The sequence below is a fragment of the Virgibacillus sp. NKC19-16 genome, assembly GCF_021560035.1.
Classification (GTDB): Bacteria; Bacillota; Bacilli; order Bacillales; family Amphibacillaceae; genus Virgibacillus_L; species Virgibacillus_L salidurans.
The window spans coordinates 2,363,787-2,479,129 of sequence record NZ_CP074373.1 but is presented as its reverse complement, the minus strand read 5'-3'; the positions used below and the strand labels follow the sequence as shown (position 1 = coordinate 2,479,129).

Annotated in this window: 129 protein-coding genes, 1 other RNA gene, 2 pseudogenes and 2 riboswitches (2 of these 134 cut by a window edge); of the genes and pseudogenes, 100 read left to right on the top strand and 32 right to left on the bottom strand. The window is 39.2% G+C overall.

Annotated elements, in window-relative coordinates; all coding sequences use genetic code 11:
* The 4 genes in view from KFZ58_RS12780 to eno are tightly spaced (at most 30 nt apart) and all read left to right on the top strand, a layout consistent with a single transcriptional unit that may run on beyond the window.
* A protein-coding gene (locus KFZ58_RS12780; RefSeq protein ID WP_235791686.1) for a phosphoglycerate kinase crosses the window boundary here: on the top strand, window positions 1–1,084 show its 3' portion. Its footprint begins 98 nt before the window's first position; the window shows 1,084 of its 1,182 coding nt (coding positions 99–1,182); the start codon falls outside the window, past its left edge; its stop codon occupies window positions 1,082–1,084.
* Window positions 1,085–1,114: 30 nt separating this feature from the next.
* Window positions 1,115–1,873, top strand: a complete 759-nt coding sequence (tpiA, locus tag KFZ58_RS12775) for a triose-phosphate isomerase (protein WP_235791685.1) — start codon at window positions 1,115–1,117, stop codon at window positions 1,871–1,873.
* Entirely contained in the window at window positions 1,870–3,408 is a 1,539-nt protein-coding gene (gpmI, locus tag KFZ58_RS12770; protein ID WP_235791684.1) for a 2,3-bisphosphoglycerate-independent phosphoglycerate mutase, read from the top strand. Before tpiA ends, gpmI begins: the two co-directional genes overlap by 4 nt.
* 24 nt (window positions 3,409–3,432) lie before the next feature.
* A complete protein-coding gene (eno, locus tag KFZ58_RS12765; RefSeq protein ID WP_235791683.1) occupies window positions 3,433–4,719 on the top strand; it encodes a phosphopyruvate hydratase in 1,287 nt (428 codons plus the stop codon).
* On the opposite strand, the gene KFZ58_RS12760 is transcribed toward eno, so the two are convergent.
* Complete coding sequence (locus KFZ58_RS12760) at window positions 4,663–5,103, bottom strand: hypothetical protein (protein WP_235791682.1); 441 nt, start codon at window positions 5,101–5,103, stop codon at window positions 4,663–4,665. The two genes, eno and KFZ58_RS12760, sit on opposite strands and share 57 nt — an antisense overlap.
* Before the next feature lie 46 nt (window positions 5,104–5,149).
* On the opposite strand from KFZ58_RS12760, the gene KFZ58_RS12755 reads away from it, so the two are divergent.
* Window positions 5,150–5,734 (top strand): nitroreductase family protein, encoded by a 585-nt coding sequence (locus KFZ58_RS12755; protein ID WP_235791681.1) that lies wholly within the window; start codon window positions 5,150–5,152, stop codon window positions 5,732–5,734.
* 232 nt (window positions 5,735–5,966) lie between these two features.
* Here KFZ58_RS12755 and KFZ58_RS12750 read toward each other — a convergent pair whose 3' ends face one another.
* Window positions 5,967–6,353: a YbaN family protein gene (locus KFZ58_RS12750; protein ID WP_235791680.1), complete on the bottom strand. Its 387-nt coding sequence runs from the start codon at window positions 6,351–6,353 to the stop codon at window positions 5,967–5,969.
* Between the two features lie 259 nt (window positions 6,354–6,612).
* On the opposite strand from KFZ58_RS12750, the gene ant(9) reads away from it, so the two are divergent.
* From ant(9) to KFZ58_RS12705, 9 genes are all read left to right on the top strand, one after another.
* Window positions 6,613–7,398 carry an aminoglycoside nucleotidyltransferase ANT(9) gene (gene ant(9), locus KFZ58_RS12745; protein WP_235791679.1) on the top strand — a complete coding sequence of 262 codons (786 nt, stop codon included), beginning with the start codon at window positions 6,613–6,615 and terminating at the stop codon, window positions 7,396–7,398.
* Window positions 7,399–7,583: 185 nt separating this feature from the next.
* Window positions 7,584–7,910 carry a four-helix bundle copper-binding protein gene (locus KFZ58_RS12740; protein ID WP_235791678.1) on the top strand — a complete coding sequence of 109 codons (327 nt, stop codon included), beginning with the start codon at window positions 7,584–7,586 and terminating at the stop codon, window positions 7,908–7,910.
* A gap of 149 nt (window positions 7,911–8,059) precedes the next feature.
* Entirely contained in the window at window positions 8,060–8,302 is a 243-nt protein-coding gene (locus tag KFZ58_RS12735; protein WP_235791677.1) for a hypothetical protein, read from the top strand.
* Between the two features lie 283 nt (window positions 8,303–8,585).
* The gene (locus KFZ58_RS12730) at window positions 8,586–9,719 is read left to right on the top strand and encodes an ArsR/SmtB family transcription factor (protein WP_235791676.1); all 1,134 of its coding nucleotides are present in this window, start codon (window positions 8,586–8,588) and stop codon (window positions 9,717–9,719) included.
* Between the two features lie 14 nt (window positions 9,720–9,733).
* The gene (locus KFZ58_RS12725; RefSeq protein ID WP_235791675.1) at window positions 9,734–10,108 is read left to right on the top strand and encodes a VOC family protein; all 375 of its coding nucleotides are present in this window, start codon (window positions 9,734–9,736) and stop codon (window positions 10,106–10,108) included.
* A gap of 47 nt (window positions 10,109–10,155) precedes the next feature.
* A complete protein-coding gene (locus KFZ58_RS12720; protein ID WP_235791674.1) occupies window positions 10,156–10,662 on the top strand; it encodes a GNAT family N-acetyltransferase in 507 nt (168 codons plus the stop codon).
* A 294-nt stretch (window positions 10,663–10,956) separates the two neighbouring features.
* Entirely contained in the window at window positions 10,957–11,334 is a 378-nt protein-coding gene (locus KFZ58_RS12715; RefSeq protein WP_235791673.1) for a GntR family transcriptional regulator, read from the top strand.
* Window positions 11,324–12,178 (top strand): ABC transporter ATP-binding protein, encoded by an 855-nt coding sequence (locus KFZ58_RS12710; protein WP_235791672.1) that lies wholly within the window; start codon window positions 11,324–11,326, stop codon window positions 12,176–12,178. Before KFZ58_RS12715 ends, KFZ58_RS12710 begins: the two co-directional genes overlap by 11 nt.
* A 3-nt stretch (window positions 12,179–12,181) precedes the next feature.
* Entirely contained in the window at window positions 12,182–12,883 is a 702-nt protein-coding gene (locus KFZ58_RS12705; RefSeq protein WP_235791671.1) for a hypothetical protein, read from the top strand.
* Window positions 12,884–13,025: 142 nt separating this feature from the next.
* Here KFZ58_RS12705 and ptsP read toward each other — a convergent pair whose 3' ends face one another.
* Both ptsP and KFZ58_RS12695 read right to left on the bottom strand, forming a co-directional pair.
* Window positions 13,026–14,741 carry a phosphoenolpyruvate--protein phosphotransferase gene (ptsP, locus tag KFZ58_RS12700; RefSeq protein WP_235791670.1) on the bottom strand — a complete coding sequence of 572 codons (1,716 nt, stop codon included), beginning with the start codon at window positions 14,739–14,741 and terminating at the stop codon, window positions 13,026–13,028.
* Window positions 14,742–14,824: 83 nt separating this feature from the next.
* Window positions 14,825–15,736, bottom strand: coding sequence for an alpha/beta hydrolase (locus KFZ58_RS12695; RefSeq protein WP_235791669.1), 912 nt, complete (start codon window positions 15,734–15,736; stop codon window positions 14,825–14,827).
* Window positions 15,737–15,887: 151 nt separating this feature from the next.
* Between KFZ58_RS12695 and secG the strand changes: the two genes are divergently transcribed.
* The 12 genes from secG (at window position 15,888) to phnE (KFZ58_RS12640) (ending at window position 26,895) form a co-directional block, all read left to right on the top strand.
* Window positions 15,888–16,121 (top strand): preprotein translocase subunit SecG, encoded by a 234-nt coding sequence (gene secG / locus KFZ58_RS12690; protein WP_235791668.1) that lies wholly within the window; start codon window positions 15,888–15,890, stop codon window positions 16,119–16,121.
* Window positions 16,122–16,238: 117 nt separating this feature from the next.
* The gene (locus KFZ58_RS12685) at window positions 16,239–16,985 is read left to right on the top strand and encodes an alpha/beta hydrolase (RefSeq protein ID WP_235791667.1); all 747 of its coding nucleotides are present in this window, start codon (window positions 16,239–16,241) and stop codon (window positions 16,983–16,985) included.
* 38 nt (window positions 16,986–17,023) lie between these two features.
* Entirely contained in the window at window positions 17,024–19,213 is a 2,190-nt protein-coding gene (rnr, locus tag KFZ58_RS12680; protein WP_235791666.1) for a ribonuclease R, read from the top strand.
* 263 nt (window positions 19,214–19,476) lie between these two features.
* Complete coding sequence (gene zupT / locus KFZ58_RS12675) at window positions 19,477–20,280, top strand: zinc transporter ZupT (protein ID WP_370642275.1); 804 nt, start codon at window positions 19,477–19,479, stop codon at window positions 20,278–20,280.
* A gap of 85 nt (window positions 20,281–20,365) precedes the next feature.
* Window positions 20,366–20,833, top strand: coding sequence for an SsrA-binding protein SmpB (gene smpB, locus KFZ58_RS12670; RefSeq protein WP_235791665.1), 468 nt, complete (start codon window positions 20,366–20,368; stop codon window positions 20,831–20,833).
* Between the two features lie 70 nt (window positions 20,834–20,903).
* Complete coding sequence (locus tag KFZ58_RS19195) at window positions 20,904–21,029, top strand: hypothetical protein (RefSeq protein ID WP_255694837.1); 126 nt, start codon at window positions 20,904–20,906, stop codon at window positions 21,027–21,029.
* 163 nt (window positions 21,030–21,192) lie between these two features.
* Window positions 21,193–21,537: a transfer-messenger RNA gene (gene ssrA / locus KFZ58_RS12665) on the top strand.
* 1,087 nt (window positions 21,538–22,624) lie between these two features.
* The gene (locus tag KFZ58_RS12660) at window positions 22,625–22,858 is read left to right on the top strand and encodes a hypothetical protein (protein WP_235791664.1); all 234 of its coding nucleotides are present in this window, start codon (window positions 22,625–22,627) and stop codon (window positions 22,856–22,858) included.
* Window positions 22,859–23,325: 467 nt separating this feature from the next.
* Window positions 23,326–24,393: a phosphate/phosphite/phosphonate ABC transporter substrate-binding protein gene (locus KFZ58_RS12655; protein WP_235791663.1), complete on the top strand. Its 1,068-nt coding sequence runs from the start codon at window positions 23,326–23,328 to the stop codon at window positions 24,391–24,393.
* A 92-nt stretch (window positions 24,394–24,485) separates the two neighbouring features.
* Window positions 24,486–25,268, top strand: coding sequence for a phosphonate ABC transporter ATP-binding protein (gene phnC / locus KFZ58_RS12650; protein WP_235791662.1), 783 nt, complete (start codon window positions 24,486–24,488; stop codon window positions 25,266–25,268).
* Window positions 25,261–26,073: a phosphonate ABC transporter, permease protein PhnE gene (gene phnE, locus KFZ58_RS12645; protein ID WP_235791661.1), complete on the top strand. Its 813-nt coding sequence runs from the start codon at window positions 25,261–25,263 to the stop codon at window positions 26,071–26,073. Before phnC ends, phnE (KFZ58_RS12645) begins: the two co-directional genes overlap by 8 nt.
* A gap of 15 nt (window positions 26,074–26,088) precedes the next feature.
* Complete coding sequence (gene phnE, locus KFZ58_RS12640) at window positions 26,089–26,895, top strand: phosphonate ABC transporter, permease protein PhnE (protein WP_235791660.1); 807 nt, start codon at window positions 26,089–26,091, stop codon at window positions 26,893–26,895.
* 144 nt (window positions 26,896–27,039) lie between these two features.
* Here the strand turns inward: phnE (KFZ58_RS12640) and KFZ58_RS12635 are convergent, their stop codons facing one another.
* The 5 genes from KFZ58_RS12635 to KFZ58_RS12615 all read right to left on the bottom strand — a co-directional run bounded on the left by KFZ58_RS12635 (window position 27,040) and on the right by KFZ58_RS12615 (window position 31,429).
* A complete protein-coding gene (locus tag KFZ58_RS12635; protein ID WP_235791659.1) occupies window positions 27,040–28,614 on the bottom strand; it encodes a bifunctional metallophosphatase/5'-nucleotidase in 1,575 nt (524 codons plus the stop codon).
* Between the two features lie 114 nt (window positions 28,615–28,728).
* Window positions 28,729–29,466 (bottom strand): cobalt ECF transporter T component CbiQ, encoded by a 738-nt coding sequence (gene cbiQ, locus KFZ58_RS12630; RefSeq protein WP_235791658.1) that lies wholly within the window; start codon window positions 29,464–29,466, stop codon window positions 28,729–28,731.
* A 21-nt stretch (window positions 29,467–29,487) separates the two neighbouring features.
* Entirely contained in the window at window positions 29,488–30,321 is an 834-nt protein-coding gene (locus tag KFZ58_RS12625; RefSeq protein WP_235791657.1) for a DUF4198 domain-containing protein, read from the bottom strand.
* Between the two features lie 8 nt (window positions 30,322–30,329).
* The gene (locus KFZ58_RS12620; RefSeq protein WP_235791656.1) at window positions 30,330–30,755 is read right to left on the bottom strand and encodes a hypothetical protein; all 426 of its coding nucleotides are present in this window, start codon (window positions 30,753–30,755) and stop codon (window positions 30,330–30,332) included.
* Window positions 30,752–31,429 carry a CbiM family transporter gene (locus tag KFZ58_RS12615; RefSeq protein ID WP_255694832.1) on the bottom strand — a complete coding sequence of 226 codons (678 nt, stop codon included), beginning with the start codon at window positions 31,427–31,429 and terminating at the stop codon, window positions 30,752–30,754. Before KFZ58_RS12615 ends, KFZ58_RS12620 begins: the two co-directional genes overlap by 4 nt.
* Before the next feature lie 387 nt (window positions 31,430–31,816).
* Between KFZ58_RS12615 and KFZ58_RS12610 the strand changes: the two genes are divergently transcribed.
* Complete coding sequence (locus KFZ58_RS12610) at window positions 31,817–31,996, top strand: hypothetical protein (RefSeq protein ID WP_235791654.1); 180 nt, start codon at window positions 31,817–31,819, stop codon at window positions 31,994–31,996.
* 49 nt (window positions 31,997–32,045) lie between these two features.
* Here KFZ58_RS12610 and KFZ58_RS12605 read toward each other — a convergent pair whose 3' ends face one another.
* Window positions 32,046–32,885, bottom strand: a complete 840-nt coding sequence (locus KFZ58_RS12605; protein ID WP_235791653.1) for an ATP-binding cassette domain-containing protein — start codon at window positions 32,883–32,885, stop codon at window positions 32,046–32,048.
* Window positions 32,886–32,959: 74 nt separating this feature from the next.
* Entirely contained in the window at window positions 32,960–34,114 is a 1,155-nt protein-coding gene (locus tag KFZ58_RS12600; protein WP_235791652.1) for an agmatinase family protein, read from the bottom strand.
* 729 nt (window positions 34,115–34,843) lie between these two features.
* On the opposite strand from KFZ58_RS12600, the gene KFZ58_RS12595 reads away from it, so the two are divergent.
* The gene (locus KFZ58_RS12595) at window positions 34,844–34,993 is read left to right on the top strand and encodes a sporulation histidine kinase inhibitor Sda (protein ID WP_235791651.1); all 150 of its coding nucleotides are present in this window, start codon (window positions 34,844–34,846) and stop codon (window positions 34,991–34,993) included.
* A 145-nt stretch (window positions 34,994–35,138) separates the two neighbouring features.
* Here the strand turns inward: KFZ58_RS12595 and KFZ58_RS12590 are convergent, their stop codons facing one another.
* Window positions 35,139–35,447, bottom strand: a complete 309-nt coding sequence (locus KFZ58_RS12590) for a hypothetical protein (RefSeq protein WP_235791650.1) — start codon at window positions 35,445–35,447, stop codon at window positions 35,139–35,141.
* A 217-nt stretch (window positions 35,448–35,664) separates the two neighbouring features.
* Here KFZ58_RS12590 and pgsB point away from each other — a divergent pair, with 217 nt between their 5' ends.
* From pgsB to KFZ58_RS12560, 6 genes are all read left to right on the top strand, one after another.
* Window positions 35,665–36,930, top strand: a complete 1,266-nt coding sequence (pgsB, locus tag KFZ58_RS12585) for a poly-gamma-glutamate synthase PgsB (RefSeq protein WP_235791649.1) — start codon at window positions 35,665–35,667, stop codon at window positions 36,928–36,930.
* A 49-nt stretch (window positions 36,931–36,979) separates the two neighbouring features.
* Window positions 36,980–37,429, top strand: a complete 450-nt coding sequence (gene pgsC, locus KFZ58_RS12580; RefSeq protein ID WP_235791648.1) for a poly-gamma-glutamate biosynthesis protein PgsC — start codon at window positions 36,980–36,982, stop codon at window positions 37,427–37,429.
* A 17-nt stretch (window positions 37,430–37,446) separates the two neighbouring features.
* Window positions 37,447–38,721 (top strand): CapA family protein, encoded by a 1,275-nt coding sequence (locus tag KFZ58_RS12575; protein ID WP_235791647.1) that lies wholly within the window; start codon window positions 37,447–37,449, stop codon window positions 38,719–38,721.
* Window positions 38,718–40,529, top strand: a complete 1,812-nt coding sequence (locus tag KFZ58_RS12570; RefSeq protein ID WP_235791646.1) for a gamma-glutamyltransferase family protein — start codon at window positions 38,718–38,720, stop codon at window positions 40,527–40,529. Before KFZ58_RS12575 ends, KFZ58_RS12570 begins: the two co-directional genes overlap by 4 nt.
* Window positions 40,530–40,618: 89 nt before the next feature.
* On the top strand, window positions 40,619–41,335 hold the full coding sequence (locus tag KFZ58_RS12565) for an ABC transporter ATP-binding protein (protein ID WP_235791645.1): 717 nt from the start codon (window positions 40,619–40,621) through the stop codon (window positions 41,333–41,335).
* Window positions 41,322–42,464, top strand: a complete 1,143-nt coding sequence (locus tag KFZ58_RS12560) for an ABC transporter permease (protein ID WP_235791644.1) — start codon at window positions 41,322–41,324, stop codon at window positions 42,462–42,464. The genes KFZ58_RS12565 and KFZ58_RS12560 overlap by 14 nt, the downstream gene beginning before the upstream one ends.
* A 242-nt stretch (window positions 42,465–42,706) precedes the next feature.
* On the opposite strand, the gene KFZ58_RS12555 is transcribed toward KFZ58_RS12560, so the two are convergent.
* Window positions 42,707–43,990 (bottom strand): glycosyltransferase family 2 protein, encoded by a 1,284-nt coding sequence (locus tag KFZ58_RS12555; protein ID WP_235791643.1) that lies wholly within the window; start codon window positions 43,988–43,990, stop codon window positions 42,707–42,709.
* Between the two features lie 424 nt (window positions 43,991–44,414).
* On the opposite strand from KFZ58_RS12555, the gene KFZ58_RS12550 reads away from it, so the two are divergent.
* Entirely contained in the window at window positions 44,415–45,077 is a 663-nt protein-coding gene (locus KFZ58_RS12550; RefSeq protein WP_235791642.1) for a hypothetical protein, read from the top strand.
* Window positions 45,078–45,162: 85 nt separating this feature from the next.
* Window positions 45,163–45,555: a nucleotidyltransferase substrate binding protein gene (locus KFZ58_RS12545; RefSeq protein ID WP_235791641.1), complete on the top strand. Its 393-nt coding sequence runs from the start codon at window positions 45,163–45,165 to the stop codon at window positions 45,553–45,555.
* A gap of 125 nt (window positions 45,556–45,680) precedes the next feature.
* Here the strand turns inward: KFZ58_RS12545 and trhA are convergent, their stop codons facing one another.
* Complete coding sequence (gene trhA / locus KFZ58_RS12540; RefSeq protein WP_235791640.1) at window positions 45,681–46,328, bottom strand: PAQR family membrane homeostasis protein TrhA; 648 nt, start codon at window positions 46,326–46,328, stop codon at window positions 45,681–45,683.
* A 137-nt stretch (window positions 46,329–46,465) separates the two neighbouring features.
* Here trhA and KFZ58_RS12535 point away from each other — a divergent pair, with 137 nt between their 5' ends.
* The 7 genes from KFZ58_RS12535 (at window position 46,466) to KFZ58_RS12505 (ending at window position 52,005) form a co-directional block, all read left to right on the top strand.
* A complete protein-coding gene (locus KFZ58_RS12535; RefSeq protein WP_235791639.1) occupies window positions 46,466–47,044 on the top strand; it encodes a DUF1836 domain-containing protein in 579 nt (192 codons plus the stop codon).
* Window positions 47,045–47,070: 26 nt separating this feature from the next.
* Window positions 47,071–48,069, top strand: a complete 999-nt coding sequence (locus KFZ58_RS12530) for an LLM class flavin-dependent oxidoreductase (protein ID WP_235791638.1) — start codon at window positions 47,071–47,073, stop codon at window positions 48,067–48,069.
* Between the two features lie 246 nt (window positions 48,070–48,315).
* Window positions 48,316–48,669: a lmo0954 family membrane protein gene (locus tag KFZ58_RS12525; RefSeq protein ID WP_235791637.1), complete on the top strand. Its 354-nt coding sequence runs from the start codon at window positions 48,316–48,318 to the stop codon at window positions 48,667–48,669.
* A gap of 15 nt (window positions 48,670–48,684) precedes the next feature.
* Window positions 48,685–49,317 carry a PspA/IM30 family protein gene (locus tag KFZ58_RS12520; protein ID WP_235791636.1) on the top strand — a complete coding sequence of 211 codons (633 nt, stop codon included), beginning with the start codon at window positions 48,685–48,687 and terminating at the stop codon, window positions 49,315–49,317.
* Window positions 49,318–49,608: 291 nt separating this feature from the next.
* Window positions 49,609–50,340 carry a cell wall-active antibiotics response protein LiaF gene (gene liaF, locus KFZ58_RS12515; RefSeq protein ID WP_235791635.1) on the top strand — a complete coding sequence of 244 codons (732 nt, stop codon included), beginning with the start codon at window positions 49,609–49,611 and terminating at the stop codon, window positions 50,338–50,340.
* Window positions 50,337–51,380, top strand: a complete 1,044-nt coding sequence (locus KFZ58_RS12510; RefSeq protein WP_235791634.1) for a sensor histidine kinase — start codon at window positions 50,337–50,339, stop codon at window positions 51,378–51,380. The genes liaF and KFZ58_RS12510 overlap by 4 nt, the downstream gene beginning before the upstream one ends.
* Window positions 51,373–52,005: a response regulator gene (locus KFZ58_RS12505; protein WP_235791633.1), complete on the top strand. Its 633-nt coding sequence runs from the start codon at window positions 51,373–51,375 to the stop codon at window positions 52,003–52,005. The genes KFZ58_RS12510 and KFZ58_RS12505 overlap by 8 nt, the downstream gene beginning before the upstream one ends.
* A gap of 128 nt (window positions 52,006–52,133) precedes the next feature.
* Here KFZ58_RS12505 and KFZ58_RS12500 read toward each other — a convergent pair whose 3' ends face one another.
* Window positions 52,134–53,156 (bottom strand): aromatic acid exporter family protein, encoded by a 1,023-nt coding sequence (locus KFZ58_RS12500; RefSeq protein WP_235791632.1) that lies wholly within the window; start codon window positions 53,154–53,156, stop codon window positions 52,134–52,136.
* Window positions 53,157–53,316: 160 nt separating this feature from the next.
* Between KFZ58_RS12500 and KFZ58_RS12495 the strand changes: the two genes are divergently transcribed.
* The 4 genes from KFZ58_RS12495 to KFZ58_RS12485 all read left to right on the top strand — a co-directional run bounded on the left by KFZ58_RS12495 (window position 53,317) and on the right by KFZ58_RS12485 (window position 56,541).
* On the top strand, window positions 53,317–53,427 hold the full coding sequence (locus KFZ58_RS12495) for a YhfH family protein (RefSeq protein WP_235791631.1): 111 nt from the start codon (window positions 53,317–53,319) through the stop codon (window positions 53,425–53,427).
* A 61-nt stretch (window positions 53,428–53,488) separates the two neighbouring features.
* Entirely contained in the window at window positions 53,489–53,620 is a 132-nt protein-coding gene (locus KFZ58_RS19190; RefSeq protein WP_255694825.1) for a hypothetical protein, read from the top strand.
* Complete coding sequence (gene aceA / locus KFZ58_RS12490) at window positions 53,617–54,891, top strand: isocitrate lyase (protein WP_235791630.1); 1,275 nt, start codon at window positions 53,617–53,619, stop codon at window positions 54,889–54,891. The genes KFZ58_RS19190 and aceA overlap by 4 nt, the downstream gene beginning before the upstream one ends.
* A gap of 321 nt (window positions 54,892–55,212) precedes the next feature.
* Window positions 55,213–56,541 (top strand): C40 family peptidase, encoded by a 1,329-nt coding sequence (locus tag KFZ58_RS12485; RefSeq protein WP_235791629.1) that lies wholly within the window; start codon window positions 55,213–55,215, stop codon window positions 56,539–56,541.
* 184 nt (window positions 56,542–56,725) lie between these two features.
* On the opposite strand, the gene KFZ58_RS12480 is transcribed toward KFZ58_RS12485, so the two are convergent.
* A complete protein-coding gene (locus KFZ58_RS12480) occupies window positions 56,726–57,295 on the bottom strand; it encodes a YitT family protein (RefSeq protein ID WP_235791628.1) in 570 nt (189 codons plus the stop codon).
* A 223-nt stretch (window positions 57,296–57,518) separates the two neighbouring features.
* Here KFZ58_RS12480 and KFZ58_RS12475 point away from each other — a divergent pair, with 223 nt between their 5' ends.
* Complete coding sequence (locus tag KFZ58_RS12475) at window positions 57,519–58,307, top strand: VLRF1 family aeRF1-type release factor (RefSeq protein WP_235791627.1); 789 nt, start codon at window positions 57,519–57,521, stop codon at window positions 58,305–58,307.
* A 40-nt stretch (window positions 58,308–58,347) separates the two neighbouring features.
* Here KFZ58_RS12475 and KFZ58_RS12470 read toward each other — a convergent pair whose 3' ends face one another.
* The 4 genes from KFZ58_RS12470 to KFZ58_RS12455 are packed head-to-tail and all read right to left on the bottom strand — an operon-like array spanning window position 58,348 to window position 61,352.
* On the bottom strand, window positions 58,348–58,761 hold the full coding sequence (locus KFZ58_RS12470; RefSeq protein WP_235791626.1) for a Fur family transcriptional regulator: 414 nt from the start codon (window positions 58,759–58,761) through the stop codon (window positions 58,348–58,350).
* Entirely contained in the window at window positions 58,758–59,603 is an 846-nt protein-coding gene (locus tag KFZ58_RS12465; RefSeq protein WP_235791625.1) for a metal ABC transporter permease, read from the bottom strand. Before KFZ58_RS12465 ends, KFZ58_RS12470 begins: the two co-directional genes overlap by 4 nt.
* A 14-nt stretch (window positions 59,604–59,617) precedes the next feature.
* Entirely contained in the window at window positions 59,618–60,373 is a 756-nt protein-coding gene (locus tag KFZ58_RS12460) for a metal ABC transporter ATP-binding protein (RefSeq protein ID WP_235791624.1), read from the bottom strand.
* A gap of 13 nt (window positions 60,374–60,386) precedes the next feature.
* Window positions 60,387–61,352: a metal ABC transporter solute-binding protein, Zn/Mn family gene (locus KFZ58_RS12455; protein WP_370642273.1), complete on the bottom strand. Its 966-nt coding sequence runs from the start codon at window positions 61,350–61,352 to the stop codon at window positions 60,387–60,389.
* Between the two features lie 489 nt (window positions 61,353–61,841).
* Between KFZ58_RS12455 and copZ the strand changes: the two genes are divergently transcribed.
* The 27 genes from copZ to KFZ58_RS12320 all read left to right on the top strand — a co-directional run bounded on the left by copZ (window position 61,842) and on the right by KFZ58_RS12320 (window position 89,712).
* Window positions 61,842–62,048, top strand: a complete 207-nt coding sequence (gene copZ, locus KFZ58_RS12450; RefSeq protein WP_235791623.1) for a copper chaperone CopZ — start codon at window positions 61,842–61,844, stop codon at window positions 62,046–62,048.
* A gap of 302 nt (window positions 62,049–62,350) precedes the next feature.
* The gene (locus tag KFZ58_RS12445) at window positions 62,351–64,750 is read left to right on the top strand and encodes a 3-hydroxyacyl-CoA dehydrogenase/enoyl-CoA hydratase family protein (protein ID WP_235791622.1); all 2,400 of its coding nucleotides are present in this window, start codon (window positions 62,351–62,353) and stop codon (window positions 64,748–64,750) included.
* An 18-nt stretch (window positions 64,751–64,768) separates the two neighbouring features.
* Entirely contained in the window at window positions 64,769–65,944 is a 1,176-nt protein-coding gene (locus KFZ58_RS12440) for an acetyl-CoA C-acetyltransferase (protein WP_235791621.1), read from the top strand.
* Window positions 65,945–65,992: 48 nt separating this feature from the next.
* Window positions 65,993–67,777, top strand: coding sequence for an acyl-CoA dehydrogenase FadE (locus KFZ58_RS12435; protein WP_235791620.1), 1,785 nt, complete (start codon window positions 65,993–65,995; stop codon window positions 67,775–67,777).
* Between the two features lie 161 nt (window positions 67,778–67,938).
* The gene (locus KFZ58_RS12430; RefSeq protein WP_235791619.1) at window positions 67,939–68,295 is read left to right on the top strand and encodes an arsenate reductase family protein; all 357 of its coding nucleotides are present in this window, start codon (window positions 67,939–67,941) and stop codon (window positions 68,293–68,295) included.
* A 72-nt stretch (window positions 68,296–68,367) separates the two neighbouring features.
* Window positions 68,368–68,751 (top strand): glycine cleavage system protein GcvH, encoded by a 384-nt coding sequence (gene gcvH / locus KFZ58_RS12425; RefSeq protein WP_235791618.1) that lies wholly within the window; start codon window positions 68,368–68,370, stop codon window positions 68,749–68,751.
* Between the two features lie 123 nt (window positions 68,752–68,874).
* Window positions 68,875–69,228 (top strand): toprim domain-containing protein, encoded by a 354-nt coding sequence (locus tag KFZ58_RS12420; RefSeq protein ID WP_235791617.1) that lies wholly within the window; start codon window positions 68,875–68,877, stop codon window positions 69,226–69,228.
* 10 nt (window positions 69,229–69,238) lie between these two features.
* On the top strand, window positions 69,239–69,553 hold the full coding sequence (locus tag KFZ58_RS12415) for a thioredoxin family protein (protein ID WP_235791616.1): 315 nt from the start codon (window positions 69,239–69,241) through the stop codon (window positions 69,551–69,553).
* 74 nt (window positions 69,554–69,627) lie between these two features.
* A riboswitch (SAM riboswitch) is annotated at window positions 69,628–69,739 on the top strand.
* A gap of 107 nt (window positions 69,740–69,846) precedes the next feature.
* The gene (locus KFZ58_RS12410; protein WP_235791615.1) at window positions 69,847–70,875 is read left to right on the top strand and encodes a methionine ABC transporter ATP-binding protein; all 1,029 of its coding nucleotides are present in this window, start codon (window positions 69,847–69,849) and stop codon (window positions 70,873–70,875) included.
* Entirely contained in the window at window positions 70,865–71,533 is a 669-nt protein-coding gene (locus KFZ58_RS12405; protein WP_235791614.1) for a methionine ABC transporter permease, read from the top strand. Before KFZ58_RS12410 ends, KFZ58_RS12405 begins: the two co-directional genes overlap by 11 nt.
* Before the next feature lie 496 nt (window positions 71,534–72,029).
* Window positions 72,030–72,857, top strand: a complete 828-nt coding sequence (locus KFZ58_RS12400) for a MetQ/NlpA family ABC transporter substrate-binding protein (RefSeq protein WP_235791613.1) — start codon at window positions 72,030–72,032, stop codon at window positions 72,855–72,857.
* Between the two features lie 219 nt (window positions 72,858–73,076).
* Window positions 73,077–73,241, top strand: coding sequence for a YuzK family famiily protein (locus KFZ58_RS12395; protein WP_235791612.1), 165 nt, complete (start codon window positions 73,077–73,079; stop codon window positions 73,239–73,241).
* A gap of 237 nt (window positions 73,242–73,478) precedes the next feature.
* The gene (sufC, locus tag KFZ58_RS12390) at window positions 73,479–74,270 is read left to right on the top strand and encodes a Fe-S cluster assembly ATPase SufC (protein WP_235791611.1); all 792 of its coding nucleotides are present in this window, start codon (window positions 73,479–73,481) and stop codon (window positions 74,268–74,270) included.
* Window positions 74,271–74,287: 17 nt separating this feature from the next.
* The gene (gene sufD / locus KFZ58_RS12385; protein WP_235791610.1) at window positions 74,288–75,595 is read left to right on the top strand and encodes a Fe-S cluster assembly protein SufD; all 1,308 of its coding nucleotides are present in this window, start codon (window positions 74,288–74,290) and stop codon (window positions 75,593–75,595) included.
* Window positions 75,595–76,815, top strand: a complete 1,221-nt coding sequence (locus KFZ58_RS12380; protein ID WP_235791609.1) for a cysteine desulfurase — start codon at window positions 75,595–75,597, stop codon at window positions 76,813–76,815. The genes sufD and KFZ58_RS12380 overlap by 1 nt, the downstream gene beginning before the upstream one ends.
* Window positions 76,812–77,234 carry a Fe-S cluster assembly sulfur transfer protein SufU gene (gene sufU / locus KFZ58_RS12375; protein WP_235791608.1) on the top strand — a complete coding sequence of 141 codons (423 nt, stop codon included), beginning with the start codon at window positions 76,812–76,814 and terminating at the stop codon, window positions 77,232–77,234. The genes KFZ58_RS12380 and sufU overlap by 4 nt, the downstream gene beginning before the upstream one ends.
* A gap of 64 nt (window positions 77,235–77,298) precedes the next feature.
* Complete coding sequence (gene sufB / locus KFZ58_RS12370) at window positions 77,299–78,696, top strand: Fe-S cluster assembly protein SufB (protein ID WP_235791607.1); 1,398 nt, start codon at window positions 77,299–77,301, stop codon at window positions 78,694–78,696.
* Between the two features lie 560 nt (window positions 78,697–79,256).
* Window positions 79,257–80,048, top strand: coding sequence for a helix-turn-helix domain-containing protein (locus KFZ58_RS12365; protein ID WP_235791606.1), 792 nt, complete (start codon window positions 79,257–79,259; stop codon window positions 80,046–80,048).
* A 147-nt stretch (window positions 80,049–80,195) separates the two neighbouring features.
* Complete coding sequence (locus KFZ58_RS12360; protein WP_235791605.1) at window positions 80,196–81,434, top strand: LL-diaminopimelate aminotransferase; 1,239 nt, start codon at window positions 80,196–80,198, stop codon at window positions 81,432–81,434.
* Between the two features lie 13 nt (window positions 81,435–81,447).
* A complete protein-coding gene (gene dapF / locus KFZ58_RS12355; protein WP_235791604.1) occupies window positions 81,448–82,332 on the top strand; it encodes a diaminopimelate epimerase in 885 nt (294 codons plus the stop codon).
* 137 nt (window positions 82,333–82,469) lie between these two features.
* A complete protein-coding gene (locus KFZ58_RS12350; RefSeq protein ID WP_235791603.1) occupies window positions 82,470–83,291 on the top strand; it encodes a sulfite exporter TauE/SafE family protein in 822 nt (273 codons plus the stop codon).
* A 12-nt stretch (window positions 83,292–83,303) separates the two neighbouring features.
* Complete coding sequence (locus KFZ58_RS12345; RefSeq protein ID WP_235791602.1) at window positions 83,304–84,707, top strand: bifunctional metallophosphatase/5'-nucleotidase; 1,404 nt, start codon at window positions 83,304–83,306, stop codon at window positions 84,705–84,707.
* 60 nt (window positions 84,708–84,767) lie between these two features.
* Complete coding sequence (locus tag KFZ58_RS12340) at window positions 84,768–85,079, top strand: YunC family protein (protein WP_235791601.1); 312 nt, start codon at window positions 84,768–84,770, stop codon at window positions 85,077–85,079.
* Between the two features lie 114 nt (window positions 85,080–85,193).
* Entirely contained in the window at window positions 85,194–85,955 is a 762-nt protein-coding gene (yunB, locus tag KFZ58_RS12335) for a sporulation protein YunB (RefSeq protein ID WP_235791600.1), read from the top strand.
* 45 nt (window positions 85,956–86,000) lie between these two features.
* Window positions 86,001–86,182: riboswitch (Lysine riboswitch) on the top strand.
* 136 nt (window positions 86,183–86,318) lie between these two features.
* Window positions 86,319–87,878 carry a Na+/H+ antiporter NhaC family protein gene (locus tag KFZ58_RS12330; protein WP_235791599.1) on the top strand — a complete coding sequence of 520 codons (1,560 nt, stop codon included), beginning with the start codon at window positions 86,319–86,321 and terminating at the stop codon, window positions 87,876–87,878.
* Between the two features lie 200 nt (window positions 87,879–88,078).
* Window positions 88,079–89,617: a sodium-dependent transporter gene (locus KFZ58_RS12325; protein ID WP_235791598.1), complete on the top strand. Its 1,539-nt coding sequence runs from the start codon at window positions 88,079–88,081 to the stop codon at window positions 89,615–89,617.
* Window positions 89,614–89,712, top strand: coding sequence for a methionine/alanine import family NSS transporter small subunit (locus KFZ58_RS12320; RefSeq protein WP_235791597.1), 99 nt, complete (start codon window positions 89,614–89,616; stop codon window positions 89,710–89,712). The genes KFZ58_RS12325 and KFZ58_RS12320 overlap by 4 nt, the downstream gene beginning before the upstream one ends.
* 39 nt (window positions 89,713–89,751) lie before the next feature.
* Here the strand turns inward: KFZ58_RS12320 and KFZ58_RS12315 are convergent, their stop codons facing one another.
* Entirely contained in the window at window positions 89,752–90,720 is a 969-nt protein-coding gene (locus KFZ58_RS12315) for a M23 family metallopeptidase (RefSeq protein WP_235791596.1), read from the bottom strand.
* A gap of 40 nt (window positions 90,721–90,760) precedes the next feature.
* A complete protein-coding gene (locus tag KFZ58_RS12310) occupies window positions 90,761–91,315 on the bottom strand; it encodes a YhcN/YlaJ family sporulation lipoprotein (protein ID WP_235791595.1) in 555 nt (184 codons plus the stop codon).
* Window positions 91,316–91,448: 133 nt separating this feature from the next.
* Between KFZ58_RS12310 and KFZ58_RS12305 the strand changes: the two genes are divergently transcribed.
* Window positions 91,449–91,724, top strand: a complete 276-nt coding sequence (locus tag KFZ58_RS12305) for a YutD family protein (protein ID WP_235791594.1) — start codon at window positions 91,449–91,451, stop codon at window positions 91,722–91,724.
* 29 nt (window positions 91,725–91,753) lie between these two features.
* Here the strand turns inward: KFZ58_RS12305 and KFZ58_RS12300 are convergent, their stop codons facing one another.
* A complete protein-coding gene (locus KFZ58_RS12300; protein ID WP_235791593.1) occupies window positions 91,754–92,029 on the bottom strand; it encodes a hypothetical protein in 276 nt (91 codons plus the stop codon).
* Window positions 92,030–92,290: 261 nt separating this feature from the next.
* Between KFZ58_RS12300 and KFZ58_RS12295 the strand changes: the two genes are divergently transcribed.
* Together KFZ58_RS12295 and nucF are read left to right on the top strand one after the other, a co-directional pair.
* Entirely contained in the window at window positions 92,291–92,734 is a 444-nt protein-coding gene (locus tag KFZ58_RS12295) for a DUF86 domain-containing protein (protein ID WP_235791592.1), read from the top strand.
* Between the two features lie 14 nt (window positions 92,735–92,748).
* Window positions 92,749–93,519 (top strand): 5' nucleotidase NucF, encoded by a 771-nt coding sequence (gene nucF / locus KFZ58_RS12290; protein WP_235791591.1) that lies wholly within the window; start codon window positions 92,749–92,751, stop codon window positions 93,517–93,519.
* Between the two features lie 30 nt (window positions 93,520–93,549).
* On the opposite strand, the gene KFZ58_RS12285 is transcribed toward nucF, so the two are convergent.
* Complete coding sequence (locus KFZ58_RS12285; RefSeq protein ID WP_235791590.1) at window positions 93,550–94,062, bottom strand: phosphatidylglycerophosphatase A family protein; 513 nt, start codon at window positions 94,060–94,062, stop codon at window positions 93,550–93,552.
* 84 nt (window positions 94,063–94,146) lie between these two features.
* Here KFZ58_RS12285 and KFZ58_RS12280 point away from each other — a divergent pair, with 84 nt between their 5' ends.
* Both KFZ58_RS12280 and KFZ58_RS12275 read left to right on the top strand, forming a co-directional pair.
* The gene (locus KFZ58_RS12280) at window positions 94,147–95,127 is read left to right on the top strand and encodes a YutH/CotS family kinase-like spore coat protein (protein WP_235791589.1); all 981 of its coding nucleotides are present in this window, start codon (window positions 94,147–94,149) and stop codon (window positions 95,125–95,127) included.
* Window positions 95,128–95,148: 21 nt separating this feature from the next.
* Entirely contained in the window at window positions 95,149–96,111 is a 963-nt protein-coding gene (locus KFZ58_RS12275; RefSeq protein ID WP_235791588.1) for a 2-hydroxyacid dehydrogenase, read from the top strand.
* 59 nt (window positions 96,112–96,170) lie between these two features.
* Here the strand turns inward: KFZ58_RS12275 and KFZ58_RS12270 are convergent, their stop codons facing one another.
* Window positions 96,171–96,395, bottom strand: a complete 225-nt coding sequence (locus KFZ58_RS12270) for a NifU family protein (protein WP_222642378.1) — start codon at window positions 96,393–96,395, stop codon at window positions 96,171–96,173.
* Between the two features lie 152 nt (window positions 96,396–96,547).
* Here KFZ58_RS12270 and KFZ58_RS12265 point away from each other — a divergent pair, with 152 nt between their 5' ends.
* From KFZ58_RS12265 to KFZ58_RS19380, 3 genes are all read left to right on the top strand, one after another.
* Complete coding sequence (locus KFZ58_RS12265; protein ID WP_235791587.1) at window positions 96,548–96,877, top strand: YuzD family protein; 330 nt, start codon at window positions 96,548–96,550, stop codon at window positions 96,875–96,877.
* 113 nt (window positions 96,878–96,990) lie between these two features.
* A complete protein-coding gene (locus tag KFZ58_RS19185; RefSeq protein ID WP_255694822.1) occupies window positions 96,991–97,122 on the top strand; it encodes a hypothetical protein in 132 nt (43 codons plus the stop codon).
* A 172-nt stretch (window positions 97,123–97,294) separates the two neighbouring features.
* Window positions 97,295–97,441 carry a PrpF domain-containing protein gene (locus KFZ58_RS19380; RefSeq protein ID WP_370642272.1) on the top strand — a complete coding sequence of 49 codons (147 nt, stop codon included), beginning with the start codon at window positions 97,295–97,297 and terminating at the stop codon, window positions 97,439–97,441.
* Window positions 97,442–97,515: 74 nt separating this feature from the next.
* Here the strand turns inward: KFZ58_RS19380 and KFZ58_RS19180 are convergent, their stop codons facing one another.
* Both KFZ58_RS19180 and KFZ58_RS12260 read right to left on the bottom strand, forming a co-directional pair.
* Window positions 97,516–97,722 (bottom strand): oxidoreductase, encoded by a 207-nt coding sequence (locus tag KFZ58_RS19180; protein ID WP_255695118.1) that lies wholly within the window; start codon window positions 97,720–97,722, stop codon window positions 97,516–97,518.
* A gap of 7 nt (window positions 97,723–97,729) precedes the next feature.
* Window positions 97,730–98,644, bottom strand: coding sequence for an oxidoreductase (locus KFZ58_RS12260; protein WP_255694821.1), 915 nt, complete (start codon window positions 98,642–98,644; stop codon window positions 97,730–97,732).
* A 365-nt stretch (window positions 98,645–99,009) separates the two neighbouring features.
* Between KFZ58_RS12260 and KFZ58_RS12255 the strand changes: the two genes are divergently transcribed.
* From KFZ58_RS12255 to KFZ58_RS12230, 6 genes and pseudogenes are all read left to right on the top strand, one after another.
* Entirely contained in the window at window positions 99,010–99,327 is a 318-nt protein-coding gene (locus KFZ58_RS12255; RefSeq protein WP_235791586.1) for a GNAT family N-acetyltransferase, read from the top strand.
* 16 nt (window positions 99,328–99,343) lie between these two features.
* Window positions 99,344–99,489 (top strand): annotated as a pseudogene (locus KFZ58_RS12250) (DUF6366 family protein); the annotation flags it as partial.
* Between the two features lie 252 nt (window positions 99,490–99,741).
* Window positions 99,742–101,142, top strand: a complete 1,401-nt coding sequence (locus KFZ58_RS12245) for a YfcC family protein (RefSeq protein ID WP_235791585.1) — start codon at window positions 99,742–99,744, stop codon at window positions 101,140–101,142.
* Window positions 101,143–101,499: 357 nt separating this feature from the next.
* Window positions 101,500–101,769 carry a YesK family protein gene (locus KFZ58_RS12240; protein WP_235791584.1) on the top strand — a complete coding sequence of 90 codons (270 nt, stop codon included), beginning with the start codon at window positions 101,500–101,502 and terminating at the stop codon, window positions 101,767–101,769.
* Between the two features lie 124 nt (window positions 101,770–101,893).
* Window positions 101,894–102,097, top strand: coding sequence for a hypothetical protein (locus KFZ58_RS12235; RefSeq protein ID WP_235791583.1), 204 nt, complete (start codon window positions 101,894–101,896; stop codon window positions 102,095–102,097).
* A 1,083-nt stretch (window positions 102,098–103,180) separates the two neighbouring features.
* Window positions 103,181–103,489, top strand: coding sequence for a C45 family peptidase (locus KFZ58_RS12230; protein ID WP_235791582.1), 309 nt, complete (start codon window positions 103,181–103,183; stop codon window positions 103,487–103,489).
* A gap of 122 nt (window positions 103,490–103,611) precedes the next feature.
* On the opposite strand, the gene KFZ58_RS12225 is transcribed toward KFZ58_RS12230, so the two are convergent.
* Window positions 103,612–103,764 carry a hypothetical protein gene (locus KFZ58_RS12225; protein ID WP_235791581.1) on the bottom strand — a complete coding sequence of 51 codons (153 nt, stop codon included), beginning with the start codon at window positions 103,762–103,764 and terminating at the stop codon, window positions 103,612–103,614.
* 190 nt (window positions 103,765–103,954) lie between these two features.
* On the opposite strand from KFZ58_RS12225, the gene KFZ58_RS12220 reads away from it, so the two are divergent.
* Window positions 103,955–104,140, top strand: a complete 186-nt coding sequence (locus KFZ58_RS12220; RefSeq protein ID WP_235791580.1) for a hypothetical protein — start codon at window positions 103,955–103,957, stop codon at window positions 104,138–104,140.
* Between the two features lie 253 nt (window positions 104,141–104,393).
* Here KFZ58_RS12220 and KFZ58_RS12215 read toward each other — a convergent pair whose 3' ends face one another.
* The 3 genes from KFZ58_RS12215 to KFZ58_RS12205 are packed head-to-tail and all read right to left on the bottom strand — an operon-like array spanning window position 104,394 to window position 106,820.
* Entirely contained in the window at window positions 104,394–105,152 is a 759-nt protein-coding gene (locus KFZ58_RS12215) for a hypothetical protein (protein ID WP_235791579.1), read from the bottom strand.
* Window positions 105,149–106,057 carry an ABC transporter ATP-binding protein gene (locus KFZ58_RS12210; RefSeq protein WP_235791578.1) on the bottom strand — a complete coding sequence of 303 codons (909 nt, stop codon included), beginning with the start codon at window positions 106,055–106,057 and terminating at the stop codon, window positions 105,149–105,151. Before KFZ58_RS12210 ends, KFZ58_RS12215 begins: the two co-directional genes overlap by 4 nt.
* Window positions 106,050–106,820, bottom strand: a complete 771-nt coding sequence (locus KFZ58_RS12205; RefSeq protein ID WP_235791577.1) for a MerR family transcriptional regulator — start codon at window positions 106,818–106,820, stop codon at window positions 106,050–106,052. Before KFZ58_RS12205 ends, KFZ58_RS12210 begins: the two co-directional genes overlap by 8 nt.
* Before the next feature lie 290 nt (window positions 106,821–107,110).
* Here KFZ58_RS12205 and KFZ58_RS12200 point away from each other — a divergent pair, with 290 nt between their 5' ends.
* From KFZ58_RS12200 to KFZ58_RS19375, 7 genes and pseudogenes are all read left to right on the top strand, one after another.
* Window positions 107,111–108,088 (top strand): M23 family metallopeptidase, encoded by a 978-nt coding sequence (locus KFZ58_RS12200; protein ID WP_235791576.1) that lies wholly within the window; start codon window positions 107,111–107,113, stop codon window positions 108,086–108,088.
* A 7-nt stretch (window positions 108,089–108,095) separates the two neighbouring features.
* The gene (locus tag KFZ58_RS12195; RefSeq protein WP_235791575.1) at window positions 108,096–108,269 is read left to right on the top strand and encodes a hypothetical protein; all 174 of its coding nucleotides are present in this window, start codon (window positions 108,096–108,098) and stop codon (window positions 108,267–108,269) included.
* A gap of 425 nt (window positions 108,270–108,694) precedes the next feature.
* Window positions 108,695–109,429, top strand: a complete 735-nt coding sequence (locus KFZ58_RS12190) for an SDR family NAD(P)-dependent oxidoreductase (RefSeq protein ID WP_235791574.1) — start codon at window positions 108,695–108,697, stop codon at window positions 109,427–109,429.
* Between the two features lie 21 nt (window positions 109,430–109,450).
* Window positions 109,451–109,660 (top strand): hypothetical protein, encoded by a 210-nt coding sequence (locus KFZ58_RS12185; protein ID WP_235791573.1) that lies wholly within the window; start codon window positions 109,451–109,453, stop codon window positions 109,658–109,660.
* A gap of 343 nt (window positions 109,661–110,003) precedes the next feature.
* Window positions 110,004–110,360 (top strand): HesB/IscA family protein, encoded by a 357-nt coding sequence (locus KFZ58_RS12180; RefSeq protein ID WP_235791572.1) that lies wholly within the window; start codon window positions 110,004–110,006, stop codon window positions 110,358–110,360.
* 167 nt (window positions 110,361–110,527) lie between these two features.
* The gene (locus tag KFZ58_RS12175) at window positions 110,528–111,532 is read left to right on the top strand and encodes a DUF3231 family protein (RefSeq protein ID WP_235791571.1); all 1,005 of its coding nucleotides are present in this window, start codon (window positions 110,528–110,530) and stop codon (window positions 111,530–111,532) included.
* A 231-nt stretch (window positions 111,533–111,763) separates the two neighbouring features.
* Window positions 111,764–111,922, top strand: a pseudogene (locus KFZ58_RS19375) (hypothetical protein); the annotation flags it as partial.
* Window positions 111,923–112,158: 236 nt separating this feature from the next.
* On the opposite strand, the gene KFZ58_RS12170 reads toward KFZ58_RS19375, so the two are convergent.
* Window positions 112,159–113,145 carry an NAD(P)/FAD-dependent oxidoreductase gene (locus KFZ58_RS12170; RefSeq protein WP_235791570.1) on the bottom strand — a complete coding sequence of 329 codons (987 nt, stop codon included), beginning with the start codon at window positions 113,143–113,145 and terminating at the stop codon, window positions 112,159–112,161.
* 315 nt (window positions 113,146–113,460) lie between these two features.
* Between KFZ58_RS12170 and KFZ58_RS12165 the strand changes: the two genes are divergently transcribed.
* From KFZ58_RS12165 to spsC, 3 genes are all read left to right on the top strand, one after another.
* On the top strand, window positions 113,461–114,678 hold the full coding sequence (locus KFZ58_RS12165) for an NAD(P)/FAD-dependent oxidoreductase (RefSeq protein WP_235791569.1): 1,218 nt from the start codon (window positions 113,461–113,463) through the stop codon (window positions 114,676–114,678).
* A gap of 100 nt (window positions 114,679–114,778) precedes the next feature.
* Entirely contained in the window at window positions 114,779–115,090 is a 312-nt protein-coding gene (locus tag KFZ58_RS12160; protein ID WP_235791568.1) for a YuiB family protein, read from the top strand.
* Window positions 115,091–115,148: 58 nt separating this feature from the next.
* On the top strand, window positions 115,149–115,343 hold the 5' end (the start) of the coding sequence (gene spsC, locus KFZ58_RS12155) for a stationary phase survival protein SpsC (protein ID WP_235791567.1). Its footprint extends 489 nt past the window's final position; the window shows 195 of its 684 coding nt (coding positions 1–195); the start codon lies at window positions 115,149–115,151; the stop codon falls past the right edge of the window.

Below are 115,343 nucleotides of genomic sequence, written 5' to 3'. Positions count from 1 at the left end.
TGAAACACGTATTAGAGCAGCACGTCCTACGATTGAGTATTTAGCTGAAAAGGGCGCAAAAGTGATCCTGGCAAGTCATCTTGGCCGGCCAAAGGGTGAAGCGGCAGATGAATTGCGTCTAGATCCCGTCGCTAAAAGTTTAAGTAACCTTATCGGAAAAGATATTGTGAAGACCGATTCTGTTTATGGTCCGGAAGTTGATGAAGCTATTTCCGGGTTAAATGATGGCGACATTTTATTACTTGAAAATGTACGCTTTGAAGCTGGCGAGGAAAAAAATGATCCAGAATTAATACAAGCCTTTGCAGATATGGCTGATATCTATGTAAATGATGCGTTTGGCGCAGCACATCGCGCCCATGCTTCAACAACCGGTGTAGCCGAAAAATTACCTGCAGCTGCAGGGTATCTCATGGAAAAAGAAATAGAAGTATTAGGGAAAGCATTAGAAAATCCAGAGCGTCCATTTACTGCAATTATCGGTGGTGCGAAGGTTAAAGATAAAATAAATGTGATAGATCATTTATTGGACAAAGTGGACAACTTAATCATCGGTGGTGGACTGGCCTATACATTCGTCAAAGCACAAGGACATGAAGTCGGAAAATCATTACTGGAAGAGGACAAAATTGATTTAGCCAAAGATTTCATGAAAAAAGCAGAAGAAAAAGGTGTTCAATTCCTTTTACCTACCGATGTAGTCGTAGCTGATGACTTTTCGGAAACGGCAAACACGAAGATTACTGACATTGATCAAATTCCTGCTGACTGGGAAGCTCTGGATATTGGTCCTAAAACGCGCGAGACATATAGTCAGGTTGTAGCGGATTCCAAGCTTGTTATCTGGAACGGGCCTATGGGCGTCTTTGAAATGAATGCTTTTGCCGGGGGAACGAGATCAGTTGCTGAAAGTCTGGCCAATACAGAAGGTTATACGATTATTGGCGGAGGAGATTCTGCTGCTGCGGTTGAAAAATTCGGTTTTGCTGAAGATATGGATCACGTTTCTACAGGTGGCGGAGCTTCCTTAGAATTTATGGAAGGAAAAGTTCTTCCAGGTGTCGAAGCTTTAAATGATAAATAAGCAACGAATAAAAATGGAGAGGTGAGATAAATGCGTAAAAAAGTAATTGCAGGAAATTGGAAAATGAATAAAACGTTGGCAGAAGCAAATGAATTCATTGAGGAAGTTGTAAAAAAGGCACCTACAAGTGATGATGTAGAAACAATTGTATGTGCACCATTTCCTTTTCTAGCTTCACTTACAGAAAAAACAAAAGGCACGACCGTTCATATTGGTGCCCAAAATATGTATTTTGAAGATAGTGGTGCTTTTACCGGTGAAGTTAGCCCGGTCATGTTAAGCGACCTTGGCGTAACACATGTTGTTCTTGGACATTCAGAGCGTCGTGAACATTTTGCTGAAACGGATGAATCTGTCAACAAGAAAACACATGCAGCATTTAACCATAAATTAACCCCAATTGTCTGTGTTGGAGAAACACTCGGGCAACGGGAAGCAAATGAAACGATGAACCATGTGGAAGGCCAAGTGAAAAAGGCATTAGATGGACTATCGAATGAACAAGTGGCTGATACGATTGTTGCTTATGAACCAATCTGGGCAATCGGCACAGGTAAAACAGCATCAAGTGATCAAGCGAATGAAGTTTGCACCCATATTCGAAATGTCATTAGAGACATTACTTCTGAAGAAATTGCTGAACAAGTCGTGATTCAGTATGGCGGTAGTGTGAAACCGGCAAACATTGATGAATTACTCGCAAAATCGGATATTGATGGAGCGTTAGTTGGCGGAGCCAGTTTAGAAGCAGAATCTTACCTGCAGCTTGTGGAGGCAGGTACGAAATGAATGAAAATAAATTAGGTGCATTAATTATTTTAGACGGATTTGGCATCCGCAATGAGGAAGAAGGCAATGCGGTTAAACAAGCACATACACCAAACTTTGACCGTTATTGGAGTAAATTCCCTCATAATCAATTGACAGCCAGTGGTGAATCAGTTGGACTTCCAAGCGGACAAATGGGTAACTCCGAGGTGGGGCATTTAAATATCGGTGCAGGCCGCATTGTTTATCAAAGCCTAACACGGGTGAACTTATCGATTAAGGAAGGCGATTTTTTCGAAATCGAAGCATTTTTAAAATCGATGGCGCATGCGAAAGAGAATGATAAGGCGTTGCATATATTCGGTCTACTATCAGATGGCGGTGTCCACAGCCATATTAGACATTTGTTTGCCCTGTTGAAATTAGCAAAAGACCAAGGCTTGGAAAAAGTGTATGTACATGCATTCCTAGACGGCCGTGATGTTGGTCCGCAAACCGCAAAAATGTACATTGAACAAACAGAAGAAAAAATGAAGGAATATGGTATTGGTCAGTTTGCGACAATTTCCGGCCGTTATTATTCGATGGATCGCGATAAGCGCTGGGAACGTGTGAAGAAAGCTTATGACGCTATGGTTTACGGCGTGGGGCCAACCTACGCGGATCCATATGAAGTAATTGATGATTCGTACGAAAATGGGATTCATGATGAATTCGTTATTCCTTCCGTGATCACAGATGACAACGGTGATCCGGTCGGTAAAGTTCGGGATAAGGATTCCATCATTTTCTATAATTTCCGTCCTGATCGTGCCATCCAAATATCTAGAACGTTTGCGAATGCAGATTTTCAAGACTTCGACCGTGGAGAAAATGTTCCTAAGGATTTAGATTTCGTGATGCTGACGAATTTTAGTGAATCGGTTGATGGATATGTCGCCTATGCACCGGTTAACCTTGATAACACCGTGGGTGAAGTTCTCGCTCAGAACGATATGAATCAACTTCGCATTGCAGAAACAGAAAAATATCCCCATGTGACATTTTTTATGAGTGGGGGACGGGAGAATCAATTTCCGGGTGAAAAACGTGTGCTGATTGATTCACCAAAAGTGGCTACTTACGATTTGCAGCCAGAAATGAGTGCCTATAAAGTAACGGACGCCGTATTGGAAGAATTGGAATCTGGTGAGCAAAACGCGATGATTTTAAACTTTGCCAATCCGGATATGGTTGGACACTCTGGAAAACTAGAACCGACGGTCAAAGCAATTGAAGCCGTTGATGAATGTTTGGGTAAAATCGTTGATAAAATCCTTGAATTAGGTGGAAATGCGATTATCACTGCAGACCATGGAAATTCGGATGAGGTTATTACGCTGGAAGGTGATCCAATGACAGCACACACAACAAACCCAGTACCTGTCATTGTTACAAAAGAAGATGTAAACTTGCGTGATGGAGGAATTTTAGCAGATTTATCCCCGACATTACTTGACCTATTAGATGTAGCAAAACCAGAGGAAATGACTGGCGAATCATTAATTCGTAAATAATTTATAATAAAAGGAGAGAGTATCATGCCATATATTACAGATGTTTATGCACGCGAGGTATTAGATTCCCGCGGCAACCCAACCGTAGAGGTAGAAATTTTCACAGAATCAGGAGCATTCGGAGCAGCATTGGTTCCAAGTGGAGCGTCCACTGGCGAATATGAAGCAGTAGAATTACGTGATGGTGATGAACAGCGCTATTTAGGTAAAGGTGTATTAAATGCGGTGGCTAATGTCAATGAAATTATTGCACCTGAATTAGTCGGACTGGATGTTACGAGGCAAAATGTCATTGATAGCCTTTTGCTGGAGCTTGATGGTACAGAAAATAAAGGAAATCTAGGTGCAAATGCTATTTTAGGTGTCTCTATGGCAGTAGCACATGCGGCTTCAAGCTTCCTTGAGTTGCCATTATATAACTATTTAGGCGGATTTAATGCAAAAACACTGCCAACACCAATGATGAACATCTTAAATGGTGGGGAGCATGCTGATAATAATGTGGATATCCAGGAATTCATGATCATGCCTGTAGCAGCTTCTACATTCCAAGAAGCACTCCGTACAGGTGCGGAAATTTTCCATTCCTTGAAAAAAGTCTTGAAATCAAAAGGCTACAATACAGGTGTTGGTGACGAAGGTGGATTCGCACCAAGCTTAGGCTCTAACGAAGAAGCGTTGCAAACTATCGTGGAAGCGATCGAAGCGGCCGGCTACAAACCTGGAGTAGAAGTTAAGCTGGCAATGGATGTCGCTGCATCTGAAATATATGAAGATGGCAAATACAATCTAAAAGGGGAAGGTGTTGTTCGTACATCAGCTGAAATGGTTGACTGGTACGAAGATATGGTTAACAAGTACCCAATTATTTCCATGGAAGACGGATTGGATGAAAATGACTGGGAAGGCTTTAAATTGTTAACAGACCGCCTTGGTGACCGCGTGCAACTTGTCGGTGACGACTTATTTGTTACAAACACAGTAAAACTCGCACAAGGTATCGAGCAAGGTGTCGGTAATTCGATCCTCGTTAAAGTGAACCAAATCGGTACGCTTACCGAAACATTCGAGGCAATTGAAATGGCAAAACGCGCAGGCTACACAGCAGTCATCTCCCACCGCTCCGGTGAAACAGAAGATGCAACCATCGCTGACATTGCAGTAGCAACAAACGCAGGCCAAATCAAAACAGGCGCACCATCACGCACAGACCGTGTTGCGAAATACAACCAGCTGTTGCGCATTGAAGATGAATTAGCTGGTATGGGTGAATACGCTGGAATGGATGCATTTTATAATTTGAAGAAGTAAATTTATAGTGAGTGACATTAGAGAGGCAGAGTGATCTGTCTCTTTTTTTGTGGTTTTGGTGGGTGGTGCTGGTGAATGCAACTGCAAACCGGTAGAGGAAGGAGCAAAATCGGGAGAGAAGGAATTCAAAACGGGAGAAAGCGCATCGAAATCGGGAGAGCGCGGTTTTGAAACGGGAGGCAATGCACCGAAACCGGGAGAGAAGGGGGTCAAACCGGGAGAGAGTGCACCAGAGTCAGGAAACAGCAGCAACCCTCGAGCCTGCTCACGTGAGACCCGAACAATAGGCGATGATAAATTGTGCAGAGCGCTGATAAAGGCATCGGGAGCGCCGATAAACAAGGCATAAACGCTGATAAATAGTAACAACTCTACACCAACCAACGATAACCTTTTTCCCGGGCCACAAATATGCTAATCTAGGAAAGAGGTGATTATCATCGATATATTAAAAACAATTAAAGCGCGCAGATCCATTCATACATTTAAAGAACAAGAAGTGGACGCAACTATTTTAAAAGAAATTTTTACATATGGTTCCTATGCACCAACCCATTATATGAAAGAACCTTGGAATATAAAACTGTATCAGGAAAAGGGGAGGTACGCGTTTGTTAATGCGATTATATCAAGCTATCAACGTATTGGCATGATAAAAACGGATGAGTCCGTGAAAACATTAAAAATGATAGATTCCATGAAAAACTTTCTACTTCAAATACCACACCATGCAGTCATTTACTTTGAAAAAGATGATAATCCTGTGCGTTATGAAGAGGATTACGCTTCGATAAGTGCATTTATCCAAAATGCGCAGTTAGCTGCATGGGAATATGGTGTCGGTATGCTGTGGACAATCACGCCATATATGCATGATCCTGAATTTGCAAGTGAGATTGGGTTGAATGAAACGATGAAAATTGCAGCGGTTATGCAAATTGGTTATCCGAAAAAAGTGTCCCATGACAAAGGGCGGACAGCGATAGAGGAAAAGCTCGAAATAATAATAGAATAGCATGCAATTTCTGAATGTTACATCCCACACGATGAATCTGAGCGGATAATAGGCATCGATCGAGAGGTAGAACCGTGTTAAATGTTGTAAAATCTAGCCTGAAATCCTTCTAGTAAATATTATTTAGCTATAGGAATCATGCCGGACTAAAAGTGGCTTGGAAGTATACAACCTGACCGGAATTTTCACGAACAATGGCCGGAGGAGAATGAATAATCCCTTCCTTCTTAGATTATTCATTCTCTTCCAGCTTAATTGTTTTGATTTTCTTAATGAAATAATAATGCTTATAAAGACCAAGCAATACAAGAACTATTTGCACAAAAAGAATATCAACAATAAATATCGAAAACACAATAAAGAAATCAGCAATCAGATTAATGCGTATTTTCTCTTTGCGTCTCATGCCTCTTTTCTGGCGGAATCCTTCCACATATTTGTCATATACTTCGGTGCTTTTGAACCAATTATCAAGCCGCTCAGAACTTTTCGTAAAACAAAAAGCTGCAACTAAGTAAAATGGTCCCCCGGGCAGAACAGGGAGTATCGTTCCCGCAACGCCGATACCAAAAGATATAAGCCCAATAAGAATCAAAAGAATTCTTTTGATATTTTTCATTGTGATCACCTTCGTTTATAGCGATACCCCTAGTAATTGATATCTTCTACAATCCCTATCCCCTCTGCTGGAAGCTGGCTTTTATCACTTACTGCCCTATGTCTTATATTACTGAAAAATTCTATTTTGCGCCATTAAAACCTGTTATCTACCAAAAAGCTTCTGGGATAAGAATTGCATCTTTCTAGCTTATAGCGCTGTATAGCGATAATATATGTTAAAATTCAAGGAAGATATTGATTTGAGGAGTTCGTAGTTGATGAGCGATCTGAATAACGAAAAAATACCGAAGCAAGCGATTCAATCATTAAAAATTGTAAACGAGTTGCTGGGCGAAACAGTATTAGGGGTATATCTATTTGGTTCTGCAGTAAAAGGTGGCTTGCGCATTAATAGTGATGTAGATGTCCTAGTAATTGTAGACCGTGGTTTATCTGAAATCACTCGAAGGGCGCTAACAGATAGGCTGATGCTTATATCCGGAAAGATTGGAAATACAGATTCTATACGACCACTTGAAATGACGATTGTAAACTATGAAGATGTTGTACCCTGGAGATATCCGCCGAAAAATGAATTTATCTACGGGGAATGGCTCAGGGATGTCTTTAAGGAAGGAAAAACCCCAGAGCCAACTTATGACCCTGATTTAGCTATCGTAATGGTACAAGTAAGAAAGGATAGTGTTTCTCTTTTTGGCCCCCATGCTTCAGATCTACTTGACCCTGTGCCGGTGACAGATATTCGAACAGCGATTGTGGAGTCTTTACCAGAATTAATTGAGGATATGAAGGGTGACGAACGTAACGTAATTTTAACACTAGCTCGAATGTGGCAGACAGTAGCTGTTGGTGAAATATCTCCAAAAAATGTGGCTGCAGAATGGGCTATACCTCGATTATCTAAAGAACATGCAACTTTGCTCGACTTAGCCAGAAAAGCTTACCTGGGAGAGTATGTTGATAAGTGGGAAGGACTCGACGTAGAGGTGACAGCACTCGTTAGTCAAATGAAAAACGCAATAGAGTCTTATTTTAGTGTTTAAGCTTAACCTTGAAATCTTTAAAAACATGTAAAAGAAGAAGTTGTAAACAATGCACTTTAACAAATAGGCACCCCGTCCATTTTGTACATTTTTTTATAGGAATTTATTTTTTCCGTTTATATTTTTATATAGTAGGAAACTATACATATGTAGTTAACATATCAACTAAAATGGAGGTTTTATGAATGGCGCATGAGCAACATCAACAACTATTACAAACGTTACATGAATGTATGACAGCATGTAATCACTGTTATGATGCATGTTTAAAAGAGGACGATGTTAAAATGATGGCCGACTGCATTCGGTTAGATAGAGAATGCGCTGATATTTGTGCTTATTTAGAACAAGCAATTTCAAGAGGAACATCCTTTGTTTCTGAATTAGCTTCTGTATGTGCTACTATTTGTGAAGCTTGTGGGAATGAATGTAAAAAACATCCTCATGATCACTGTCAGAAATGTGCTGATGCCTGCTTTAAATGTGCAGAAGCATGTAGAAGTGTTGCTTAATAACATCCACTCTGTAAAAAATTGCTCAAAGTAGGTTAGGTACCTATTTGAGCAATTTTTTAATCCGAACATTGGTAGATTAACGGTTTTATCCACTAATAGAATGCAAACGTCTTTCACTGGAGTGTAGTAACTTATAAATATTACGAATGAAGAAGATGTTAAGTTTGGAAAAATTGGCGGGTAAAACGGTTGGTCTAATTGCCTGTTCGGATGGTCGTAACCACGATAATAAAGTAGTCCAGAGGGTTATAGAAGTTTTATCAGAGATGGAGATAAAATCCGTTTTAGCGAGTACCATTTACTGCCGTGGCAATACACCGTTCAGCGGGTCACCTAAAGAACGGGCGGAGCAATCAGGAGCAGGGACTAAAATATCTCCAGAACAATAATATTTGAAGTTAATGAACAAGAATCTGTTGTTAAGATCGATGGTATTAAAGATAAGAGAAAAATGTTTATCGGAAAAGAAAAAAATATGGCAATAGAAATCGAATCTCCATAGTTTGAAGGGAACCCATTTTGATTAATTTCAAAATGGGTTCCTTTGTATTTACAGCAAAGTAAGCGTTACAAGTTCAGTACTAAAAAAATTCACTTGAAAATTACGATGGATTTTAGTAAAATAATTAACATGCAAATATTGAATATATGCATATAAGGAGGTGTACTATCATGAAAAGGGATTTTTTCATACCTACCTATCCATCGCCAAAAATAAATATAGAGCAATCATTGGGCGCGAATCTTCTTTCCAATATTCAGCTGACTGATTACTTTTTGAATAGCTCTGCCCATTCGTCGGAGTGGTTAAGGGATTTTTCCAACCTACTGCCAAAAAATATTAAAGAGGATTTGCAGGTACTAAGAACAGTTTTTGCTCACGGTGTTATTCTTCGGGAATATTACATTAAAAATCATGATAATTTGGATGAGGGTTGGGAGCAGTTTATCAGCTGGTGGAAAGAAATGTCTGAGGCGCAAGTGTTGGATCTTCTCATTTATGGAATCAGGGAGACCATGGACTATTATTATCAGTTTCTGCCTCGTAATCCTTTGGTCGAAAAAACGATGGAGCATGTCAATTTGGAAGAGGAAGAATTAAAAGAGCCTGTAAATCGAAGTAGAGCCATAAAAGCTGTTTTGGAAAGCTGGTCCGTTGGAAATGTAGAGGAAATCCAGACTTCATATGGTGATTTAGCATCGATTAAGGAAAGAATGATCCGATTAATAGAAGGCTTTTGGAATTACGGTTTTAAAGAGCTTTGGGAAAAGGAAAATAAATGGTTGGCTGAATGGCAACAAAAAAATAATCAACATCTATCCAAGCTGTACCGGACAAACGAAGAGGCACTTCTGGAGGTGACCGGCTTATTCCCTGATACGAATGAATTGGATAATTTAAGGCGGGCAGAAACCATGACGTTTTTACCTGTCATTAATTTAGACCGACTGCTGATTTTTTTCAATGTTGATCAACATATATACGTTATGTTTGACCCTTTAGGAGATACTGCGGAAAAACAAACAAACGCTCCGGATTTCACGGCCATTTCACCAGCATTCGAGGGGATGGGAGACCAAACACGACTGCAAATCATTGGCCTATTGGCTGAAAACAGAGAAATGTTTGCACAGCAAATTGTAACGAAATTGGACATGAAGCAAAGTACGATATCACGTCATCTGAACCAATTAAACAAATCAGGACTCGTATCCATTCGAAGAGTAGGAAACACAAAGTATTTTTCGATCAACAATGAAGAAATTAAAAAGATGATGGATGTATTGGAGACATTTTTAAAATAAGGGGAGAAGTAATGATGGCTAATTTTAAAATTGAAAAAATCAATACGATTATCATTCCGGTAAAAGATTTGAACAGGTCAATCGATTTTTATAAAAATGTATTACATTTGACTGAGGATTTCGTGGAAAACGGGATGGCTTATTTTTCCGTTGGACAGGGTGAAGATGAAATCAGCATTATGCTACATATTATTGATGAACCTGAACCGGTGGAGAAAGGGATTGTTTTTGAGTTAATGACGGAAGATGTTGTTGCGGCCGTTGAGTCCATCAAAAATGTCGGCGAAGAAATTGTCCAGGAACCTGTTGATCGCGAGTGGGGAGTTACAGAAGCTGTCATAGCTGATCCGGACGGTTATCGAATTTGGGTAGTTCAGCCATTGTCATAGAAAAGATAGAAATTTTTTTCGCTGAAAAGACAAATGGAGGGAGCAGCATGATAGAAGTTAGAAGAGGATTGCCAAAACATGTGGAAGGCATTTCCAGAGTATGCATAGAGGGAAGACGGGACACAATTGGAGGGATCATCAAAAGTACAGAAAGTATGAAAAGGAATGATAAAATATTCTATAATCATGATCGTATTAGGCGTGAATTGGAGGAAGCGGAGGGTTGGGATGGTTATTTCGTAGCACTTGATGATGGGATCGTTGTGGGTGCGATTGGCGGAGGTATGATAGATGAGACTAAAAGTGAAGTCTATGTTCTATACTTAGACCCCGAACGACGTAGGGAAGGGATAGGTACCGAACTTTTAAATCACTTAACAGATGTCCAACGTAATAAAGGGGCGAGCGAGCAATGGGTGTCCGTTCTAAAAGGCAATGTTAAAGGTATTCCTTTTTATGAAGTAAAAGGATTCCGTTTTATGGGTGAAAAAGAGGCCTATGGTAACGTTGAAGGAGAAGACTATATTTCTTTGAGATATAGAAGGGAAATATAAAATTGAAAATTATTTAAGAATCGGACACTGTAAAATAATTTTAGGAAATGGCCACTTTAAAAATTAAATCCTGTGATGAGGAATCCATTTTGATCTATTTCAAAATGGATTTTTAATTGATTTCAAACTTCATTCACAATTAAGGGATGCCTCAGTATATTAACGCGTTAACGTACTGAGGGACAGACCCCGCTAATTGTTATCTTCCAATTTAAAAAAATTAGTTTGACTTTTACATATCAATGCTATATAGTTAGTTAAATAAGTAATTAACCAATTAGGGAATGAACTAAAATGAAAAAAATACTAGATGAAAGCAAACCGATCTTTATACAGATTAAAGATCAAATAGAAGACTCGATCATGGATCAGTCATATAAGGTTGGTGATCGGGTACCTTCCACAAATGAATTTGCTGCCTTTTATCAAATTAATCCTGCTACTGCTGGTAAAGGAATTAATGAATTGGTGGCAGAGGGGATATTGGTGAAAAGGAGAGGAGTAGGCATGTTTGTAACCGAAGCGGCTAAGGAGATTGTTATTGAGAAGCGCAAGCAGACATTTTATGACAATTACATGCATCCACTAAAGGAGGAAGCAAAAAAGCTTCGAATGAATGAAGATGAACTTATGGAAATGTTGCAAAGGGAGGACAAACAAAATGAAGATTGAAGTGAATAATTTAAGTAAGACGTACGGAGAAAAGTATGCATTGAATCATGTTTCGTTTACGCTTGAAGAGAATAAAATTTATGGTCTGCTTGGAAGAAATGGTGCTGGCAAAACAACGTTCATGGATATACTCAGTGGGCAAATTTTAGCATCAAGTGGAAATATAAAAATTAATGGGGAAAATCCATTCGACAACCAAGAATTAACGGAATCCATTTGTTTAATTAAGGAAGCGAATAATTTTCCTAAAGAGTTAAAGATCAAAGACGTGTTAACGATTTTTTCCTACTTTTACCCGAATTGGGAGCAAACACTCGCAGAAGACTTATTAAAAGAGTTTAACTTAACGAGGCAATTGAAGATAAAAATGTTATCAAAAGGGATGGAATCCGCTTTAGGTATTACGGTTGGCTTAGCGAGTAGAGCACCAATTACGGTCTTTGACGAGCCGTATATCGGGATGGATGCACCATCACGAAAACGATTTTATGAATTGTTACTAGAAGATTATCAGGAGTATCCACGAACAATTATCTTCTCGACACATTTAATTGATGAGGTTAGCTTAATGTTTGAGGGCGTAATCATCTTACAAGAAGGTTCTGTTGTTTTACAAGAATCCTCAGAAGTATTAAGAGAACAAACAGTAGCCGTATCTGGGCCAACGGAAAAGGTTGATGCATTTCTACAGGACAAAGAAGTGATTGAAAGAAAGGATCTGGCTGGAAATTCTTTTGTCTATGCCTATGGTACAAAAGGAGAAGCGAATGCAGCTGGATTGCAAGTAGAAGGCGTGCCAATTCAAGAATTGATGATCCATTTAACGGAAAAGAAGGGAGCATAACGTATGAATAATCAAGTTAAAGGGCTATTATTTTATTACACACTAGAACAAAAGCATTATTCAAAAATCTTTTGGACGATTCTTATTGCAATAACATTGGCAACGAGTATAATAGCGTATTTTCTTATGGATGTAGAAGGTACTCAATTTTATTGGGCTTTTCCTTTTGCAACGTATACGAATGTCTGTATTATAGCTTTCCAAACTGTTAAAAAGGATGTTCCATTTGGATTAAAAATGGGATCTATTCGGAAAAATATCTTTCTTAGCTATATATATTTCTTCTTAGGTTATTCTTTATTTATGGCAGTAGCAGGTAATACTTTACAATTGATTTTCGAAGGATTGCATCATGTATTCGGTGTTACAAACTATATCTTTTCACATCCGGCAATGATTTTGACCGATACTTGGTTAACACGAACGATTATTGATACATTCTTCATGTTTTTCCTGATGGCTTTATTATTCTTAGTTGGATTAATTTTTTATCAATCCGGGTTACTGGGTGGATTAATTTTCTTAAGCGTATTTGTTGTCGTATCTTTATATGGCCTTTTTGACGGTTGGTTGATTGACGCATTTGCAAGCATCTTACCTGATGCATCCATGTTAACTTTTGCTACCCTCTTTCTTATTGGTATCGTATTGTACCTTGTTAGTTATCTGTTAATTCGTAAAATAACCGTTGTACAAAAGGTATAAAATAAACGCTCAAGATGGGTGAACACCGTATCTTGAGCGTTGTTGTTATTTATTCTAATTATTTTTAAAATTGAATTGCAGAAAATAGTAATAATAATCTACCACCGCGCCCAGACCAAAAGGCCCGAGCGCTCCTCCAACTTTATTTCGTTTTCTCTTTAACAAATTCCATGACTTCTTCTGCGGTTCCCATCGATAATAGCTTCTCTTTATATGAAACCAATTTCTCTTTTGATAGTCCACTTATCTGTGTACGTGCTGGTAAAATGGAGGTTGCGCTCATACTGAACTCATCCAATCCTAGCCCGAGTAAAATTGGGATTGCGATTGGGTCTCCTGCCATTTCTCCACACATACCAACCCATTTATTTTCACTATGTGCTGCTTCGATCACATTGTTTACAAGGTTCAATATTGCTGGATGATATGGCTGGTATAAATAGGAAACCTTTTCATTCATACGGTCTGCTGCCATGGTATATTGAATTAAATCATTTGTTCCGATGCTGAAGAAATCGACCTCTTTAGCAAATTGCTTGGCAATTACTGCGGTTGATGGGATTTCAACCATGATGCCAACTTCAATATTATCGGAGACTTCGACACCTTCACGCTTCAGATTTTCTTTTTCATCCATTAGAATGGCTTTAGCTTGGCGAAATTCTTCCAATGTTGCGATCATCGGGAACATAATTTTTAAGTTTCCATGTGCACTCCCGCGCAGTAATGCTCGTAATTGAGGTCTGAACACATTTTCATTTTCCAGGCAGAAGCGAATGGCGCGGAAGCCTAAGAATGGGTTCAGCTCTTTTGGTAAATCTAAATAACTCAGTTCTTTATCTCCACCAATATCCAATGTACGAACAACTACAGGTTTCCCATCCATTTGTTCGAGTACAGATTTATAAGCATCATATTGTTCATCTTCTGTAGGAAGCTGTGATTTACCCATGTATAAAAACTCTGTACGGTACAGTCCGATTCCTTCGCCACCGTTACCTAGAACGCTCGCGACGTCTTCTGGTGTACCAATATTAGCTGCTAGTTCAACCTGTTCCCCGTCCTCGGAGAAAGTAGGTTCATCCTTTAACTTCGCCCACTCTTCTTTTTGTCTTTCGAATGTTTCCTGTTTCTTGCGGTATGTTTCAAGTTCCTTATCTGTTGGGTTAACAAGTACAAACCCGTCGTTTCCATCAACAATGATCATGTCGTTTTGGGAAACAGAATCGGTAATCTCCTTTGAGCCTACGATTGCCGGGATTTCAAGTGAACGGGCCATGATAGCTGAGTGGGATGTACGCCCGCCAATATCTGTTGCAAACCCTTTTACGAATTGACGATTTAATTGTGCAGTATCGGAAGGGGTTAAGTCATTAGCAATAACGATAACTTCTTCATCAATTAACGCCGGATCCGGAAAAGTTGCTCCTATTAAATGTGCCAAAACACGTTTGGTAACATCCTGAATGTCTGCGGCGCGCTCACGCATATATTCATTCTCCATGTTTTTAAACATATCGATAAACATATTCGCTGTTTCTTCTAACGCGACCTCCGCCATGACGTTATCTGCATCTATTTTATCTTTCATCGGATTGATAAGTTCCGGGTCACCTAGTACAAGCAAATGTGCAGAGAAAATTTCTGCATGCTCGTCGCCCATTTCCTTTTTCGTATGTGCTTTAATTTTTTCAAGATCTTGCTTGGAAATTTCCAATGCTTTATCTAATCGTTCTTTTTCTTCATTTGGATTCTTGATCGTTCTTTTTTCAAACGTTAAATCCGGTGCTGTTAGGTGATAGGCTTTTGCGATGGCAATGCCTGGCGATGCTGCGATTCCTTGGATTGTTTTTGTCATGATAGTAGCCCGACCTTTCTATGCTAAAAATGTTCTCCACTTTATTTTATAGTGTTACATCAATGTAAGCAAGCAATCCTTCTTTACATGTGATTTTGAATCCAATCGTAAATGGTTGTATACACTTCCTCTTTATTCGGTTCATGCAAAATTTCATGTCGACCGTCTGTAAATAGCATGACCATTATGGCTTCAAGACCTGCTTTTTCATAAAGACGTGCCGTTTTCCAAATGCCCTTCGTATAGTCTCCAATTGGATCTGCGTCCCCGCTGATTAGCAACATGGGGATGTCTTTTTTAATTGCTTGATTCCGTTTCCGGTTATGAATTCCAAGCAAACCTGTCGTTAGATCGTAGAAAAACCTCCCTGTTGGAATAAAGCCGCTGTAAGGGTCATTCATATAATCTTCCACAACTTCTTCGTCCGTGCTCAACCAGTCGATGCTTGTCCTTTTGTCAGGAATCTTTTTATTGTTGAAGCCAAAGACGAGTGAATTCATGAATCTGGATTCTTCTTTTGGTGGCATCATTGCTGCTATTTGCTGTCCTGTTTTGGAGATTAATGTTGGATAATAGCCTGTTCCGGAAAGAATGACGCCGTTAATAATATGGCTACTTTGCTGGATGTAATCCCTTGCTAAAAAAGATCCCATACTGTGTCCAAATAGAAACACGGGTGTGTTCGGATGATCCTGTTTAATCTGATCGGTTATGATACGTAAATCTGCCGCTGTTTTTGCAAAACCATCTTCTGCTGCAAAATACCCGAATAATCCCTGTCCATCTCCCGTCTTACCATGCCCGCGGTGATCGTTTCCATAAACGAAAATGTTACGTGCAACAAGGTATTCGGCAAATGCATTATAGCGGTTGATATGTTCTACCATTCCATGGGAAAGCTGCACAATTGCCTTTGGTTTTTCAATTGATGAATACCACTTTTTCACATAAACTTCAACATTATCTTCCATCGTTAGCCAAAACTCTTTTTCCATGCTGACCATCCAATCTAGTGTTATCTTCTAGTAATATGATAAAATGAAAAAGACGAAACGTCCAATTTGAAAAAAATTATCTTGCTATATAATTGGGTATTATGCTAAAGTAAAAACAGGTATTTGTCCGTATAGGAGGTGTCCGTGTAAAATGGCTACTGTCATAAATGTGCTACTCGTAATTGATGCAATAATTATGGTTATATTGGTTTTATTACAATCAGGTCAAAGTTCAGGGCTTTCTGGAGCAATATCCGGAGGGGCAGAACAGTTATTTGGGAAACAAAAAGCACGGGGAATGGATTACTTCCTCCACCGTGGAACGATTGTTACAGGTGTACTGTTTTTCGTATTGGCATTTCTAAGTGCATATATCATACAGTAGGTGTTTTCCAGCCCTTATCACAAAACGTGGTAAGGGTTTTTACTTTAGGGATATGTTGTATAATCATGGAAAAAGGGTATAGTAACTAATAGGTTAATGTTAAGGAGTGTCGTTATCGTGAAGGTAAAACAACCAGAACCTTTTACATTTGAAGCAGGACCGCGTGCAGTATTGCTTCTGCATGGATTTACAGGTCATTCTGCGGATGTTCGAATGCTTGGAAGGTTTCTTGAAAAGAAAGGCTATACAAGTCATGCGCCAATTTATCGTGGCCATGGGCTCCCACCGGAGGAATTAATCCAAACAAATCCGGATGAATGGTGGGAAGATGTCAGAGATGCTTATAAACATTTGCAGGATCTGGGTTACAAAGAAATAGCGGTGGCAGGTCTCTCACTTGGAGGGGTCTTAGGATTGAAAATTGCTTATTCCGAGAAGACAAAAGCAATCATTCCAATGTGTACCCCGATGTTTTTTGATAATGAAACGCAGTTAACAAAAGGGTTTAAAAGCTTTTCCAAAGAATATAAGCAGCTGGAAGGAAAAGACGAAGAAGAAATAGAGCAGGAAGTATCGGATGTAATGGAAAATTCAACAGCTGTTTTTGAAGGGCTCGCAGCATTTATTGATGAAGTGCGAGCGAATGTTGATACGATTTATACACCGACCTATGTAGTGCAGGCGAGGAAAGACCAGATGATTAACACAGATAGTGCCACATATATTTATGAAAATGTTGAGGCAGATGAGAAAGATATGAAATGGTATGAGGAATCCGGGCATGTGATTACATTGGATAAGGAAAAGGATCAGCTGTTTGAAGACATTTATCAGTTTCTAGAATCCCTAGATTGGGAAGAATAGAAGATAGGAAATTATAATTAAGCAAAGAAGGTGAGCAAATGAAAGATGATATCCTTACATTTTTTAAAGAATCAGGTACAAAACCATTGGCAGTTGATGAAATCGAAGAAGCATTGGAAATTGATGATTCGTTAGATTTTAAGGAATTTGTTAAAGCATTGAATGCACTGGAGGAAGAAGGAGAACTTGTTCGCACACGGAAAAATCGATTCGGTCTCCCAGAGAAGATGAACCTTATACGCGGACGAATTCAAATGCATGCGAAGGGATTCGCTTTCTTAATTCCAGATGACGAAGATCAGACAGATGTCTATATTAACCCTGCCGATCTTGGATCAGCCATGAACAAGGATAAAGTACTCGTTCGTTTGGAAAGGAAAGACGACAGTGACAAACGCCCGGAAGGAAGTGTGATACGCATTCTGGAACGTGCTACCTTGCAAGTTGTCGGCACGTTTGAGGATAATCGCGCGTTTGGTTTTGTGATAGCGGACGATAAACGTATTCCAAATGATATTTTTATCCCAAAAAGCATGACGAATGGTGCAGTGAGCGGGCATAAAGTGATTGCCCATATTACGAAATATCCGGAGGGACGTAAGAGTGCGGAAGGCGAAATCATTCATATTCTTGGACATAAAAATGATCCGGGTATTGATATTATTTCGATTATCCATACACATGGTATAACAGTAGATTTCCCTGATGAAGTTCTAGATCAGGCTGCACATGCACCGGAGAGCATTTCTGAAGACGAGATCCAAAACCGTCGCGACCTGCGTGATGAAGTCATTGTTACCATCGACGGTGCGGATGCAAAAGACCTTGATGATGCGGTTATGGTAAAAAAACTTGATAATGGCAATTACAAGCTTGGTGTATACATAGCTGACGTCACGTATTATGTAGAACAGAACACATCAATGGATAAAGAAGCGTTCGAACGTGGGACAAGCGTATATTTAGTAGACAGGGTAATTCCGATGATTCCACATCGGCTTTCCAATGGAATTTGTTCCTTAAACCCCCAGGTGGATCGTTTAACCCTGGGCTGTGAGATGGAAATTACATCAAGTGGGGAAGTCGTTAATCATGAAATTTTCCAAAGTGTGATAAAGACGAGCGAACGGATGACGTATACGGATGTAAATAAAATTTTAGCTGACCAGGACGAGGAAACAAGGGACAACTATAAATCCTTAGTACCGATGTTTGAACAAATGGAAAAGTTAGCATCGATCCTACGTGGTAAACGTATGGGCCGGGGTGCTATCGACTTTGATTTTAAAGAAGCCCAAGTCCTGGTGGATGAAAAAGGAAAGGCAGAAGATGTTGTAATACGAGAACGTTCTGTTGGGGAGCGTTTAATTGAGGAATTTATGTTAGCAGCAAATGAAACCGTAGCCGAACATTTTCATTGGATGGATGTACCATTTATCCACCGAATCCATGAAGACCCTGACGAAAGTAAGTTACAGAGCTTTTTCGAATTCCTGGGAAGTCTCGGGCTTTCCGTTAAAGGTACAGCTAACGAGGTTCACCCACAAGCCTTGCAAAAAGTAATTGAAGAAGTGCAAGGTGAACCGGAAGAAATGATTGTATCTAAGCTCATGCTGCGTGCAATGAAGCAGGCGAAATATGATCCGCAAAGTATCGGTCATTTTGGTTTAGCTACTGAATTCTATACACATTTCACATCACCAATCCGAAGATACCCTGATTTAATCGTCCATCGATTGATTAGAACCTATTTAATCAATAAACAAATGGATAAGGATACAATTCGCTATTGGAAGGAAAGTCTGCCGGAAATTGCAAGACACACATCGGAAAAAGAACGTTCAGCTGTGGATGCCGAACGTGAGACAGATGATTTGAAAAAAGCGGAGTATATGCAGGATAAAATTGGAGAGGAATTCACAGGTGTTATCAGTTCCGTTACAAACTTTGGTATGTTTGTAGAGCTGGAAAATACCGTTGAAGGACTTATCCATGTCAGCTATCTAACAGATGATTACTATCATTATGATGAGAAAAGCCTTGCACTAATTGGTGAGCGAACAGCCAATGTTTATCGTATTGGTGACGAAGTTGAGATAAAAGTAGCAAGTGTTAACACCGATGAGCGCACCGTTGACTTTGAACTGGTTCAAGCTGAAAAACCGAAGCAGCGCAAGAAAAAAGACAAGCCAACAGCCACCAAAAATCGGAAGAAGAAAAAAAGATAATATAAGGGAGGATGAGCAGAATTTTCGTTCTGGCTCATCCTTTTTTAATGTTCGTGAACATCTACATAAAAGCGTGCATATAATTAAATTATATAAAAAGTTGGAGTGAGTAAACATTATTGTTGACGTGTAAATAATTGTTGCTTATACTACATAATAGTGTAGTGTCAAAAAGAAGCATGGGGACGGTCCACTTGCTTCGTATCAATAAAAAAGGAAGCAAAGGAACCTCCTCGTGCTTCCTAAAAAGGAGGATTGATATTGTGAGTGATGTTTTACTGGCGTTTTTATTTACGCTAATGGCCGGGCTTGCTACAGGGATTGGGAGCTTGCTGGCATTTTTTACAAAAACAACGAATACGAAATTTTTATCATTTGCCCTAGGATTATCTGCAGGTGTGATGATTTATGTCTCGATGATTGATATATTTTTTAAAGCGCAGGATGCTTTGATTGCTGATCTAGGAGAACAGACAGGAGCCTGGCTGACGGTCATATCTTTCTTCGCTGGGATGGCTTTAATTGCGCTAATTGACCGATTTATTCCGAAGCATTCCAACCCTCATGAGGTAAAGAAAATTGAAGATATGGATAGACCCGGAGCAGCTATCAACAACCCAGAATTACTGAAAATGGGTGTATTCACAGCCTTAGCGATCGGAATTCATAATTTTCCAGAGGGGATCGCGACATTTATGTCAACATTGCAGGATCCCGCTTTAGGCTTTGCCATTGCATTTGCGGTAGCAATTCATAACATACCTGAAGGAATTGCGGTGTCTGTACCAATTTATTATGCAACGAATGACAAAAAACGGGCATTTAAATTATCGTTTCTGTCCGGATTGGCCGAACCCGCCGGTGCACTGCTAGCGTTTTTAATTCTTATGCCGTTTTTAAATGGCGTTATGTTTGGTATAATATTTGCGATGGTGGCAGGGATTATGGTGTTTATTTCATTGGATCAGTTATTACCTGCTGCGAAAAAATACGATGAATCCCATATTTCAATCTATGGCGTGATAAGTGGGATGGCTGTAATGGCGTTAAGTTTATTGCTGCTATAATGACGCGTGGGCGCTTTGGTCTTGGAATCACAGTCCATATTTGGTAGAATTAAATTTACGCATCGGAGCAGTAGGAGGAAACACCATGCCAAAAGGAAACGGTAATACAATTGCAAAAAACAGAAGAGCGTCCCATGATTTCTCCATTGAAGAAACCTATGAAGCAGGAATTGTCCTGCAGGGAACGGAAATAAAATCGATTCGTGCAGGAAGAGTGAACATAAAGGATTCCCATGCAAGGATCGACCGTGGAGAAGTAAAACTCATTAACTTGCATATTGCAGAATACGAGCAGGGTAATCGTTACAATCATGACCCTACACGTACAAGGAAATTGCTATTGCATCGTAAGGAAATTGATAAATTAATCGGACTAACGCAGCAGCAGGGATATGCACTCGTTCCACTGAAAATTTATATTAAAAATGGCGTTGCAAAGGTGTTAATTGGACTTGGAAAAGGGAAGAAGAAATACGATAAGCGTGAAGATTTGAAGCGGAAACAGATGAAGCGAGATGCAGATCGGGCTGTAAAAGAGCACATGCAGGGATAAGTTCTTAGTGTGTGATTGTGAGCTCTGGACGAAAAGCTCTGGTCGCGGAACAGATAGCTGCGTGCGCTGGATGAAACGCTCTGGTCGCGGGACAGATAGCTACGTGCGCTGGATGAAACGCTCTGGTCGCGGAACAGATAGCTATGAGCGCTGGACGAAAAGCTCTGGTCGCGGGACAGATAGCTATGAGCGCTGAACAAAGCGTTCTAGCCGCGGAACAGGCTACTGCGACCGCTGGACTAACAGCCACAGCCCCTTGACTTCAATGCAATTTATGATATAATAAGATCTGTAGTTGATAAAAATAAATAAATGAATATGCTCAATATAAATCTGAGCGCCTCTTTAAATGGGGACGTTACGGATTCGACAGGGATAGATTGAGCTCAGGTTGCGCGTCGAGGTTACGGCTCGTAAAACGTTACTCGCCTAAATATAACTGGCAAAGAAAACAATTCACCAGCTTTAGCAGCTGCATAAGCTGACTAAAGCGATCCTTCCTGCCATCGCCCGTGTGGCAGATTGAAGGGTCTCAAATGAAGCGGGCTCTTGCTATCATCCACCGTCTGAGGATGATAGTAGAAATTAATCAGACTAGCTGCTCTTCAAAGCCTGTTGGTAGGCTTTAGTGTCAGCGAATCATAATATACCAACTATGCGTGTAGAAGCCTGAGTGGCGATATCTCTGGACGTGGGTTCGATTAGTAATTAGTCGCCTTTTGTAGTAATACAAAAGTGAAAATTCGGCTTTATCGGTGAAACCTAAGTTGCTTATGTGAGAGGTCTGTCCCCCACTACGTTAAAGTGTTAAAGTCCATTTATAGCAATAGGGCAATGCCGAGTGGTATGTGGAGAAATCCAACAGCCATGTATCGACTTATAGGCTGCCAATTTTGGTAGTACTAGGATGCGAAATGCTGCCCGGATAGGGTAAATATATATTTCGCATAAGACGCCGAAGAGCCTGAATACATCAGGTTCAAGATATAGTCAGTGCCATGTCGAAAGCATGGAAGAGCATGTCCCACCGTCTCCACCAATACATAATGTTGGTGGTTTTTTTGTGTTTGTTAACTTAGATAAACGTTGGTTACAATTTAAAAAAGCGCTCTTCAAAGGATATTTTATTGTGAAACATAATGTCACTATACTTTCCATTTCTAGGAGTCTCTGAATCATATTTATCTAGGATCCATGTAGCACGCCCTTTTTTCTGTACAATTCCTAAATAAAAGCGTATCTCTTCTAAAATTTTAAAGACCTCTCTCTTTTTTTAAATATAAAGTGTATATGAATCCTTGTATTTAACAGGATTATAATTCTTTTTACTCAAAATACTGCCACCTGATAATTTTTGGATAAAAAGTAGCAATTCTTTATCATTTGAAGAAATTGGAACACAAGGTCTTCTAAATCCCTTTTTATGCATCCTTGTTTATGCTACCTTCCCATATATAAGCGGCTTCCCATTTTCCATCTAAAAGTCACTACTTTCATTTTAGAATATTCTGCTTTGATCCTGTCATGTACTTTCATCCATTACGTTAAAGTGAAAAAGTTTAACGCCAACTCTCGGCCATGATGGCAAAATTTATTAAAATAAAATATAGTCTTAATTAATTTCACTTACTAACAGGGTATTTCGAATATTTATGTTAAAATAAATACAAATATTCTAACGGTAACAATTAAATTAATGAAGTATGCAGCTTTGAACCGTACTTACATAATAGGACGAGTTAGTTGAATAGTTTATTTCTGTATTGAACGGAGTAAGATAGGGGGATGTATTTGAGTGTAGATATTTTCATTATTATGTGGGGAGTAGCAACTTTTATGGTTGTTAGAGCATATTTAAAAATGGGCAAAGAAGATAGAATGTCTGCGATGAAAGATTTTATGTCAAGCAATTTTATTTTTACAATAGGTTTTCTCGCTATAGGTGCCTTTCTTGCCACTTTTGGAAACACATTTTCATTAAATACAATCTTTTTCAATTGGAAAAAAGAGGACGCTAAACAGTAAGTAGAACTTTTTGTGCTGAAGTAGAGGTTTGTTTAAGAAACATAGATTTTATGGGCATATAATTGAGTAAGAAAATGTTTTATATATACAACATTATTATTTTGCATTCCATGCCCCTTAAAAATGGACATCAAATTCAGGAATAATCTTCTCAATACCCGTATCTTATATACCTCCACTATTTTATTTTGTGTTTAACAATACAGGAAAATAACATATGGAAAAGAATCAACATTAGGAACTGAGTCAGTCAATTGGCTCAGTTTTTTGGTGTGGGATAATCTATATTATACAGGAATAAGTCATTTCGTCGTTCTTTATAGCTGTTGTCTAGGAATAGTAACCAGTATATAAGTTAAAGTTAGGTTATATAATTAACGCAAAATTAACTTATAGTTTATATTACGTTAATACTTATTCTTTATACTAGATTTGTTGTAAAAATTTAGAGAGAAAGGAAGGTAATCATGAAAAAGTTCTTATATTTATTAATGATAGGTGCATTTATTGCTGTATTGGCAGCTTGTGAGAGTGGCTCTGAAGAAAGCTCCTCAGCAGCAGAAGGGGAGAGCTCTGAGTCTGAAGAAACAGTAAATGAATCAATCGACACACTTTCAGTCGGATTTGTACCTTCGAGAGATCCGGATGAAATTATAACTGCCACAGAACCTCTGAAACAGTTATTGAAAGAGGAGCTGGCAACAATGGGATACGATGTAGGTGAAGTTGAAATCACAGTAGGTACTAACTATGAGGCAGTTGGCGAAGCACTTTCTGCTGGAACAACAGATGTTGGGCTAATCCCGGGTGGTACATATGTATTATATGATGATGGCGCAGAGGTTGTTTTAACATCAACACGTGCTGGATTAAGCGTTGATTCCGATGATCCAAAAGAGTGGAATGACAATAAGCCAACAGAAGCATCTGATGAGCAAGTGACAGGCTATCGTGCATTAATCATTGCTGGTCCGTCAGAAAAAGGGCAGGAACTAGCGAAAAAAGTGAATAATGGAGAGGAATTAACATTTGAAGATGTAAATAGCGCATCGTGGGCAGTTATGTCTTCCTCTTCTCCAGCAGGATATATTTACCCTGCTTTATGGCTTGATGAAAACTATGATAAGACTATTACAGACCTTGAGAACGTCGTCCAGTCCGATTCCTATGGAAGTTCTTTTGCACGGCTTGCATCAGGTCAAATTGATGTGATGGTAACCTATGCAGATGCAAGAATGGATAATGAAGATACATGGCAAACCGAACTTGGCGGAGAAGCACCAATCTGGGATGAAACAAATGTAATTGGTGTTACACCTGCGATTTACAATGATACGGTTAGTGTCAGCAAGAACTCAGAAATTATGGATGAGGACTTGAAATCAGCTATTCAGCAGGCATTTATGAATATTGCTGAGACAGAAGAAGGAAAAGAAGTCATTTCAATCTATAATCATGAAGGGTATCAGGAAGCTGAATCATCCGATTATGATAACGAAAGAAAAGCACAGGAAATGGTTCAAAGCCAGAACTAAGGTAGATTACACTATTAGACTTAAATATTGTGTTGATGAAATGAGGGCATCGCTTGTTGGTGTTCTCATTTTCATAGAATGGAGAGTAAGAGATGATAGAATTTATCGATGTTGGAAAAACTTATCCGAATCATGTCAAGGCATTGGAGAATATCAACCTGAAGATTGGAAAAGGAGAATTTGTTGCGATTATCGGTCTTTCAGGTGCTGGCAAGTCTACACTAATTCGTTGCATCAACCGTATGCATGATATATCTGAAGGGAAATTAATTGTTGACGATGTCGAAGTGAATTCATTAAAGGGAAAGGAGATACGTAATTTCCGGCAGCGTGTCGGGATGATTTTTCAATCTTTTAACCTTGTCACACGGACATCCGTATTAAAAAATGTACTTGTATCGTTCGTTCCGGAGCTCCCATATTGGCGGAAAGTTAGCGGGATATTTTCGAAAGGCCATAAAATCAGAGCATTGACCGCTCTTGATAAGGTTGGGATTCTGGACAAGGCTTATGTTCGTGTTGATCAATTATCAGGCGGACAGCAGCAGCGAGTTGCACTGGCAAGAACGTTAGCACAGAACCCCGATATCATTTTAGCCGATGAGCCTATTGCTTCACTTGATCCAGTGACAGCGAGACAGGTGATGGATGATTTTACAAAAATTAATCAGGAAACAAATATGTCCTTCATCATGAATATTCACCATGTAGAAATGGCACTCGAATATGCAGAACGGATTATCGGTGTCAGGGAAGGGCAGATTGTCTATGACGGGAAATCGGGAGAAGTAACGCAGGAAATCCTCAATCACATATACAAGGGCCAAACGAAAGAATTCGAACAAAGTGAAGTAAAGGAGAGGTACTATGTATGATAAAATTTTCCCTCCTGCTAAAATTTCTTTGTCGAACGGAAAGGTCATTCATGAGAAAAAATCACGTACACCAATCATCCTGGCACTCCTTGTATTTGCCACGATAATCTCGATTCGATTCACGAATTTTGATATTAATGTGCTGCTTACGAGATGGAATGAATTTTTCGTTATCATAGGTCAAATGATACCGCCAAAATGGGATTATCTGGCACATATCTGGCAGCCACTTATGGATACGATCAAGATGTCACTGCTTGGATCGATACTAGGGTCGATTGCTGCTGTTCCAGCGGCTTATTTGGCTTCTTCCAATGTGATGAACAAGACTGTTACTGTCATAAGCAAATTCATACTAAGTATTTTACGGACATTGCCAACACTTGTCACTGCACTTATAGCAACTTTTATCTTTGGTCTTGGAACACTTGCCGGCACGGTTGCGATCTTCCTATTTACGATTGCTTACGTTGGAAAGTTACTATATGAACAAATTGAAAATGCAGATATGGGTTCTTTTGAGGCCATGGAGTCTGCTGGGATGACAAGGATGCAGGCGTTTCGGTATGCGATTTTTCCACAAGTCCTGCCTAATTACTTATCAACGTCCTTATTTTGCTTTGAAGGGAATGTTCGATACGCTGCAATTCTTGGGTATGTCGGCGCAGGCGGTATCGGATTATTACTGAATGAAGGGCTTGGCTGGCGTGATTACGCCAGTGTTGGCATGATTTTACTAATGCTGATCGTTACGGTGTTTATTATTGAAAAAATCAGCGAGCATTTCCGCGAAAAGTTAATCTAAAGGAGTATACATCATATGGATGCAATCGAAAAACAGTTCTATGCTTCACCCAGAAATTTACGCTATATCATTACAGTGGCTGTACTCCTTCTGCTTTTATTCATCTGGTCGCTTTCTGCGGTCAACTTGGAGAACATGGAAGAAAGCGGATGGGAGATCGCTACAGGTATTATTGGAGGAATCCTGAATCCTGATCTAGGATTGTTGTTTAATTTTACATCACAAGGTGTTATGTATTTACTTGTTGAAACCATGGCAATTGCTTTTCTCGGTACGATAATCGGTTCGATACTTGCGATTCCACTTGCTTTTCTATCTGCTTCCAATATTGTACCGAAGCCTGTCGCTGGTTTAACGAAAATTCTATTAATAGTGATTCGTACTATTCCTGCTCTTGTCTATGGATTAATGTTTATTCGTGTTACAGGGCCAGGTCCATTTGCTGGTGTGTTGACAATTGCACTCGTATCGATCGGCATGCTTGCCAAGTTATTTGTTGATGCGATTGAGGAACTCGATACTAGTATCTTGGAATCCATGACATCGATTGGCTGCAATACCTTTGAGAAAATTCGCTATGGTATTTCTCCGCAGCTCTTTTCCATGTTTCTCTCGATTATTATTTATCGTTTTGACATGAATCTAAGAGAAGCATCCATTCTTGGTCTTGTAGGTGCCGGTGGTATCGGTGCCCCACTTATTTTTGCCATGAATGCCTATCGATGGACAGAGGTCGGATCGATTCTTATTGGTCTAGTTGTATTGATTTTAATGGTTGAACTTTTCTCCAATCGGATTCGAACGAAACTTGTTAGAGGTTAAGGCGAGAATGTTGGGTCTTCCCTCTCTATTTTAGAGTAGAGGGGGAAGACCCATTTTAATATACTATACTGTGAGAGAGGGAACTTTACAATTTCATTTAGAACCAACCAATTTAACCAAGCAGGTACGAAACCCGCTTTGTTTTTAAGCTTTGACAGAAAAATTATTTGTTATAGCAGCTTTAATTGTTTTATGTTTCTGTATGTAATTGCTAATTAACTCAACCATATCCTGCTGAATTTCTTTAACAACAGGTTTGTTTTTAAGCATATCAAAATTCCCGCCTCCGCTTGCACGGTAATTATTCATGACAACATGGTAAGTTTTATCCATGTCCAGTGAATTTCCCTGATAAGAAATGTTTTCCACTTTGTTTCCATTTGGTTTGGAGACACGAATGGTATAGTTAAGTCCTTCCCACATATCATAATTATAATGTTGTGACTTAGGGGAGATATAATCAGGGTTAACTGTAAGATTACCTTTAGGATCAAGAACAAAATAGGTGGCACTTCTTTCCAGTGCCTGTTTTATATCTCTTCCGGTTAACGAAAGCACAATAAGTGTATTTGGATATTTATAATTCGTAACAATGTCACGCATTGTTACGGTGGAAGAAAAACCTGGTGAGTCATTACTAAATAGCGATGTTACCGAAATATCTGCTCCGCTTATATCCATTTGCACTTTTTGAATGAATTCGATAAATGGATGTTTTTCCATTCTTGCCTGGAGTGGATCCTTGATGGTCATATCGCCTTCTATATGTCCAATCGGCTTGTCCAACCAATTTTGGGTAGATTGTTCTAATTCCTCATTGTTTTTCAGTATTACTGGGTCAGCTTCTATTCCTTCTAACGTTTTGACACTTGCTTGTTTGCTAGTAATAACCCAGCCGTTTTCTTCTTGTTGCAGTTCAACATCGACTTTTCCATAGTTCTCTGCGTTATTTCCAGGTTGGATAATAAGACAATCACGAATCATTCCAGTTAATATACGATGTTGATGGCCAGTTAAAAGTATGTCGATACCATCTATTTTTTCTGCCATTTCATACCCCTGATTTTCACCAGTTAAGTTTTCCGTTACCTTTCCTGTTTCAATATCTCGTTCAAAACCCCCATGATAGGCAGCAATTAGCAGATCGCATTTTTCTTTTAAGCGGATTTCATCTACCCAATGCTGTAAGGTTGTACAGGCATCGGCAAACTGGATACCCTGTATATGCTCAGGCGTTTCCCAGTTTGGAATATAATGGGTTGTTACTCCTACAATTGCCGCCTTTATTCCATTGGACAAAGTTTTGATGCTATATGGTGGTCCAAAGTAGGGGTTACCAGTTTTTTCATCAAGAGAATTAGCGGACAGCCATGGATAGTTTGATTGCTTTATGGCATCCAGCAGAATACCTTTACCGAAATTAAATTCATGATTACCGATTACACCAGCATCAATGCCAATTCGGTTCATGATGCTAATCATAGGGTTTTGTTTGCCGGAATGCTTTTTTACATAATGCGTCATAAATGGCGTGCCTTGGATAAGATCGCCATTATCAATAACGATAACGTGGTCATTTATCTCACGTGTTTTCTTGATGAGGGTTGCATATTTTGCTAGACCAAGGTCTGCTTGTTCGTTTGTTCCGTAATTAATTGGCAGGGCATTGCCGTGAACATCACTTGTGTAAAGTATTTTAATGTTTGCTTTATTAGTCAAGTACGATCATCCTTTCTTGACTATAGTTTAGCATAGAAAAAAATGTATTTTTGTATATTTTATTTAATATTCCAATCGATCCCTACATATACGGCGATTACCTGTATCCCCACCTCAAACCACATAACCCCTCTCAACAATAATCAAACCAACAATAATCACAACAGCAGCAGCTGTCTTAAAAAAATCCCATTGCGTCATTTTTGGCGATTTTTCAAAGCGTAACTTTCCATTGAAACAACGTGATGCCATTGCCTCATACATACGCTCAGCACGGTCCATTGATCGAATGATTAACGTTCCTATAAGTTGACCGTACACTTTTAAAGCCCTTATGCTCAAGCCCCCGTTAAAGAAGCGTGATTTCATTGCTATTTGCATCTTTTGAATGTCATCCAGAAATAGAAATACATAGCGGTAGGAAAGTATTAAAACGGTAATAAGTAGGGGAGGAACTTTTAAATCTGCCAGGCTATTCATAAATTGATCCAGTGATTGTGAATCCAGGATGATTGTAATGACATTCATCGACGTGAATGCTTTAATAAGGATTAATGTAGCAAAGGCCAAATTATCTGAGACGAAAAAGCCTTGGCCGAATAATAACGGGACAGTCATTAACAGAAGAAATGGTGTAATGATTAAATACCTTTTAAAAAGCAGTGTAAGGGGTATTCTCATGAAAACGACGATCATAAATGAAGTCACATAAGCAATCGTTGCAATTGCGGTTGTCGTTAAACTTATTACCCCAAAAATGAAAAAAAGACCTGCAACTAACTTTGCTCTTGGTTCCCAATCAAGCGCCCATTGTGATATTTCCAAAGCCCCGTCCCCGCTATTATTAACCAAACATATTCACCGCCCTACATGTTACTTTTTCCTTAGAAAAATCAATATGACAGAAGCTCCAACTAATAAACCTACTACAAGCATTGCGATAAATGACCACATGTTGGACCCCTCTTCTGCATCCTCTGCATCTGCTTCTCCTGTATTAACCAGTAATGTTGTTGTATGACTTGTGATTTCATATTCTTCTCCGTCGATGTCTCCGGCCTCATCAACTTCTGCATTTGCCTTTATTAACCATTTTCCAGTTGAATCAAATGTAAAATTAAACGTTCCATCATCATCCGTAACACCTTCTAATACTTCATGCTCAGGCCCATAGGCTGTTACAGTTGCATCTGCTATCTCACTTCCATCCAATCGAATCGTTCCACTAAAATCCCCTGTAGAAAAATGTGCTGTGTCCTCATTCGGAATGATCTCTAGTTGTGCTTCAATCGCTTCTTCTGAATTTGAGCTAGCGCCGCCAACATGGTAAATCTGTTTAGCAAATTGATTGCTTAATTGCGCAATACCATCGTCAGGCGTATATGTACTTGGCGTTCTTTCCGCCCAGAATGTATAAGCACCTTCATCTGTTATAGGTACATAAGCTCTTGAATGAACACCAACCTCTTCTAATTCCAGTTGATCAGTATCTCCATTTGGATAACGAACGTGTAATTGAAAATCTTCTATATTGGCTTCGTCAACATAATCACGAATATGCCCCCATAATACATCTACACGCAGTTCTTCACTTTCTGTAAATTCCTCTACCTCAATATAGAGTTCATGTGCTGAAACGTTTAGGGAAAAAATGGACATACAAGCAATGATCACGGCAGCCATTACTATTGTCTTTCTTATTGTCATTAAAAATTTCACCTCTTCGTTTTTTTACTGCGGTAGTAAAAGCTTGAAGCAGTAAATAGTAAAATAGAAACACCTAATAAAGCTCTGATATAGAGTGGAATAGTATCCACCGTGTTCTCTTCACCACTGACGAATGTGGCCCGGTGCCCCATTCCGTCATCAGCGGCAAAACGATGTACGTCAAGTCCTTTCTCATAATGAAAATACCCATCTTCATCTGTTTCGCCCTCATCAAGAAGCTCCCCGTCTTCGTCGAAAGCAGAGACAATTGCTAAACCAGCAGACGCTCCATCGTCATAGCGAACATGAACAAGCCCGTCTTCTACTTGTTCAATGACCATGCGATGTGCGAAAGCAGCTTGCGGATGAAATAATGTGGAAAAGCACAAGCAAACGCATATCACTGCGAATAGGATTACTTTTTTATTATTCATGTTTCTTTTTTATCACCTCCGTCATTTGTTACATTACTCGCGAAGAGACTGGGTTTCATGGCGTATAAATGTTTCACAGCAAAACCTGTTAGAACCCCTTCCATGAGTGCAAGCGGCAAATAAGCCAAAAACACAACTCGAATGACAGAAAACGTACCCACGCCATATCGCTGATCAGAGAAAAGAAGGAGAATAATTAATAAACAAACACCGATTCCAATTGCGGAAAAACCGGCAGTAAAACCACGCCAAAATAAAGGGATTCGGTGAAAAAAGCTTGATAGCCAGTAGATGAAGAGTGCTGGAATGGACATTAATAATGTATTGGCACCAAACGTACTAACTCCACCGTGCTGAAACAAAATAGCCTGGAGTACTAAGCCGATAACGATAGCAACAGGGGCACGACGCCCTAAGATCAAACCAAGGAATCCACCTAACAAAGGGTGAACAGAGGTAGGGCCAATCGGTATATTGATTAAGGATGCAACAAAAAAGGCACCAGCAAGCAGGCTGATTTTCGGGATTTCTTCTTCTTTCGTCCCTTTTAGAGAATAGGCCAGTATGCCAACTGCCCCTACTGTTGTTGTGACCGCAACAGTGATGTCCAATACACCATCGGCTATATGCAAAAATATCCCCCCTTCTTTGGCAGAAATATCATGTTTATTCATTTAACTATATTGTAGGAAGAGAATGATTATGCCGGCCAAGCTATTAAAATAAAAATGGAAATGACATAAGAAAAGCCGGGTGGAATTCAAACTCAAATTCCACCCGGCTTTTCTAATATTAATATTCACTGAAAGGTGCCATTTGTCGCTGACTATAATCAATTGGTTTTGGTCTATGTGGTATATAATTATTCAGATACTGTTTATGGTGCAAGGTGTGTAAAAATCCTTCGGGATGTGGCTTCTCATAATCTTGTGAAGGCCAATGTTTTACATTAAGATGCTTGTATTCAACAGGCCCTCCCGGCGCATATGCACAAATATTTCCTTTTTCCGAATTAGCGGATGAATGTAGAGAATATTAACTATAAAATATAAGATTTACATGTGGAAGATTTGTCCGGGACATTATTAGTCGGCTTAGCAGCACTTAGTGATGCAGAGAAATTAAAGGAGCTTCTATCAGAGAATGGCCCAGTGTCACTTAATGATATTAACACAGAGGAATTTGAAAACAATGTCATGGGTGATCAGGAAGCGAACGATTCGAATGGAAATAATCAGTAATCCAACTTTCGAAACAGCCAATCATTATCTGAATCGAAAGCTGGAGTAATTAGTATATGTATTTGTTATTTCTAGCATTAAATTGCTTGAATAACATTCGGGATGCTTCATGTTCATTAATAGGGAGAGAGTCAGGTGTCAGCTCCGGAAGCATTTTAAATAGTCTTGCAATAATAGGTAGATGCAAGTCTGCCTCTCTAATCCACTTTTCATTAACCAACAAATGAATGTCACCAGCTGCCAGAATTTCTCCGTCTTTGAGCAGGACAACCATATCGGCCCATGAAGCGGCAAAATTCACATCATGTGTCGAGAGAAGGATTGTCTTGCCCATATAGTGCCAGCCTTGCAAGAGCCCCGCAATATCATCCTGACCTGCAGGATCTAAAAATGCCATAGGTTCATCCAATATAACGATATCCGGTCTCATGGCGAGGATGCCGGCAATGGCGACTCTTTTCTTTTGCCCATAGCTCAAATGATAGGGAGTTCTATCCTTATGCTCAAGCATTCCCACATTTCCTAAAGCAGCCCGACATACTTCTTTAATATCGTTTTCAACCATGTTTAAATTACGCGGTCCAAACGCCACATCCTCCCAAACGGTTCCGGAAAATACCTGATCATCCGGATCTTGAAAGACTAGTCCTACTTGCTGACGAATGGAGGGAGCGGTTTTTTTCGTTAATGGATTTCCCATTATGGTAACAGAGCCTTCGTCTGGAATTTTTAATCCATTTAAATGATGTAACAATGTAGATTTTCCTGCACCATTTGGACCAAGTAACGCTACTTTTGCCCCGTGAGGAATTTGTAAGGTGAGATTTTTTAACGCATCTGTATCGTTTTCATAGCGATAGGTCACATTTGTTATTTCAATAGCATTCATTGGGTTGGCACAACTCCTTTTTGTAAAAAAACAGCCGCTATAGATATAGCAGCAGTTGAAATTTATCTTATAGCTTACGAAAATTGCTTCCCAAGCTTCCCTTCTTTTACCATATTACCAAGTACATCTGAAATAACTCTTGTACCTAATAGTGCGGTTTGATCACTGACATCATATGGTGGGGACACTTCCACAAGTTCCATTCCACAAACACCAACACCCGCCACTTTACTAATAAATTGCAATCCTTCTCTGGGCAAGAAACCGCCAGGCTCCGGCCATCCGGTTCCAGGTACAAACCCACTATCAAAGCTATCGATGTCAACACTTAAATAAACGGCTTTTGCACCTCTCCATGCTTTCTCTAATGCAATTTCTGCTGCTTTATCAACACCGATTCTTTCAATATCACCAATTGTAATAACTGTCGTATCGAATTTCCTTACATTTTGTACAGCTTCTCTTGGTACTTGCCATCCGCCTATTCCCACCTGGACGAGATTTTCAGGTGGAGCATTTGGGATGTTTGTGGCGTGAAACCAAGGCGTTGTATGCATTCGTTCATCCATATCTTTCTCCTGCAGGTCAAGATGGCGATCCAGATGAATAATACCGACTTTTCCATCCATATTGTCAGCAATAGCCCTCAGGGCAGGATAGCCGATCGAATGGTCGCCACCAAGCATCACAGGAAACGTCCCTTGACAAAACACATAGGATACAGCTTTATAGATTTGGTCAAAACTCTTCTCGATATTTGCTATTGTAAAAATATCACCAATATCACACATCCTCAGGGATTCCTTCAAATCCACACCTAATTCAAAACTATAAGTATTATATAGTTTTGAAATTCGTCGTAAGGCTTCAGGTCCAAATCTGGTGCCGGCACGGTATGTTGTTCCAATATCGAACGGAACCCCGATAAAGGCCACATCATATTCCCCCACGCGACGGACATCTTCTAAAAATGGGGTACGCAAAAAAGTAGCAATTCCAGCTTGAGGGGGTCTTGATTCCCGTGTAAACGTGGATATCGTACGGTCTCCGATGGAAGGGGCGGCTTCCAATCCGTATTTAAGTGATCTTTCAATTTCTTTGTCGGACTCAATCTCAGGGATTTTCGCTTCCTTATTTGCGTTTTCAATGCCTAATAAATCGGAAGTACGGTCACTTTCCAATGCTTTTTTCTGCCTGAAACTCAGTCCATGATTATCAAAAAAGCCCAATGAAACACCCCCCTGGTCGTAAATCTATACATATCGTGACGTGAGTTTGGTGGCAATCATTTAATTATATTCTCTTGTTTAATAATTATCACAAAAATATTCCGGGCCGAAAACTCACTCTGCTTCTATGTCTTTGATCTCTAATTTTTGCTTTGTTTCACTTGTTCCACCACCAGTTTTAGGTTGGACAACAGGTTGTTGATACCCACAGCCACAAATTCCAAATCCCATAAAAATCCTCCTGTTCATTAATTTTTCAAATTCTTTTTCATTAAAGGATGAGGATGCATTTAATTATTTCTATAATAAAGGAGGATCTTCATTCAGGTTATCCAACACCCTTCGTGATCACTATTATATACAAATGAAGCAACAGTTGTATGGATAGTATCCCATTCTAGGGTTGTTTTTAGGCTCTTTCGGATGCCTCGAGTGTCATCTTTTTTCATGCCGATAATGTTGAATATCAAATAATAATGTAATAATTTGCGCGCAGTGACTGACTTTGAGAAAATTAGTTTAGTAAAGCGCTACCCGTATGCAAAGCATTAACCTATACACCTGTAGCATATCAAGGGATCAGGCCAAGTTTTAAATTTGACCTTACTCTTTCTGATATGCTTTTTTTCTTTTAGACGAGTAACCAGGTTTTCCCATTTGTGTCATTTGATGAAAGGAGGTGATGCGGAAACTACTTTTTCAAATTTCATTGTGGGAAGGAGGTGCAGTATGGAATATCTATCCGACGAGCTTTTGGTTGACTCGTACAAAAAAGCACTGGATCTTAACTTAAGTCAAGACTTCATTCTGGTCTTGGAAACAGAGTTAGTAAGAAGAAAGCTCCAGTTTTCTTTTAAAAGCGCAGGAATTGTCGATTGATGATGATCTGTGTTTTTAATAGTGGAAGCAAGGATATGAATCAAAATCATTGTTAGCAATGACAATGTTACGGGCAGCGTTTACGCTGCCCGTATTTTTGCAAAATGGTAGTGAAGTAGGAAAAGCTATCCCACTTCACTTATTGCTAATAGTGTTTTTTATGCTTCTTTTTATCCTGTTTCTTCTCCTGCTCCTGTTCTTGTTCTTGATCCTCTTTTTCATTAAAATCTACATCTGAACGGACTTTTGCCTTATGGTCAGAGTCGATATAAACATCAACATTAACATAAGAATTTCCGCTATTTTTTACGTTGGTGTTATCACTATCACGTCTCTTTTTTCTTCTTGAGTTATCTTCCGTGTCTGCTTCCATTCCACAACCACCATTTGATCTTGACATATACATCTCTTGGTTTCCGTTTTTGTCAAACCCTCTTTGTCTCCATTTACCCATTGTATTTCCTCCTTTGCCTCTCTGACATATAATACTATACGCAAATTAGAAGCTTGTCGAAGCGGCATGTATATTAAGATAGGAGTATATTTTAAAGGAGCGACTAACCAAAATCTGAGATATGCTAACTTGATATTTTAGTATCACGAATCGGTTTTATAAGTTGTTGAATTATGGTAAAAGTAGTATAATTTCATAGATTACTAGGAGGTTTAACATGAATGAGCTGATTTATTTGACGTTTTTTGCCGTCATTGTTTTATACATAGGGATACGTGAGCGAAAAAAGTTGGATAGAAATGTAAATCGAATTCCCACTAGGATCCTTATTAACGGTATTAGAGGTAAATCTACAGTAACACGGTTGGTGATGGGAATTATCAAAGAAGACCGGCAGCGTGTAGCTGGTAAAACTACCGGGACGTCCCCTCGTTTATTTTATTGGGATAAAGAGGAAGAGGAATCTATCACCAGAAGCTTGCAAGGGCCAAACATCTCCGAGCAAAAAGTGATGATTAATAAAGTAGCAAGACGCGGGGCAGACGCGTTTGTGACAGAATGTATGGCTGTGAATCCGGAATACCAGAAGGTTTTTCAGGAACGTTTTGTAAAAGCAAACATCACGGTTATTACAAATGTAATGGAAGACCATTTAGATGCCATGGGACCGACTATTGACCAGATTGCAGAGGCATTTAGTCGCACTATTCCCCACAATGGTTATGTCGTCATACCTCCTACACACTATTATCGTTACTTCGCAGAGATTGCAGGGCGTCGTGGTAGTGAAGTAGTGGTTGCGGATACGGATCTTATCGATGATGCGTATTTAACAGAATTTCCATTTATGATGTTTGCCGAAAATGCTGCAATCGGTTTGGCTGTTGCTGATATCCTTGAGATTGACCGGGATGTCGCGCTCCGAGGCATGCTTAACGCGCCTGTGGATCCTGGTGCACTGCGGGTTCATGCTTTTGGCAGGGAATCAGCCCCAAGCTTTTTCTTTAACGGTTTTGCAGCAAATGATACAACTTCTACCATTAATATTTGGAACAAAATTCAGGAACAAGATTATCCTTCTGAAAATAATGTGGTGATTATGAACTGTCGCGAGGATCGTGTCGATCGGACCATCCAGTTTGCCGAAGAGGTGCTCCCCGAATTAGACGCGGATACGCTCATCCTGACAGGAAAAAGTGTTACACCGATTGTACAAGCATATGAAAATAAAAAATTGCCTATAAGTAACCTTATTAACCTTGAAAAACACGCTACGGGGCAAGTATTGGCATATATCAGGGGACTACCGGAAAAAACTTCAATTTACGGAGTTGGAAATATCCACGGAGGCGGCCAGGAACTAGCGGACGCCATGGAACAACTGGAATTGGAGAAAACAACCGTTTCTGAATCTAATGAAACGAAGAAACAAAATAAACAATCACGCCATAAAGAAAAAGCTTTTGCCGAGTCTCCTTCTTAAACAATGGAGACAAGTATAAGCAGGACTTTGATGAAGGAGTTGGAACAACGTGTTTGGTACAGATTTATATATTGCTATAATTATAGGTGTTCTGCTTTCACTGATTTATGCTGAAAAAACAGGAATTGTCCCTGCAGGATTAGTTGTCCCGGGATACATTGCGCTCGTTTTCGATCAATTAATGTATATTGTTGTAGTGGCAGTCATCAGTTTGCTGACATATCTCATTGTCACACAAGTAATAGGACGCGTAACCGTATTATATGGACGACGCAAGTTTGCCGCTATGCTGACTGTAGGGGTATTGTTGAAGATGGGAATGGATTATCTCTATCCGCTAACACCTTTTCCGATTATGGAGTTAAGGGGAATAGGGGTTATTGTGCCTGGATTGATTGCAAATTCCATTCATAAGCAGGGAGTTCTACCCACATTCTCATCAACATTTATCATCGCCTTTTTTACATTTGTCATTATTACGGTTTATCATTTATTTTAGAGTAGGTGCGTTTAAAAATGTCGAAAGAATTGTCTTTTAAGGAAAGAATAAAATTGTGGACGATCCGTCATCGTGATAGGGCATTACGTGATTCTATCATTGCGATCATTGTATTAGCGATTCCTTTTTTCGGTCATCAATTGTTCTTTTCAGCTTCTGTGCCGTCTGATACTAGGGCCGATAATGTAGAATACCGGATGTCAATCGTTGGCGATATGATGATGGGACGTCATGTACATGATGCTGCTGTTAGAAGCAATGAACCGATGGACCGTGTCTTTGAATATGTTCAGCCTTTTTTTGATGAATCGGATTATGTTACCGGAAATTTTGAAACACCGATACTAAATACGGAGGACGAAGAAGTAAAGGCAGTGATGGATGATGCGGAATTACATAACAAAGATATCCATATTCATTCAGAACCATGGGCCATCGATGCGCTCAGCAATGCAGGGTTTGACTCTGTTAGCTTTGCCAATAATCATGCACTTGATTTTGGTGATTTATCACTTCAGCAAACGTTGGATCATGTCGAAAATGCGTCATTTGATACAGTGGGAATCGGTGATGCCATGAACCTCTCAGAAGAGGAAATAGAGGAGGGAGCGACTGATGCTGCTGAAATGTCCTATTTTGATATCAATGAGGACGTTCGTGCTGGCATCATTGGCTTTACGGATGTTTTTGTACAAGGATTCAGTGCGCAGGACTATGTAGGAGGCGTATTCACACCACAGAATCAAGGGATGATGGAGTTAAGAGATCGCCTGCTTCAGGCAAAAGCACCTGAGGAAGAAGATGGAGGCGGGGCAGATATTGTGATTGTCCATATCCATTGGGGAGATGAGTACCAGGTTGGCTCCAATGATCGTCAGGAAGAACTGGCTCAATACTTAGCTAACTATGGTGCAGATATTATCATTGGTCATCACTCTCATGTACTGGAACCTGTTTCTGTCGTAGAAGGTGCAGAAGGAAATCGCGCAATTGTTATGAATGGTATGGGAAATTTCGTTTTTGATCAGGGCTGGAGCCGAACGAAGGAATCCGCCATCGCTCAACTTGATTTCTTAGATGATGGTTCCAAGCAACTTTCGTTTGTACCGATGTATATTGAAGATACCCGTCCGAGGGAAACAGAAGGCTTGACGAAATTTTATCGGGACTATCGCATATTCAGGACACTGCGGAAAGAGTTGGACAATGATTGGTGGACGGTGGAAAACGGACGACTAAACATTGACTTAGATAAAGCGGGTGTCCTTGAAGGAGTGGAAATCACATCATGAATGTCAATCGTTATTTAAAGGTCACCTATATTATTGCAGGAATTGTCATGGTTGGGTTAATTGGTTGGAATTTTTATTTTGAAGATGAATTTGACCCGTTCAGAGAGCCGTATTCCAGTGGTGATTTTACGGATAGACAAGTGGAATCTGTTGGCAGCCAAAATGAGACGAATACAAATAATGCAGAAGAGCCACGTGTCGAGGTTTACGGGGTTAGTTCACTTCACCCGTTAGCTGCAGATGTAGGTATGCAAGTTATTGAAGATGGCGGAAATGCTATTGATGCAGCTGTGGCTGTTTCGTTTATGCTAAATGTGGTTGAACCATACGGATCAGGTATAGGCGGTGGCGGTATCATGCTTTATCATGATCCGGAAGAAGGGGCTGTCAGCTATGATTATCGAGAAGCCGCTCCAGTTAGTGGGGAGTGGCCGGATAGAGGAGTCGCTGTTCCAGGTCTTGTGAAAGGGTTGGACTTCATTCATGAAAGTCATGGAGAAACGGCTTGGGAAGAACTTTTAGCACCGGCTATAGAAAGAGCTGAAGAAGGTTTTCAAGTCGGAGAGATTTTTAATCAGCAGACAAGCAGTGCTGTACGTTATCTTCAGCTGGATCCACAGGATAGGGAGTTGTTTTTCCCAGGTGGTCAGGTAGTAGGAGTTAATGATCTCCTTGTACAAGAAGAGTTGGCGGAAACATTGACGCTTATTCAGGAAAATCGCTCGGATGGATTTTATAGCGGGACAGTTGGAGAGGCGCTCCAAGAGGAATTAGGTTTTACAGCGGAAGACTTGGAAGCATATGAACCTCAAGTATCCGAACCGGTTAAGACAGAAATTGGGAACCAAGTCGTTTATGGTGGTGCTTCACCTTCGTCAGGTACGGTTGTACTTCAAGCATTAAAATTGGCCGAGAAAATAGATCTTACAGAAGTGTTTCCTGATGAGGATATACCGGAGGACTTTTCATTTGGGGAACTGGTAAATCATGATGAACTGGAACATGTTTATATGCATCTCATGAATGAGATTACAAAAATAACCTATAGCCATCGTGTTGATACATTGGGTGACCCGCAATTTGACCAGATCGATCATGAAACTTTTACGAGTGATGCCTATATTGACGACATGTTCAATGAGATATCTTATGACGAAATAACAGAAGCAGATACATCCACGTTATTTGATTCTCCTTCAGAGGAAGCAGATTCAAGGCATACCACACACTTTGTTATTGTGGACAAAGAGGGTAGGATGGTCTCAGCCACCCATTCGTTAGGAGAATTTTATGGATCAGGCAGGTATATGAATGGATTCTTTCTCAATAACCAAATGCAAAACTTCAGCCAGAACGACGAATCCATAAATCGATATGAACCTGGCAAAAGACCGAGATCATTCGTATCACCGTTAATCTTTGAAGAGAGTGGGCAACCGGTTCTTGGTATTGGTAGTCCTGGCGGAAGGCGTATACCAGCGATGCTCTTCCAAACAATCATGCAATACCAGCATGCGTTTAACGAAGATGACGGGCGAGTTAGCCTACAAGAAGCCATTGAAGCATCGCGTTTTTATAATGAAGAAGAAGTTATATATGTAGAAGAAGCGCTTCCTGAAGAAACGATGCAGAGGCTCCGTGATATGGGATATTCTGTTATCGGACATGACTCTCCGCTTTTCTATGGAGGTGTTCAAGGCCTTGGGGTTATCCTTAATGGACAAGGTAAGGCACAAGGAATGTACGGTGGGGGAGATCCACGAAGAAATGGTTCTTGGCAAATTGAAGAGGGAGATTCAGAGGAATAATGCAAAATGCCTTCATACTAAGTATGAGGGCATTTTCGTGTATGGTATAATTAAGATAGGAACTGTGGGTATTGGAGGTATTGGAATAAATGAGCGAAAATAATGTACTAACAGTTAACATTACAGAAGGAGGATATTCAGCTGATGCCAAGCTATTAGAAAATATTTCCTTTTCTATTGATAAAGGTGAAATTGTCGGGTTGATTGGTCCCAATGGGGCTGGAAAAAGCACGACAATTAAAGCCATACTCGGAATTCTGAACCATACAAAAGGAGGTATTCATGTAAATGAATACGCCTATATTCCGGAAAGGCCAATTTTTTATGATGGTTTGACATTGTGGGAACATCTTGATTTTCTATTCTCTGTCTCCGAAGTGGACGAACAGCAATTCACCTCCAAAGCTAAGAAACTATTGGAAGCATTTCGCCTGTCTCATGTGGTTAACCACTACCCGGAGAATTTCTCAAAAGGAATGCAGCAAAAAGGGATGATTGTGCTTGCGTTGCTGAAGCAGCCCAGTTTATACATAATCGACGAACCATTCATGGGATTAGACCCAACCGCAATAAGTAAGCTGCTGGAAATGATTAATCAGGAAAAGGAGCGTCACGCAGGTATTCTTATGTCCACACATGTCCTTGATACAGCTGAAAAGATATGTGATCGCTTTATTCTGATTTCAAATGGAAAGGTGATTTCGCGTGGGACACTTGGTGAAATTCGTAGGGATAGTGGTTTACAGCAGGGCTCATTATTTGATTGTTTCGGTGTCCTTACAGAGCGTGATAATGATGACTGGTAGGCAGCTTTTTCGCAGGCGGTTCGTTGAGGAATGGAAATTTCAATGGAAAGTTTTGCGTTCTGTTTTTGATTGGTCTGTGATTTTATATGTCGTCGTACCGGCACTTATCATTGCTCCTTTTGTGTATATAGAGATGTGGCAGGATATACACCTCTACTGGAGTGAGGAAATTCCGTTTTCTATTTTAATAGGGTTAATTCTAATTCTGTTCATAATAGGGAATTTCCGAACCTTTCTCTTGGAAGCAGATTTGCTGTTTCTGATGCAGCGAAAGAAACTTATATATCAATTGAAGTTATCGGGTTTTCTTTATTCGGTTTTGCGGGTCATTTTAAGCACGGCTCTAATGTTTATCGTTATACTACCGATTCTTGTATTTATTTATGATTTTTTAGTGATGGACATCTCGTTCTTATTTATAGCAGTGATTGCATTCCGGCTTTCTTTTTTATCATTGAAAAAAATAATCACGCGCACAGTAACGAAATGGATCGTTTTTCCGGCTGTTTTTATGGTGTCGCATTTGCTGATTTTAAACATGAATAGCATGATGCTGGCAGTTGGCAGTTTACTTGTTATAGGGTTTGTTTGCTATTTTCATATGACCCAATTTGTGAAAACAAATCGCCATTTTCTGCAGGAATTGGCTATCGAACAATCGGAACGCGTGCGCTATATTAAATTGATCTTAAACTTCTCACAGGAAGTGGAGAAGCCTCCAGTCAAGCAAGGAAAACGACCAATGCTATTTCGAAATTCCGGACGATTTTTCCAGGTGCGAAGTAAAGAAAATGGCCTGCTTGAATTTCTATTGAAGGCCTTTTTACGTAATAAAGGATATATGGCCAGTTATAGCCAGTTAGTTGGTCTTAGTCTATTTGGGATCATTGTTTTGCCTGTCTGGTTAAAATGGATCGTGTTTCTTTGCTTTATCTTTTTCGTAAATACATGGATTAAAAATATCTACCGGGAAATGATGGACAGTGCATTTTTTGCTGTAGTCCCTTATGGGGATGAGGAATTATCCGATGCTGTCAGGCCGCGTTTTCGAAGGTGGATTGTCATTCCTTCCGCTGTTTTCGTGGGTGGATTGAGTTTTTTATTGAGTTTTATAGAATTTTTTAGTTGATGTAAACGATATAATGCTATAATAGGAAAATTGCCTTGAATTTCAGAATCAGAACCCAGAAGGTAGGGGGGATTTAAAGCTCATTGATTATTTGTCAAAAAACCACTTATGCCCGCTAAGCATAAAATGGTATTTTTAATGTTCGAACATAATGAATGCAATTAGGATCCCAAAGGATATCATAAGCGTTAAAACGTTTATGAATCGATTTTGTATTGATGGAAAATCAAGAATCCACATCATTATCGAACATCATCAATAGATTTCACCACTGTGTGGGCGATTGGTTTCCATTTAACATCCTTAAACAGAGCTGCGATAGCGATTGGTAAATAGGTAAACATAAATAGCGGAAAAGTGAATGTATATGCGACTTTTTTCCAGCCGGGACAATGAATCTTTTTCCACTCCGTCACTATAGTAATGAATCCAATGATAAATAATATCCCGTAATATCCACCAACGGATTTTAACATTGCTATAGTGGTTGCTTGAATAATCTTTTGCTGGTCAAATATTTCAAACAAGCCACCAAAAAAGAACACGCCATTGATCACAATACTGGCACATGCAATGAGCATAGCAGGCATTATTGTCATGGCCATATCGTAGCTGGCAAAACTGTTGCCGTTTCCTTTAAAGATATTGACGATCAGATCTTTGCCATAATTGCCTATGACCTGATAAAAACCTTTCGCCCAGCGTAATCTCTGGTTCCAAGACTGCTTGAAGGTGATTGGCTGCTCATCATAAAACACTGCGTTTCTGGAATATCCAATCTTTTCTCCGTTAAGAATCTCTGAAACCGTAAACTCGATGTCTTCTGTTAGAAGATGATGAATCCAGCCTCCATTTCTTTTGATCAAATCAGCATCTACCAGAAATCCTGTTCCGGAAATGGCGCAACTGGTGTGAATCGTCATTCTTGGAAGGTTAAGATATTCAGCTTCATGCAAAAACCAGAGCGCATAACCAGAAGAGATCCAATTTTGATCATAATTCTTAGAGTTTCTGTAGCTGGTGATTACCCTGTATCCCTGATTAAAGGTCTTGTTCATCTCCGCTACATAGTTCTTATCAAGGAGATTATCGGCATCTAACACTAAAAAGCCATCATACTCTCTGGATGCATATTCCTTTTTGATGATATTAAACATATAGTCGAGAGCATAGCCCTTTCCAATCTGTTCTTTATTGAAGCGCTCCCTGACAATTGCCCCTGATTCTGTAGCAGCCTGTGCGGTATTATCGGTACAATTATCTGCTACTACGAAAATATCAATGAATTCTTCGGGGTATTTCTGTTTTTTTATGCTTTTTATTAGCTCTGAAATGACGAGTTCTTCATTTCGAGCTGCAATAACCACTGCGTATTTGTAGGAATGGACATCCCCAAGCACGGTCTTATTGTCTTTTTTAGCCTTAAATGCAATTAATATATACACGATCTTATACGAATACAGTAGTGTAAATAAAATGAACATAAAAAAGTTTAAATTATTAATAAAAGTGATAGTTGAGTCCAAGTTAATACCTCCACGATGTTTCTTTTTTTCATTCTTTGATTACCTTTCCAATAACACGCTTGATCATGGAAGTTATATAGAATAAAGTAACTGCACCTCAAAGGCATGGATTTCATTTCAGCAACATGCAATTATTTAGTCTGGTTAAATAAATTTACTTGATTTGTCTTCAAGGGGCTAGAAGGTACTTCAGCCTCTACCAACTAATTATACTTAATATTTATAAATTAATTATTAAAAATCTCTTAAGTTCTTGTAAATTTTTCAGCAATCAAAATCCGTAGCTAATGTAATAGATATAGGGTGGTATATTTTTAAACTTCTTACAAGAAGTGGAGTGACCTCCAGTCAAACAAGGGAGATGACTCATAATTTTTTGAGTAATAAAGGGTAGCGGGAATTTTATGAAAACGAATGGAAAGAAATGCTTCGTAAATGGTTCAAGGAAAGCGGTGAATTGGGTGCTACGCTTCAGTTATCCTTTTGGGCGGTATGGCTAAGCCGGTGGGCAAAAGAATTCCAATCCAAAGCATTTCGAGCAAGGAAAAAAGGGGACGAGTATGATCGAAAAAAGGAGCAATTTTACCAATCAAAAAACAGTGTCATGGAGTTGCTCATGCTTTCGCCTTATACACAGCTTTCATTTTATAGGCCACCATTCCCACATAAAAGATTCAATTTGCATTTCTGTTCCGATCATTATGATAGATGGTGTGATCTGAGGGAATTTGGTTACATGAGTAAATGGGATTATTTTGATATGTACCAAAAGGAAATAACCAATTGTGAAGCATGCAAATATGATCAAATAAATGATTATTACTCCCTGTATTATCTCTCTGTCAAAAGTGAGGAAGTGGATGATTTTCATTTTTCTTTCCACATCCCATATCCTATTGGTAAAAATACTTTTCCGCCAAAGCATGAGCTGAAGAAAGTTTTTCACGATGAACAAGAAGGGATATTCCGATTTGGCAGAACGCTGTTTGAAGAAGAGAAAATAAATTTCACGGAAAGAGAAGTGTGGAAGCATTTTGAGGATGCTCGCGAAAAGTTTTTGCTGTATTTTCCGTCTTCATCTACGTAATGCTATAATGAGGAAAACAACAAATGAGGGTGATCGCCTTGAATTCCAAGAGTCAGAAACATGAGGTGATCGGGAGGAATAATTTATGGAAAGATTAAACGACCGACTTCAAAACGTTGAGAGGAATTTAAATACGTTGCAAGAGATACTTGACATTAATATCCCTTCTACTATCGAAAGAAATGCAGGATTTCAGCGGTTTAAAAATAGCTTTGAATCTTGCTGGAAAGCGGCAAAACATTATTTATATGATATAGAAGGATTAGATATCGGTTCTCCTAAGGGTGTTATACGTTCTTTTCGTGAAATCGGGCTGTTGTCTGAGAATGAGACAGTTCTTGGTTTACGTATGGTAAATGATCGCAATATGACTGTACATATGTATAATGAAGAATTAGCCGTTGAAATTTTTGGGAACTTACCCCAGTATTATCAGTTTTTGCGTGATTGGGGTGAGCGAATGAATGAGAAGTTGTAGCTAGTTAGCAAATTGGCGCTATAATTGAGTGGGGGGACACATAATATTGATATGAAAATATGTGTCCCCTATCAGTTTTGTATTATACTATCTGCAATCATAGCAGTTTCTATAAACCTATCTTATCAAAGCACATACCCATAAATACACCAAAAATGAAACAGGCTCCCAAACAATATAAACACATGAAAAATCTCGTGAAAACCGAAATGTTTAAATGAAAGGAACTTCGGTTTTAGCCAATAAATGACAGCTCCGACAGTGTAAAACAGGCCACCAATAATGAGCATCGTCATTCCACCAGTACCTAAAATCGGTGCCAGGGCAGGAGTAAAGAAAATGACAAGCCATCCCATCGCAACATAAAGACTGGTTGATAGCAACCTTGGTGAATGGAACCAGACCAGTTTGAAGATAACCCCTAAGATAGCGATCAGACTTATAACGGCGAAAAGCACCCATCCTGTTACACCATTTAAACTGATCAAACAGAGGGGTGCATATGTACCCGCAATTAATACATAAATCATCGAATGATCTATCCGTCTTAGAAAAGCAATTACCCGATCTTTCGCTACTACCATGTGATAGGTGGCAGATGCCGCGTATAATAGAATCATACTAACACCAAAAATAATTACTGCCATTATCGCAAGTGCAGATTCTGTTGTTACCTGAGCTTTAATAACTAATGCAAGTAGACCTACAAAAGATAAAACTGCCCCGAACAAATGTGTAAACCCGTTTACTGGTTCACGAATGTATATTCCCAAATTATCAACACCTTTATTTTGCTATGTAGTTTTAAAAACTATATAACCATGATATATGCATGTTATTAAGTAGTCAATGTTTTACTTTAAAAAAATTTTGCACTATAATAGACTCAAACAAAAAATGGAGTTTTATGATGAAAAACATAGACACGATAATACAAGAATTGGACTTGAATAACCACTTATCCTTTGAAGAGATACCGGATCTTGATTTGTACATGGATCAAGTCATACAGTTATTTGAAAATAAATTTGCCGGCTCCAAGCGTAATAATGATGAAAAAGTTTTGACAAAAACAATGATTAATAATTATGCCAAGGGTAAATTATTTTTTCCCATTCAAAATAAAAAATACTCCAAAGACCATCTGATTCTTATAAGCATGATCTATCAGATGAAGGGTGCGTTCTCGATCAGTGATGTGAAAACGACCTTGGATAAACTGAATACAAAGATGACAGAAGATGACTTTGATTTACAGCATCTGTACAAGCGTTATTTGCAGCTGTCGGAAACAAATGTGGATATGTTTAAGGAAGATGTTCAGGCACATAAACAAGAAGTCAGCAAAGAGGTAGTGAAACTGGAAGATACAGACGCGGAATACCTGGAACAGTTATTAATGGTAGCAACACTAACAAGTATGAGTAATTATTATCGCAGAGCTGCGGAGAAAATCGTGGATGAGATTGGGAAAGAGGAAGAAGTATAGATTTCCCTAAAGAAAGAAGGTACATAATGAAACTTAGTATATTAGACCAATCACCGATTTCTTCTGGAAAAACTCCTAAAGATGCGTTAACTGCTACAGTAGAACTTGCGAAGCGAGCAGATGAATTAGGCTACACCCGGTATTGGGTTGCCGAGCACCATGACTTGTCAGGTCTGGCGTCACCAGCTCCGGATATCGTGCTTGGGGTTATTGGTTCTCAAACAGAGCGAATTCGGATCGGCGCAGGTGCTGTCTTATTGCCACATTATAAGCCTTACAACGTCGCAGAAAGATATAACATGCTAGCTACATTATATCCTGAGCGGGTTGATCTGGGTATTGGTCGTGCACCCGGTGGATCTGCGGAAGTTACCATGGCACTATCAGATAATTTCCTGGAACAGGTTCGTAAAATGCCTGAATCGTTGTCTGAACTGCTAACCTTCCTGCGTCGTGATTTGGATTTTCCAGATGATCATATGTATTCAAAAATTACACCCTCCCCGGTTCCAGCAGCCCCACCTAAAGCCTGGTTACTCGGGACTAGTGAAAAAAGCGCCATTTTAGCAGCAGAAAAAGGTATACCGTATGCGTTTGGCCACTTTATGACAGACAAGGACGGACCCAGTATTGTGAAGAAATACCGTGAAAGCTCTACGGCGGAGTCTGAAGCTATTGTTACTGTGTCTGTTATTTGCGGTGAAACAACGGAAGAAGCAGAAGAGCTCGCATCAAGCAATTTTCTCTGGAAAGTCCAACAAGAAATAGGCGAGGGTAAAGACGGTGTACCAACTGTCGAGGAAGCGAAGGCATATAACTTTTCCAATAAAGAGAAAGAAACCATACAGGATTTGCGAAATAACACGATTATTGGCAACCCGGCTGAGGTACGGCAGCAGCTTGAAGAGCTTGAGGATCTGTATGGGACAGATGAATTCATGATCGTCACGATTACACACAGCTATGAGGCAAGAAAAAAATCATATGAATTGATTGCTGAAGAATTCGGATGTGCCAAATCATAAAAAAGCCATTAAAGGGGAGGTATGGGACCCTTTAATGGCTTTTTCTATTCTTTCATCACACACTTCATAATCCAAAACTCCAATCATTTCTGTTCAATGCAGAAAAAACAATACTATCTCAGCAGAATCTTAAGAGCTACACCCCAATACGCCTGAAGTCCTATTCCAAAATATGGCGCAGGCTCATTACTGACTTCTCGTTTCCTCGGTAAAATGAAATCAGGATAAAGAAAGGAGGCGGAAGTGATGAAAAAATTTATGTTGTTTGTCGGTGGGTTAGTTGCTCTGATCATCTTACTGGCTAACCTTGGGCCAATGGTTTTTTTAGCCCTTAGTGTTTGGCTGTTGTACGTAGTATTTAAGAAATTCGTAAAAAGTGGCTCAACAGCAGGAAAAATTGGCTGGGTGATCGTTGGCTTGATTTTACTCAGTATCGCATTATCCAATATATTTGCGGTGATCGGCTTAGTGGCAGCCTATGCACTGTATCTCATTTATTCAAGCTGGAAGAAAGATGACAGCGACCCGGTTGTACATGTGGCACATGATGATGACCCGTTTACAAATTTTGAAAGACAATGGTCGGAAATAAATAACTAAAAAAGGAGAATTTCAATGTCTACAAACATATTTACACGGATGAAAGATACGATTTCAGCAGATCTACACAATATGATGGATCAAAAGGAACAGAAAAACCCAATCGCTGCTTTAAATCAATACCTGCGTCAAAGTGAACAGGAAAAGGATAAAGTTAGAAAACTGGTAGATCGTCAATATAAACTAAAAGATGAATTCACGAGAGAGTATCATAAGGCACAAGATATTGCAGATAAGCGATTGAAGCAGGCAAATATTGCAGCAAAAGCCGGTGAAGAGCAGATGCGTGAATTTGCGATGAAGGAACATGAGGAATATCAAGTACGTGCTGATCGTATGAAGTCTTCCCGTGAAGAAGCAGTCGAACAATTGGAAACACTGGAACAAAAATATGAAGAAATGAAGCATAAGCTAAAGGACATGCACCTGCGCCGCATGGAATTAATGGGACGTGAGAATATTGCACATGCGAATCATCAGATAAATAAAGTCACCGAAGAAGCTTCAGACAAACCGTTTTCCCGCTTTGAAGAAATGGAACAATACATTGAGGGCTTGGAGTATAAGGTAAATAGCTCCTACTACCGAAGCACGTTTGACAGTAAAATTGCCAAGCTAGAAAAAGAAATGGAAGATAAAGCAAATTAGTCTATCCAAACTTTAAAGAGGATGTTCAAAAAAGTCCGGTAAAAATGACACATCGAATTTCTTCGTTGGCTTGCTTTTCCGTTCCTTGGAAAAGAAAAACGCTTTTCCTGCGTGCTAGAACGTTTGCTCACGTATTAATTGCATATGTTCCGCTACTCAAAGCCACGCCGCCTCGAACTTCTCGGTCCTTTTTATCCTCCTTTTGAACACGCATTTAAAGAAAAAGTGATATACTGAAACAGGTGCAGTCCGCTGCGCCTGTTTTACATAATAAAGAAGGGGGTCACTCTCATGTTCAAAAGGCTGACAACAGATACGTACAACTGGATTCTGATCATTGGAGTGATCCTCTTTATTTTCGAAATAGCCTTCTTTTTTGGAGGCACCATCATCCCGGCATTATTCTCCGGTTTTTTTATGTATATCGGCTGGAAAAAATTCGACCAATTATGGGGTAAAATTTTATTTTGGATTTCATTAGTTGGTCTGGTATTTGCTGTATTGAATTTGCTGGCGGTTCGATTCTTGATAATTGCAGCAATTGTTTTATTTATACTTAATTATTCAAAGTCCAAAAAAGAAGCAGAACGCTTCAATCCGATTCTTCCTGGTACAGATGAAGTAATGATGGATCCTGTCATAGAGATGAAACCGTTATTTGATCATAAACTGTTTGATGACCAGGAAACGGAGGATGCTGCATACCAATGGCGGGATGTAAATATTCATGGAGCATTTGGGGATCGCGTGATTGATCTAAGCAACACGGTTCTGCCTAATGATACAGCAGTCATTTCCATACGACACCTAATGGGAAATATTGAAATTTCTGTTCCCTACGAGGTGGAAGTGAGTATTCATCACAGCTCTGTTTTCGGCAGGGCACATATTTTTGGAAAACATCATTGGAAATTAATGAATAAATCGCTTTTATATCAAACCCCAAACTATGACAACTCATATCCTCGTGTAAAAATCATTACCTCTCTATTTTCCGGAGATATTGAGGTGAAACGAATATGAGTACAATTATACGTCATGTTTTCACCGCAATACTGTTTAGTTTGTTCATTGCAGTTATATTAGTTGGTTTAACATTGCTGGCTTTTCCTTTAGACGATTGGTCACTTATTTTCAAACAGGAAATTGGCAATGTATCATTTCTGGTATTGGTGATAGGGACATCAATCACAGCAGGTACTATACTTGGTCTATCAACAGGATGGTACTGGAAACAACGGCTTCATCAGATTGATCGTAGGCTTGATGAAATGGTAAAAGGACAAAAGTTTACAACTGATGAGGCGGTCTACAAAGAACTAGACAGTATAGAGCAGCGAATGGAGCAACTCCAAGAGAAGCTCAGAAACCAGGCAGAGTATTCACAACGGCTTGCTACAGAAAGGGCCAATGAACGAGAACAAAGCCTTCAGGAAATTGTAGTCCAGGAAAGAAACCGATTGGCAAGGGAACTGCATGATTCGGTGAGTCAACAACTGTTTGCCGCATCAATGATGATGTCGGCCATTAATGAATCGAATCCGCCGGAACACGAATCGATTAAAAAACAGATGCAAATGGTGGAAAATATGATTCATCAATCCCAACTCGAAATGCGTGCATTATTACTTCATCTTCGTCCAGTAGCATTAAAAGGGAAATCCCTGCAAAAAGGTGTCGAGGAACTACTGGTTGAGATGACACAAAAAGTACCGATGGAGATTGATTGGAAGGTTGAGGAGTTCACCGCCGATAAAGGTGTGGAGGATCAGCTTTTTCGCATCCTGCAGGAGTCTATGTCGAATACACTTCGACATGCAGAAGCTGCCACATTTCATGTAATATTAATTGAACGAGATGAAACAGTGATTTTACGAACAGTTGATAACGGAAAGGGCTTTGATATGGAAAATATAAGAACAGGTTCTTATGGTCTGCAAAATATGCGTGAACGTGCTTATGAGGTTGGAGGTAACTTTAAAATTATCAGTGTGCCCAATGAAGGTACACAGTTAGAGGTAAAAGTTCCAAACCTACGAAAAGAGGGTGAGCATAATGATTAAAATTTTATTTGCCGATGATCATGAAATGGTTCGAATTGGTGTTTCATCATACCTTTCTGCTCAACCCGATATGGAAGTCGTTGCTGAAGCGGATGATGGTGGGCCTGCTGTTGAGAAGGCATTGGAATTAAAACCGGATATTATTTTGATGGATCTTGTTATGAAAGAAATGGATGGGATTGAAGCAACAAGCCAAATTATTGCACAGTGGCCGGAAGCGAAAATTATTATTGTTACAAGTTTTCTTGATGATGAAAAAGTTTATCCGGCACTTGAAGCTGGAGCAACGAGTTATATGCTAAAAACGTCAAAAGCAAGCGAAATTGCTAAAGCAGTACGTGCAACGTATGAAGGGCAATCAATTCTGGAACCTGAAGTTACAGGGAAAATCATGAATCGTATGCGGGAAAAACCTGCTGAAAATCTACATGATCAATTGACAGATCGTGAAATGGAAATTTTACTATTAGTAGCACAGGGGAAATCAAATCAGGATATAGCGGATGAATTATTTATCGCATTAAAAACTGTGAAAGTACATGTAAGCAATATTTTAGGAAAATTGGAAGTCCAGGACCGGACACAAGCTGTGATTTATGCGTTTAAGCATGAATTAATTAAGTGATTTGGTTGGATAGCTTAAGAAGCAACCACACAGGGAGAGTATCAACTGGAGAGCGTGGAAATAAACCCCAAAGCAAAAAATTCAACCCGATCATAGAACACACAAATAAAGCCACCTGACATGTGGCTTTATTTATTTTGCTCTTTATAAAATTTAGTAACAAGGTTATAAATCGACAGTAACTCATACAGTATAATCAACTCCGGCGGGAAATTCGTTGGATGCTGTTTACTACTCCTTGTAATTTCTTCATTATCCTCCCAAAAAATTTCCGTTAGTTGTCGTAACTCATGTTGGTGTTTGGCTGGATTATAGTACGATTCGTTTTCCAATGCTTTAGCAAGCTCCGTAACAGCATGTAATATAATATCTTTTTCCTCTTTTGACCAGTTGTTCATTTTTAATGGGGTGTTGATTAAATTATCGACATGGTAATGGATTAAACGCAGTTGCGCCATCTGATTCTGTGCATGATCAAATTGATGTTTTTCGCTTCCTACAAGCGGATGGTATTTTGATTCTTCTTTTTGAAAACGAATTAAGGTTTCGGTTTGCATTATCTTTGTTTCAAGTTGATCCACCATATTTTTCTCAAGGGTGTCCTGATCATGTTTATCTTCCAGGATATCCCGGAAAACAATGTCAACGATTTTTCCTGTTCGCTTACTCATGGCTCGAATATTTTTCATAATGTCTTCTGTGTAATCCGGTGGTAATACAAACATATTTACCACTGTGGAAACCGCTAATCCAACCGTTGTTGTACCTAGGCGAATAAAAAATGAAATTAAATAATTGCTATGAATAACCTCGACCATGGCAACAGCTGTGAGTGTTGCAACAAGCAATCCGGCATGCAATTTCAACCTGAAACATGTAGCGATTGTAAAAACGGCAGCAAGCGTATACGTGAGTGGTGAGTTGCCAAATAAAGCGATAAATAATACGGCATATGCTGACCCAATAGCCGACGCAGGAAAACGAACAATCCCTTTTTTTATGGAATCCGATACAGTAGGTTCTATGGTAACAATTGCTGTAATAACCGCAAATACCGGTGGCCATCCTAATAATTCACAAATCCATGCCGTAAGAAAAATGGACACACCCGTTTTTACAACACGGCTACCAAAAAAATGAAATCTTCTCAAGTCTCTGATCACCTCTAACCGTCTAATACATAATCACTAGCATAACATTTTTATATATTTTTTAAAAAAGGGGTTGCAATTTTTCTATAATTCGAATAGACTGTTTTATAACAACAAAAGATATTTTCATACTGTTACATAACATAAGGGAGGGGAAGAAATGAAAAAAACGAAAAGACTTGCTGTGTGCCCGGAATGTGGTGGGAAAAATGTTGACCCACAAAGCTATATGCTTGAATGTGAATACTGTCTATCCAAAAAGGAGGATTAATTTTTTTGTATAAGTTGTTATATAACAATAACTGTATGTATTATAACAAAGGAGTGGTTATATGTTAGTGAAGAAAACAAATGTACAAATCAATGATCAGGAGAAGTTTACGCAAATATTCACTCCTGATGCACTGGAATTTCTAACATTACCGGCTTATGGAAAGCTATTAAAAGGGGGAAATGACGAATGAATAGACGTACAGAAATGTTGAATAATGATTGGGAAAATGATTTTCGCTGGGTAGGTATTGAGCGTCCCTATACGGCAGAGGATGTGATTCGTTTGCGCGGCTCACTTGATATTGAACATACACTTGCCAATAGAGGTGCTAAAAAATTATGGAATCTTATTCATCAGGAGGGTTATGTGAATGCACTAGGAGCTCTTACCGGGAACCAGGCGGTACAACAGGTGAAAGCTGGATTAAAAGCAATCTATTTGAGCGGCTGGCAAGTGGCGGCAGATGCAAATATGGCTGGGGAAATGTATCCGGATCAAAGCCTATATCCTGTAAATAGTGTGCCGAATGTTGTAAAGCGAATTAATCAAGCATTGCAGCGAGCGGATCAAATTCATTATTCGGAGGGGGATGAATCCATTGATTGGTTTGCTCCGATTGTTGCTGATGCCGAGGCTGGGTTTGGAGGTCAATTGAATGTTTTCGAGTTAATGAAAGCAATGATAGAAGCTGGAGCGTCTGCTGTGCATTTCGAAGATCAACTGTCTTCAGAGAAAAAATGTGGGCATTTAGGAGGAAAAGTATTGTTGCCTACACAGACAGCCGTAAAAAACCTTATAGCAGCCAGGTTTGCGGCCGACGTAATGGGAACACCGACTGTCATTATTGCCAGAACGGATGCAAATGCAGCTGATATGATTACAAGTGATGTAGATTCCTATGATGCTGATTTTATAACAGGAGAACGGACGTCAGAAGGTTTCTTCAAAACGAAAGCTGGCATTGGGCAGGCAATTGCCCGGGGATTGGCATACGCTCCTTATGCGGATCTGATCTGGTGTGAGACGTCTGAGCCGAATTTGGAAGAAGCAAAACGGTTTGCTGAGGCAATACATGAGAAATATCCGAATAAATTATTGGCCTATAATTGTTCCCCATCATTTAATTGGAAACGAAAACTATCAGAGGAGGAGATTGCTAGTTTCCAAGATGAATTAGGTAGAATAGGCTATAAATTTCAATTTGTCACATTAGCTGGTTTCCACGCATTGAATCATAGTATGTTCGATCTGGCCAGAAAATACAAAGACAAGGGAATGGCTGCATATTCCCAGTTACAGCAAGCTGAATTTTCCAATGAGAGATATGGCTATAGTGCGACACGTCACCAACGTGAAGTTGGAACAGGGTATTTTGACGAAGTGGCACAAGTGATTTCAAGTGGATCCTCTTCGACAGGCGCACTGACAGGATCTACGGAAAAAGAACAGTTTACCAATTAGATAATGACAATCCTTCATGCCATTAAACAACCCCGAAGTCACTTTAACTGTGCTTTCGGGGTTGTTTTCATTCACATCTTATTTTTCGCGTTAATTAAATAAAGTTACAATTTATGTCGATTTTGAAATATAATTGTAATCTCTCTATAACACGGTTGTCATTTTCCTCTGGTATACTACGAATTACCTAATCAAAACGATTACATAGAAAATAAATAATCACCACATTTCTGTATAATACCTAAAAAAGATGAAATAATCATACATGAATATACATAAAAACGTGGTTTGCAGTTGTGGTAAGGGAAGCGGGGTAGAAAATTGAAAAAAACATTAGTAGCAGCTACAACAGTAGCCACGGTTGGTATAAGTGCATTTTTGGGTGCCTCAGCTCATGCGGACCCCTTGGATGAATTAGAGAACCAACAATCGCAAATCGAAAGTGATCGCTCAGACCTAAAAGCAAATCTGTCAGATGCGGAAGCTGAAATTGCTGATGTGCTATTCGACTTGGAAGAATTGAATGAGGAAATAGAACTGGTTGATGACGCATTGGAACACAACCAAGGCAAAATGGATGAAGCAGAAGAAGATATCGCAAAAAATGAAGAAAAAGTAGATTCATTGGAAAAAGAGATTCGTAAATTAGAAGAAAAAATTGAAAAACGCTATGATATTTTAAAAGACAGACTTGTTTCTTACCAAAAAAATGGCGGGGAAGTAAATTATTTGGAAGTAATATTTGGTTCCAAAAGCTTTGGTGACTTCGTTAACCGCGTCTCAGCAGTAAATAAAATTACAGACTCTGATGCAGCTCTTGTAGAACAGCAAGAAAATGATAAGCAGGAAGTAGAAGCGAAACAAGAGGAAGTATTAGATAAGCTGGAAGAGTTAGAGGATAAGAAGGCAGAACTTGATGAAATGATTGTATTAATTGAAGACCAGAAACAACAAAATGAAGAATCTAAAGAAGAATTACTAACGAGACAAAATGATTTAGAAGCACTAAAAGAAGAGCTAGAGATGGAAGATAGTGAATTAGCAACACTTGAAGATGAAGTCAGTGAGAACATTGCTGATGCTAATCAACCAGAACCATCATCTTCACAAAATGTTGCCCAAGTATCTGAATCAACTGATGAAGAATCAGATGATATTGTTACAACGGTAAGTAATGAAGAAAGTAGCAGCAACAATAATACTAGCAGTAGCAACAGTGATAACAGTAGTAACAATAATACTAGCAGCAGTAATTCAACAGAAACAACACCGACGAATGGTAGTGGAGGCTTGAGCACAGTAATAAATGCTGGGTTTGAACATCTTGGTGTACCTTATACTTGGGGTGGTAAAACACCAAGCGGATTTGATTGCTCCGGATTTGTATCATGGGCGTTCGCACAAGGAGGATATTCAATTCCATCCACCACAGGCGCGCTAGCAGGTACAGGTTCTCAAGTCTCATACAGTAATGCACAACCTGGTGATCTGGTATTCTTTAACACAGCTGGATCAAATAGTCATGTAGGCATCTACTTAGGTGGCGGTCAATTTATTGGAGCACAAAATTCCACAGGCCTAGCAGTGGCTGATATGACTAGTGGGTATTGGAATGACAAATTTAACGGCCATGTACGCCGTGTAAATTAATAGTAAATCTATAAAACCTACTCTTTTAGATTTGAAGAGTAGGTTTTTTTCATAAGTAGATAAGAAAATATAACTACTTTCTTACTGCATAAGTACAACTAAGCCATCCGCTATTAAGTCCTGGAGGATGCGAGGTTCCTAAATATTATATAGAAGATAAAAATTCTTCTATTAGCTGCTTTCATTAAACCGTCCCCGCCCTTGTAATCGTTGAAGTCGTCAACCCAACCATAAAAACCATCAAACTCGAGTAAATAATGGTCACTTCCGAAATGACAATCCAACCAAACAATAAAACGATACCATCAATAATGAAAATAAAAACGCCGACGTTAATAGCTGTTATTTTTGAAAGTATTAATGCCAACAGGTCTAATCCGCCTGTACTTGTTTCTGTTAACAGCATCAGACCAACCCCTGTTCCGATAAGGAGTCCTCCAGTTAATGAACTAATCAGCATTGGCATCTCTTCGAACAATGATAGTGGCCGTAATAAGTCAATAAAGAAAGAGGATATTAAAAGTCCATGTATGCCGTTGTAAAAGTACCTCCGATTGTAAAAAAAGGCAATCATGTATAAAGGGATACTAAGCAGAATAATCGTCAACCCGGGTTGCAGACTAAATGCATATTTTCCGATTAATCCCAGCCCAATGATTCCACCATCCAGTAAATGATGCGGGATAACAAAATAATTAATGCCAACTGCAATAAAGAAACTTCCTGTAATTATGGCAACAATTTTTTTAATCACAAGCCAACCACCTTGTCCAAGCCCTTCCTTTAAAGCGTATGATCGTTTACGGGAAAAAATGAATGGAAATAGTAAAACCAACGAACAGCAAAAAAATGAAAAGGAAGCTGTTTGAGTATGATGCTAGCGAGACCTAAAGCAATCATATGTTTAAACCATTGTTGAAAGGGATATATAATAATTAGCGAAGGAATAATTCTTTAACGAAGGAGTACGACCGTCTATGGACTTAAACAAAGAAATTCAAAAATTAGAGAATGTAAGAACCGATAATTCAAATAAAGTATTTACGATGTACTTAAACACAGATCCATCTGATCCAGAGCAACAGGCTGGAGAATGGAAAATTCATTTAAAAAACGGACTGCGCAATTTTGAACAATATCTAAAGGAAGACGATGATAAGGAAGAACAAAAGAATTTTCAAGCGGTTAAAGAAAAGGTGGAAAGATTCGTTGTAGGCAATGAGCAGAACTTTTTAAAAGGAATTGTATTATTTGCTACTGCGGACGGGGAAGTATGGTTTGCGAACCGTGTACAAATGCCGTTGGAGACAGCATTTTATTGGCAGGAAACACCTCAATTAGATCAATTGAAGCAACTAAGTGCCGAATATCCGAAGTCAGGAATCATACTCGTCCAACAAAATGAGATCAAAGTCATTGATGTCTATTTAAATGAAATAGAAGAAACCTATTCCTATGAGTTGGATCTTAATATAAATGATTGGCGCGAAAAAACGACTACAGATACGGGATCCGGGTCAACCAACCAACATACGGAAAAATTTGAAGACAGAGTTGAAGCGAATCAGCAGCGCTGGTATAAGAAAATCGCACCGAAATTGGATAAGCAGGCAAAGGACAGAAGCTGGGAGAAGATTTATGTCATAGGTGAATCGGACCCTGCTAATGAATTGAAAGAACAGATGAATAAACCTGTTAATAACGTGATCCAGAAGAATATGCTGGATCATGAAGAATCCAAGGTACTTCAAGAAGTATTTGGATAAGATAGAAAAAAGAGCTTGGGATAGCATCTCTCAAGCTCTTTTACTGTGTTTGGCAAATGGGGCACAGGCCATAGATTTCAAATTTATGCCCTTCAATCGCATAATTAGCAAGTGAATTTTCTATTTCATCCATGGGACAAACTTCGATTTCTTTTGTTTTTCCACAATCATTACAAATAAAATGATGATGGTGATGTTCGGTACAATTCAACCGAAATTGTTTTTCACCATTTAATTCGGTTGTTTCCAATATACCTATTTCATCATATAAATGGAGATTTCGATAAACGGTGTCGAAACTAATCCCTTCATACCTGGATTCCATATGCTGAATTAAATCCTTAGCCGTACGATAACCATTTACTTCTTCAAAGTAGGCTAAAATGTCTTTTCGTTTTCCTGTTGTTTTATAACCCTTTTCTTTTAAAAGATCGACTGCTTCATTTACATTCATTCAGCTTCCCTGCCTTTCTTAAAGTTCAATCGTTTTACGCCAATGGATAGTAATAAAATAATAATAGATACCATAACAATCGTACCACCTGGTGGGATACTTAAATAATAGCCGGATATTAATCCTATAATAACAGCGAGTTCACCAAATACAATAGATAAGAACATCATCTGCTTGAATCCTTTGGCCAGGCGCATACTCGCAGCAACAGGTAATGTCATTAATGCAGATACGAGCAGCACACCAACGATACGAATCGAAGCTGCGATAACCAATGCGGTTAAAACGATAAAAAGCAGATGAATGCGTTTTGCATGGATTCCGGATATCGTCGCATGTTCTTCATCAAAGGATAGGGTAAAAAGTTCCTTATAAAATAGGATAACAACAAGGATGATAAAGATAGAAATACCTAGTATCGTAAAGAAATCATTCTGGCTGACGGCTGAAACAGATCCAAAGAGATAATTGAATAATTCCGTATTAAATCCATCTGCAATGGAAATGAAAATGACACTTAAACCAACACCACTGGATAAAATAATGGGAATCGCCAGCTCCTGGAAGGCCTTGTACACACTCCGCAGTTTCTCTATCATAATAGAACCGATGACGGAAAAAATCATCCCACTGTAAAATGGGGTCAGAAATGTGATTGCGAATTTGTCCAGCATTAATCCAAATGCAATCCCTGCCAATGTGACATGTGACAGGGCATCCGCGATGAGTGACAAGCGCCGTACAACGATAAATGTACCAAGTAGCGGCGCAATAATCCCGATTAATATGCCTGTTAAAAATGTATATCGTAAAAAATCATATTCAAAAAAATCTGCTAGCATAAGCGTTCCTCCAACTAATTTGCGTGTGTGACAATATTTACGGGATGACCATAAAATCCGGATAAATCCTTTTCAGACAGTGAAGTATATTCGTCCGGATTTCCATGGAAATGCAGTGTTTTATTTAGACAGACTATATCTGTTGCATGCTCTGTCATGGTGCTCGTGTCATGCGTTACGAGTAGTAGCGTGATATTCCGTTCTTCATTTATCTGATGCAGCAAGTCGTAAAAACGGCGGACGTTTTCATTGTCAACACCTACTGTCGGCTCATCCAATATTAAAAGCTCCGGTTCATTTACTAACGAACGGGCAATAAACACACGTTGTTGCTGTCCCCCTGATAAGTTTCCAACATTTTCATAAGCGTATTCAAGCATGCCTACCTGGTCAATGGCTCGGAGGATTTTTTCTTTATGTTCTTTTTTGAAAAACCTCAAGTATCCTACCTTTGCTGTAAGTCCCATGGAGACTACTTCATATACGGTGGCAGGGAATCCTTTATTAAAGGAATTTGCCTTTTGGGAAACAAATCCGAATTTATCCCATTCCTTGAATTTTTCTATTGGCTGATCAAGAAGTTGGATTGATCCGGTGTCTGGTTTCATAAGCCCAAGAATGAGTTTGATTAAGGTTGTTTTCCCACCCCCGTTAGGGCCTAATAATCCCATAAAGGCACCGCGCGGGATTTCAAAATTAACATGATGTAATACGTTCGTTTGTTCGTAGGCATAACTTATATTTTTCATGGAAACAACTGGTTCTGTCATGTTCTCACTCCTTTCATTTACTAGTTGCTTTATCAAGCGTTTCTAAATTCTTCTCCATTAAGGAGAGATAGTCTTCATTATTTTCGATATCCGTTTCTGTTAAAACGGATAAGTTATGAATGGTTAAGCTTTCAGCACCGATTTGTTCTTGGATAATCTCTGAAACACGATTGGAGCTATTTTGTTCAAAAATAATATAATCCAGGTTATGCTCTTCGGCTTGATCGATGATTTGTGTTAATTCTTTTTGTGAGGGTTCACTGCTTGATGATAATCCATTGATTGCAATCTGTTCTATTCCGTATCGTTCCTCCCAATACCCGTATGCTGCATGAGAGACTAGTATTTTCTTATTGTCCTTCGCTTGTAATGTTTCGGTATATTTTTCATCAAGTGCCATTAAATCTTCTTCTAATGCGTTAAAATTCGTGTTGTATTGTTCTTCCTCATCAGGATTTAAATTGATTAATTCATCTCGAATAATAGCAGCCATATCCGCCATGCGCTCTGGATCAATCCATATATGCGGGTCATGGTCGCCGTGATTGTGGCCGTCATGTGATTCGTTATCTGATTCATCGGCATGATTATGTTCTTGTGGTTCATCAGTATGAAACAGTTCTTCATGTTCCCCTATTTCTACTAAACGAACATCCTGTGAAGCTAGTGCCTCTGCTGCCGTTTCCGCAAATCCTTCCATTCCTGCACCTAGATAAATAAATGCATCGCTGTCGGCAATGGTCGTCATGTCTTTTGAAGTAGGCTCATAGGTGTGTGCATCTACACCAGGTGGGTACACCGACTCCGCTGTAACGGTTTCCCCTCCAATTCGATCAACTGCATATTGAATCGGATAAACGGAAGTATATATCGTAAGCCCTTCTTGATTATCAGATGCTCCGTCGGTTGGCGTGCACCCAATGGTAAATATTCCTATTGTAAGTAAGATAATAAGACCGTAAATAATTTTCATGTTCATATCATTCCTCATTTCATTTTGCGCTTTTCATATCATATCGTAATGGTTACGATTTGTAAATAGGAATGATTACGATTTTGAAAAAAGATGCTGTTTGTTCCTATAATCGAATTGAATGTTTAAAAAGGGGTGAAAAGGACACGGAAATTAAATAATTGACTTTTATACGGCGTGGGGGTATATTGTGTATAGAGATAATGAACGTACTGCTTGTACAACTCTCTGGTACATGAATGGACTAGAATTTGCTTAATCATGTACTAGAGAGAGGCTGCTATTTTTTTGGCAATTGAGGAAGCAATCAAACCCTCCCCATGCTTCAACACGTTTTACCAGAGGTAAAAACGGATAAAGTAAATTATAAGGCAAAAAGTTCTGATGGTTATGATGGTATAATGCCACACATGCATGATTGCCAATATTGTAATCGAAATAAAAACAGAGTATTAGAGAAAATATCTAGTGAAAATACGAAAGGGGAAATTATACATGCAAACAACATTAGATGTGGTAGGAATGACATGCGGTCACTGTGAATCAGCAGTGAAAGGTGCATTGGAAGAATTAAATGGAGTAACCGGTGTAGAGGTAAATATAGGTACTGGAAAAGTAGATGTAACGTATGATGATGCACAGGTTACGATACAAGATATGCGCGACGCTGTTGAAGGTCAAGGCTATGATGTAGTAGTATAAGAAAATGCTGCCCTCGTCTTTGCAGGGATCAGATACTGGAAGTCAGATTGGTGGAAATCGGCGAAATAGCCGATTTCATTATCCGATTTTCTTCAAAAGCTACCTCTATAGAGAGGTCAGCTGGGGCAAGGAACTTGTCCTAGAACCTGTTCCTCCCTCCCTTTCAAAAAAATAAGAACATTTTTATTGCGAAATGTCTGATTATAACTTATACTAGAGAATAGACGGATAGGCGACTATCTTTTCTTTTTACCCGAAAAATGAATGAGTATTCATTCAAAATAAAGATTGGAGGACAAAACATGAAGCAATCTATCAAGCGCGCTGCGGTGCTTGGATCTGGCGTGATGGGGTCCGGTATTGCTGCACACTTGGCTAATGTAGGAATACCAACGATTATGCTTGATATTGTACCACGGGAGCTAACGAAAGAAGAGGAACAAAAGGGATTAACGCTCGAGGATGCTGCTGTACGTAACCGGATGGCGGCGCAAAGTAAAAAAGCACTTACCAAACAAAAGCCATCTCCCATTTCCTCAAAGAAAAGCCTTGATTTAATCGAGGTTGGTAATATGGACGATGATATGGAAAAACTTGCGGATGTGGACTGGATTATTGAAGTAGTTGTAGAAAACTTGGATGTAAAGAAAAAGGTGTTTGCTAATGTTGAAAAATACCGCAAAAAAGGAACAATTGTAAGTTCAAATACATCAGGAATTTCCGTCGAGGATATGAGTGCAGATTGTTCAGAGGATTTCAGGAAGCATTTTCTCGGAACACACTTTTTCAATCCGCCACGTTATTTAAAATTGCTTGAAGTTATTCCAACGAAAAATACGCAACCACAAGCGCTCGAATTTATGAAGACATTTGGTGAAAATGTATTAGGTAAAGGTGTCGTTGAAGCAAAAGACACACCAAATTTTATCGCAAATCGGATCGGAACATATGGTTTGCTTGTCACGGTAAGAGAAATGCTAAAAGGCGGTTACAGCGTTGGCGAAGTTGATTCTGTTACAGGCCCGATGATAGGCCGGCCGAAAAGTGCGACCTTTCGAACCTTGGATGTCGTCGGTTTAGATACGTTCATCCATGTAGCGAAAAACGTGTATGACCAAGTGGAAGGTGATGAAAAGGAGGTCTTTGATGTACCTGCTTTTATGAAGCAGATGCAGGGAAAAGGCTGGTTGGGCGCAAAAAGCGGTCAAGGGTTTTTCCTGAAAAAGAAAGGAAAAGATGGCAGTACAATCTATGAATTAAATCCGGAAACACTAGAATACGAGGATCGCAAAAAATTAAATACTGCTGCAACGGAAATGGCAAAACAGGAAAAAGGATTACACAGTAAATTGAAAGCGTTTGTAAACGCGAAGGGAGATAGGGCTGGAGACCTTGTATGGTCGGTACTGAAGCCTGTACTAATCTATTCAGCAGAACTATTAGGTGATATCGCTGAAGACATCGTTTCCATAGATGAGGCAATGAAATGGGGATTCGGCTGGGAGATTGGTCCGTTTGAAACATGGGACGCTATTGGTCTTAAGAAATCAGTGGAACGCATGCAGGAAGAAGGCGAGCGTATTCCTGAATGGGTACAAAAGATGCTTGAAGACGGCCATGAATCTTTTTATAAACAGGAGAATGGCAAGGTTTATTACTTTGAACAGGGCGAATATAAGGAGCAACAATTTAATAAAAAAGAGATTCATCTTCAAAATCTCAAAGATGTGAATGGTGTGATTAAAAAGAATACCGGTGCGAGTTTAATAGATTTAGGTGACGGGGTGTTAGGACTTGAATTTCATTCGAAAAGCAATGCGATCGGCCTCGACATTATTCAAATGGTAAACTTCGCGCTTGAAGAAGTGAATAAAAATTACGAAGGGCTTGTCATTGGAAATCAGGGTAAACACTACTCTGTTGGTGCAAACCTTGCCATGATGTTAATGGAAGCGCAGGATGACAACATCTTTGAATTGGATATGGTTATCCGCCAATTTCAAAACATGGGGATGAACATTAAGTATTCCGATAAACCCGTTGTGGCAGCACCGTTTAATATGGCTGTCGGGGGAGGAGCAGAAGTAGCCCTGTCGGCTGCAGCGATTCAAGCATCACCGGAGACATATATGGGTCTGGTTGAATTTGGTGTCGGGTTAATCCCTGGTGGCGGTGGAACGAAGGAACTTTATTTAAAAGCACTTCGCAACCTGCCTGAAGGTATAAATTTTGACCTGACGAAAGTAGCGAATGATGTATTTGAAAAGGTAGCTATGGCAAAAGTCTCAACATCAGCTGTTGAAGCGCGTGAAAATGGATTTTTAAACAACCAGGATAGCATAAGTACAAATCCGGATCATCTGCTGCATGATGCAAAGGAAAAGGTATTAGAATTGGCAAAAGCAGGCTATCAAGCGCCGAAGCGTGAAAAGATCCCTGTCGTAGGCGACGCAGGCTATGGGGCGATGCTTCTTGGGGCAAAATCATTGCGTTTTGGTGGATATGCATCTGATCATGACGTGAAAATTGCTGAAAAGTTAGCTTATGTTTTATCAGGCGGGCGCATTAAAGAAGGAACCGTCATTGATGAGCAGGTCATGCTTGATTTAGAGCGTGAAGCATTCCTGAGCTTAATCCAGGAACCACTGACCCAGGCTAGAATGCAGCATATGCTTGTAAAAGGAAAACCACTACGTAACTAAATGATAGGGGGAGAAAATGTGAAGGAAGCAGTAATTGTTGCAGGTGCAAGAACCCCTGTAGGAAAAGCAAATAAAGGATCACTCAACAATAGTCGACCAGACGATTTAGCAGCATTGACAATTAAAGAAACGCTGAAACGTGCAGGAAATTATGATGGGAATATTGATGATGTGATTATTGGAAACGCTATGCCGGAAGCAGAACAGGGCATGAATATGGCCCGAAATATCGCAGGGCTCGCTGGTCTAAGAAACGATGTACCGGGAATTACGATTAACCGCTACTGTTCATCAGGCTTACAAAGTATCGCCTTTGCAGCGGAACGAATCATGATTGGCGCCAGTAATTCGATCATTGCAGGCGGTGCAGAGTCAATGAGTCTCGTTCCAATGGGCGGTCATGTTATTAAACCGAATCCAACATTGGTTCAAGATGCGCCTGGATATTATATGGAAATGGGGCATACCGCAGAAGAGGTAGCGAATCGTTTTAATATTTCACGAGCAGACCAGGACGCGTTTGCAGTCCAAAGCCATGAGCGTGCAGAAAAAGCCATTAAAGAAGGGAGATTTGATGACGAAATAGTCCCGGTAGAAGTAACAAACCGTGTTGTCGGGGAGAAGAATAAAATTGAAGAAAAATCATTTCAATTTACAACTGATGAAGGGGTACGACCTGGTACAACCACAGATGTACTCGCAAAACTTCGCCCGGCTTTTAACATCAAAGGATCCGTTACTGCCGGAAACGCTTCGCAAATGAGTGATGGAGCAGCATCGGTTCTTGTAATGGACCGTGAAAAGGCAGAAGCAGAAGGGTTAACAGCCCTCGTCAAATTCCGTTCGTTTGCTGTAGCTGGTGTGGAACCGGAGATTATGGGAGTAGGGCCTGTTGAAGCTGTACCAAAAGCATTGAAAATAGCTGGTATTGATCTGTCAGACGTTGGCCTATTTGAATTAAATGAAGCATTTGCATCCCAATCTGTACGCGTCATTGAAGCATTGGGTCTGGATACAAACAAGGTAAATGTGAATGGTGGGGCAATTGCGCTTGGCCATCCACTTGGGATGACAGGGACAAAATTAACGTTAAGTCTTATCCATGAAATGAAGCGCCGCAATGAGCAATATGGTGTTGTTACGATGTGTATTGGCGGCGGGATGGGTGCCGCAGGGGTGTTCGAACTGTTGTAACTCCATATGTTTTTTAATAAATATTCCAAAATGGAAAGGGAGATTTACATGGGTGAAACAAAGGAAAGAATTTTCAAAGGCGGGGCATTTTTAGTAGAAGATTTGACTGCAGATGATGTCATTACACCAGAGGACTTCACAGAAGAGCATAAAATGATTGCCAAGACAACGGAAGATTTTGTTTTAGGGGAAGTAGTACCAAAGATTGATAATCTCGAAAACCACGAATTCGAGCATTCCGTAGATTTATTGAAAAAAGCAGGGGAACTCGGACTGCTTGGAGCTGATGTTCCGGAAGAATATGGCGGTCTGGGACTAGATAAAATTAGTTCATCCTTGATTACAGAAAAAATTTCGCGCGGTGGCGGGTTCTCGGTAACGCACGGGGGGCATGTAGGGATCGGTTCCCTTCCGATTGTATTTTTCGGTAATGATGCACAAAAGGAAAAATATTTACCGAAGCTTGCAACAGGTGAGCTTTTAGCTGCATATGCACTAACAGAACCAAGCTCCGGTTCTGACGCGATGAGTGCGAAGACAACAGCTACCTTAAATGAAGCTGGTACTCATTATATTTTAAATGGGGAAAAACAGTGGATCACAAATTCCGCATTCGCTGATGTGTTTATTGTTTATGCAAAAATTGATGGAGAGCATTTCTCGGCGTTTATTGTTGAACGTGAATTCCCGGGGGTATCTACTGGTCCAGAAGAGAAGAAAATGGGGATTAAGAGCTCATCAACCCGAACGCTCGTATTGGAAGATGCGGAAGTACCTGTGGAAAATCTGTTAGGTGAAAAAGGCCGCGGTCACATCATTGCTTTCAATATTCTAAACCTGGGACGTTATAAGCTCGCGGTCGGTGGTGTTGGCGGGTCCAAACGCGCACTGGAATTAGCAACCAAATATGTAAATCAGCGTAAACAGTTTGACACACCAATTTCGAGCTTTTCATTAACACAGGAGAAATTGGCAACGATGGCATCGGAAACATATGCTAATGAAAGCTCCGTTTATCGTACGGTTGGCCTCTTTGAACAGCGTATGGGAGCATTAACAGACGAACAATTAAAAGACGGACGTGAAGTAGCGCGTGCTATCGCTGAATATCAAATTGAATGTTCTATGAATAAATATATGGCTACAGAGTTACTGGATTATACAGCAGATGAAGCGGTCCAATTGCACGGTGGCTATGGATTCATGCAGGAATATGAGGTTGAGCGGATCTATCGTGATGCGCGAATCAACCGAATTTTTGAAGGAACAAATGAAATCAATCGCCTGCTCGTTCCAGGAACATTGCTGAAAAAAGCAATGAAGGGTGAATTGCCATTACTGCAAAAAGCACAAGGACTCCAAGAGGAATTAATGATGATGATGCCAGAGGAAGTTGGCGACGAAACATTAGCCCAAGAGAAATACCTATTGAAAAACGCGAAGAAAATCGTCCTGCTAGGTGCTGGTCTTGCCGCACAGAAATACATGCAGAAGATTGAAAATGAGCAGGAAATTTTAGTGAATCTGGCCGACATGGTTGCAGAAGTCTACAACATGGAAGCAGCCATTCTCCGTACAGAAAAAGCAATTAATAAGTCAGGTGAAGCGGAAAATGAACAAAAACTGCTTTATACACAAGTATATGCACAGGAAGCATTCAACCGTATCGAAGCAGATGCAAAAGAAACGTTAATCGCAGTGGAAGAAGGCGATACATTGCGCACAATGTTGTCTTCACTAAGAAAATTGACACGTCACACACCAACAAATGTGATTGCCAAAAAAAGGAAAATAGCTGTGAAGATCATCGAGGAAGAGAAGTATAGCGTGTAAGACCACTCCCCCTTATTACAACTGTGATAGGGGGTTAGTTATTCTATAATTACGGGGATCATCATATGTTATAATACTCCACTTCAAAAACAATGAATAATTCCCCCCAGTCATGGTAGAATGTAATATAAATAGAATGGAATGGAATGGGAGGGTTGTAGATGGCGGTAACATTTTATTGGTATCCGAATTGTGGCACATGTAAAAAAGCGAAGAAGTGGTTGGATGAAAATAAAGTCAACTATAGAACCATACATATCGTAAACACACCACCGAAAAAAGAAACATTGCTTGATCTGATTGCAAAAAGCGATTTGCCAGCCAAGAAGTTCTTCAATTCGAGTGGGAAAAAGTACCGTGAGTTAAATATGAAGGAGAAAATTAAAAATGCAAGCACAGAGGAAATGGCAGAAATTCTAGCCTCTGACGGAATGCTGATTAAAAGACCAATCGTAACGGATGGCGAAAAAGTCACGCTTGGATTCTCTGAAGAAGCTTTTCGTGAAAATTGGTTGTAAAAAGCGGGATACTAGAAAAATATGCACGTAACTTGTATAGTTATGGTGCAATTCTATAATGGAGGGATTCAAATGAGTGTACCAAGCGATTTATTATATTCAGAAGAACATGAGTGGGTAAAACAAGAAGATGGTAAAGTGCGTATTGGAATTACAGATTTTGCCCAGGACGAATTAGGAGATATTGTATTTGTTGAACTTCCGGAAGTGGGGGATGAACTTGAATTAGATGAGCCCTTCGGAAGTGTAGAGTCGGTTAAAACGGTTTCTGAATTATATGCACCGCTAAGCGGGAAAATTGTTGAAGTGAACGAAGATTTAGAGGATAGCCCTGAATTTGTGAACGATTCTCCTTATGACAAAGCGTGGATGGTCGTCGTTGAACCATCTGATGAATCAGAGCTTGATCGCCTATTAACTGCTGAACAGTACAATGCAGTTACAGACGAAGATTAATTAGTGGTTAGTTAATACAGGCTGATTTGCAACAATGTAATTGCATAGTCAGCCTTATCTTTGTCATATACTACCAATCATAGAAGCTTTTTTGGTTGATTTCATCGGGAGTGTTGTGGGATCATGGAACATGAAACAAATAAAGTTATTATTGTTGAAGGGTTGACCGATAAAAGGGAAATCAAAAAGGTGCTTACTGAAGATGCCACTATTGTCTGTACAAATGGTACGCTTGGTGTAGAGCGCTTTGATGATCTTCTGGAAACCTATGATCTGGATAATAAAGATGTCTTTATTTTGGTTGATGAAGATCCTCCAGGTATAAAGTTACGCAGGCAACTTCGGCGGGAACTTCCACATGCAGAACATATTTATGTTAGCAGTGAATACCGTGAAGTAGCAACTACTCCTGGGCATATACTTGCTACTGCTTTGGTGAGTAAAGGATTTGCGGTGAATCCAATTTTTTTAGTATAGGGTGGTAGTTTTGCAAGAAATTACAAACGAACTGCTTCAGCAAGATCGTTATCTATTATTTATTTATACGCCTTTTTGTGGCACATGTCACCTTGCGCGAGCGATGTTAGAGAAGATAGAATCTGTGCATAAAGAAACCATTTTTTATGAGATGAACGCCTCACTACATGCTTCATTTATGCAAGAACAGCAAATTGAGAGCGTTCCTTGTCTATTGATTAAGGAAGGCAATGAGGTTAAAGAAAAAATCTATGTTTTTTATTCGATCGCAAATATCTACACATATTTGACGGATTACAAGCCTGAGCTATTTGTGAAAAGTTAACAGCATGAAAAATAGGATTGACACAGTATAAACAGCATGCTAATATTTAGATTATCAATTTATAAAAAAATTATCTCTTATCTTGAGCGGTGGAGGGACTGGCCCTGTGAACCCGCGGCAACCTGCGATATTTCGATGTCTGAAAGGTGCCAATTCCTGCAAAGTGTATGCTTTGGTAGATGAGGGAACGAGGGTATAACTATTTACGTCCTTCTGTTCTCTTACAGAAGGGCGTTATTTATTTTTGACGGGACATAATAAACAGTGGATCCGTTTTTAAAGGAGGATTAGACGTGATTTCGATTAAGGGTTTGAGTAAATATTTTACTACGAATAACCAAAGAATAACAGCTGTAGATGATCTGACCCTTTCGATTAAAGAAGGTGAGATATTCGGCGTGATCGGCTATAGTGGTGCCGGAAAAAGTACGTTTGTCCGTCTGCTTAATCGCTTGGAAGATCCGTCCTTTGGTAGTGTAGAGATTGACAATCAGGAAATGACGGAATTAAATACAAAGCAGCTTCGTCTGGCGCGGCAGGAAATTGGGATGATTTTTCAGCATTTCAATTTGCTTTGGTCACGTACGGTAAAAGATAATATTGCATTTCCACTAGAAATAGCCGGGGTTACAAAAGCGGAACGTCAGGAACGTGTACGGGAGCTAATTAATTTGGTGGGTCTATCCGGACGGGAAGATGCATATCCATCCCAGTTAAGCGGGGGACAGAAACAGCGCGTGGGTATTGCTCGTGCTTTAGCAAATAACCCGAAAGTATTGCTTTGTGATGAAGCCACTTCCGCGTTGGATCCGGAAACGACCAATTCCATCCTCGACTTATTGGTTGATATTAATCAGCGGCTTGGCTTAACTATTATCCTGATTACCCATGAAATGCATGTTATACGTAAAATTTGCAAGCAAGTTGCGGTAATGGACGAAGGGCGAATTGTGGAACAGGGGGATGTTTTGGACGTATTTTTGCACCCGAAACAAAACGTGACAAAAAAATTTGTGGAGCAGGTCATGGGTGCAAATGAGGATGATAGTGTAACTCATTTGATTAATACGTATGAGAAAGGTAAGATCATTCGACTTCATTTTATTGGTGAAACGACAAATCAGGCTTTGATAAGTCAGCTCGCTAAGAAATTCGATCTTGATATAAACATACTTCAAGGTAAAATAACACAGACGCAAGCTGGTGCTTATGGGACATTGTTTGTGCAGGTTGTGGGAGAAACAGCGGAAACGGATCAGGCTATTAGTTATATCCGTGATGATACCTCGGTAGAACTGGAGGTTGTTCGTGATGCTGACTGATTTATTTCCGAATCTGGATGTACAAGACTTGGTTGTTGCAACATATGAAACATTTTATATGACATTGTTAGCACTGTTAGGAACGGTTATTTTAGGAATCATTTTAGGATTGCTCCTGTATCTGACAGCACAAGGTGGAATGTGGCAAAATAAGGTTCTTAATTTTATCGTAGCTACAATTGTAAATGTGTTTCGGGCTATTCCATTTATCATCTTAATTTTATTGTTATTCCCGTTCACTGACTTTTTAATTGGAACCATCCGTGGGCCGTCCGCTGCATTGCCTGCATTGATTATCGGTTCCGCGCCATTTTATGGCAGGCTCGTGGAAATCGCGCTTAAAGAGGTAGATAAAGGTGTGATTGAAGCGGCAAAATCCATGGGAGCAAAAACACGGACCATTATTTTTCGTGTGCTCTTGCCGGAATCGATGCCGGCATTGGTGTCAGGAATTACCGTTACAGGAATTGCTTTAATTGGCTATACAGCGATGGCCGGCGTTATTGGTGCCGGAGGTTTAGGTGACTATGCATACTTCTTTGGTTTTCAGCGACGCGACTTTGATGTTGTGTTAGTTTGTACTGTTTTAATCGTCATCATTGTATTCATTTTTCAATTCATTGGAGACTTTATTTCCAATAAATTAGATAAAAGATAAAGGCTGTTTTCTAAAAGATTGTTTGTTTTTGAGACAAAAGATATAGAATTCGACATTATGTGTTATACTCGCCGCCGTCCGGGATCGCTCAGGGCGGATGCGCATCCTTAGGGCACGGCCTCAGCCTCCTCGCGGGAAACCACCGCTGCGGGGTCTTCGGACACGTGCTATTCCCGCAGGAGTCGCCGCCCTTCGCTCACCCGGACTGGTGAAGTGGTTTGAATAATACGGTAGATCGGCAGTAATCTGATTACAGCGGAGGAAATACATGGAGACTCCTGCGGGAGCAGAGACCTCGGTGAGACTCCGCAGTGCGTTAGCACAAGGAGGCTCACCAGCCGCCCGCGGAAAGCGGAATGTATTTCCGTAGCGAATCCCTGCTCTCAATCAGCATTTGCAAAAGAATTTTCACTACGTCGTCTTTTATATCATCTACGAAGAGTTAAAAGCAATAATACTTACGAAAAGAGCCAAAATAAAAGGAGAGATTTTTATTATGAAGAAGGCGCTAACGTTTTTATCTGTATTTGTAATTTTAGTATTGGCAGCTTGTGGAGGTGGAGATACGTCAGGTGATTCTGAAACGACAGAAATCACTGTTGGAGCGTCCAGTACACCACATGCGGAAATTTTAGAAGAAGCAAAACCACTGCTTGAAGAAGAAGGAATATCTCTTACCGTTGAACAGTATCAGGATTATGTATTACCTAATGATGACTTAGAGAGCGGCAATCTGGATGCAAATTACTTCCAGCATATTCCTTATTTAGAGAATCAAATAGAAGAGATTGGCTATGACTTTGACTACATTGATGGGATTCATATTGAACCGATGGGCGTTTATTCACAAAATATTTCCAGTATTGATGACATTGAAGATGGAACAGAGGTAATTTTGAGTCGTTCTGTCGCTGACCATGGTCGTGTTCTAGCACTATTTGAAGAACAAGGTTTAATTACATTAGATAAAAATGTGGATAAAGTGGAAGCAGAAGTAAGTGATATTGTAGAAAACCCGCTTAACCTGACTTTTTCAGCAGACGTTGATGCAGCTCTTTTACCAGAACAATACTTTGCTGAAGAGGATGCACTGGTCGCGATCAATACAAACTATGCTATCGATGCCGATTTAAATCCATTAGAGGATGCACTTTTTATAGAAGGTGACGAATCTCCATATGTGAATGTAGTTGCAGTCCAGTCGGAAGATACAGAAAATGAAGCGTTGAATACATTAGTGGATGTTCTGCAATCGGAAGAAATTCAGGATTTTATTTTAGAAACATATGATGGAGCCGTTGTTCCTGTTGGAGGAAATGACTAATTAAAACACATTTCAAGCAAATGTGGAGCATTTTATAGTATATGCCAGCAATAAGAAAGATGTTAATGCAGAAATGCGAGTGGTATATTTCAGCCTTTTATATACAAAATAATTCGTTCTGATGCGTTTATACCCACTTTGTTTTGGGAATTATCCTTGTGTTAAGCTAGTTATTGTAATTAAGCGAAAGGATGGTTCACTATCAATAGTGGTATAAAGATGAATTACACTCCAGAAATGGAGAAAGCAATGCAGCAATCGAATAAGGTTGGTTATGCCGAGTACGAAAGAAGGTTAGATAAACGCATTGCAGTTGAGAAACGAAGAGAACAAGAATATGCTCAATGTAAACATCTGTCCGCTGAATTAGAACATCAACTATAAAAAGTAACTTATAATTGTACAACTGATACTGATGCTCTTATGATAAGAGCATCAGTATTTTTATTTTTTGTACTCCCAAAATAAAAACGATATAATATAGAGGAAACAAGCTTTTTTTAAACCTAAAAGAGTTGATATTAAATTCGAAATGATATAAGATTGTAATGAGAATAGATTGAGAATGGAATACATACCCATTCGTAATATAAAATAATAATAGTAGTTGGAGGTATCACAATGGCAGGATCAACGCTAGAAATCAAGAATCTTCATGTAACCATTGAAGGTAATGAGATATTAAAAGGTGTAAACCTTACGATAAATGGTGGAGAATTTCACGCAGTAATGGGACCGAATGGTACCGGAAAATCAACCCTTGCATCTGCAATTATGGGGCACCCGAAATTTGAAATCACAGAAGGAAGCGTACACCTTGACGGGGAAGACGTACTGGCAATGGAAGTAGATGAGCGTGCGCGTGCAGGTCTGTTCTTAGGTATGCAGTACCCAAGTGAGATTAGCGGTGTAACAACATCTGATTTCTTACGCTCTTCCATTAACGCACGTCGTGAAGAGGGTGACGAAATTCCTTTAATGAAATTTATTAAAGAGATGGATAGTGTATTGGATTATTTAGATATCGACAAAAATATGGCACAACGTTATTTAAATGAAGGATTCTCAGGCGGGGAGAAAAAACGTAATGAAATTCTTCAATTAATGCTACTAAAACCGGAAATCGCCATCTTGGATGAAATTGACTCAGGATTGGATATCGACGCATTAAAAGTAGTTTCCAAAGGGATTAACAAACTGCGTGACGATAATTTCGGTTGCTTGATCATTACACACTATCAACGTTTGTTGAACTATATCACACCAGATTATGTACACGTTATGATGCAAGGTCGTGTTGTTAAATCAGGTGGACCTGAACTTGCAAAACGCTTGGAAGCTGAAGGTTATGAATGGATTAAAGAAGATTTAGGTATTAAAGATGAAACAGTTGGCGAAGGCCAAGAAGCTTAAACGTTAGGAGGGGTAAGATGACTGTAGAAACAAAACTACCATATGACAAAGACTATATCGATCAGTTCTCACAATCTAGAAATGAACCGGAATGGATGCGTTCCTTACGCCTTCAAGCTCTAGAACAGGCTGATACGCTTGAAATGCCTAAACCTGATAAAACGAAGATAGGAAAATGGAATTTCAGTCGCTTTAAACATACCGCAGAAGGCGAAGCTATTTCATCAATCAATGATTTACCACCGGAAATACAGGACTTTCTTGATCAGGATAATGCACCGGAAAATTTATTCATTCAGCGTAATAACTCTGTTGCATATGCATCCCTGAATCAGGAATTAAAAGATAAAGGTGTTATTTTTACAGATATTTTCACAGCACTTCAAGAACATGGAGATTTAGTGCAAAAATATTATATGAAAGACGCTGTTTCCGTTGATGAGCATCGTTTAACTGCATTGCACGCTGCACTGATGAATGGTGGGATTTTTGTTTACGTTCCAAAAAACGTGGAAATAGAAAGCCCAATCCAGACTATCTTTTGGCAGGAAGATCCAGAGGTGGCGCTGTTTAACCATGTGCTCGTTGTAGCAGATCAGAGCAGTTCATTAACCTATGTGGAGAATTATATTTCCCATAATCATGAACAGGAAACTGTAGCTAATGTGGTTACAGAAGTTATTGCCCTTGATAATGCAAAAATCTCATTCGGTGGTGTTGATAATTTCGCAGCGGGAACAACTACTTATACCAACCGCCGCGGAGCAGCATACCGCGATGCATCTATTGATTGGGCAATTGGTGAAATGAACGATGGAAATACTGTTTTTGAAAACATTACACATTTAATCGGTGATAATTCAACAGGCCATACGAAAACTGTTACTGTTGGCCGTGGTAATTTAATCCAAAATATTACAACGAAAAGTGTTCATTTTGGAAAAGATACAGAGGCTCATATACTTCAACACGGTGTAATGAAAGATAAAGCCTCATCTATCTTTAATGGAATCGGGAAAATTGAGCATGGTGCATCAAGGTCCAATGCGGAGCAAGAATCACGGGTGTTAATGTTAAGTGAAAAAGCACGCGGTGACGCAAATCCGATTTTGCTAATTGATGAAGATGATGTTGAAGCTGGTCACGCAGCATCTGTCGGCCGTGTAGATCCAGTTCAGCTATATTATTTAATGAGCCGCGGAATTACGAGAACCGAAGCTGAGCGGTTAGTCATCTTTGGGTTCCTTGCACCGGTTGTTAATCAATTACCGATTGAATCGGTAAGAGAGCAATTAACCCAGTTAATTGAGAGGAAGGTATACTAATGGATGTAGAGGCCATCAGGCAGCAATTTCCGATATTAGATCAGGAAGTTAATGGACATCCGCTAGTATATTTAGATTCATCCGCGACTTCTCAGAAGCCTCAGTCAGTTATTAATGCAGTTGATGCGTATTATCGTGAGGACAATTCGAATGTGCATAGGGGCGTTCACACACTGGGATCACGGGCAACGGATAAATATGAAGGCGCCCGCGAGAAAGTTCGTCGCTTTATTAACGCAGAGAGTACCGCTGAAGTTATTTTCAATCGTGGTACGACAACAGGAATTAATACCGTTGCCTATAGCTACGCCCGCCAAAATGTAGGAGCCGGGGATGAAATTGTGATCACACCAATGGAACATCACAGCAATATCATCCCATGGCAACAGGCAGTAAAAGCTACTGGTGCAACATTGAAATATATCCCATTGCAGCCGGATGGTACTGTTTCGCTAGAAGATGTACGTGAAACGGTTACGTCCAACACTAAAATCGTGGCCATCAGTCATGTGTCCAATGTGCTTGGTACTGTTAACCCTGTAAAGGAAGTTGCTAAAATTGCTCATGAAAATGATGCAGTTATTCTAGTTGACGGGGCACAAGGGGCACCACATATGAAGGTGGATGTTCAGACCCTAGATTGTGACTTCTATGCATTTTCTGGCCATAAAATGTGTGGACCTACAGGGATTGGCGTATTATATGGGAAGAAAAAGCATTTGGATGCGATGGAGCCAGTTGAATTCGGTGGTGAAATGATTGATTTTGTTAACCTATACGATTCAACATGGAAAGAGCTCCCTTGGAAATTTGAAGGTGGAACACCAGTTATCGCTGGGGCTATCGGCCTTGGCGCGGCGATAGACTTTTTAGATGGGGTCGGCATGGACGCCATTACTAATCATGAGAAAGAATTAGCAGCATATGCAATGGAACAAATGCGGACAATTGACGGTTTAACGATATATGGTCCAGAGAACCGAGCAGCTTTGGTTACCTTTAATTTAGGTGACGTTCACCCACATGACACTGCAACGGTACTCGATGCAGAGGGTATAGCTGTTCGTGCAGGCCATCATTGTGCACAGCCGTTGATGCGCTGGTTGGATGTAACAGCAACAGCACGAGCCAGTTTTTATTTGTATAATACAAAAGAAGATGTCGATCGTTTGGTTGAAGGACTTTTAAAAACGAAGGAGTATTTCGGTGATGTCCTATGAATAACTTAGATACACTTTACCGGCAAGTGATTATGGATCATTATAAAAATCCTCGCAATAAAGGGGTTATCGATGGTGACACATTGACGGTTGATATGAACAATCCGACATGCGGGGATCGAATACAGCTGCATTTACAAATAGAAGATAATATTGTTAAAGAAGTAAAATTTGAAGGAGAAGGCTGCTCCATCAGCATGTCTTCTGCATCCATGATGACTTCTGCAATTAAGGGCATGAAACTTGATGATGCTTTGGAAATGTCACAGACATTTTCCGAAATGATGATTGGAAAAGATGTCGACACGGAAAGCTTGGAAGATATTGCTGCACTGCAGGGAGTGTCTAAATTTCCAGCACGGATTAAATGTGCTACACTTGCATGGAAGGCAATGGAAAAAGCCGTTAAAGAAGAGTAGAAAGCCAATGGATTAACGTACGAAAGCATAATGAGTACGAATATCTAATAGGAGGTTTTTAATTATGGCTAAAGAAATACCGGAAATGGAAGGGTATGAATATGGGTTCCATGACAAGGACGTTTCGGTTTTCCGCACAGAAAGAGGCTTAACGAAAGCAGTCGTTGAGGAGATTTCAAAGCGTAAAGAAGAGCCGGAGTGGATGCTCGATAAACGGTTAAAAGCACTGGAAGTTTTCTATAGTAAACCAATGCCTCAATGGGGCGGCGATCTATCTGAACTTGATTTCGATGAGATTGTTTATTACGTGAAACCTTCTGAATCACAAGGAAGAACATGGGATGAAGTTCCTGCAGAAATTAAAGAAACATTTGATAAACTAGGTATTCCGGAAGCGGAACAGAAATATTTAGCTGGTGTTTCTGCACAATATGAATCAGAGGTTGTATATCACAGCTTGGAAAAAGACTTAGAAGAACAAGGAATTATTTTTAAAGATACAGACACAGCTTTGAAAGAAAATGAAGATTTAGTCAAAGAATATTTTGGTAAAGTAATCCCTGCAGCAGATAACAAGTTCTCTGCATTAAACACGGCAGTGTGGTCTGGTGGATCTTTCATCTATGTACCAAAAGGGGTTCACACATCTTCACCACTGCAAGCTTATTTCCGGATTAACTCGGAAAATATGGGCCAATTTGAAAGAACATTAATCATTGTAGATGAAGGTGCATCTGTACATTATGTGGAAGGCTGTACAGCACCGGTATTTACAACAAATTCCCTGCATAGTGCCGTTGTTGAAATTTTCGTTAAGAAAGATGCCTATTGCCGTTATACAACAATCCAAAACTGGGCTAACAACGTGTATAACCTGGTTACTAAACGCGCAACAGTTGATGCGAATGGCACCATGGAATGGATCGATGGAAATATGGGATCCAAGCTTACCATGAAATATCCATCTGTTCTCCTAAGAGGAGAAGGCGCACGCGGTATGACACTTTCCATCGCACTGGCTGGTAAAGGTCAGCACCAGGATGCTGGAGCTAAAATGCATCACTTGGCACCAAATACGTCATCTTCCATTGTTTCGAAGTCCATCTCGAAAAAAGGTGGTAAAGTATCCTATCGTGGAATTGTTCATTTCGGACGTAAAGCGGATGGCGCCCGCTCGAATATTGAGTGTGACACGTTAATTATGGATAATTCATCAACATCTGATACGATTCCATATAATGAAATATATAATGACAATATTTCATTGGAGCACGAAGCAAAAGTGTCTAAAGTCTCTGAAGAACAGTTATTCTACCTGATGAGTAGAGGACTGAGTGAACAAGAAGCAACTGACATGATTGTAATGGGCTTTATTGAGCCATTTACAAAAGAGCTTCCAATGGAATATGCAGTAGAAATGAACCGTCTGATTAAACATGAGATGGAAGGTTCTATTGGATAAGAAGATAATAATCCCCGTCACATCAATGTTTGTGACGGGGTTTTATATTGCTGATTTTAAAAGTTCGCATTTGATGTGAAACCTGGATTTCCGAAAAAACACTGTTTTATAACAAGAGATGTGATTATAAAGGGATTTAGACATATAAATCCTCGTTACACATATTCTTGTATAACGAGGCAAGGAAGTTATTGTATCGGCAATTGTAAACTACCTCGTTATAAATTCCGGGAGTCCAGGCTGAACGACGACGTAGTGACAATTCTTTTGCAAACGTTGGTTTAGAGCAGGGATTTGCTATGGAAATACATTCCGCGCACATTAGGGCGGCTGATGAGCCTCCTTGAGCTGGCGCACTGCGGAGTCTCACCAGCCTTTAGCTCCCGCACGAGTCTGAAGACCCCGCAGCGGCGGTCTTCCGCGAGGAGGCTGAAGCCGTGCCCGCGGAAAGCGACTGTCCGGAGCGGAAATCAACAAGCACTTATGTCATCTTTTATATCTTTTGTGTTAAAAGCCACAATCTTTTAGAATACAGCCTAGTATATAAAGGGGGGGCCTGAATGCTTTATCTAAATCCGGATAATTTTATTTTAAAGCCTTCATTCGCTACGATCCATTGCGAACCCAATTGGAGATGGAGAAAAAGGGACAGGCCTATGCCAAACTTTGACTTATTTTATGTGTGGAGTGGGGAGGGTGAATTAGTATTAAATGGGAAAACATATCAAATAGAAAAAGGTCACTGTTTTTTATTTAAACCCGGTGACGAGACTACAGCAACACATAATCCTCAAAACCCTCTCGTATTAACTTATATTCATTTTGATGTTGACGAGGCAGCTAGTTTGAAGAAGATGCCCTCCTCGCACAGGATTATCGAAGACATGATTAGCTTTGAATCATTATTAACACAATATGTTCGTTTGTTTTTAGTAAAGGCTTATGGTACAGAAATCGAAGCAAAGTTAATTTTAAAGCAGCTGTTGATTCGGCTTCTTCGAGAAGAGATGGAAAAGAAGGAACGATTAGAAGGTACAAATCATATGCTTGAAACGATTAGGGAAGTTGCTAATTATGTTCAACTACATCCTGGGAGGCCACATACAATTGAAAGTTTAGCAGCACGTGCAAATCTATCAGAACGGTATTTCTCTCAAAAGTTCAAACAAATTATTGGCCAAACGGTGAAGACCTATATTGTTCATTCCCGGATTAAACGGGCAGAACATTTACTTTATTTTTCTGGAATGACAGTAACAGAAACTGCGTCTGCACTTGGATACAATGATTTACACTTTTTCAGTAGGCAATTTAAAAAATACACAGGCCATAATCCTTCTGAAATACGTTAGAGGTTATCAAGTCACGTTCTTGGTAGCCTCTTTTATTTATAAACTTCCTACAAAAAGTACAAATATTTAGCTAAAGGATCTAAATTCATTATCATTTTAAAATGATAAGCTACTAACTAAGAAATCAAAACGGTTGGAGGCGTCAAAATGGTGATGACAGATTATATTCAAGCGCTTTTTGCAGATCGCATAGGTGGGGCTGAATTTGGATTAAAAGAGGAAGTATATAAATTTGAAAAGATTAAAAGAGCAAAAAAAGAAGCAATACAAACAAACCCGGGAATGGAATTAATTGATCTTGGTGTTGGTGAACCGGATGCAATGGCTGACCAAGCGGTCGTACGAAAGTTGGCTGAGGAAACAGGTAAACCGGAAAATCGTTTTTATTCTGACAATGGAACCGAGGAATTTAAGCATGCTGCAGTGACTTATATGAAAGATGTGTTTGGTGTAGGTGAACTACAGCCAGAGACAGAAATAAACCATGCGATAGGTTTAAAATCAGCTTTGTCCATGATTCCGACAGCATTTATTAATCCTGGTGATATTACGATTATGCCGACACCAAACTATCCGGTTATCGGTACGCATACAGAATATTTAGGTGGAGAGGTAGTCTGTTTACCGTTAATAGAGGAAAACGGCTTTCTTCCAGAGCTAGATTCATTATCAGATGATGCATTGAAAAAGGCAAAATTACTCTACTTAAATTATCCTAATAATCCAACTGGGGCAGTGACAACAAAGGCATTTTTCGAAGAGGTTGTCCAATTTGCTAAAAGGCATAAATTGATTGTTATCCATGACGCGGCATACGCTGCACTTGTGTTTGATGAGAAGCCGCTTAGTTTCTTATCTATCCCGGGGGCAAAAGAGGTAGGAATCGAGTTGCATTCCTTATCAAAATCCTTCAATATGACTGGATGGAGAATTGGTTTTGTCGCAGGAAATGCTAAGCTTATTTCCGCATTTAGTACGGTAAAAGATAACTATGATTCGGGTCAATTTATTCCAATTCAGAAAGCTGCAGCCTATGCTCTAGCACATCCGGAAATCACGGAGCAAACGGCTGCTAAATATTCGCGTCGCCATTCATTTTTAGTAAACGTATTGCGTGAATCAGGGTTTCATGTTGAAAAGCCAAAAGGATCCTTTTTCTTATATACACGGATTCCAAAAGCAGTCGCGGGCGGACCAGAATTCCATTCAGCAGAGGAATTTAGCCAATACTTAATAAAGGAATTGTTATTATCAACTGTCCCATGGGATGATGCAGGATCATTCATTCGCTTTTCGGTAACCTTTCAAGCAAATGGAATAGAGGAAGAAGAACGTATCTTAGATAAAATCAAATCACGGTTAAGCACGGTAACTTTCATCTTTTAAGGGGGGATTAAATATGATGTTTACGAAAATGCATGGCTTAGGAAATAATTATATCTTATTTGACCAATTGGATAATTCGGAAAATTCATTGCGAGAAGAGGACTATCCCGAACTTTCCAGAAAAATTTCCGATGTTAATTTTGGAATTGGCTCTGATGGGATTATCCTTATTTGCACGTCGGAAAAGGCTGATTTTAAAATGCGGATTTTCAATGAAGACGGTTCGGAAGCGAAGAATTGCGGAAATGGCTTACGCTGTGTGGCAAAGTTTCTCTATGATCACATGTATGCGGCCACACCTGATTTTACGATTGAAACGTTGGGTGGAATCGTAGGTGTTCATGTGGATGTTGGTAAAAATAAAACGGTAGAATATATCACTGTGGATATGGGAGCACCGAAACTATTAAAAGGCATGATCCCAATGAGAGGTGATGCCTTTGCTTCGGCTGTTAATGAATCTTATACCTTTGGCGAAGAAGCATATAAATTAACCTGTTTATCCATGGGAAATCCCCATGCAATTATGTTTGTTGATGATGTCCAAGAAATACCGCTAGAAGAGGTTGGACCAAGACTTGAACATTCCAGATTATTTCCGGAACGTGTGAATGTAGGGATCGTTCATGTAAAAAATCAGGTAGAAATGGATTACCGGGTATGGGAAAGAGGTTCAGGAATTACAATGGCCTGCGGAACAGGAGCTTGTGCTTCTGTCGTAGCAGCTACATTAAACGATCTGGTTGATCAAAATCAAGACATACTTGTGCATCTTCCAGGCGGTAATTTGACTGTAAAATGGGATGAACATGGGCATGTTTGGATGCGAGGTAGAGCTTCGTATATATGTCATGGGGAGTTGGGTGGTTTTCTTAATGTAGAAGATTTGATTGGATAGTTTCATAAAATAAATTGAGCTCGCGGTCTGCGGGCTTTTTTGTTTTGAAAACAAGTTAAAATGTCTCTGAATGGGAATCAGCGTAAATCAATGCTAATATAGGATGAGAAGTATATGAAAGATAGAAGGGCTAACCATTGGTTTTTATCATATGTGTTTTAATCGGAGTAATGACTGCTTTTTTAGGTAGTTTAATGGGCCTCGGTGGAGGGATTATCCTCATACCCAGCTTGTTGTTTCTGAGTAGTTTTATGGATTCCTTTGCGTGGGCGACACCACAAACTATTGTAGGCATCTCCCTCGTAACAATGATTTTTACAGCATTATCATCGACAATTGCTTATCATAAAATAAGACGGTTGGATTATAAAACCGGTTTGTTATTTTTATCAGGAAGTATTCCAGGTAGTGTGTTGGGATCTTGGTTAAATCAATTTTTTAATGCGGATAACTTTCTATTATATTTCGGTTTGGTCATGATTGTGATGTCATTCCTATTTTTTGTAAAACTGAAGCCAAAGGGATCTCAATCTGTGGATGGTAAGGGACGAGTAAAGCGTGAATTTTATGTGAATGGCGTGACTCATATCTACAGTGTCTCAATCTGGCTGGCTTTCTTCATATCGTTATTTGTGGGTACACTTTCAGGATTGTTTGGTATTGGTGGAGGGGCAATTATGGTGCCTGCCATGATATTATTATTTGGAATTCCGATACATATTGCTACAGGGATTTCTATGTTTATGATTCTATTTGTAAGTATCATAGGCGCGAGTACACATATTGCGCTTGGGCACATTGCATGGGAATATGTTTTCTTTTTTATTCCTGGTGCGTGGCTTGGGGCTAAGCTCGGTGTGATTGTAAATCAAAAACTGACAGGACAAGCCCTTGTGTGGATATTTCGTATTTTATTGATTTTTATTGGTTTACGCATGATTTTTCAAGGTCTGGCTTAAGGAGTATGACATATGCAGGAGAAACTTTATTTCTATTATACAAATGATTTACATAGTAATTTTGACCAGTGGCCGCGTGTTGCTGGCTTTTTCAAAGAGGCAAAAGCCAGCAGGGAAGCCGCGAATGAATCCTGCTGGTTAATCGATATTGGAGATCATGTTGATCGTGTTCACCCAATAGCGGAAGCCTTTATGGGGAAGGCGAATGTTGCGGTAATGAATGATGTTGGCTATGATTTAGCGACACTTGGCAATAATGAAGGGATCACATTAGCGCATGATGATCTTTTTCATTTATATGATGATGCCGAATTTCAGGTCGTTTGCGCTAATTTACACAGTATGGATGACGATGAACCTGACTGGCTTCAGCCAACTGTAAAAATTCAGTCCGTTGGCGGGGTGAAAGTAGGCGTGATTGGTTTAACGGCTCCGTTTAATGCCTTTTATGAACTGCTTGACTGGCATGTAGAACCTCCATATAAAACACTGGAAAAATATGTGGAACAGCTGAAAAAATCAACAGATATAATTATTTTGCTGTCCCATTTAGGACTTAACGAAGACCAGGAGATTGCTCGCAGGTTTGAAGATATTGATGTGATCATTGGTGGCCATACCCATCATCTGCTGCGTACGGGAGAATATGTCAACAATACGGTGATTACAGCTGCTGGGAAACATTGTGCCTTTGCTGGTGAGGTTATTTTAACATGGGATCACGAACGTCAAGAACTTGTTAAAAAGGAAGCATATACGACCGATATCACCCATCTTGCAAAAGACATGAAGGCAGAACAAAAGCTATTTGAACTTGAGGGACGAGCGGATGAAATTTTAGCGGAAAAGGTTGTTCACATTACCTCTCCAATTGAGATAAGATGGTTTAAGGATACCAAGATTATGCAGGAACTCACCAATACGCTAAAGGATTGGACGAAGGCGGATTGTGCTATGTTAAATTCGGGCCTCTTATTAGATCAGCTTCCTGCTGGTGATGTAACGTATAAGGACATTCATCGTATTTGTCCACATCCAATAAATCCGGTTGTCGTTGAGCTGTCGGGTGATGAGTTACTCGAGGTGATTCGCTCAAGCTTTACGAAGGATTTTATGGAATTGAAGTTAAATGGCTTCGGTTTCCGTGGAGAGATTCTTGGACGTATGTTATTTTCAGGATTACACGTGGTTACTGCTATGCATGAGACTGGAGAAGAATATGTTCGAGATGTTACGTTTCAAGGTTATCCATTGGAATCTGATCGTATTTATGCTGTTGCAACAGCGGATACATTCACATTTGGCCGACTGCTTCCTGAGATAGCTAAATCGGAAACGAAGCGTTATTTTTTACCAGAATTTTTGAGGGATTTGCTGGCAGATACGTTGCGGGATAAATTTGGCGATGAATCGTGACACTTTGCCCCACCTGTGCATACACATATAGTGTCATCACGAAGGAGGCATTTAATTTTCATGATTACAGTGAATCCGTTAGAGGTAGAGGGGATTATTTTTACAGCAGTTAAGGTAGAATTGCCGAAGACAAATTTATTAGTGATTTCAAATGATGTAGGTTACATTATGTGTGCGGCTTTGGATGTGGACTTCTTTAACGAGAATGAGAAATTGAGAAAGCGTGAGGTGATCGCCGGTCGAGCTGAAGGTGTACGTACCATTGATGAATTACTAAACGCTCCACTGGCAAAAATCACGGATGCTTCAAAGGAAGCATATGGCTGGGAAGAAGGCATGATCGGTAAGGATGCCCTGGTTAAAATATCCTAAATTGCAGGTGCCTCCCAAGTTGGGGGCATTTTTGTTTAAAAATAATTTTAAATTCTAACCCTCTCAAAACAAGCATAAGTTTGTTTTAAGGGGGTTTTTATGTTGAGACAGCGGATGGGATTTCTTAAAAATAAGACACCACCTCCAGGTAAAAATTTACTTGTTATTACAATGATTATGTTTGTTGTCGTTGTATCCTTCAGTATATGGTTTATTAATAGAGGAATCACACCAACGTTAATGGAAATAGCAGAAACAAAAACAGAAGAATTTGCAACACGTGCCATCAATTCCGCTGTTCGATTTTCAGAGGACTATGATTTTGAAGAGGTTGCAGATATTAACACAGATAATGAAGGAAATGTAACGATATATGGTTGGAATTCAAACGTTATAAATGAAATAAATCGGGTATCGACAGATCGGGTGGAAGAGTTTTTTTACAGGATGAATAGAGGGGAGCCACTTACCTTTGACAATCCCCTTGAGGAACCACTTGATGAAGACGACGAATCAACCTATGTCGAACTGGATCCGACTGTAGTAGATGTTCCAATAGGGCAAGCAACCGGTAATACAATCCTTGCCAATTTAGGTCCGACTGTTCCTGTTAATCTTGAACTTGCAGGAAGTGTGAGAACTGATGTCATTCATGAAATAGAGCCATTCGGGATAAATGGTGCTTTGGTCAATCTTTATTTAATGGTCGAAGCGGATGTGCAGATTGTCATCCCTTTTATAACCGAGGTTACAGAGGTGAGTACAAGAATTCATATTGACTCAGGCACAATTCTTGGAGATGTTCCCGAATTTTATGGGGGAGATGGTGATGACCCATCGATTGCAATACCAAGAGATGACTTGCAGGATGAATAAAAGTTTAGTATAATAATATCACAAGTTTAATAATGAACCTCAGATCGGTGAGGTAGAGGTGCAAATAATAGGAGTAGTCAACAGGAGAATGACACCTGTGATTGTTGATGAAAGGATTGTTTGCCGAAGTGTAATAAGTGTCAAACTTATTATTGCTGGTATATCTCCTGAATAAGAGATGTACTGTCATGCTTTTAAGCTAATTTGCATGGAGAACTATCGATCGAAATGGAGGATAACGTATATTGCAGGACAATGGTAGGTTATTTTCTATCATTGTCTTTTTTTGTGGCTTTTTTTAAAGGCATTATGCTCCGTTTAACTTTATCTCCATGCATACAAAAAATATTGGAGGTAACCGTAATGGAAGGAACCATCTTATCAATTATTCCAGCTGTCATTATGCTTATTCTTGTTTTATTGACGAGAAAAGTGTTGATTTCACTAGGAGCCGGGATTCTGATTGGCGCATTATTTATTCATGATTTTGCGATCTGGGATACAATAAAAGAAATAGGAACGGTATTTTATGAAATATTTGTCTTGGATGGAGCACTAAACACAGGAAATATTCTACTTATCAGTTTCCTGTTATTACTTGGTATTATGACAGCATTCCTGCAAGCATCCGGCGGGAGTAGAGCATTTGGTGAATGGATGGTAAAGCATGTGAAGACAAGGACCGGTGCTCAGATTGTAACCCCTGTTCTTGGCCTGATTATTTTTATAGATGATTATTTCAACAGTCTTGCTGTTGGTCAAATTGCTCGTCCATTAACAGATCGTCATAAGATTTCCAGAGCAAAACTTGCGTATTTTATTGATTCAACGTCGGCTCCAGTAACCGTACTTTCACCAATTTCGAGCTGGGGCGCGTATATTATAGGTATTCTTGGCGGTTTGTTTGCCGTTAATGGGATTACAGATATTCAACCGATAACAGCATTTATTCAAATGATTCCATTAAATCTGTATGCATTAGCTGCCATCCTCCTTGTGTTTTTAGTAGCTTATTATAAAATGGATATCGGCGCAATGCGCAGGCATGAGGAAAGGGCTGTTGAAAAAGGTGAGCTCCTTAACCCCGAGCAGGATAGTGTACCAGGTGATTTAGGGGATGCGTTAGATGCGCATAATGATGGAAAAGTGTACCACCTATTAGTACCGATTGGCGTTCTTATTGTAGCAACTGTCGCTTCCATGCTTATAACAGGAGCAAATGCGAGCGAAGGTGATGTTACGATACTAACGATGTTTGCTAATACGAATGTTAATTTATCTTTATTCATTGGCGGATTAATAGCAGTATTAACGTCTTACGCATTCCATTTGCAACAAAAGCAACCAAGGGCACAAGCACTAAAAATATTTATTGAAGGTATAAAAACAATGATACCAGCTATTTATATATTAGTATTGGCCTGGATGATCGGTTCTATCATTGGTACGCTGGAGACAGGGGAGTTTTTAGCGCAAGTTGTTACCGATGCTTCAATAAGTGCATCTATGCTGCCGTTCCTATTCTTCATTATTGCGGGACTCATGGCAGTCGCCACAGGCACATCTTGGGGAACATTCGGAATCATGTTGCCAATCGCTGCTGAAGTAACGGCGATTACAGATATTAATATGCTTCTTCCGTCATTAGCTGCGGTACTCGCCGGTTCAGTATTCGGCGATCACTGCACACCTATTTCCGATACAACGATCCTCTCGTCAACAGGGGCAGGGTCCAACCATATTGATCATGTTGTAACACAATTGCCATATGCCATTATAGCGGCAGCCGCAGCAAGCATTGGTTACTTGATTATCGGTTTAACAAATCAAGTAGTACTGGCCCTAATTGTTACTTTGATAATTATTATTGGTGTCGGGATAGTCATCGGTTTTATAAATAAATCAAAAGTAAATAAGGCGTAAAAAAGCATTCTTGCATCTACATGATGCAAGAATGCTTTTTAAGTAAAAATAATAAGAATAATATTAAAATTGCTTTGACATAGTCATAAAGTACCTATATAATAAATAACAGAAAAAAGTAAACATTTAAACATTCCTTGTTATAGTTGTACATACACTAAGTTATAACAAGGGAAAAATTTAAAAAGGGAGGTCTTTACATGGAAACACGTTCGCAATGGGGGACAAGAGCTGGTTTTATCTTAGCTGCTGTCGGGTCAGCTGTCGGTCTTGGTAATATTTGGCGATTCCCTGCAGAAGCCTATGCAAATGGTGGGGGAGCATTTTTTATTCCTTATTTATTCGCTTTATTAACTGCAGGTATTCCCATATTAATTATGGAATTTACATTGGGTCATAAGTACCGCGGATCAGCTCCATTAACGTTTAAACGGATGAATAAAAAAACGGAATGGGTTGGCTGGTGGGGCGTTGCAGTAGCTTTCGTAATCTCTACGTATTACTCTGTTATTATTGCCTGGGCAATATCGTACTCCATCTTTTCGCTTAATTTAAGTTGGGGGTCAGATACAGAAGGATTCTTATTTAATGAACATTTAAATCTAGTTGATGCTGGTCAGATAGGAAGTTTTGTTCCTGGTGTGCTTATTCCATTAATTATTGTTTGGATTGTTGTATTAGGTGTTTTGTTTGCAGGTGTTAAAAAAGGGATCGAAATGGCGAATCGAATATTTATTCCTGCATTAGTCATTGTTTTTTTGATTATCGTTATTCGGGCGGTAACATTACCTGGTGCAATGCAAGGGTTGAATGCATTCTTTTCACCTGATTTCAGTAGTATATTGTCACCAGACGTTTGGGTAGCGGCATATGGACAGATTTTCTTTAGTTTATCCATTGCATTTGCCATTATGATCACCTATTCCAGTTATTTGCCGAAAAAATCCGACATCACCAATAACGCTTTTATCGTTGGATTTGGAAACTCGAGCTTTGAGTTGCTAGCAGGTATTGGTGTGTTCGGTGTTCTAGGTTTTATGGCAATGCAGGCTAATGTACCTGTAGATGAAGTGGTTGCTGGTGGTGTGGGATTAGCGTTTGTAGTCTTCCCGCAGATTATAAATGAGTTCCCGGCTATGAATGAGTTGTTTGGATTTCTGTTCTTTGCTTCATTGGTCCTGGCGGGATTATCTTCGTTAATATCAATTACAGAGACATATGTTGCAGGCTTAGCTGACAAATTCAAAATTTCTAGAGGAAAAGCGGTATTATTTGGCGGTGGATTGGCAGCGCTTATTTCGTTTTTGTATGCTACACAGGGGGGATTAAACTTCCTGGATGCTGTAGACTACTTCATTAACCAATTCGGTGTGGCACTACTCGGATTAGTTGAAGTGATAATGATTGCATGGTTCTTGCGTGAACTGAAGGGACTTCAATCACATGCCAATGAATTTTCAGATATTCGTCTCGGCTCTTGGTGGACGATCAGCTTAACCGTTATTACACCAATTGTCTTAGGTTTTATGATGTATCAATTGTTTACACGAAATTTATTCCAGCAGTTTGATACACCAACCGGAAACTATGAAGGTTATCCTGATGCCTTTATTATGTACAGTGGTTGGGCTGTAGCCGCGGCTGCACTAATTGTAGGTATAGCAATGTCATTTACGAAATGGAAGTCAACAAAGCAGTCGAATGAAGAATCTGAATCAAGGGAGGAAAAAATAAAATGACCGGTGGAGCAATTTTTGTTATGATCCTTGGTATGGTAATCATTTGGGGTGGGTTAGCAGCAAGTATTACCTATGCTGTGAAAAAGTCAAAATAAGCAAAAGAGCTTCTACCATGTGGGTAGAGGCTCTTTTTCTCATTCGTTTTCCATTCGTTCCCATCTTTGTAGAAAAGGATAAGGGTCAAATGACCATTCACGTTCCCCGTTATCTTGGTACATGCCATAATGCAGATGTGGCGGGAATTTTCCGGAAGTTCCAGGTGGCCCATAACCAGTGGATCCTACACCACCAAGTTCATCGCCGGGCTGTACTACCTGGCCTACTTCTAAGTCGTCATTATATCCGCTCATATGCCCATAATAATGGTAGATGTTAAAGATATCACGTATGCCAATTCGCCAGCCGCCATACAAATTCCATCCCATCATTTCCACAACACCATAGGTAGTGGACTTTACCGGTGTTCCGTAGTCTGCAAATATATCTGTTCCTTCATGAATCCGCAGGCCGCCAAAACCACGCCTATCCCCCCATGTGTTGTTGTAGCTGTAATTATATTGGGTATCAACAGGAAAACTCCGGTCTGTTAAGTTAATATCCTGAAACTTTTTAAATACTTTGGACGTATTCATGATGGTTTGTACGGTGAGATCCCTTTTGTAATGGTTCCACAGGGCAATCTTTATATCATCTTCCGTCTGTCCGTATTCAAGCAAGATATTGGCCATCGTGTACAACACATCTTCCGCGTTATCTGGGTCTGCCTTATGATCGCCATTTCCATCTTTTCCTTTTCCACTAAAAAATTCAATTATCCGTTCATCTTTAATCATTGAACTATTTCCAATACCAAACCAGACCTCAGGTGGAATATCAATGGAAATGGCTTGTTCGTCATCGGGATCCTCCTGTATGTTCCGTTCATAATTATCAATTGCAGCCAAGTAATACCAAGGTATTTGAGTTAAGGCTTCCGTTTTTTTGAAAAGAGCCATTCGTTTATCATAAATATCCTCATCTTTCTCCTCGGCGAAAGCAGCCCCGGAGTACGTGAACATAGTCATCATGATAATTAAACAGATAAGCATTTTTCTGTTGAACATTTAGTTTCACCCCCTGACCGGTGACGTACGTTTCTTTGATTTAATCGTTTCCTTGTGGAGATTTTTCCATTTCTTCGATAATCCGGTCGATTGTATTATCATAATTACGATTTTCAGTAGTTGAATTAGACAGGCTTTCTATGTCCTCAATTAATACCTCATTGTCTGAAACATATACTTCAAAAAATCCCGGCATGATGGACATTGCTGTTTTCTTTGCAATGTCAGCTGCGTTGTTTTCATCTATATCTTCATCTTTTTCATAAGCAATGAGTACTTCCTCATCTGTAACAAGTGTTGCAACTTCCTCAAATCCGTCATTTCGTAAAATAACGCGTGTAATCGTATTAGCCATTTCATTACGATCTAATGTGATATTACGATTTCTCTCTCGGTCATTATCAACTTGATCCTTTGTATATCGAACGTAGCCTATCTTTTCGTCTAATTCTTCATTTACAGGTGGTTGTTGTTCTCTGGTTGGATTTAAAGGTTCAGCCTCATTTGGATCATCTCCGGCGTTATTCGTATCCCCGCAGCCAGCTAGTGCAAATAGCACAATGAAAACAACTGATATAAAAAATTTCGAATACATTATTTCCCTCCTTCAGGTTACAATTTTCCTTTATAGTGTCTGTACAGATACGCCAATTCATGCATGAAATTATTTCTAGTCTGTGTGCATGAATTATGATAAACTATAGACAGCTTAAGCGAGGTGAGTAGCTTTGATTGAATTACATGGAAAAAATTACGAAATTATCGAGAATAATAAAGATGGATTTGAAGAAGAGGCTTTTACAGAACGTTATTCAGAAATCTTGTCCAAATATGACTATATTGTAGGCGATTGGGGTTACGAACAATTGAGGCTTAAGGGCTTTTACAATGATCATAATAAGAAAGCACCACCGGATATAAAAATAGCTGCATTAGACGATTATCTGTATGAATACTGTAATTTCGGCTGTGCCTATTTTGTTTTAAAAAAGGTGGATAAATAGAAAGGGGTAGTAGTTCCGGTTGTGAACTACTACTCCTTTTCTTTCGGATTGCCTGGCTCATCGTGGAGAGGATGCGCACCTGGGGTCTGTCTAGGAAGATCATCATGCAAATCCCTGTCAGGGTATACAAAAGCACTATCACGTTTTTGACCCTCTCTCCATGGTGTTGACTTCCCTTCTACTTTTTCATCCTTATGAATAGTCGATCCAAACGGTCCCTCCGGATATTCTTCCGGAATTAACGTGTTTCTTCTACTATCTACATTGGAAAAATCGGAGTAATTCTTTTTCTCCTTTTTTTTCATATGGGATCATTCCTTTCTGTGCTTATTTTTCACCTAAAGTGAGAATATATGATGAACAATTTTTACTATTTAACATGGGGAGAGAATCGGGAGATCCAGCATCCAAACCGGGAGAGCATTCCTCGAAAACGGTCATCCATTTAATAATTATTTGAAACACTTCCTTTAAAATCGCTGACATTTACTGTACCACGTTTTCTTCTATTATTCATACACAATATGGTATGATAAAGGGGTAGTATGACAATCGGAGGGTTACCAATGTATTTTGTTGATCGGAGTAAAATTGAACAAACGGTTTTATATATGGATGAAATCATACAGGAATTGGACAGGTATAAGTATGAATCTTTCCTTGAAAAATTGAGCCTGGAAAGAATGGTTCATGTCTTAATTGAATCTACATTAGACGCGGGAAATATGATGATAGATGGGTTTATTATGCGTGATCCAGGTGGATATGAAGATATTATTGATATTTTAATTGATGAGAAAGTATTGCCTCAGAATGAAGAGAAGACATATAAAGAAATGATTCGTTTACGCAAAATGATTGTAAATGATTATGCGTCAATCGATCACGACAAGTTAAAAGAAACGGTTATTGGAAACAAGGATATTTTTGCGAATTTCAGCACACATATAAGAAAATACTTAGATAACGAACTGGGAGTTGCGAACGCATTTTCAAATGAGTCGTTGTGAAATGAGGGTAAAAGTTGAAGCGATATAAAGGTTATTTAATTGATTTGGATGGTACGATGTATCGGGGGATTGATCCGATTGACGGGGCTGCTGATTTTGTAAATGCTTTGAATAATCATGACATTCCCTATTTATTTTTAACAAATAATTCATCGAAAACTCAAGGTGATGTTTCCGATAAGCTGAACGCGATGGGAATTAAGTCGGCTCCTGAAAATGTGGTTACGACAAGTCTGGCAACGGCGACTTATATTAAACAGAAAAAAGCGGATGCTCGCTGTTATGTCATTGGGGAAGAAGGGATTCATCAGGCTCTGGAAGAACAAGGTCTTACGATTACCGACGAGGATTGTGATTTCGTTGTCGTTGGAATTGACCGTCATGTAACGTATGAAAAATTTGCGAAGGCCTGCTTAGCTATTCGCAATGGTGCCACATTTATTTCTACAAACAGCGATGTTGCTATTCCAACTAGCGCCGGACTTCTACCAGGAAATGGTGCACTTACATCCGTGATCACAGTGAGTACAGGGATCACGCCGATTTTTATTGGAAAACCGGAAGCGATCATTATGGAACAGGCATTGCAGATATTAAACCTGCCAAAGCGTGACACATTAATGGTGGGAGATAATTATAATACAGATATTCTTGCAGGGATTCATGCTGGCATCGATACACTAATGGTCTTTACCGGTGTAACACCTTACGAGGAACTTGCCAACTTGGAAAGAAAGCCTTCCTATCATGTGCAGCGTCTAACGGAATGGATTGAAAAAATATAGGAAGAGCAAATCTGCTCTTCCTACCTGTTTCTAATCATCTATATTCGCATCATCAACATTGCTATGTGCTAATCTGCTTGAGGCAGATGCTGCGATAGCTCCCACAATATCGTCTAGAAATGTGTGAACTTCGCCTGTCGATTTATCATTTAACTTCTTTAAAATTCCTGGTTTTTGTTTGTCAATATATCCGTAATTGGTAAAACCAATAGATCCATACACATTCACAATGGAAAGGGCGATCACTTCATCAATTCCATATAAACCTTCGTCTGCGTCAATTGTTTTCTGCAACGGCTGTTCCAGCATTTTCTTCTCGGCTAATTCATCCAACTGTATACCTGTTAAGATGGCATTTTGAACTTCTCTTTTCGTTAATACACGATCAACGTTGTACCTGCACACATCCATGCTTAAGTTGTCATGATATTTTGACTGTAAGTAATATACAAGCTCCGCAATATCATCTAATTGAACGCCTCGTTGAGTTAACCATTGTCTAGCTTTTAGTTCTAATTCGCTTTTATTTGTATTTTCCTCCACTACGATCACCTTTTCTTTTAGAATTTAAGTTAAGAATTGCCTGATTTGCTCATATACTAATGATAAAAGCAAATGGGGGAGATAATGTTGCCTTTGAGAGAATTACTAGCTACACATTACGCTATCCAAACAGAAGAGAAATTGGTGCTGGATGGTAAGGAAGGCTATAGACAGGGCGAATATGTTTATTTTACCATTTCTGCCGATAATAAGGAAATTATCTATATGGAGCAAGCTGCACTTGCGTATTATCTAGTGGAAAATGGGTACAGGCATCTTGCTATTCCGATCCCAAATGTCCATGGAGAGTGGTTCAGCCTACACCAGGATAAGAAGTACATCGTCCTGCAGGTACAGTATACCCAGCAAGGAAATGATTTACCAAAAGGGGAAGTCTTGGCAAATTTTCATCAAGTAGGTTCCGCTTATAGCTATGAACCACAGTCCATTTCCAGCTATGGCGGGTGGAAGCAATTATGGATTGATAAATTAACTGTGTTTGAAACGAAAATTGAAAAAGATGCTCTGGATCATTCATCAAATTACCATCGATTACTGATGGATGTCCTGCCATATATTATTGGAATCAGTGAAAATGCGATCCAATATATTGGGGAAAGTGAAAAGGATTATCGATTTCACGACGCTGATCAAGGTACGATTGCTTTTAGAAGATATGCAGGTAATTTAGTGAATCCGGTTTTGTGGACGAATGACTTGGTATATGATCATCCAACAAGGGATTTGGCTGAATATATTCGTCTGTTGATGCTTGGTAATAACGATCAACAAGAAATTATTACATTCTTGAATGATTATCAATCCATTAGACCATTATCTGTTTTTAGCTGGCGTCTCTTGTACGCAAGATTGATATTCCCCATGCATTTATTTGATGTAATCGGCAAAGGATTTTTAAATCAGCTCCCACACGATCAGCTTCATGAAGAAATAACAGTACTTCTCGATAAGCAAGCAATTTACGAGAAAAAATTACGCCATTTCTTCCAAATAGCGAACGTTGAAACAGAATCACTACATATCCCTGTGTTACACTGGCTGTAACAAATGAGTAAGGGGTGGCACATGACAAAACCATACATTTATATTACTAGAAAAATTCCGGATGAAATAATCAATCCATATGTAGAGCAATTTGATTTTAAAATGTGGGAAAAGGCAGATGAACCAGTACCGAGAGATATTTTACTAGAAGAGGCTAAGCGTGCAGATGGTTTATTATGCATGTTAAGCGAAAATATTGATAAAGAGCTTTTGAATATAGCCCCCCAGTTGAAAATTGTCGCAAATTTGGCGGTGGGTTATGATAATATAGCTGTTGACGAAGCAAAAGAACGTGGCATCACGATAACAAACACACCTGACGTGTTAACGGAAACGACTGCTGATTTAACATTTGCATTACTGATGGCAACCGCAAGACGTATCGTGGAGGCAGATACCTATATACAAAAAGATTTATGGAGAAATTGGGCTCCGTATTTACTTGCAGGTTCTGATATTCATCATAAAACAATCGGAATTGTGGGGATGGGAAGAATTGGCGAAGCGGTGGCTAGACGTGCGAAAGGTTTTGGCATGTCGATTCTATATCATAACCGTTCACGTCATGTTGAAGCAGAAAAAGAGCTTCAGGCAACCTATGCTGATTTTAAAGAACTGTTAACTACATCTGACTTTGTTGTTTCATTAATACCATTGTCAAAGGATACAAATCAACTGTTTGACCGAGATGTATTTGATAAAATGAAATCATCTGCTATTTTCATCAATGCGTCACGTGGTGCTACAGTTGATGAGGAGGCTTTATATGATGCATTGCGGACAAATCAGATAAAAGCAGCCGGACTGGACGTATTTACAGAAGAACCGATTCGAGCAAATCATCCGCTTGTTCAATTGGATAACACCGTATGTTTGCCGCATATCGGTTCAGCTACGGAACAAACTCGTACAGACATGTTGAATCTGTGCCTTGATAATATTGCAGCAGTCTTTTCCGGAAATGCGCCGAAGACTCCTCTTTAAAAAACAAAAGCAGACATCTTTGAAAAAAGCTGTCTGCTACATTTATATGTGTTATTATATTAAAATACTTGTTCGATTTCTTTAACGCCAGGAACTTCAGACATTAATGCACGCTCAATTCCAGCTTTTAACGTAATTGTAGAACTTGGGCAATTGCCACAGGCACCCATGAGACGAATAAGAACAATGCCATCATCATCAACATCAACTAACTCTACATCCCCACCATCACGCAGTAAAAATGGACGAAGTTTGGTAATTACCTCTTGTACTTGTTCTTCCATTATTCATCTTCTCCTTTCTATCTCTAATTATAAAGGGTATTTGTTGAAAAATCTATCTAAGATTTAAATTGCATGTTTACTAATTAATTATATTTTACCTCTTTACAAATATTATGTAAAATAAAAGTAACTGGAAAAAGGGGGATTTCGAAATGGGAACGGCAAAAGTTGCGATTACCATATACGGTGCTGAACAAATCTGTGCGAGCTGTGTCGGTGCACCAGGCTCAAGGGACACCTACGAATGGCTTCAAGCCGCCATTGGACGAAAATATATCGACGAATCCATTGAATATGAATATGTTGATATTGATCAACCTCCAAACGTAGAGAAACACCAACAATTTGTTCACAGTGTTTTTGAAGAAGATTTATTTTATCCAATCGTATTTGTAAATGAAGAAATGGTCGCAGAGGGAATACCGCGGTTGAAAACGGTCTATAATGAGCTGGATAAGCATGGTGTTAGGCTGCGAGGTTGAGTTTTCTGATCGTTTGAGAGTTGAAGGCTTTAGAATAGTTCATGAAAATCAAGATAATGAGCTCTTGATTTATATTGTGGCAGCCTGAAGTAGAGGAGATGTATATAAGTAAAATGAGTAGACAGCGTGATAAGGCTAGTAAAAAACATGACCGTTTTGAGTGGATTGTTACAATAAGTGAAATACTGTTGTTTTTTCCACGTCTTATTATGAAATTTGTTAGATGGGTATTTGATCTTATTTAAGTGATGAAAATAAGATATACTGAGGAACTATTAAAAGATCATATTCAACATTATAGGAAGTCCAGATCCTTATGGACAGTAGATTGATGGAATGGGTGGTGCAACTTCAAGTACTAGTAAGGTGGTCATTTTAAACAAAAGTGTGTAGATTATTTATTCGGGCAGGTAGCCATTGGGCAATCAGCTGATTGATTATAGTGGCAACTGTGGGAATCTTACTTCGGATGCTGGTCTATTTGAAATACATAGAGGTCTAGTAAAAGCTCCAAAGAACGGAATGATTACAGTTAATATCTGGCAGGAAAATATCCGGAAATGAAATCATAGCTCATGTTCCAATAAAGAATCATAAAAAGAACTGAAGATCACAAGATCTTCAGTTCTTTTTATCTACTACATTTCTAATTCAAAATCCTTCACGTACGCTTGCGGAGTCATAATCGCTTTTCCATCGAACTTATTGAGCGGCTCGCCGCGCTGAACACGGTTTGGTGTATTCGGATTCGCGAGTGCCTGGCGGGCAATTCCAACAAAGTCGGCTTGGTTTTGTTTCAAGACATTTGCAGCTTTTGAGGGGTTACTTAATTCCCCGCATGCAATAACAGGCTTATCCGTGAACCTTTGCGGCTTCTGCCATCGTCATCGTGTCTTCGCCGAATCCAGGTGTAGTCGCGTCATCATCTGAAATGTGAATATAGTCTGTACTCGTTTTTCCGAGTTCTGAGAAGATGATTTCTGCTTCCGCTTCCCCGCCCGGCCATTTGTAGCTACCGTTCGTTGCTTTCATCTGAGAGATCCGAATACCGAGCATCATGTCAGTCCCAATTGCCTCTCTTACTTCCTCGATCACTTCTTTAAGAAGACGTACTCGGTTTTCTACACTGTCCCCATATTGATCGGTTCGATGGTTGCTGGTTTCAGATAAAAATTCGTCGAGTAAATAACCGTTCGCTCCGTGTAATTCAACCCCGCTGAAACCTGCTTGTTTCGCAAGTTCTGCCGATCGAACGAAGCCGCTTTTCACTTCTACAATTTCCTCTAACGTTAACGCTTTTGCAGTTGGGAACGGACCGCTGCCATAATATACTTCTACTTTATCCGCTGGCGGAGAAAACGCAGATGGTGCAACTGTAACATCCGTATAATAATTTCCTTGTGTTTGGGCTCCTCCGTGCATAAGTTGCGCAATCATTAACGCTCCGTGAGACTTCACGCTGCTTACGACCTGCTTCCAGGCTTTCGCATGCTTTTCAGTCGCGAGTCCGCCTTGATATTTGTATGCCTGGCTATGCTGGGTGTCCGGATATACACCTTCCGTGATGACCGCCGCAAATCCTCCTTTCGCAAAACGTTCGTAGTACTTGTGCACGCGTTCATTCGGTGTGCCATCTTCTTCTGAGCTGACGCGTGTCATCGGCGCCACAATATAGCGATTACGTAGTATATGGTTTCCTATGTTGCCTTGATTAAATAATTCTTCCACGATAATCACCTTGCTTTCATTAACTTCTAATCTGTTCATTCCTTTTCAACCGCAAGATTAAACCTCTAGAAATTGTTTTGCCTTTACGTCTTCCATGTAATTACTAAGGAATAAATTTTTACTAAAGCCAGCTTTCACCTATACGCAAACGGGCGCTCACTCGTAATAAAATAAGCGTCTTTTTTACTAAATAAAATTGAATGTAGTGGCAGTTTCTGAAATAATTGGTATTAGTCAACAAGAGGGACAGCAAAACTGTCCCTCTTGTTGAAAATGTATGATGTGAATACCAACATGATTGATGGTCACATACGAGAAAATAAAGAACCTATTTGCGAAAATACTTATAAACAAGTGAGTTGAGTATGCTTTTTTAAATTCTATTCAGGAGGGTTATACTTATTATGCCATTATTACTTGAAACAAAACGTTTGTTATTAAGGCCATTTGAGTTAGAGGATGCTGCAGGAGTCCAAAGGCTGGCTAATGATAAAGAGTTAGCTAATACTACTTTCTTGCCTCATCCATACCATGTAGAAGATGCAGAAAATTGGATAAGAAGCCATCCACAACTTATTGAAAGCAAGGATGCTTTTCCATTTGCAGTTATTCTTAAATCTGATGAAATATTAATAGGAACAATGACTCTTAGAGTTGATAAATTACATAACAAAGGTGAGTTAGCTTATTGGATTGGTAAAATGGGCAGAGATAACTCCTGAAGAAAGATGAGAAAGAATGAGACAAAAGGAATTAAAAAATCCTCTAGTAGTATTCATGGCAGTGGTCTTCCTGATTTGGTGGGTGGTTTGGGGTGGAAGGGTACTGGAATACTTATTCTTGTGTTAATATTAGGTTTTATAATATATGCCGTTTTCTTTCGTGAACGAGCACTTTTCGGAAATTTGTATGGGCGAAATATTATTAAATCATTCGAACGCATGTATAGGAATTTGAGATTTGAATAAATAAACAGAAGTGTCTATCTAGGGACAGGGGGGACAAGAACACAGTATCTATTGTTGAGATGTATGATATGAATAACAACATGATTGATGGGTGCACCGATCGGGAAAGGACCCCGTCCCTAGTCCCATTTATTATAATTTTTTAACTAACAAAAAGGATGATTGAATATGCAGCATGAAAAGAAAAGTAAAAAATTATTGGATCGCATTCCACATCCATTGGCATTATTGTTTTTTATTGTTGTTGGTGCAGCTATTTTGACGTACATTATTCCAGCTGGATCTTATGAAAGGGAAACCGTTGATGATACTACTCAAACCGTTCCCGGATCATTTGAATATACTGAGAGCAACCCTGTTGGCATTATGGAGTTATTTACTGCGATTCCTGAGGGTTTCCAGGAAATGTCAGACATTGTATTTGTCACATTTGCCGCAGCCATGATGTTTGGATTATTAGAAAGAACAGGGATGCTTGAAAATACAGTTGGGACATTCGTTCGCAAAGTTGGTGTTGAAAGGCGCTTTCTTATTGTTGTGATTATGACCTTTGTTTACGGATTTTTTGGCATATTTATTGGACTTGAAAATAATATCGCCCTTGTTCCAATAGCTGTTTTATTGAGTGTTGCCATAGGTGGAGATGCAATGCTCGGTGCGGGTATTGCAATAGGCGGTGTGCTGGTAGGATTTGGACTCTCTCCGTTCAATCCGTATACAGTTGGTGTAGGGCACAGGATAGCAGAAATGGAACTTTTTTCGGGCTGGATTTTTAGAAGTATTCTGGTGGTTACCACGCTATCTGTATTATCTTATTTTAACGTTAGATATTTTAAAAAGATTTTAAAGGACCGGGATAAAAGCCTTGGTTACGACATTGATACCAGCGACATGAAACTTAGTAAATCAATTGACTCCTATCATATGAGGAAAAGGGATATTGCCATGTTGCTTGTGTTTATCTCAGGGATTATTGTTATGCTTGTTGGTATTTTTACACAAGGGTGGTATATCAATGAAGTTGCTGCGATATATCTTATGATCGGCATTGCCTGTGGGATTATTGCTAAAATGAATGCCAGTCAAATCGCTCAAGTATTTTCGAAGGCACTTGAACCTAGTGCATTAGCAGCTATTCTGATTGGTGTAGCAATGGCGACTCAAGTGGTGCTGAACCATGGAAATATCAGTGATACAGTTGCTCATGGCCTTACCTCACTGTTGGAACATTTGCCAACAACGCTAGCCGCTGTGTTCATGGCAATATCCCAGTCGATTATCAATATTTTGATTCCAAGTGGCAGTGGTCAAGCAGTAGTGACGTTACCAATCATGATTCCTGTTGGTGATATGTTAGACATTACACGGCAAACGACAATCTTAGCATTTCAAATCGGCGATGGTCTGACAAATTTATTTTCACCCACATTAGCTGGGTTAATGGCAATGCTTGGATTATGCAGGGTACCTTATGGAAGATGGATCAGGTATATTTTTCCTTTTGTTATTATAGCAATTTGTATATCTTTTGTCGCCTTAGTTATTAGTGTCTTAATTAATTGGGGGTGATCGATATAATGTACCTTATAGAATAATTTTGTTTTTTTGCCGTTATCGGTTGCTTTTACTAAATAAGGAGCGGTAACTTTCAGTACGAATAGATCAGATTATGTAATAAAGAGATTTTACAATTATAAGGCACAACAAGCGGATTAATTCTGCTCGTTGTGTCTTATACTTTTGAGCAAGGGGTTGATTCCCATGCTTCCCATGATTGCTAGGGAAGCCACTGATTGGATTAAAATCCATAATCAAGCGGAAATAAAAAAGTCTACAGTTGAGTGAAAATTCCTCTAATCTATGTTATAGTTTCATATAATTCAAAATTGATTTAATGCTAAAGTTGCAGAAAATGGGGGGATTTGAATGATGATTTTCGGACCTTTATTTGTAGCTCTTGTACCTGGAATTATTATAATAACGTTAGCTTGGTGGTTTAGAAGAAAGGGCTATTCATTATTGGTAAGGATGTTACCCGGATCTTTCGCAACAATTGCTACCATTATTCTTTTCTATATTGGTTTTGTTAATATTAGGGGATTTGAAGGTGGAGCCTACGGTATACTTGCTTTCTTTTTAGTTGTTTTTAGTATTATATCTTTTATCACAGGAAAAAAGGTTACAGTCCAACAATAAAAAATTATTCAACCTTTCATGATAGTTATTTTCCTGAATCGGACATTCACCTAATATTACTTCCAATATTGCACCAAAGGACCATTTTACCGAATAAGTCAACTTGTAAGGGGGGGATAAAAGCGTGTCCAAAGGTTTAAAAATAATGTTATTTTGGTCACTCGTATTCCCATTTACTGTTACTATCTTTCGCATTATTATAGATTATTTTTTAGGTAGGGAAATTGAATTACTACCATATTCAGCTGTATTCTTAGGTATAGTAGCTGGAGGATTGATTTTTGGTGGGCCACTACATTATTTTATATCAAATTCCAGAGAAAATTAAATTCGTATATCTATGGTTTTCTGTAATTATGAACAAGAGTACTTTCTCTGTAGGTTTACCGGCCTATTTGAAACGTATTGTTCAATTGATGGAGTCTTGAGATAATATTTTTTAAACTATATGGGGAGAATTGATGAATATCAACTTAGAATTTAAATTCAACGAAGCAGTTAATGAATAAATAATGGGGAAGGCCTTTCAATATGAGATTTCCATATTCAGGGGAGGTAAAGTTCTTGTGTTAAAGAAGGCTACAAAGTATGATGAATCAATTGCTTTGATATTTACTATTTTTCTTGGACCAATAATAGGAAAAAATATTTTAGGTTTGTACATTGATTTAGACAATGTACTTTTATCTTTCTTGCTAATTTCCTTTTTTATAATTATAGCTTTCATCCTTTTTAGATTTTTCACCTCACTGATAATAAACTTAATAATTAGTACGAAGCAACGTTGACCTCGCGAACTTGTATTGAAATACCTGAATCAGCTAGAATTCATATTCCCTCATAAGTAATTGCTCTTCTGCTAACTAGTGTTTTGGTTGAAGAACGTTGATACATAAGGATCTTATAACCATATTCCGTAAAAGAGCTGTTGTCGTATAAGATTTGTTGCTATTGAATAAGTTTTTTTACCCATCTTGTGTAATCGCAATTTTGTTAACCAAAGGAAGGTTTCATATTCTATGAATGGAGTTGGTGTTATGCGCGTATAGTAAAGATTCGTTGCTTGTAGAGGAGGATAATGGAAATACATATAAGGCATTGTGGAAGTCTTTGGATGAATTTCAAGATAAACAATTGAGACTTGTTCCTGAAACACTTTTTGATTTCTTTAAAAAACGAAATTATTAAGTTAACGAGCACTTATCTCTTGCGTTATAAGGTTAATTTGTAGAATAGGTGTTTATATTATAATATTACGTATCGGATAGGGGTAATGACGAATGGGGAATTTTAAAGTTTCTTTAGAACAATACCGTGGGACTTCTTATGATATTGGTTATCGTCAAGGCCTAGAAATTGATAGGTCCTTAATCAATATGTTCTCAAATATTATTAATGAGGAAATAGACCTATGCTTAGATTAAATCGGGAAAATTTAGAAGGAACTAAGGAACGATTAAACTATTTATCTCAAAGTAAGATAGAAAAAATGAATGGTCAAGATGCCTTTAACACATTCAGAGACGCTGCTACACCATTGTATAATGAACATTATCATGAATTTTTCGGGACACTTCATACTTTTGCATATTTATTTGATGAAAATAAAATTATAACTGCAATTCCTGGAGGTGAGGTGCTGGAGGTTGATTTTAACAAATGGGTGAGGGGAGAAAGCATAAAACAAAATGTATTGAACGGTTATCTGAATTATTTTTAACTATTATAATATAGCCTTGAATTCCTGTATCCGGGCGCAAAAGCGGGGAAATTGCGCCCGGATTTTAAAGAAAGGTAATTGTTTGGATATGAAATGTAATATTGATTGACAGATTTTTTGCTTTATTCTTCTCGATCTTTGAATATCGCTTCTATTAATTTCGAAAATTCATCCACTTGCTCTGTAATTAAAAAAATAGGCAGAAGTAAAACAGCCATGTAAAGTGCAGCGCTAGTTAGTATAACTTTTGTAGCAATCTTTTTCAGTAACCGCATTTCTCCTCTCCTCCTTTGAATGTTCATAATTATACGCCTTTTATTTGAGAATACAAGGGGATATAAGAATTATTTTAAAAGTTGCGACTGAATGAATACCTTCTTATTTGGATGAGGATTCGTAGGATTAAAAAGTTTGTAGCACAATACCAGCTAGAAAAATAGTAAAGATTTAACAAGGGGGATCAGTGTGGAAGACCAATATGTTGTTGGATGGGGTACTCTTACACTTATTAACGCTGGGTTAGCACAAGGAAAAAACAGGTCGGGTCTTAATTGGTTTTTAATCTCTTTGTTCCTTGGGCCGATAGCTACATTGCTATTAGTAACTTTGGATAAGCTACCAGAAGAAGACGAGAATAATAATTCCGATTAAGGTTGGATATTTATAGAATCTGGGGAGTGGCTGAAAATGCTAGTCTTCCTGTTTCCGGTTGGCCTCGTTGTATTTATTATCCTTATAAGTCGATCGCAGTACAATAAGGAATTGGTTACAGATACAAAAATGGAATAAGGTTGCGAGCGTTTGCGTATAAAGACCATTTTGGGTTGCATACAACAAAGGAGAAGTATAAATATTATAATACTTCTCCAGCCTATATTGTTCATTCTTGTTTAAAACTGTCTCATTAATAGTCGGTTCTTTCAAATTTCCACAATCCGATAAAAGACGAAATAATGATCCATCCCAGAAGAATACCTGTTGATAAGACGAGAGAATCACTGCTGGAATTGATATCGATAAAGGTGCCCAGTGCCTTCTCCGGGAAAATAGCAAGCAAGGGATTTGAGACGTCAGAAGGGAACATATTAATGAGTGCGGGAAGGAACATGACACCTAATGAAAAGGTGATACCTCCTGCAGCAGATTGAATAAAGAATACTCCGGCTGCACTCAGTATACTATAGAATAATACCATTACGACGGAGCCAATGATTTTCATAAGAATACCACTATCCATTGCAGCAAACCCGCTTATACCATTCGCAACTGAAATAAAGTGATCGATGACAAGTAATAACACTGATACTGCTACACTAAGCAAAATGGAAAGAATCGACAGGAACAGAATTTTAGAAAGAAAGTATTTTCTGCGGATCGGAGTGATCGATAAGTTCGTATGGATCGCTCCTGGTGCCAGATCCTTGGAGATGAAAATGGCTGTAAAGATAATCATCATAATGGCTGTAACGTCCATACCAAGGAATGAAATATCTATAACTTCCATAAACGTCAGGTCTGCCAGCTGTTTTCCTTGTGTAATGCTAATCGTCAACACAAAGATGGCTCCAAACAAGATGCTTAAGAATATCATCGTAACTAGAAAATTCCGGTAACTAGGCAGGTAGAGTATTTTTTTAAAATCCGATTTAATCAAGTTCATCATACATCTTCATCTCCTTGTGATACATAATCTGCTTTTCCAGCAGTAATTTCCGTAAATAATTCCTCTAGGGAGGGTTTTACTTTTTTCAGTTCATAAAGGATCAAATGGTGGTCTCGGGCAAGTCTACCAATCTCTTTTGCCTCCAGGTTCCTCACCTCAAAGCCAGCCCCGCGCTGCTGGATTATTGCCTGTTCTTCCTGAAGAAGTTTTTTCATTTTTCCTGTGTTGTCTGCTTCGACATAGACATAGGAGCTTAAACGATTCATTTTCTCCATGGTCAAATCAGCAAGCAATTTTCCCTGGCCGATAATCACAACCCGATCGGCAACAGCCTGAATTTCACTCATTAAGTGACTTGATACAACTACGGCCTTTCCTTCTCTGGCAAGCCGCTTGAACAGTCTGCGAAGCCATTTGATCCCGTCTACATCCAGTCCATTGAAAGGCTCATCTAGGATAATCGCATCAGGGTCGCTGATTAGGGCGGTAGCAACACCGAGTCGTTGCTTCATTCCAAGCGAGTAGGATTTCACCTTTTTATTTTTTGCATTTTCCAGCCCCGTGATCTTCAGCATGTCATCGACTCTGACCAGGTCAATATTTGCTGCTGTAGCAATAATGGATAGATGCTGCTTCGCTGTGAGATTCTTATCCAATGCTGATGGATCGATGAGTGTCCCAAGCTTTTTAAACGGTTCCGGGTAGTCTGTATATTTATTCCCCTCGACGAGCACGCTTCCAATCGTAGGCTGGACCAGAGATATAACCATTTTCATGGTTGTTGATTTGCCGGATCCATTAGGCCCAAGAAATCCTGTGACTTCGCCTGGTTTTAGGGTCAGGCTTAAATGGTCAACGGCTGTTTTATCGCTATAATTTTTTGTTAGGTTTTCTAATTTAATCACTTGTATCACCTTTTCTTAGATAATAGTTATATGCATCGCTTATAAAATCCTTGGAGAAGTTATATAAAAATAGATCTTCCTGTGGCCACTTATCGCTTTCTTCCAAACCTTTTTCAAAGGGCGTAATACCATCAGGGTCATCAGCCGTAATGTTTTCTGTGAATTCATGCCATTTCTTGCCAAACTGAAATCTTGTCTGTTTTTCCTCATGGGTGCTGTTTAATTTATAAGAAGCGGCTTCCAGAATGAGCTGTTTCCACTGCCAGTAAATCTCAATGATTTCATTATAGTCATCGTATTTGTTATCAAATAGTTCTTTCGTTTTCTCATCGAAGTCGATATTTGCATAATCAAGAATTGTTTGCTTATTCAAACTGAGGACAAGCTCTATAGTCGGTTCCAGTTTTTGATCCGGATTTGCTTCAATGGACGCATTTACTGCTTCAATGATTGCCAGATTCATTTTGGTCTCCATCTCCTGCTGGAAGAGGATGTCTGCCTGATTTGTTAAAATCTGTTTGATATCAGCTGCATCATCAAAATTCATCAGGTTATTTTTAATCTCTTTCAGCGGAAACCCGAGACGTTTATAAAATAAGATTTGCTGGAGTGCCATTAAATCTGATTTTGAATAGTATCTGATGTTCTTTTTCCCATCTCTTTTCGCTGCAAGCAAATTGATCTTATCGTAATATTGAATGGTTCTTATGGTTGCTCCAGATAATTTAGCTAATTCGCCAACCGTATATAATTTTGCAGTCATGCCATTCACCTCTACTTTTATTAAAACATATTACGTAACGTCATATACAAGAGCTTTTAAAAGATTTTACTTAACTAGTCTTTACATAAGCCTGTAATAATAATATGTAAATTATGCCGTAAACAAATGCGATTGTGATGCAATAGTGAGGGATTTCTATCTCCACTAGTTAAAGCATTAGCGTGGTAGTAACGGGACCAACCTATTTAAGTTTCAGATTCCGTTTATGAAACTTTTCCTTTCACTTAATCGTAATAGTACATATGAAGAAATTTTAAGGAGGTGTGCGATTGAAATATCTAAGAACATTTTTAATACTGACTGTTTTTTCAATTATTCTCTTATCCGCTTGCAACACGGAAGAGGGGGCGTCTGAAGAAAGTCAGGAAGAAGATGCAAACGAAGGAGAGGAACCGATGGAGCCAAAGGAATTAACTGATGTTTTATTGAATGGGGGTTATGAGCGGGTGCACAGCCAGATGAGCAAATCGTTTCAGGATGAAGTGTCCCTGGAGCAGCTGAGGGAGCTAGGCAAAGAATTTAACACTGGTGTTACTACATATACATTACAATCTGAGTTCCCTTATGGTAATGGCGGACAGCAATACGTTTGGATAGATGACAGTGGTTCTAAAGGGATAATCGCAGTCTTTGATCAGGATGAGATTATTCAGGGATTGCAGATGATGCCGCTTGCTATCTATCCGGAAACTGATGAAATATATACAGAAACAGTATTTGATTTGCCGTTTCAAGATGAGTGGTTCGTATTTTGGGGAGGAACGAACAGTTTGGTTAATTATCATTATGATTATGAAAACCAGCGCTATGCTTATGATTTTGTGGTAATGAATGAAGACAGCTCCTATGAAGGAGATCCCACCTTAAATGAAAGCTATTATGCATTTGGCAAGGAGTACCTGGCTCCGGCTGATGGGACGGTTGTTCATGTGGAAAATAGTGTGGAAGATAATGAACCGGTTGGGACAATGAATGAAGAGCAGCCTTTTGGAAATTATGTCATCCTTGATCATGGTAACGAGGAATACAGTTTTCTTGTTCACTTCAAACACCAGTCGATTGAAGTGGAGGAAGGGGATGAGATCAAGCAAGGTGATTTGCTTGGGCTCGTCGGTAATTCCGGAAATTCCAGTGAACCGCATATTCATTTCCATGTAGCTGACTCTCCGGACCCGGCGGATTCAAAAAGCATCCGAATTAATTTTGACCGGGATGAGGAATTTATCCAAGGAGATTTTGTGGAATAACCTACTCGTGAATTGGCCAGTATTAAAAGATATAAAATGGGTGGCATTTCAATTAACATCAATTTTGTCAGCAGTCGCAGGAGTAATTTTTGCAGTTGGTAGCAACAGTTACTGGGTGCTGCTTTTTCTTGATGATATTGATGAGTTTAGGGGGAGTAGAGCAACGAAACTGACACAATAAGAGAAGTACGGTTTGGTCCTTGGTAGATGCAAAACAGATTGGAGCTTAATTGATTTTTCATATCTTTGTGGAGGATGAAATAACAAGCTGTGTCACTTTTTCTTTCAAAATATATGTTAAAATTAAAATAAATCATTGATCAGAGAGGTTTGTTTATGATACCAAGAACGTTAAATGACAATAAAAATAACATCAGAATAGATATTTCTCGAACAATACTCACATTAGTTCTGATTTCTGGTATATACGGTTTTTTTAATAATGAAGAGCTCGCAGCTAAGTTACTTGCAATGGGTGGGTCTATTGGAGTTCTGTTCTTATTAATCATGTCTTTTATGTCGTCATCAAAATCAAAAAATAGGTAATGATCATGATACAATTTAGTAGATTAGAGGAACAAAAAGATAGCGAGAGGAGTTCACTAAGTGCTTAAAAATAGAAAAGTAATAATAACTGGTGCAGCTTCCGGAATTGGCAAAGAAATTGTTAAACAATGTTTACATGAAGGTGCTTCGGTAATTGCATGTGATATTAATGAAGACTCCCTTCATAAGTTAAAACGATCAATGGTTGAGCACTATTTTTTGCATACATATCAGTTGGATGTAAGTAAGTATGAAGAGGTTGCCACATTTTTTGCACATATTGAAAATGAACACTCTGACGTAGATAGTCTAGTTAACAGTGCAGGAATTTATTTGGCAAAAAATATACTGGATTATCAAGAAGATGAAATTGATAAAGTCCTAGATATAAACGTTAAGGGATGCATTTATTTCTCCCAAATGTTCGGCAAGCAATTACTTCAAAAACAACATAAGGGAGTAATCGTGAATATGTCTTCAGTGTCCGGGATAGAAGGCAGTTCAGATGCAATTTATGGACTATCAAAAGCGGCCATCCTGGGTTTAACTAAAAGTAATGCAATGAATTTCTCACCATACATTAGGGTCAACGCTATTACTCCTACGATGGTTAAGACTCCGATGATGGGTGCAATACCTGATTGGCGAAAAGAGGAGTATTTAAATCATGAACTTATCGATACACCAGTAACACCTGAAGATGTTGCTGATACTGTGACCTTCTTATTATCAGATAAATCCAAGCATTACACAGGAGCAACATTCGATATAAATAATGGAGCGTATCTAAGGTAGTTGGAATGAGGTGGTGGAAATATGAATATAAAGAGAATTACTCCCATACAAGGGTTGTTAATAGTAGGTTTATTCGCATTTATAGTGGTTGCAATTCTAATAGCTGCCCAATCTTATCTTAGCTATGCAGCAGTAACAGAAGCAGCCGATAATTGTTTTAATATTGGTGGACATCCTATTATTGAAAAAACAGGTTTAGATATGACTTATTTCGAATGTGTAACGGATTAATTTTAGTTTTATTCCATTAAAGAACTCTTATCTCTATAGGCCTGTTCTTTACTTCCATAACTTTGTTTATGTTTATTGTTATCATTCTAAATAACACGATGACAATTGAGGGAATAATTCCAGTATTAGTAATGTATATTGTGGCTGGAGTTTCAATAGGTATCATTGCGATGTTTGCCCATCGAATCAATATTAGAATTGAGTTATGAAACGATGTTGTTGTATTAGTGAATGATGAGCTTATTGCTGAAAAATAATACCAAATGATTGAACAGTTTCATTCTAATTTGTATAATTAAAGATAACAATACCATATTTTAATTAAAAAAGGAGGGTCCGTGGCATGTCTATTTCGATTACAGATAGTGCTGGTGAACAAATTAAAGAAATGATGAAAGATGAAGAAGGGAATGCTCGCCTACGCTTCGGAATTAAGGGCGGTGGATGCAGCGGATTATCTTATGCGCTGGGATTTGAGAATGAGATCAATGAAGAGCTTGATAAAGTAGAAGAAATTAATGGTATTCCGGTTGTGATGAACAATCAGGACATTCCAATCATAGAAGGCACAACAATTGACTTTAAACAGAACATGATGGGTGGAGGATTCTCAATCGATAACCCGAACGCCATTGTATCATGCGGGTGCGGGTCTTCGTTTAGAGCAAAAGATAGAGCAGGAACACCAGGAGACTGTTAAAGTTAGATGAAATATTTAACCTGAACATATATTAAGACTTTCTTAGCGATTAATTTAATCGTTAGGGAGGTCTTTTTTTATGGTCGAAATCAAGATGTAATAAAATCCTGTTATTAACAGACAATAAGTAGTAGAAATCACCAATAGCACGAGGAGGATTAGTAACTATGGACACAGGAAAAAACATTAGATTAACTTCAGCCGAGCTTTCACAACTATGGGGATCTCACCAAAATGATACATTAGCCATTTGTATGCTTCGTTATTTCCTAAATCACGTTGAAGATACAGAGATACGCCCATTGTTACAACATACTTTGGAAATATCACAAGCTCATATCCTAAAATTGACTGGATTTTTTCAGGAAGAAGGGAATGCAGTACCACAGGGTCTTACCGAAGATGATGTGAATGAATCCGCACCACGCCTTTTCTCAGATACATATATGCTAATGTATCTGCAGCAAGTGGGGCAACTTGGGCTTAACGCGTACAGTGTTGCAGTAGCTAACTCAACGCGACAGGATATTCACACCTATTTTTCGGAATGTCTCAGAGAGTATACCGAACTTCATGCAATGGCAAATGACCTATTGCTTGCTAAAGGCCTTTATGTACGTCCACCATATATCCCAACACAAGACAATGTTTCATTCGTAGATTCAACTAAATTTCTCACAGGATGGTTTGGGAAACGAAGACCATTACTTTCGCTGGAAGTCGCTAATTTGTTTGCTAATGCCCAGCGCAATGCTTTAGGTGTATCAACATTGATTGGTTTTAGTCAAGTTGCCAGGTCAAAAGAAGTTACAAATTATCTGATTCGTGGAAAAGAAATTGCAGCCAAACATGTTGAAATTTTCGGTTCCATTTTACGTGAAGATGACTTACCTATTCCAATGACATGGGATTCAGAAGTGACAAAATCAACCACTCCCCCGTTTTCTGATAAGCTCATGACGGTGGCGACGACGGGATTAATTGCAATCGGAATAGGATATTATGGAACAAGTATGGCAACAAGCATGCGGGCTGATATAAATACACATTATGTGAGACTGACAGGCGAAATCGGCAAATATTCCCTGGACGGTGCTAAATTAATGATTAAAAATGGCTGGCTAGAACAACCGCCGATGCAGGCTGACCGCGATGGGTTAGCAAAACCATAACTTCCCCTGAGCTTGAGCTGGCTTAATGGTTGGCTCGCTTTTTATCTTTTCCCAGGCAGGCGTGCTACAACTGAGAAAAGGATAGAATGCTAACGGGGGAGAAATTTTATGAGTAATAAAATAGACACGACACAGCTATGTGTAGCAAAGGTTCCTTTTTTCAATCATCTGGATGTCGATGAAATGCTGGAGATCGATAAAAGCAGGCACAGAAATTAAAAAAAAGGGGAGACCATTTTTAGTGAGGGTGATCCACTCGAGTATTTGTATATTGTCCATCAAGGGAATTTACCAATTATTTGCATCAGGAAAAGAGCAATTATTGCGCATTTTAAATCCTGGAGAATTTATGGGGAATTAGCAGAAACTTTCAAACAATGGAGGGATTAACCAGAGTGGCCATCGTAATATAAAAATTCTTGATAAAAATGCATTAGCAGATATTGTTGCTGAAATGTAAAAAGCTAGAGATGGAGGGTGTTCCAATCTCTAGCTTTTCGTTTAATATCTAGCTCCGGTCCTAGAGACTGCCGTCATAAGCAATGAACACTTCGAGCGCTAACCCCGAGCGCTCTACAAGTCCTTGCTTATGCGTCTGTCTCTGACCAGTCGCCTGCGCTTTTCCTTTAAAACATCGCCGTTGAGTGTTTTGGCTGAATACGTGCTTTTGGATCAATGTATTGTTTGGCATTGTTAATGGCTGTTGGTCCTTCGCCAAAACCGGTTGCGATCAGTTTAACTTTTCCATCATAGGTGCAAATATCACCAGCTGCGTAAATGCCGGGTATGTTTGTTTCCATTTTTGTATTAACCACAATACTGTTTTTCTCGATTTCCAGTCCCCAGTCTTTGATTGGGCCAAGGGTCGAAATAAATCCATAATTACATAGAACGGAGTCGACTTCGAGTTCTATCTCTCTATCCCCTTTAACCTCTTCTAAAATTAATTGATCGATCTTATCACTTGTAACGATATCCTTTGGAGTGAAGGGTGTTAAAATATCTACATTCGAGGACATGAGCTTCTCGACACTGTGTTCATGTGCCCTGAACTTGTCCCGTCGATGAATAAGTGTGACTTTTTCTGCGATTGGCTCGAGCATCAATGCCCAGTCAACTGCAGAGTCACCGCCGCCTAATAATGCGACATTTTTTCCTCGGTATTGATTCATGTCCTTCACATGATAATGCAGGTTCACACCTTCAAATTGATCACAGTCCCCTACATTCAGGCGGCGTGGCTGAAATGCACCATTACCTGCCGTGATAATAATTGTTTTTGTATAGTGAATTTCTTCTGTATTGGAAGTGAGTTTGAATGTATCATCCTCTAGGCGTTCTACCTTATCAATTGCCTGCTCTAAAACAATTGTGGGGTCAAACAGATTTGCCTGTTCCTCTAGGTTATCGACTAACTCCTGTGCGCCAACTTTTGGAAATCCTGCTATATCATATATATCTTTCTCTGGATAAAGGGCTGTCAATTGCCCTCCAGTATGTGGTAAACTTTCAATTATTTTTACACTGGCTTGTCGCATGCCCCCATAAAAAGCAGTAAATAAACCAGCAGGGCCTGCGCCAATTATTGTGACGTCATAAACTTTGTCTGACAAGGAAGATCCCCCCAATTCTATATTAAATTGTACAGCATTCCCATATTATCATAAATAAATATGCATTGTGTAGCACCAGGGCTAATCAGTCTAAAAGGTTATGAATAATACAACATTCTCGGAGGATCAAATCAAGGGTTGAAAAATAATGTTAAAAAGGCTACCATTATCAATGGACATATTACATTTATGTTACAAAAAGATTATAATTCTATTATTTCACGTATGATTGTTTGATATATGAATGTCATTTAAGTGAAAAACGTCACATAGAAATAAGTACATAAAGAAATACACAAATGGAAGTGATGCATTATGAACAATCCAAATATAGTTATTCTGGGTGCGGGTTATGGTGGCATAATGACTACCATTAAACTACAGAAATCTATGAATATAAACGAAGCAAATCTGACACTTGTTAATATAAATGATTATCATTATCAAGCAACTTGGCTACATGAAAATGCTGCAGGTACATTGCACCATGATCGTACTCGAATTCCAATTAAAGAAGTTATAAACAGGGAGAAAGTTAATTTTATTCAGGATAAAGTAATATCTATTAAACCTGATGAAAAAAAGGTCAAGCTTGAAAATAGGGAGTTAACCTATGACATACTTGTTGTTGGTCTTGGATTTGAAGCAGCTACGTTTGGAATTCCTGGCCTGGAAGAACATGCATTTACAATTGGTAATATTAATAGTGCTCGTCTGCTAAGGGAGCATTTGGAATACAATTTTGCTTTATATCATAATGAAAAAGATAAAAAAAGCGCCCGTCTGAACATCGTTGTAGGTGGTGGCGGATTCACAGGTATTGAATTTGCAGGGGAGTTGGCGAATCGTATTCCAGCGTTATGTGAGGAGTATGATATCGAAAAAGCCCAGGTTCGTATTATCAATATAGAAGGTTCGGAAACGGTATTGCCAGGTTTTGACCCGCATCTCGTTGAATATGCGATGACCTCACTGGAATCCAGAGGCGTTGAATTTATAACCGGTGCGATGATAAAGGAATGCAAGCCGGAAAGCATCGTGTATGAAAAAGACGGGAAACAAGTAGAAATCCCGACCATGACTTTCGTATGGGCAGCTGGAGTCCGTGCTAACTGCATTGTGGAAAAATCCAACTTAGAAACAAACCGCGGGAAGGTAGAAGTACGGCAGGACATGCGTGCACCTCATTATGATGATGTATTTGTCATCGGAGATTGTGCACAGATTTTAGATCCTGAGAGTGGTCTACCTTATCCACCAACTGCACAAATTGCTATACAACAATCCGCTGTAGTTGCGCATAACGTAAAGTCGCTTGCTAGTGGTCGAGAAATGGAAGTTTTTAAACCAAATATTTTAGGGTCTGTTGCCTCTTTAGGGAATAATGATGCAATCGGTGTTGTGATGAATGATCGGAAACTATTTGGCTGGAAAGCAACGATGTTGAAAAAAATAATTGATAACCGTTACTTGTTTAAATTAGGCGGGATCGGTTTGTTATTGAAAAAAGGTAAATTTAACGTTTTTAATTAAAGTTGAAATTAGCAAAGACAGACAGCTGTCTTTGCTTTTTCTTTGATTTATAATAAAATGAGGGTTGTAGGTATGATTAGTCAGTAAAGGAGCTGCAGCATTGATTCAATTAGTCGTTTCCGTGTTATTGTATTTTGTTATATTTTTCGGTATAGCCTTTATTTTAAATATGCTACTTCGACGTACGTGGCTGATGTCTTTTTTGTATCCAATTATCGTGGTTATGATTGTGGACAACATATCCACATGGGAATATTTCACAAATCCAGGAGATGCCTTTTCAACAGCACTCACAAGATTTACGGAAATTACGCCAGTTGATGTAACGATCTTGTTGTCCGGGTTTATTGGTACGATTGTTTCCGGAATCGTTATTAAAATCTTACGTAAGAGTGGATATCAAATGTTTTAAAGTTTTTTGAATAAAATTTTTAAAGATTGGTAATGATGACATGCAGAGAGGTGTTATTATGAAAATCAAAAATTTTATTCGAAGAACCGGTATGATTCTATTGTTTGCAGGTGCCTTTTATGTAACTGTAACTACCATTTCGAATGTAACTTTGGCAGATATTCAGGTAGGTGGAGAAGCTAAGATATCAGATAGTTCAGCCAGTGTATCGGAGTATAGAAACACAGCACTACAGGAAAAAGGATTAAACAAA

Bases quoted from the DNA above. Each gene is read 5' to 3' on its own strand.
- KFZ58_RS12725 (WP_235791675.1), top strand. From the start codon at position 9,734: ATGGCTAATTTTAAAATTGAAAAAATCAATACGATTATCATTCCGGTA.
- KFZ58_RS12395 (WP_235791612.1), top strand. From the start codon at position 73,077: ATGAATTACACTCCAGAAATGGAGAAAGCAATGCAGCAATCGAATAAG.
- KFZ58_RS12215 (WP_235791579.1), bottom strand. From the start codon at position 105,152: ATGATGAACTTGATTAAATCGGATTTTAAAAAAATACTCTACCTGCCT.
- rnr (WP_235791666.1), top strand. From the start codon at position 17,024: ATGAAAGATGATATCCTTACATTTTTTAAAGAATCAGGTACAAAACCA.
- KFZ58_RS12320 (WP_235791597.1), top strand. From the start codon at position 89,614: ATGACCGGTGGAGCAATTTTTGTTATGATCCTTGGTATGGTAATCATT.
- KFZ58_RS12205 (WP_235791577.1), bottom strand. From the start codon at position 106,820: ATGACTGCAAAATTATATACGGTTGGCGAATTAGCTAAATTATCTGGA.
- secG (WP_235791668.1), top strand. From the start codon at position 15,888: ATGGCTACTGTCATAAATGTGCTACTCGTAATTGATGCAATAATTATG.
- KFZ58_RS12740 (WP_235791678.1), top strand. From the start codon at position 7,584: ATGGCGCATGAGCAACATCAACAACTATTACAAACGTTACATGAATGT.
- ptsP (WP_235791670.1), bottom strand. From the start codon at position 14,741: ATGACAAAAACAATCCAAGGAATCGCAGCATCGCCAGGCATTGCCATC.
- KFZ58_RS12530 (WP_235791638.1), top strand. From the start codon at position 47,071: ATGAAACTTAGTATATTAGACCAATCACCGATTTCTTCTGGAAAAACT.
- KFZ58_RS12710 (WP_235791672.1), top strand. From the start codon at position 11,324: ATGAAGATTGAAGTGAATAATTTAAGTAAGACGTACGGAGAAAAGTAT.
- KFZ58_RS12405 (WP_235791614.1), top strand. From the start codon at position 70,865: ATGCTGACTGATTTATTTCCGAATCTGGATGTACAAGACTTGGTTGTT.
- KFZ58_RS12330 (WP_235791599.1), top strand. From the start codon at position 86,319: ATGGAAGGAACCATCTTATCAATTATTCCAGCTGTCATTATGCTTATT.
- KFZ58_RS12505 (WP_235791633.1), top strand. From the start codon at position 51,373: ATGATTAAAATTTTATTTGCCGATGATCATGAAATGGTTCGAATTGGT.
- KFZ58_RS12275 (WP_235791588.1), top strand. From the start codon at position 95,149: ATGACAAAACCATACATTTATATTACTAGAAAAATTCCGGATGAAATA.
- KFZ58_RS12310 (WP_235791595.1), bottom strand. From the start codon at position 91,315: ATGTATTCGAAATTTTTTATATCAGTTGTTTTCATTGTGCTATTTGCA.
- sufU (WP_235791608.1), top strand. From the start codon at position 76,812: ATGAATAACTTAGATACACTTTACCGGCAAGTGATTATGGATCATTAT.
- KFZ58_RS12465 (WP_235791625.1), bottom strand. From the start codon at position 59,603: ATGCTAGCAGATTTTTTTGAATATGATTTTTTACGATATACATTTTTA.
- KFZ58_RS12315 (WP_235791596.1), bottom strand. From the start codon at position 90,720: ATGTTCAACAGAAAAATGCTTATCTGTTTAATTATCATGATGACTATG.
- KFZ58_RS19190 (WP_255694825.1), top strand. From the start codon at position 53,489: ATGTTAGTGAAGAAAACAAATGTACAAATCAATGATCAGGAGAAGTTT.
- KFZ58_RS12300 (WP_235791593.1), bottom strand. From the start codon at position 92,029: ATGAAAAAAAAGGAGAAAAAGAATTACTCCGATTTTTCCAATGTAGAT.
- KFZ58_RS12695 (WP_235791669.1), bottom strand. From the start codon at position 15,736: ATGGAAAAAGAGTTTTGGCTAACGATGGAAGATAATGTTGAAGTTTAT.
- KFZ58_RS12295 (WP_235791592.1), top strand. From the start codon at position 92,291: ATGTATTTTGTTGATCGGAGTAAAATTGAACAAACGGTTTTATATATG.
- gcvH (WP_235791618.1), top strand. From the start codon at position 68,368: ATGAGTGTACCAAGCGATTTATTATATTCAGAAGAACATGAGTGGGTA.
- KFZ58_RS12520 (WP_235791636.1), top strand. From the start codon at position 48,685: ATGTCTACAAACATATTTACACGGATGAAAGATACGATTTCAGCAGAT.
- gpmI (WP_235791684.1), top strand. From the start codon at position 1,870: ATGAATGAAAATAAATTAGGTGCATTAATTATTTTAGACGGATTTGGC.
- KFZ58_RS12180 (WP_235791572.1), top strand. From the start codon at position 110,004: ATGTCTATTTCGATTACAGATAGTGCTGGTGAACAAATTAAAGAAATG.
- KFZ58_RS12620 (WP_235791656.1), bottom strand. From the start codon at position 30,755: ATGAATAATAAAAAAGTAATCCTATTCGCAGTGATATGCGTTTGCTTG.
- KFZ58_RS12400 (WP_235791613.1), top strand. From the start codon at position 72,030: ATGAAGAAGGCGCTAACGTTTTTATCTGTATTTGTAATTTTAGTATTG.
- smpB (WP_235791665.1), top strand. From the start codon at position 20,366: ATGCCAAAAGGAAACGGTAATACAATTGCAAAAAACAGAAGAGCGTCC.
- KFZ58_RS12545 (WP_235791641.1), top strand. From the start codon at position 45,163: ATGGAAAGATTAAACGACCGACTTCAAAACGTTGAGAGGAATTTAAAT.
- KFZ58_RS12255 (WP_235791586.1), top strand. From the start codon at position 99,010: ATGCCATTATTACTTGAAACAAAACGTTTGTTATTAAGGCCATTTGAG.
- KFZ58_RS12165 (WP_235791569.1), top strand. From the start codon at position 113,461: ATGAACAATCCAAATATAGTTATTCTGGGTGCGGGTTATGGTGGCATA.
- KFZ58_RS12535 (WP_235791639.1), top strand. From the start codon at position 46,466: ATGAAAAACATAGACACGATAATACAAGAATTGGACTTGAATAACCAC.
- KFZ58_RS12470 (WP_235791626.1), bottom strand. From the start codon at position 58,761: ATGAATGTAAATGAAGCAGTCGATCTTTTAAAAGAAAAGGGTTATAAA.
- copZ (WP_235791623.1), top strand. From the start codon at position 61,842: ATGCAAACAACATTAGATGTGGTAGGAATGACATGCGGTCACTGTGAA.
- KFZ58_RS12605 (WP_235791653.1), bottom strand. From the start codon at position 32,885: ATGAATGCTATTGAAATAACAAATGTGACCTATCGCTATGAAAACGAT.
- KFZ58_RS12705 (WP_235791671.1), top strand. From the start codon at position 12,182: ATGAATAATCAAGTTAAAGGGCTATTATTTTATTACACACTAGAACAA.
- KFZ58_RS12720 (WP_235791674.1), top strand. From the start codon at position 10,156: ATGATAGAAGTTAGAAGAGGATTGCCAAAACATGTGGAAGGCATTTCC.
- yunB (WP_235791600.1), top strand. From the start codon at position 85,194: ATGGGATTTCTTAAAAATAAGACACCACCTCCAGGTAAAAATTTACTT.
- KFZ58_RS19195 (WP_255694837.1), top strand. From the start codon at position 20,904: ATGAAACGCTCTGGTCGCGGGACAGATAGCTACGTGCGCTGGATGAAA.
- KFZ58_RS12420 (WP_235791617.1), top strand. From the start codon at position 68,875: ATGGAACATGAAACAAATAAAGTTATTATTGTTGAAGGGTTGACCGAT.
- KFZ58_RS12615 (WP_255694832.1), bottom strand. From the start codon at position 31,429: ATGAATAAACATGATATTTCTGCCAAAGAAGGGGGGATATTTTTGCAT.
- KFZ58_RS12230 (WP_235791582.1), top strand. From the start codon at position 103,181: ATGCTTAGATTAAATCGGGAAAATTTAGAAGGAACTAAGGAACGATTA.
- KFZ58_RS12510 (WP_235791634.1), top strand. From the start codon at position 50,337: ATGAGTACAATTATACGTCATGTTTTCACCGCAATACTGTTTAGTTTG.
- KFZ58_RS12750 (WP_235791680.1), bottom strand. From the start codon at position 6,353: ATGAAAAATATCAAAAGAATTCTTTTGATTCTTATTGGGCTTATATCT.
- KFZ58_RS12565 (WP_235791645.1), top strand. From the start codon at position 40,619: ATGAGCGAAAATAATGTACTAACAGTTAACATTACAGAAGGAGGATAT.
- KFZ58_RS12240 (WP_235791584.1), top strand. From the start codon at position 101,500: ATGATGATTTTCGGACCTTTATTTGTAGCTCTTGTACCTGGAATTATT.
- KFZ58_RS12185 (WP_235791573.1), top strand. From the start codon at position 109,451: ATGAATATAAAGAGAATTACTCCCATACAAGGGTTGTTAATAGTAGGT.
- KFZ58_RS12595 (WP_235791651.1), top strand. From the start codon at position 34,844: ATGGAATATCTATCCGACGAGCTTTTGGTTGACTCGTACAAAAAAGCA.
- KFZ58_RS12735 (WP_235791677.1), top strand. From the start codon at position 8,060: ATGAAGAAGATGTTAAGTTTGGAAAAATTGGCGGGTAAAACGGTTGGT.
- sufC (WP_235791611.1), top strand. From the start codon at position 73,479: ATGGCAGGATCAACGCTAGAAATCAAGAATCTTCATGTAACCATTGAA.
- KFZ58_RS19185 (WP_255694822.1), top strand. From the start codon at position 96,991: ATGAGTAGACAGCGTGATAAGGCTAGTAAAAAACATGACCGTTTTGAG.
- KFZ58_RS12175 (WP_235791571.1), top strand. From the start codon at position 110,528: ATGGACACAGGAAAAAACATTAGATTAACTTCAGCCGAGCTTTCACAA.
- phnE (WP_235791661.1), top strand. From the start codon at position 25,261: ATGTATGATAAAATTTTCCCTCCTGCTAAAATTTCTTTGTCGAACGGA.
- KFZ58_RS12325 (WP_235791598.1), top strand. From the start codon at position 88,079: ATGGAAACACGTTCGCAATGGGGGACAAGAGCTGGTTTTATCTTAGCT.
- KFZ58_RS12730 (WP_235791676.1), top strand. From the start codon at position 8,586: ATGAAAAGGGATTTTTTCATACCTACCTATCCATCGCCAAAAATAAAT.
- sufB (WP_235791607.1), top strand. From the start codon at position 77,299: ATGGCTAAAGAAATACCGGAAATGGAAGGGTATGAATATGGGTTCCAT.
- KFZ58_RS12525 (WP_235791637.1), top strand. From the start codon at position 48,316: ATGAAAAAATTTATGTTGTTTGTCGGTGGGTTAGTTGCTCTGATCATC.
- KFZ58_RS12345 (WP_235791602.1), top strand. From the start codon at position 83,304: ATGCAGGAGAAACTTTATTTCTATTATACAAATGATTTACATAGTAAT.
- KFZ58_RS12260 (WP_255694821.1), bottom strand. From the start codon at position 98,644: ATGAACAGATTAGAAGTTAATGAAAGCAAGGTGATTATCGTGGAAGAA.
- KFZ58_RS12340 (WP_235791601.1), top strand. From the start codon at position 84,768: ATGATTACAGTGAATCCGTTAGAGGTAGAGGGGATTATTTTTACAGCA.
- KFZ58_RS12365 (WP_235791606.1), top strand. From the start codon at position 79,257: ATGCTTTATCTAAATCCGGATAATTTTATTTTAAAGCCTTCATTCGCT.
- KFZ58_RS12590 (WP_235791650.1), bottom strand. From the start codon at position 35,447: ATGGGTAAATGGAGACAAAGAGGGTTTGACAAAAACGGAAACCAAGAG.
- KFZ58_RS12570 (WP_235791646.1), top strand. From the start codon at position 38,718: ATGAATGTCAATCGTTATTTAAAGGTCACCTATATTATTGCAGGAATT.
- KFZ58_RS12360 (WP_235791605.1), top strand. From the start codon at position 80,196: ATGGTGATGACAGATTATATTCAAGCGCTTTTTGCAGATCGCATAGGT.
- KFZ58_RS12475 (WP_235791627.1), top strand. From the start codon at position 57,519: ATGGACTTAAACAAAGAAATTCAAAAATTAGAGAATGTAAGAACCGAT.
- dapF (WP_235791604.1), top strand. From the start codon at position 81,448: ATGATGTTTACGAAAATGCATGGCTTAGGAAATAATTATATCTTATTT.
- KFZ58_RS12655 (WP_235791663.1), top strand. From the start codon at position 23,326: ATGAAAAAGTTCTTATATTTATTAATGATAGGTGCATTTATTGCTGTA.
- KFZ58_RS12455 (WP_370642273.1), bottom strand. From the start codon at position 61,352: ATGAACATGAAAATTATTTACGGTCTTATTATCTTACTTACAATAGGA.
- KFZ58_RS12265 (WP_235791587.1), top strand. From the start codon at position 96,548: ATGGGAACGGCAAAAGTTGCGATTACCATATACGGTGCTGAACAAATC.
- KFZ58_RS12280 (WP_235791589.1), top strand. From the start codon at position 94,147: ATGTTGCCTTTGAGAGAATTACTAGCTACACATTACGCTATCCAAACA.
- pgsB (WP_235791649.1), top strand. From the start codon at position 35,665: ATGAATGAGCTGATTTATTTGACGTTTTTTGCCGTCATTGTTTTATAC.
- KFZ58_RS12550 (WP_235791642.1), top strand. From the start codon at position 44,415: ATGCTTCGTAAATGGTTCAAGGAAAGCGGTGAATTGGGTGCTACGCTT.
- KFZ58_RS12225 (WP_235791581.1), bottom strand. From the start codon at position 103,764: ATGCGGTTACTGAAAAAGATTGCTACAAAAGTTATACTAACTAGCGCT.
- KFZ58_RS12625 (WP_235791657.1), bottom strand. From the start codon at position 30,321: ATGACAATAAGAAAGACAATAGTAATGGCTGCCGTGATCATTGCTTGT.
- KFZ58_RS12560 (WP_235791644.1), top strand. From the start codon at position 41,322: ATGATGACTGGTAGGCAGCTTTTTCGCAGGCGGTTCGTTGAGGAATGG.
- liaF (WP_235791635.1), top strand. From the start codon at position 49,609: ATGTTCAAAAGGCTGACAACAGATACGTACAACTGGATTCTGATCATT.
- KFZ58_RS12430 (WP_235791619.1), top strand. From the start codon at position 67,939: ATGGCGGTAACATTTTATTGGTATCCGAATTGTGGCACATGTAAAAAA.
- eno (WP_235791683.1), top strand. From the start codon at position 3,433: ATGCCATATATTACAGATGTTTATGCACGCGAGGTATTAGATTCCCGC.
- KFZ58_RS12435 (WP_235791620.1), top strand. From the start codon at position 65,993: ATGGGTGAAACAAAGGAAAGAATTTTCAAAGGCGGGGCATTTTTAGTA.
- tpiA (WP_235791685.1), top strand. From the start codon at position 1,115: ATGCGTAAAAAAGTAATTGCAGGAAATTGGAAAATGAATAAAACGTTG.
- KFZ58_RS12715 (WP_235791673.1), top strand. From the start codon at position 10,957: ATGAAAAAAATACTAGATGAAAGCAAACCGATCTTTATACAGATTAAA.
- sufD (WP_235791610.1), top strand. From the start codon at position 74,288: ATGACTGTAGAAACAAAACTACCATATGACAAAGACTATATCGATCAG.
- KFZ58_RS12460 (WP_235791624.1), bottom strand. From the start codon at position 60,373: ATGACAGAACCAGTTGTTTCCATGAAAAATATAAGTTATGCCTACGAA.
- KFZ58_RS12245 (WP_235791585.1), top strand. From the start codon at position 99,742: ATGCAGCATGAAAAGAAAAGTAAAAAATTATTGGATCGCATTCCACAT.
- KFZ58_RS12575 (WP_235791647.1), top strand. From the start codon at position 37,447: ATGTCGAAAGAATTGTCTTTTAAGGAAAGAATAAAATTGTGGACGATC.
- KFZ58_RS12270 (WP_222642378.1), bottom strand. From the start codon at position 96,395: ATGGAAGAACAAGTACAAGAGGTAATTACCAAACTTCGTCCATTTTTA.
- KFZ58_RS12380 (WP_235791609.1), top strand. From the start codon at position 75,595: ATGGATGTAGAGGCCATCAGGCAGCAATTTCCGATATTAGATCAGGAA.
- KFZ58_RS12445 (WP_235791622.1), top strand. From the start codon at position 62,351: ATGAAGCAATCTATCAAGCGCGCTGCGGTGCTTGGATCTGGCGTGATG.
- KFZ58_RS12495 (WP_235791631.1), top strand. From the start codon at position 53,317: ATGAAAAAAACGAAAAGACTTGCTGTGTGCCCGGAATGTGGTGGGAAA.
- phnE (WP_235791660.1), top strand. From the start codon at position 26,089: ATGGATGCAATCGAAAAACAGTTCTATGCTTCACCCAGAAATTTACGC.
- phnC (WP_235791662.1), top strand. From the start codon at position 24,486: ATGATAGAATTTATCGATGTTGGAAAAACTTATCCGAATCATGTCAAG.
- aceA (WP_235791630.1), top strand. From the start codon at position 53,617: ATGAATAGACGTACAGAAATGTTGAATAATGATTGGGAAAATGATTTT.